This window comes from Sulfuricurvum sp. (assembly GCF_028710345.1).
GTDB lineage: Bacteria > Campylobacterota > Campylobacteria > Campylobacterales > Sulfurimonadaceae > Sulfuricurvum.
In genome coordinates, this window is record NZ_JAQTUH010000006.1 from 1 (window position 1) to 115343 (window position 115343).

The window sequence follows — 115343 nt, forward strand, 5'->3', positions numbered from 1 at the left end:
CCGCGCTGGCTGTAATGTAGGTTAGGGTATCTACGCCTGCTCCTCCATCCATGATATCATCTCCTAAGCCGCCGGATAGAATGTCATTACCTCCTAAGCCTAGTAGGGTGTCGTTGCCCTCTAAGCCACTTAGGGTATCGTTACCGACTCCACCAACAAGGTTATCATTACCACTTGTTCCGGTGATAATTAAATCATTACTCAATGGAGTGACATTAAATGTTACTGTATTCGCAGATGCTGAGTAATCGATTCCATCAGAGACTTTAAATCCGAATGATGAATAGCCAGGACCACTAGCACCAGTCACAGGTGTGAATACAAGATGTCCTGCACTGATATCATTGGTAGTAATTTCTTGATTGAGAGTTACGGTAGTTCCATTAAGTGCTAGTGTGCCCGCAGTAGGTAGTGATGTGATCATTATCGATGTAAGAGTATCACCTACGTTAGTATCACTGAATGCAAAATCTGCAAGAACTAATGCTTTAGACGCATTTTGGTTTAAAGTTTCTGTTGCATTTGCTGATGTAGGTGCTGCATTTGGGACATAGACTAATGTAGAAGATTGAATTGTCGTATCTGAAAATTTCAGTTGCTCAATATTAAGGAGAGTATCGCGTCCATCACCATTAGCAGATTTATCGGTTACTGTAATAGAATTATCAAGATTTTTTCGAATAATATAATTAGATGAAATACCACTAAAAACTGCAGTATCACTTCCACCTCCACCATTGAGAACGTTATTTGCCTTATTCCCAATCAATGTATCATTTAAACCTGTACCTGTCGCATTTTCAATAACTGCACCATAAGCGATAGTTAAGTTATCATTAACGTATGCTTGTCCGTTCCAAATAGCTCCACCGATCGTAGACCATTGTCCTGAGTTAAGATTGATCGTAACTGCGCTAGATTGATTTGAAGCATCGATAGTATCATTCCCGCCTGCATCCCAAATGGTTTCAAATATTTTTTGTCCGTCACTCCATGTATAGGTGTCGTTACCTGTTTTATAGCTCATGTTGGCACCATACAAATACTGTATAGCAGCAATATCGTTGAGCATTGGTGTTGTTGGGAAAAAATCATTTCCATAATCAACAGCAGTGTCTCCGTTAAAAGAAGCATAACTCATAATCGAATATTTAAGCTGATCTTCACCCGCAACCGGTGTTATAGCACTAGTATGTGGATGATCAAGTCCTAATGCATGGCCAAGCTCATGCATATAAGAATCCATACTGTAACTACCCATAACAGCACTGCGATATCCACCGTACCCCGGTCCTATCCATATATCACCATTTGATGCCGTATTTGGGGCAGAAATTTCATTCATGACTAATAGATCAGCAGAAGTTGTGGCACTAAAACGGATGTCACCGGCGATGGTTGCTGTTTCGCTCACGGCGCTAAACGTTACCTTAGCGACATTGGACCATGCCGCCATCGCTTTGGTCGCGGCACTTTGTTGTTCAGCACTCATAAGCATTAACCCCGACATTCCTGTCGTGGTATAGTTAAAAATCGAAGAATAATTGGTAAAACTATAAGTCAAATCGGCACTTGTGCCGATAGCACCTCCCCACTTGTTACCTGCGAGAAGATTTTGAATCGATTGCGTATGCGCAATCGGAACAACAGATTGAGGCGTAAACACTGTTGATGCAACAACAGATCCAGTAATACCATTTCCCATAACTGTATTCCCTTATAAATTAATTTTTAAAACTTTCTTAATCTCCGCTTGGTCCATTATGACATTTGTAACAGGTAACCATTTCACCAGCAGCAAATGTTTTACCACTAACCGTTCTTGCTTTTGCTGTTTTAGAGAGAACCGTTCCTCTATAATCCGTACCATGACAAGCGGCACATGCATCCGTCCCTAACCCTTGAGTAGCACCGGCTGCTTTAGCAGCACTTCTATGATTTTTGTACCATGTTGTCGATCCTATCGGATGCAATCCATGTGGACCTGCATTGGTTGTAGTTGGAATCGTTGAGTGACAGGTTGTACACTCACCAATCGTTCCGGTATGCCCTTGGAGTGCGATACTTTGAACGTTATCGTTAGCATGAGAACTTGGATACTCTGCATGGGTCGCACCGTGACACGCTTCACATTGCAGATTTCCATGCCCTTTACTAAATCGGTACAGTGATTTACCCGCCATTGGTGTATTGGCAGTGGTTGCGAATTTTGTATCTATCGTCGCACGCAATGTTCCCGGAGAAGAGAATACAGACGTAAAGCGCGTAAAGTTAGCGGTAGCTGCGGTACGGTCATGGCATTGTTGACAGTTAGGTTGATCTAACCACCCCTCACGTCCAGATTTGCCTACATCAGACATTTTACCATGACAGCTTTGACAATCAATGGCGTTACTTCCATTTGCATTTTTTGCATTCCCCATCGCACCTCGTAAACATTTGGTTACTGAACCTGGATGACATTTATAACACGAATCACGATTCGTACTGCTATCCATAGAGAGACCTGTTGTCGGATCGGTAACAGTCGCATGCTTACTGTGTAATGCTTCGGTTAATGGTTTAATACCTGCTATCAATCCTGTACCCAACGCATTAGATTTATGGCATTTCGCACACAATACCGGTTGCCCTGCATCAGCATTTGCTAGTAAAGTTGACCCATTTTTATAAGTTCCTGCCATCCCTGCATCACTAATCGCTGTCGGATGTTTTTGATCATGGAGACGGAGAATATTTTGTTTCCAATCTTTTTCTACACTCGCAGTATTATTTATCCATCCCGCTGTCGGTTTTGCCGCTGCAACACTGTTGGAGGCGTGACATGTGACACAGCTCATCTCATCGGATACAGGAAGAACCACTTTCGTCGTCGCGATTATCGTACCTGTAGCATCTCTCGCCACTACTTTTACCATCGGATAGTAGTTTTTGCTAATATTTTTATCATCCATTGGAGTTACTGGGATACCCTCAGCTTCCCACCATCCATTAGCACCATTGTACGTCATACCCGCAGGTGTCAAACTTGGTGTCGGATTAGCAGCCCCTCCGGACATATTTAATCCATGATCATCCGCTGGTCTACCACCAAAAAGGGAAAGAACCCAATCCCAAAAGTTGGTTTTACCTGCACTATAGGTGTTTATCGATCCCGTAGTATCGGCGACCGCTTCATAGGTAAGGGTTACACCCGTGGTAATACTTTTCCCTGCTGTTAAAGTTTTATCAATCAAATGTGCATGGAGATTGTTATACGGTGGGAGAATACTAAAAACCGAGTAGTCTTTCCCATCCATACAGTGCATCCCTAAATCATTCCACGCGACTAGAGTATATTTGCCGGTATTACCGATATCGGTACCTGCTGTTGCCGGTGTTGTCGGAGAATACCCTTTACTGGCATTTGATGCAGTATTTGGTTTAAAATTAGATTGTGCAACTGATGCATTAACATCAAAAACACTTTTTCCGATTATCCCCAAAACATCGCTATCGGTTGCATTTTTCATATCAATACGTGCCGGTATTTTTAAGGTAGCAACAATCGCTGGATCAATCGTAATACCGTTAGTAGAATCTTGATCATTATCCAATGATTGAAGAGTTTGAAGCATACGGACAACCCTCGGATCAGTCGAATCGGTTGTTCCAATGAGATCAAGTGGAGTTACTTTTCCATTTTTCGGTACGGCTGAACCTAAATAAAGATTACCGATATGAAATGCTACACTCTCACCCTCTGTATATCTGAAATTACCATTAGCATCAGTCACAGCATTCGTCTCATACGACGTATCAAACTCAAGACCACTAACAGGAGAATCAATAAAGGTTGCTACCGACGTTCCAGCAACGCTATTTCCTCCGGTTGAACTACTTCCGCCACCACCACAACCGATGAAAACGAATGCCGCTAACACCGATGAAGCAAGACCAATTGCTTGACGCATATTGACTCCTTTATTTTAACTTTATCCGTTATATTAGACTACGTTTATGAATTTTTAATGAATCAAGGAATTGGGGAGATATTTATTATCGATAAGTATGAAGAACTACCCTATGCACTCCAGCAATTGCTGGGGGATGCATAGCATCATGTTGATATGACTACACATGAAAATTAATAAAAATAAGTTGCTAAAAGCAACCTATTTTTTAAAAGCAAATTTTTAGTATTTATATTTAGTCTCCTTGTGGTCCATTATGACATTTGTAACACGTAACCATTTCACCTGCGGCAAATGTTTTACCACTAACCGTTCTTGCTTGTGCTGTTTTAGAGAGAACCGTTCCTCTATAATCTGTACCATGACAAGCGGCACATGCATCCGTCCCAAGTCCTTTACTAGCACCGGCTGTTTTAGCTGCACTTCGGTGATCTTTATACCATGTTGTCGATCCTATCGGATGCAATCCATGTGGACCTGCATTGGTTGTACTTGGAATCGTTGTGTGACAAGTTGTACACTCACCAATCGTTCCGGTATGCCCTTGGAGTGCGATACTTTGAACGTTATCGTTAGCATGAGAACTTGGATACTCTGCATGGGTCGCACCGTGACACGCTTCACATTGTAGATTTCCATGCCCTTTACTAAATCGGTACAGTGATTTACCCGCCATTGGTGTATTGGCAGTGGTTGCGAATTTTGTATCTATCGTCGCACGCAATGTTCCCGGAGAAGAGAATACACTGTTATAGCGGGTAAAATTGCCAGAAGTTGTATTTTTATCATGACACTGTTGGCAGTTAGGTTGATCATACCATCCCGCACGTCCAGATTTGCCCACATCGCTCATTGTACCGTGACAGCTTTGACAATCAATGGCGTTACTTCCATTTGCATTTTTTGCATTCCCCATCGCACCACGTAAACATTTGGTTACTGAACCCGGATGACATTGGTAACACGAATCGCGATTCGTACTGCTGTTCATTGTGCTCCCTGTTTTAGGATCGATAACATTGGCGTGTCGAGAGTGCAATGCTTCAGTAAGAGGTTTAATGCCTGTTTTAAGTGGCGTACCTAAAGCATTTGATTGATGACACGACGCACATAGAACCGGTTGCCCCGCATCAGCATTTGCTAGCAAAGTGGTACCTTTCGTGTAGGTGCCTTGCATATTTGCGTCAGCAATAGCAGTGGCGTGCTTTTGATCGTGAAGTTTAAGGATATTGCGTTTCCAATCTTTTTCAGCGGCACTATCATTAACCCATCCAGCCGTCGGTTTTGCCGCGGCAACACTGTTGGAGGCATGACAGCTGATACAACTCATTTCATCAGATACCGGAAGAACTACTTTTGTACTTGCCAAAATTGTCCCTGCTGCATCTTTAGCAACCACTTTGACCATCGGATAGTAATTTTTGACACCATTATCATCGTATGGCATCGCAGGGATTCCCTCTGCTTCCCACCAACTGTTAGTACTGTTATACGTCATCGTTTGAGGAGTACTGCTTTGGGTTTTGTTACCTGTAAGACCGGTATCAATTCCCAATGCAGCGGCAGCAGAACCAAAAAGTTTTCCAACATAATCCCAAAAATTGGTTTTAACTCCACCATTTTTATCTTTATTGCTGGTTGTGTTGATCGAACCGGTCGTATCGGCAACCGCTTCATAGGTCAATGTTACACCGCTTGTAATATTTTTACCACTTGTCACATCTTTACTGATGAGATGAGCATGAAGATTATTGTATGGAGGGAGAATACTAAAGATTGAGTAATCTTTACCATCAACACAGTGCATACCTAAATCGTTCCATGCTACAAGGGTATACTTGCCATTCCCAACTGATGGAAGAGTAACAGGAGGGGTTGTAGTCGTAGGAGGAGGAGTGTATCCTGCTGTCCCATTAGATCCATCATTTTTATGATCTTCAAAATGTGTTTTTGCTTCCGACTCGCTTACTCTATAGTGTTGCCCAATCGTATTTTGAATAGCTTCATCATCATCCGTCTCACTCAAGTCGATCCGATTTTGATTTTTAAATGTTTCACGATGTAATGTGTCAATAGTAATTCCATTAGATGTATCATTATCACTATCAAGTGTTTGAAGCACTTGGAGCATATTGATTACTTTTGGATCATCAACCGTTGTACCAACCAAATCCAGAGGTGTTATTACACCATTCTTAGGTTTAGCCGATCCTAAATACAAATTTCCTATGTGAAATGTAATGGATTCACCCTCTTTGTATTGGAAATTACCATTTTTATCAGTAATCCCACCTTTTTGTGTTGGAGTTTCGAATTCCAAACCTTGCACAGGGGCATCGATAAACGTTGCCGTTGATAGACCCGTAGCTGGATCAACAGTTCCCCCGCTTCCTCCACCACATCCACTAAGAATGAACGCCGCTAACACTGACGAAATAAGAGCAATTGGTTGTCGCATAGTGACTCCTTTATTTAAACTTTCTCTGTTATGGTAAGATACGTTTATGAAGTTTTAATGAAATAAGGATTTTTTATGCATTTACTAATTATTGATGACAATGAAGAATTACTCTATGCCCTCCAGCAACTGCTCCGTGATGCCCAATACCATGTTGATGTTGCAACAACATTAGCAGATGGAAAAGAGTGCATTGATGAAAAAAAATACGATTTGATTCTTTTAGACTGGATGCTCCCTGATGGTAGCGGAGTTGATTTGCTTATCCGTTTACGCAAAAATAATATTAGTACTCCAATATTACTCTTCTCCTCTAAAAAAGAGGTGGAGGATAAAGTAGAAGCACTCGATGGAGGGGCGGATGATTATTTGGAAAAACCTTTTTCTAATATAGAGCTACTAGCAAGAATACGTGCCTTACTCCGTCGAGAGTGTGCACAAAAACAAACAATCATACAATTAGGAGATTTAACAATCGATTTTTCTTCCCGTAGTGTTCATATCAATAATACCCCTATTAAACTCTCTGCTAAAGAGTTTGAACTACTCGAATTACTCGTCTTAAATGCCAACACTGTATTAACACGCTATCAAATATCAGAACATTTAAGCCGCGACTTTGATCATCTCAGTGCGAGTAATATCGTCGATGCTCATATTAAAAATTTACGAAAAAAGCTTGATGGTGACAATCTCATTCAAACAATCCGAGGGGTTGGGTATATGATTGCCCGCTAATCACTATTTAAACGATCTAAAATGAAACAAGGCGATAGTCCCCTCACCCTCACCCTCACTGCGAAGATATAAATCTCCTTGTAGTAATAACGCGATACGCTTACTAATAGCAAGTCCAAGTCCACTCCCTTCTGTGATATTTTGGTTGTTTGTCCGTACTTGGTAAAAATCATCAAATAAATCGGCTAATGCTTCATACGCTATACCACATCCGGTATCTCTTACCTCTAGAATAAAAAGTTCTTCTAAAAAATGGAGCTGTACATCTATAAATCCGTGATCGGTAAATTTTATCGCATTGGAAAGCAGGTTGATGATTACCTGACCCAACAGTCGTGAATCAGTTCTAAAATCTGCTTCAAATGGCTCAAACATTGTCCGAATCACTAACCCTTTATCCTCCGCCAAAGGAGATACGAGATCCAATGCCTCTTGTATAATCTCAATCGGATTACATACAGAGATATGGGGTTCAATTTTTCCCGATTCTACTTTGGCATAGTCCAAAATATTATTAATAACACCCAAAAGGTGATGCGCTGAATTTTCGATTTTTTCCAGTGTTTCACATACTGGGCTCGGAGTATTTGGCTGTGTGATCAAATACTGTGTCAAGCTCAAAATAGAGCCAAGAGGTGTGCGTAATTCGTGTGACATAGCGGATAAAAAAGAAGATTTTGCTTGAAGAGAAGCTTTTGTTTTTCCGAGTAATTCCAAACGCTTCAGATTCACCATTGTCGTAAACATCAGAGCATTAAAAGAGTGCGCCATAACCCCGATTTCATCGTACCCAGTTTCTGTTACCGTTTGAGAATAATCACCCGTCGTGGAGATTCGCATGGCGGTGTCGGAAAGTTCACGCAAAGGTTTAATAATACGCAAAACAATAATCCATACCAAAAAAGCAATAAGAACAAGTCCAATCCCAAACACACTCAACAAAAGCATTTGAAAATGGTACAAGAGGGCAAGTGCGTCACTTTTTGGCATTGCATTATGAAAAGTCCACCCCTCTAACATACCTGAAAGGGTTATCTTGTCATGGAGAAAATCATCCATATCATAAAGAGCATTACTGTCTTTATAATGGATAGAAGGGGGAGCGGTCAGCCATCTATACGGATTTTGTTCGATTTCTAACTGCTTAACAAAATTTTTTGCTGGATATGAAATAACTAAATATCCTAAAAAATAATGTGTATCAAATGACCCATACAAAGGTGTAAATAGATAAAGGGTATCATCGACAAATAAAAAGTTTTTCCCTTTTTTAACTTCAGCAGCAACACTAGTTCCTTTTGCAAAAAGTGTATTAATTTTTGCAGTTTGAGATGAAGCAATAACCGTAAAATCAGGTGCGACTGTATAGAGGATTACGGATTCTCCTAAATCATCCATTTTTTGTTCCAAAATATTGGTAATACGTCGATCGATATCTCTAACTACCATATCATCCATTACTTCTAAATGGGATAAAAAATACACTTCTTTCTGTAAATGATTCAGATGTAATGTTAATTCTTGTGCGACTGAAATGGATTGTATACGTAGAAGATCTTGTTCTTTTTTGAGCATTAATTCCGATTCATACCCCCACAAATAGGTTAATAATGCAATAATGATTAAACCAATTCCCCCTATAAGTGTTATAAACAGCTTATAAACGATAGGCAATGAATCCCATTTAAATTGCATAATTTATTTGTGCTCCCTAAACAATATTTTTAGATGATACTTTTGTGCCATAGACTCATCTACGTATCCTATAGAGTTATCTACTTTGGACAAAAACTCAGCAACCATCTCCTGAGTTTTAAATGTTTTTGGGGGTTTATACCCTAAAAAATGGGCCTGAAGCCATATACGAGATAATATATCCCTATCAACATTGACAACTTCGGATTCAAACTTCAATCTTAATGGATTGTCAATGCCTAAATTTATAGGAATCACCTTTTGACCCCCTACATGAAATTTTTTTGCTACATAAATACTTCGAATTTCCTCTTTCGTTAACGTATTTACACTAAAATTTTCACCTGCAACAACTACAAGAGTATCTGCAAACAAAGATTGTATTATTACGTTAAAAAATAATACTACAACAAACATTTTCGACATAAATATTAGTTTTTTGAATTTTTTCATACTCTAATTATATACACTTTTCTAATAAACTACTGTATATGCATATAGCGTACTTTAGCAAGTATGCTACAATTGTGACCAACGAATCGATATTTTAATGGAGATTGCATGTTACGTTCACTAGCGATTATCTTTTTTATTGCACTCTCATTGTATGCAAAAGTATCCGATTACAACCCCTATTTCCAACAAGCAGGAAATTACTACAACATCCCCCCTCTCTTACTCAAAAATATTGTAGCTATCGAAAGTGCCGGTAATCCTAATGCTATCCGCATCAATGATAACGGAACCAAAGATTACGGATTGATGCAAATCAACTCCATCCATTTCAAAGAACTAAGTCGCTGGGGGATAAATGAGAATAATATTCTCAATCCTCAAATCAATATCTATGCGGGAAGTTGGCTCCTCTCCGAACATATCAAAGAGCAAGGATTTAATCTCCAAGCCATCGGAAATTATCACTCCAAAACACAGGTACATAAAGAGAAATGGCTACGACGACTCATCGTCGCACTGAAAACCTCACCCTAAATTCAACGAGAAAATAGGTAACAGCATCGCGGTGACCATCACCCCGATAATCCCTCCGATAATAAGCATCAATGAGGGTTCGAGTACTGAGAGAAAAAGAGCTATTTTATCTTTGTTGGTATCGATGTAAAATGCCGAAAGGTGCTCTAACATCGAGGAGAGTTCACTTGTTTCCTCCCCGATAGCCACCGCTTCGATAAATGCATCATCGATGGTGTATGTCCCCTCTTGTTTGAGCGCTTTAGAGAGTGATGAGCCCTCGACGACCCGTACCGATGCCTCTTGAAACAGCGCTTTTATCACTTCGGAGGAGAGGGTAATGCAGGAGAGTTTGATGGTATTAACGACCGGTATCCCTGAGCGCATCAAGAGCGATGAGATGGTGCAAAATCGTGCCAAATCGGCGGTTTCCACCATTTTTCCCACAATCGGGAGTTTTAGTATTAGCGCATGAATCCCTTTTTTAAAGGTGTAATCGGTTGCCATTTTATACGAAAACAACCCCACGGCGCCCAATACTCCTGATGCCAAAAAGAACCAATTTTGGGCGAAAAAATGGGCGAGGGAGATAATAATCTGAGTCAACATCGGTAACGCTTGCCCCGTCGATTCGAAAATCGCGGTGATTTTCGGAACCACTACGGTGAGCATAAACGAGATCATCAAAATCGATACGACAATGATAAATGAGGGGTATACGAGGGCTTGGGAGAGTTGTTTTTTCACTTTTTCTTGGAGGATTAGATAGTGAGAAAGCTCGTTTAACACCTCCGCCAATATTCCGCGATCTTCGGATATTTTGAGAGTTCCGGTGTAAAAGACGGGGAGAGTATAGTGCTCTTGGGATTCAAGGGATTGGGCAAAGCTTTTCCCCTCATGGATAGAGTTTACCAATGACTCAAAAAAACGCTCCAACCGAACGTTGGAATGGTTTTGGTGTTTCAAGAGGCTCAAGGCTCGTGTCAACGGAATCCCTGCATTAAGATAAACCGCGAGATCACGGCTTAAAATTGCCAGTTGTGAAGAGGGGAGAGATTTTTGTTTAAAAAGTGCCAACACACCGAAAAAGGATTGCTCACGCATCGAGATATCCGAATACAAAATCCCCAACGATTTGAGTTTTATTTTCGCATCCTCATACGATGAAGCCTCAATGGTCGATTTTAGGGGATTACCTGCATTATCTAGCCCTTTGTAATGAAATTCCATTACGCCTCTTTTACCCCCACACGGATGATCTCATCGAGACCGGTCGTGTGATTAAGCAATAATGCTATTAGTTGATGGGATAGAAACTGCATCCCGCGTAATCGCATCATTTCACGGATTTCAAAATCGTTATCACTGTTTTTGAGAAGTGGTCGAAGGGTATCATCAAGCATAAAAAATTCCCCTATCGCAACACGCCCCTGATACCCTGTGTAATGGCAATGGACACACCCTTTTGGGTGGGCTACACTATGCCCATGTTCAATCGCTAACTCATCGGCATCCACATCGGAGAGTGTAACAATCTCTTTGCATTCAGGACATAATTTCCGTACAAGACGCTGTGCCAAAACCCCTATCAACGTCGAGGTAATCAAAAATTTATCGATTCCCATATCGGCTAATCGGGTCAGTGCAGCGGTGGCATTGTTAGTATGGAGTGTCGAGAGGACTAAATGCCCCGTCATCGCCGCTTGGATAGCGATATGGGCGGTTTCGCTGTCGCGTATCTCCCCGATCATGATGATATCGGGGTCTTGACGCAAGATGGAGCGCAACCCGCTAGCAAAACTCAACCCTGCTTTGGTGTTGACCGCGATTTGACTCACATGGGGAGCATCGTATTCAACCGGATCTTCGATGGAGATGATGTTTTTCTCAGGAGTTGCAAGCTGTTGCAAAAACGAATGCAACGTGGTCGATTTACCACTCCCTGTAGGTCCTGTGACTAAGATAATACCGTGGGAGAATTTCAGAAGCTCTTCAAACTCGGAGGTGGTTTTCTCATCAAACCCTAACTCCCGCAATGCGGGTATCGACGATGCTTGCATCAGCAACCGTAAAACTACCCTCTCACCATGATAGGTAGGGAGAACTGAGACCCGTATGTCGAGATTTTTTCCCGCTACTTTCACCTGTGTTCGTCCATCTTGTGGGAGCCGTTTTTCGGAGATATCGAGTGCAGAGATAACCTTTATACGGCTAATGATGAGATCGATGATATTTTTATCCAAATCGATATGTTTAATCAGTGCCCCATCAATCCGAAACCGTACTTCCCCTTTTTTCTCATGGGTTTCGATATGGATATCACTCGCTTTGCGTTTAATCGCTTGATAAAAGATGGTATTGACGAATTTGATAATGGGAGCTGATTCTTCACTACTAAGCAGATCGGCAGAGTTTTTAATAAAATCGACCAATGAGAGCTCTTCATCAATAAAATCACTATTACTCGGAGTACTCTGGGAGATATCCTGATCGGTTTTATGTTCTAAAAATTTTAAATAGAGATTTTCATACCCTGCATGAGAAAGGTGCGCTATCGGGTACGTGAGGAAGAGTTTATTATAAAGCTGTAATGCCGATAAATGGTCTGCTTCAGGGATAATGGCATAGGTCACCTCCGCATACGAACAAAACAATAAAGAGTGACGTATGCACACCGAAGTATCAATGTTTTCGGGGTAATGGACAACAATACCCGTTTCATCTAAAAACGGAAATACAATCACGGCTTAGCCTCTTTTTTGGCTTCGATATTTTTCGTTATATTGGCTATATAACGCTCTTGTATCGCATCGAGTTCGCTCAATTGAGTACGCAATGAATTTAAATCACCACTTTTTTCGATGATATAGGGGGTGAGCATAATGACAAGATTGATTTTATCATGCTTTGTTGCTTTGTCTTTAAAAAGGTATCCCAGTACGGGGATATCTCCTAAGAGGGGGACTTTTGTGTCGGTTTCATCAATTTTTTCTCGAATTAGCCCTCCGATAATAACACTCTCACCATTACTAACAATCGCCGAAGTAAGAACCTCCCGTTTCGTCGTACTCGGACGGTCCGCAATCGAGTTAGGTTCGATATCTTCGAGTTTGGCGGTTACCCCTAATAACACTTTGTTATCATTAGAGAGACGGGGTTTGATTTTGAGGGTTAATCCGATATCTTGACGGGTATAGTTTTGCGTTATCCCTGTCCCAACTCCTTGTGTTACTCCTGAACTAATCGATTCGGTTTTTCCCACATAGATAGAGGACTCTTGGTTATCGATACACAAAATAGAGGGTTCGGATAAAACATTTGCCGCACCGTTGGAGTTTAGCAATGAAATATTAGCTCCCAAAGCAATCCCACTGGTAAGACTGGGGAGGGTAATCGCCCCTAAAAGGGTCGAATCGAGTGAAATAGCAGAGGTTTTGCCATCACCCAACAAAGAGTTAAAGGTAAAAAGTCCGTTTGAGCCCAGTTTTCCACCGGAAAGCCCGTATTTAATCCCCACCTCTTGCGATTTGTTTTCGCTGATTTCGATAATTTTAGCACGTACATAAACTTGTTGTCGATTATGATCCAACTCACGAATCGTCAATTCAAGACTCTTAAACAAATCTTCGCTAGCAATAATAATCAATGAATTAGTAGCATCATCACTCGTAATACTCGGTGGTTGTTGTCCCGGTATCAAAGTCATTTTTCCGATAATCGTATTAAGCGTCGTCACAATCGATTTGGCATCGGCATTTTTGAGGGGGATAACGTGAGTAGTATTGGCAATACTGTCATCTTTAGCATCCAAAATAGCCATCGCTTTTTTGATAGTAGCAATGTTATCGGGAAAATCGGTGACGATAACGGAGTTGGATTCTTTAGAAGCAGTTACTTTGCCATTTTTACTGGCGAAGTGTTTAATCTTTGTCCCCATCGTTTCGGCATTGGAATTATGAAATGTAAAAATACGGGTCTGCATCTGCGGAATATCACTTTTTTCCATAAAAGGGAGATTCATTTGCGTCGCGTCTGCCGTTTTAACGACACTCAAATACCCTCCTCCCGAATCGATGAGGGTATATCCCCGCGCATCGAGGGTGCTTTGGAGTATCCCGAACAAATCTTTTTTGTTAATCGGTTTGTTACCGGCATAACTGATGGTTCCCGGAATCTCATCGGTGATAAAAATATTTTTATGGGTCGTTGCTGCAACCAGTTTGATTAAATCGGTAATCCCCATCCCATCGATAGAGAGAGAAACCTTCTCATTATTTGCCGAAGCTCCCCATAATACGGTACACAACGAAAGCGATAAGAGTAATAATTTAGCGGGTGATTTCATAAACGATATCCTTTGGTAGGTTATTACGCAGTACCGTTATACGGATACTCCGAAGGTGTGGAATTTGAGAGTAAATACTTAATACATCGGCATAGGAGGAGAGTTTTTTGTTATTAACCGATTGGATAATATCCCCATTAAGAATCCCTAACTGTACAAAAAGGGAATCGGAGTCCACTCTATTGACACGGAAACCATCGATTTTTGTCCCGTTAAACACTTCAGCAATATCAATACTTTTGGTGATATTCTGGATATTGTTCATCTGTGCCATCACGGCTTCATGCTTGATTGTATGCCACTCATTCATCTTGATATTAGAGGATGGATCGGATATTGCCTCACTCACCATCTCTTGGCGAGCGAGCGGGTCATCATGTCCCAACCTAAGGGTATATTTTTTCCCAAATCCGGAAAAGGTAGCTGTTTTGTCACCTACCGAAATCAGCTGAAAGAAATTTTTGTATTTCCCCCCCAACGGAACAACCGTCGTCGTTTTTGAATCGCTGATACTGATAAAAGAATCCGAATTAGAGCGATAAATTGCTTTGATTCGGTGCGGGTCTGGGACAAGTGTCTGTTTTGTAACTGTTTTCGATTGCGATATCGATGAAGATTGGTTGGTTAACCCAAATTTTTCTCCAAAATGAAAAAGATCAAAAAACGGATCAAACTCAGAGGTAAACCCCTCTGTTGTTGAGCTTGGTAAAAACAGACTTCCTGCCGTTGAGAGACTCCATGCCAACACTAAAGGTAACGCAAATTTGTTAAAACGTTGGAGGGTTGATTCGTTAAAAACTACTTTCATAGACCAGCCCCTCCTTCTCTTGATGTAAACGTCCTACCAGTAGCGGATAACGACGAAGCTGAGGAGTAGGATCAAAAACGATACGGATTTTTTCATCCATTAGATCATACGCACCACTACAATGACCAAAATCCCCCTCCCCCTCTATCGTTACTAGTAACGGATGAATAAGCGAGTAGGTCATCCGTATCGAATCGATATTACCGGGGAAAAAAGTACGGTATAGCGGTGAAAACGAGAGGTTTTCAAACGAAAGTTGGTTGAAAACTATCCACGGGGTAAAATGGATATGTTCGAGTGTCCCTAACACTCCGTTATCGAGCAACAACTCGCCGTTCTCAATCTCCAAAGTGAGTAATCGGTTGCTAAACGTTTCGTTATTGATAAACAAATGGTGTTGTGAGAGGAGAGATTCAAACTCAAAATAGAGTCTCTCTTTGGGTATCATCACCACTAAAATGAGAAAAATATAGAGCGGGTAAAGGAGACGTTTCATGATTCAATCTCCACGATAATCGAACCCTTAGATGAGCCGTTATGCCGAAGGGTCATTTTTTTAATCACCAACATGGAGTTGAGAAGCTTGTTTGAGAGGAGATTAAATTCGCTCGATGAGAGGTTGTTGTATTCGAGATAAATATTCCCGCCCCGTTTCTCTTGTTTGGTTAGATTAGGGTGATTTTTAAAATACTCAAAATCACTCTGAGAGGTTTGTGTTGACCAACGTGTTTTAAGAGACTCAATCTCTTTTACCTCTGCCCTAAGAGCATCTTGTTGTTCTCTTAGCTCACTTACATTGGTATACTCCCACAATGCTGCTGCCATACTCACAATGACTAACACAACCATAACAAAAAGAGGGGATTTGGTTTTCATCGTAATCGAACCTCCAGTTGTTTATTATCCTCTCTCACCTCTGCATGGCGAAGCTGTTTTTTAATCTCCTCTTTGAGTTTTGCCCCCGCATTGCTATCATGGGTATCGATGAGTAGAGTGATTGTTTTACCGTCATAATTCAATTCACGCATCCCTTCTGTGTGAAATGCAACGACCGGTGCGGAGAGGGTATTATCCACTATGAGACGGTTTGCTTCACCCGGCTTGGAACCCGGTATTAACACAATCCCCTCAGCCGAAGAGCTCACAGGAGGTGGAGTAATCGGCGCGGGTGGTGGAGGGTTCGCTGTTTTAACCTCTACGGGGATATCACTCAGCTCTTTACAGGCTTGTCGCAAACGGAGCTGTTTTTTCTCTTTTATTTTTAACGTTTCCGCTATCGATTGACGTTCAATCGACGTTTCAGGGAGTTTTGAGCGTTGCAACTCTTCTTGAATCGTTCTCTCTATGTTCACCGATTCTTGATAATTTACTACCGCATGGGTAGCAAAATTTCCAAACAAGAGCACGGCTATGATAAACGTCACCCTGAGGGTTTTAGGGGTGAGAACAGCAGGGGCAAAAGCTTCTCGCGGAAGTGTCGGGAGATGATATTTCGGATGGGATAATGCTTCATCGAGGGAGAGTGTCTCTTTTTGGAGCAAATACGACGAGTCCATCTCCACCACAACTCCATCCACTATCGCCAACGATTTTTCCTCACTAAGGCGAATCGGATGAGACTCGGTAGCAAATACCCACTGTGCAAAGGTGATTTTCTCTATCGATTCGAATTTCGGATTCGATAACACTTCTTTGGCTATCTCTGATTGATTGTAGGCGATGAGGATAAAATCATGATTTCCGATGGATTGCGCTTGATAGGTGTAGGTATCGTCCAAATCAAACAATGCCGTCCCATACGATGCGGCTTCTTTGGATGTTTTAACCTTTAGATTGGCTCTTTTTACCCAATAGTATCGCGGGGGGATGACTAACACCGTCTCTTTTGAAGGAGGTGTCATCTGCGTGTGATCACCATAGACTAATGGGGCAGTGCGATAAAACAAACGGTGCAACAGAGGATATTTCTCAGCAATCAATCGTAGTTTATCAAAGGAGAGTGACATTTTTCACCCGCTTATCGACAAGATTATAACGAAATTTCATGTGTTCATCATGGCTGTTTTCACGAATACGTACATCACACATAAGATCGTAAGAGACTCCCGATTTGTAAATAAAGAAATAGGTATCAAAAAGCGCTCCCAATGAGGGTTCAGCGGCAACAACCTCTTCTTTTGAGACAAAAGCTTTGGTTCGAAATTGGGTTAATGTACGAATTTTCTCAGGAGATAGCGTAGGTAAAACCAGTGATAAAACTTCAGGGGTAAGTGCATTAAAATCCATTTTATCCCCCTCATACCCAATGTAACGATCCCAAGGGATCGAGAGAATCGCCGTGTCTTTTGTTAGCTCTATGTAGCGTTCTACAATCAGATTAAACTGTTTTGCATCACCAATCACCCCATTTTTAAAATCGGGATGACTCAATGCAATCTCCGTATCTGTGCTACGTTCACTATTATCGGTATCGATTGTATCCAAAACGAGCTTAATGAAAATATCAGCGTCAGCAATCGGATACGTTGCAAAGAGCTTCATAAAGAGTGCAAGATTAGCCTCATTAACCTTCCCATCACCATTGCTTAGAGAATTAATATTCCATCTTCCATAGGGGGAAGATAGATTTGCGGTTAAAGTAAAGTCCCTTTTTTTACTCTCGATTTGTAATGGCAACCTCATCGCTAAATCGAGCTCTTCCGCACCTGTAATTGCACTCAGTAAAGAAGGAAGTTGTTGCTCTAAATCATCCAAAAGACGCAGCGATGCACTTTGGTAAAAAAGTCTATTCCCCTCACGTGAGAGCTTCTCACTCTGTCCCAATGCCAGTGCAACGATCCCCATCAGTAGGGTTATCAACACCAACGTCATCATTAAAACTATTCCGCTTTTGTTCATGCTCATTTTTAATACAATATTCTTTGTTATAGTTTTCCCTTAAGTATAGCGAGTAGAGATGAATTTTGTATGAAAATGGAAATACTAATAAAGAATGGTTACACGGTGATAACATTACAGTAATAGATTCGTAACCCCCATTCCCTACTATTTTGCCGTTATGAAAAACCAAAAAAAAGGGATTCCAATGCATTTACGGACTTATTCTCTTGTTGCCGCAACGGCTATTTTAGGCACTTTATTTTTTGTCGGATGTGGTAGTGATGATTCATCCCCTTCAATCCCTACAGTTGTTAGTACCGAGTTTATCGGGATGGATGCTCCGACAACGGCTGATAAAATGGATCATGTTTATTCTGAAGCGTCTGTTAAAATCACTTATAGTGATGGAACTACTGTCACACAACCGCTCGAATATAAAACTCTTATGAGTACAGGCGATGTTATCGGTGGTACAACGGTCGGAGCGATTTTAGATGTTAACGGTAGTCCAATCATGGATACATCTGTTAGCCCTTCTACAGCCTTTGTTTCGGATACCCCAGATGGTCAAAGTGTTATGCAAATCGGAAATACAATCCAAATGGTTTCTCAATTTGAATATGTTACAGCCGATGGAAGCGGAGCGAGTCGATACGGAGTACTACCGGCTATGATGAATCTCAGCACATTAACACAAGCTGCAAACGGAGACTTCAACATCAGTAAAATCGCAAACATTGATTCTAGCAGTGTTGGTGGATTGTGGATTACGTGTGCAGCGAGTATGACACCATGGACAACACATCTGGGAAGTGAAGAGTATGAACCGGATGCTAAACTCGTTGAACTTGGAACTGGTAGCGGAACCGATACACTCACTGGTCCAAATGCCTATTTTGGAGATACAACAACTGCAAATGTCTATAACTATGGTTATATCCATGAAACAACCGTTACGTCGACTGGTGCAACAACTCTCAAAAAACACTATAATATGGGACGTTTCTCTCATGAACTTGCGCAAGTAATGCCGGATAACAAAACCGTTTACTTCGGAGATGATGGCTCATATACTATGCTCTTTATGTACGTTGCCGATACTGCGGGTGATTTGAGTGCAGGTACATTGTACGCGGCAAAATGGACTCAAACAAGTACATCAACCGATCGTTCGGTTACAGCCAACCTCACTTGGATCAAACTCGCTCATGCAACCGATACAGAGGTTAAAGCAATCATTACCGCTAAACCTAAATTTAGTGACATATTCGAAACCGCCGCATCTGCAACTGCCGGATTTATAAAAATCAAAACCTACAAAGGGACTGAATATATCAAACTTAAAACAGGTATGGAAAAAACAGCAGCTTACCTTGAATCTCGTCGTTATGGAGCATTGCTTGGTGCAACCAGCGAATTTAATAAAATGGAAGGGGTCACCGTTAACGCCAAAGACAAAAAAGTTTACATGGCAATCTCTAACATGAGCGGCGGTATGGCAACAAGCTCTAGTGATCCAGTTGACGATATCAAAGCACCGATCGAAAAAGCAGGAGCAGTATTCGAGCTTGCACTTAGCAGTGGAAAAAGCGATACAGCCGGTACAGCTATCAACAGTTCTTATGTAGCGACAACGATGAATGCAATCCCTGAATTGACAGGTTTGACTGTCTCTGTCAAAGATGTATTCGGTAACAGTGCTGATGTTTCCAAAGTCGCTAATCCGGATAATCTTAAATTCTCTGAAAAAATGCGCACACTCTTCGTCGGGGAAGACAGTGGAATGCATATCAACAACTTCGTATGGGCGTACAACATCGATACAAAAAAATTCTCACGTATCCTCTCAGCTACTGCCGGTGCTGAATCAACAGGTCTTCAGGCCATCGAAAATCTAAATGGAACCGGATATGTTATGTCGAGTATTCAACATCCGGGTGATGCACTCTTGGTTGATTGGAACGCTTCTAATCCAATCGTTTCAGGACTCGCCGCTTCAATCAACAAGAAAAAATCGGCTATGGGATACATAAAACTTCCTGCTATCCGCTAAATCACGATGTCCCTTTTCGGAGGGGCTCTTTTTTGTCCAACAACCGCATACTCTCAATATTCACCCATATTTTATTTTGACGGTAACAATTACATCGAAGATCACTTTCTCGATGAACGTGCAACAACGCTAAAGATGAGGAATTTTTACTGAGAAATCGGTGTTCCACCCTTTTGCCAATTTAAAATTGTTTTATTGATTAGATTATTGCCATCGGTTTCAGGATTGGTCTGAGGAGTATCTCCTGAACCGAAGAAAAGTCCCACTACGTGCGATGATGCAACATCATTGATGTGTGAAAAGAGCCAATCGACACGGTTGTCTTTGTAATGCTGATAGGTATTATTTTGATCCATATTTCCCAGTGGAATCTGCCACATAATCGTCGATTTACCAATACGTTCTGAGAACGTTTTACTCCATGCTAAATATGCGGTTGCTTTTTGATCATCCCACCAACGAAAACTTTGCCCTTGCAACTCATACCATCCCGCATCACGGTCTGAAGGATCGGTTACGATAAAATCGCCATCACCGGCACCCAATGCATTCATAAAAGTAGCAAGCGATTCAGCATCGCCGCTTTGAGCAGAATTCCAAGGAGATGCGTGTAACCCTACCGTAGTATTCGGTGCATATTTACGTGCCATCGAAATCATACACCGTGTTAACCCCGCCACACTGTTTTCTTGAGTAGAACAATCGGTCGGGTTGGAGGTTCGAACAGGCGATGATATGGCATGAGGATCACTATTGACCTGACGTACATATCCCCATAAATCAGGCTCTACATGGATCATTACACGCCGTGTACCTATCTTTTGGAGGAGAAAACGCCAGTCATTAAGATAACGGGTGAGGATCGCAGAATCACTCATTGCCGTCACTTCTGCTGAACCTTCCCCCATTTTTGCGGTATTAAGCCACAGATAGTAGGTAAAAACAGGAATTTGAGCGCGCGTTGACCCCTCCCATTTAGCAGAAGTTGCATTGGTAATATGGGCGTTTATGTACTCTCCCGGTGGAAGTTCATCCCATTGCCAACATCCCCACCAACCGCTACAAGAGGATGAAGCTTTACACGAATTCATGCACGCCTCATCCGGTGCCGATCCCCCTGCTAGATAGAGATATCGGGCATCAAACGGTGCAGCAGATGCTGTTTCATTACTCATTTGGGCACCGATTAATAGGGTGTTTTTACCCATAAAACTAGCACTGGTCGTATTATTATCGGTATTATTAGTGTCAGATGTAGTATTTATACTAGGTGTTTCGCCACTCTCACCACCACCGCCACAAGCGCTTAAAAACAACGCAGAGAGAAATGCGATAACTATATTTCGAATCATGGAATATCCTTTATATCACTAATTATTACTTAAACTGCTAATCTCTGTCGCACTTAAAGCACCACTATAAAGCCTGAAATCTTCCATACGCCCTTTGAAATAAGGATCGTTTGAATATTGTGCCCGACCTAACCAATTTTGTGTCGTTTCACCCATCTGATAAGGCTCAAAGGTGACTGCATTATTACTGGCTACCTCCACACCGTTGAGATAAAGTGTTCCGATGCTACCCGATAACGTAACCGCTACATGTACCCATGTATTGGTACTGATTGCACTTGGGGCATTGATATTATGTTCTCCGTACCACATAGTGCCTGTTGTAGCCACACGCATCGTTTTATTGGAGCCGTTTAGAAGAAGTGCCAAATAAGCAATATCACTCGATCCAAAATCAAAAAGTCTCTGATTTCCGCTATTTCCCCCTGCCCAATTCATCCATACGCTGATGGTAAAATCACCAATATCCGCCATAATCCCTGAGGGCAAAGAGAGAGAACCGCTCGTACCGTCAAACGCTAACGCACTCCCCGAAACACGCCCAGATCCCCAGCTAGTAGCTCCGTTTAAAGTACCGTTTTTTCCGTTTCCGCTACTATCGACGGCTACGAGACCGCTACCTTCTTTTAATGAAAGGTGAATTTTTTTCTCATACGGGGTAACGGTTCGGATGATATTCGATAACGCCGTCTCTCCTCTTGGTGTGGTTGCGGTTATAGCATAATACCAAATTCCATCACTTGGTGCATCTGTGTAGGTACGTGGATCGGTTACGTTGGCAATAGTCGCAAATGGACCATTAGCAGAAGACGCACGTTTAACACTGTAACTTGTAGCATAAGCACTTCCCCACCATGAGAGTAACACTTTACCCTCATTAAGAACAGCACTTAAACCACTGGGAGCAACATCTCCAACATAAGGGTCACGTGACATTGTGAGTGTACCAAAACTAGGTTCATCACCACCGGTATCTCTCCATTCAGGACGCACTTTCGCCACCATAGTACTCACCCATGGTGCCGAAAGTCCCTTGCGATTGACATAATGATTGTAAATTATTTCCCATGTAGGGCGTAAATGGGGACGTCCGGAATCGGATACAGTGTTCATCGTCCCCTGACGATTTGAGTATCTCGAGTACGGCAGGGTATAAAAATTGCCATTTGAATCGGTCAAATTTGATTTGGCGACATACTCCGCACCAGCTAGAAATCGGTTATTTCGATACCCATATAAATCAATCCCCTGATTCCATGCCATCTCACAAAACGATGCAATACAGCTGATACTGAGAGTACTGTGTCCCTGATCCCGTCCGCTCTCTTGCCATTGCCCGAGATATCCGGGATGGAGTACATACACGTTATGAGCCGATGCCCCATTGCCTCGACCCGTCGTCGTATAGTAATTCAACGCCTCATTACAAATATCTACCCTCTCGCAAAAAACACCGATTGCAAAAATTCCACATAACGTCAAAGCATCCCATGATGCCCAATAGTTGGTGATATCTGAACCGTTATGATCAGTAATAAAACTATGGCAAAGGGGATACCATATACTAAGTAACCACTCTTTAAAGTGGCTTTTGTCGGCGCTTAGCCATCCCGAATAGGTACTCATAATTTCAGCAGCATTCACCCACTGATACCCATACAGACCAGCAGCGATAAACCGATCCGCATTTCCGGTAAGTGTCGTCATCGTCGATGACCATTCATTGAGAAATCGAACCGCTAAATCGGCATATCGTGTATCTCCGGTAATTTTCCAATACAACGCAATCTGATATGCCGATTCCATATCAAATACCATCGTTCCAAAATTCTGAGCCACAACATTTCCGTTCGCGTCCGTTACCCCCGCTCCGCGTACAACCGTTACCAACGGGTTAGGTACACGATTTAGACTCGTGTAATCGTGATCGTCCAACTTATTCCAACCCGAAATCCACGGCTCCGCATTCGCTGATACTTTAGCCGCCATACGGGAAAAATCAGCTTCGGTATGTAAAAGTCCGGGATGACGAATGGTGGTCATTGTTAATGACTCAGTTGATCCACCTCCGTTAGTACCAGCGCCCGTTGCACTACCACTATCACCTCCGCCACCTCCACAAGCACTAAGACTTAAGACACCCATAATATAGAGAAATTCGCGACGGGTTAAACCTTCATAGAAATTTTTCATTTTGCTTCCTTGTAACTCTATTTAAATATGTTCTTGTCCTGCATTTGCCTTGATGGATACTGAAACTATTTAACAAATTACACTAATATTTATTAATTAGTTTTTTTTAACTTATCCGTATAATAACAATTTACTGGTCATATATTGGTCATATTTAGCCCAAAATTATGTGCATAGAAGTTACTGGATCTAAAGCTTTTAAAACTATTTTAAAATGGTTACAAAAGAGTATGTTACAATGCGCATTATAATAATGAGTCAAAAATAGGAGCCCCTAAAATGTCATCTCACCAACACAAAAAAGCCTTTACCCTCATAGAAATTATGGTTGTCATCATCATTTTAGGACTCTTAGCGGCGTTCGTTATCCCGAACATCACCGGTAAAAGCGGAGAAGCAAAACAAAAGCTCGTCTGTATTCAGATGAAAAGTTTAAACGAAAGTCTCAAAATGTTCAAAGTGGACAACGGTTCGTATCCAACGAGTGAAGAGGGGCTAAAAGCACTTCTCACCAACCCCAATCCCGATGCGTACACCTCCTATTCGCCTAACGCCTACGTCGAGGGTAAAAATCTCCCTAAAGACCCATGGAATCATCCCTATCTTTATCTCAACGTGGATGGTGATATTGAACTCATCTCTCTAGGGAGTGATGGCAAAGAGGGCGGTAAAGATGAAGAGAAGGATCAAAAACTCTCCGAGTGCCGTTAATGAAAATGTCACGTTCGGGGATGACGCTCTTTGAACTGCTCATCGTTATGACGATAGTGGGAATCATCTATTCGATTGGGTTATTCACCTTAAAGAAAGAGCATATAACCGCCCCGACATTGAATCTCACAACCCTAAAAACAACCCTTTTAGCTCTATCGCAATCGGGTGAAATTCGACTTAATTGCGATACATCGTGCCATGAGTGTCGCATCATCTCCAACGATGACACCCTCCTCACCACCGCCAATCTAAAAGCTACTGGGGTACTACAACGTTATGGCTTTAATCGTTTCGGCGAATTAACCCCGTGGGGCAAAGTGGTGACACAATCCAAGGGAGAAATGAGTCAAGGGTGCTTTGAAATGACCCTCCATCCCGATGGCTCTACCACCCCTTTAATCCTCAAAAGTGATACCACATTTTACGCCTATACACCGTTAGGGGGAAATAAACCCTACATCACCCAAAGCGAAGAAGAGTTACAAAAATTCATCTTTAATGAAGCCCTTTATCCACTCAAAGGAGACGATATTTATGGGGCACAGTAGAGGATTTTCCCTTATCGAAACACTGGTTGCCATCACGATTGCCTCCATCGCCGTCCTGGCACTCATGAAAATCGTTTCTCAAAGCACCGCTCTCTCTACCAACATTCTCCAACGCTTTGACTCCTCTATCATGATGAGCTTGGTTCAAGGAGAGGCAAACGAGACCTTGGATGGGAGAACACTCAGCGTCGATGAGATTCTCAGTTCTCGTTATAACATCGATCACTCAGTTATTCGAGAATCACTCCAATCGGTAAGCTACGAAATCGAGCTGTTACCCAAAGAGAGTATTAATCCTCTGATGGATACACCCGCATCATCAACACTCTCTTCGACCATCAACACCCTCGCACTCCAAAAGGTGATGCTCAAAAATCCCCATGAGCACAGCAGTTTTTTTCGCCTCACCTCGGAGCAAAAATGAGACGCAACGGTTTTACCCTCATCGAGCTAGTCATATCGATAGCCCTCTTCGGATTGATTACTATTTTTCTCTTCGGTGCCATCAATCAGCTACGAAAAGAACAAACTTTTTTTCAACAAAAAGAGCTTATCCTCTCCCATAAAAATCAAATACTCTCTCTACTACGAACCGATTTCGACCGCGCACAATCACTCACCCTCTCGACGAGTTCCAACAAAAATTTTGATACCATCTCCATTGTCGGCTCCAACCACTCATTATACGGAATCGACCGCCCCTACATAACATGGCTCGTCCTCAAAGCCGATAATTCACTGGTACGACTCGAATCTTCATCCCTCATCACGATTCCCATCCTCCCCGAAAAGCTCTATTTAACCCATAGTGACCTCATCGGGAAGCAATGTGAGCTTTTTCGTCTCTATGACTCGACGAAACATCGTCTCATCTATTTAAAATTTGAAAACGAATCCCCTCTGATAGTCGAAACGACGAAATAATGATACAATCGCATCATGCTCACTTTTAAAACCCTTTTTTCATTGATGCTTCGCCATAAACGCTCACTCGTTTGGGGCAATATCATCGCGATAATCGCCACATTAATCTCTATACCGATCCCTTTGCTCATCCCGCTTATGGTGGATGAAGTGCTTCTCAAAAAAGGGGGAAAGATTACCGAAGCGATAGATTGGCTCACCCCTGCACATGAACCGTTTCTCTATATAGGGATTGTTTTAGCGACCACTATCGCATTACGTTTTTTATTTTTTATCCTCAGTGTCGTATCGCAAAAGTTTTTTATTACCCTCTCTCAGGAACTCAGTTTTTCACTCCGTGTTCGTGCACTGGAACATCTCAAACACGTTTCTATGAGTGCATACGAGCGTTTGGGAAGCGGGAAAGTGATTACTCACCTCATCACCGACATCGACACTATCGAGCAGTTTTTAGGGAGTGCTCTCTCTAAACTGATAGTCTCTATCGCTACGTTAATCGGTGTCGGAGCGGTACTGATATGGATTAATCCCCTCTTTGGAATCCTTATCCTTATTTTTCAGCCCCTCATTATGATTGTGACCCGCAAAATATCGAGTCGGGTAGGTGTACTCAAAAAAGAGCAAAACCGTACCATAGGGGAACTCTCCGATACCTTAACCCAAATGTGTGACCTTTTCGGACAGATTCGCGCCAGTAATAAAGAGGAGCGTTTTATCACCAATGCGATTGACCAATCTCATCGTTTGCGTCAAAGTGCGAGCCTTTATGGGATAAAAGCATTGATGGGTGAGCGGTATTCGTATACCCTATTTTTGAGCGGATTTGAAATTTTCCGTGCATTAGGTCTCGTAATGGTACTCACCTCCGATCTCTCCATCGGAGTGATGTTTGGGATATTCGGCTATTTGTGGTTTATGATGACCCCCGTGCAGGATTTATTGTCTCTCCAATACAGCTTTGCCAATGCCAAAAATGCCCTATCGCGTCTCAATGAACTCCTCACACTTCCGAGTGAACCAATAATCTCTGCACACAACACACTCGATAAAAATCATCCTCTCTCTATCACGACGAAGAACCTTCTCTTTGGGTATAACGATAATGAACCCATCCTCAAAGGGGTAAATCTCACCATCCCCGCAGGAAGCACCGTTGCCATCATCGGAGCAAGCGGTAGCGGAAAAAGTACCCTCTCTCAGCTGTTAGTCGGCTTTTACCCCCCTACTTCGGGTGAAATCTTATACAACGGTATCAATGTCAACGACATCGGTTTTGCCCACATTCGTGATGCTGTTTTTGTCGTCTTACAACAGCCATTAATGTTTAATGAGACGCTCCGATTTAACCTCACCATGGGGGATGAAATCTCTGAAGATTCTATCTGGGAGGCGTTGCGGATTGCCCAACTCTCACCGTTTATCCAAGAGCTCCCCGATGGGTTGGAGACTCAGGTAGGTAAATTCGGTATCCGCCTCTCAGGAGGTCAACGCCAACGACTCAGCATCGCACGGATGATACTGGCTAATCCACAAGTTGTCATCTTCGACGAATCGACCTCAGCCCTCGACGTCCATACAGAGAGCGCCCTTTTCGAAGCATTGGAAGAGTTTTTGAAAAATAAAACGGTCATCATCATCGCCCATCGCCTTAGCACCATCACCCGTGCCGACTATATTTATGTCCTCGAAAACGGTATCATTCTCGAAGAGGGAACATACAAAGAACTCGAAAAATCAGAAGGGAGTTTTCACTCCTTTATCTCAGTACAAGGATAGTTATATGGAACACAACCTTTTTGTTCGATCATTGATTTTTATAACTTTTGGACTCTTTATTTGGCTTTTTTTACCGTTTTTAAATAGCTTTGTCGTAGCACTATTGTTGGTTACTGCCTTTACCCCCATCCACTTGTGGATGGAAGGGATTATTCAAAAAAAACCTTTTCTAAACGCTAACAAAGCACTTTGGAGTGCCTCTATTATGACTCTGCTCCTTTTTATCGTCCTTTTTGTCCCGATTATCTTTTTCATCGTTTATATCGCCACGCACCCCTCAGAACTGATTCAAATCGGCAATACTTTTGCCACACAAATTACTAAAATTGCTTCTCATCTCCCTGATTCATTGCATTGGCTTCAAGAGTACGTTGATCAGGGAATCGCTAAAACCAAAGAGCACCAAACCCAAATCGCAACAACTCTCGCCATTAACCTTGGAAACGGCGTTTTAGGATTTTTAGGAGCCGTAGGGGATATGATATTAATTATCACTTTTTTCTTTTTTCTCTCGTGGTATCGACGCCCGATTTTACTCTCTATATCTCCCGTTATCCCGATGCGCCGAAAAATACGCCAAGAGTTTATCCTCGATATGATTGCCACCTCAGCGGCAGGTTTTTATACCCTCGTCGGTGTTGCCATCGCACAAGGGTTAGCATTTGGGATTTTTATCAGCTTTTTTGACAATTATAACCCTTGGCTTTTTGGGCTATTGATTGCTGTCACTTCGGTCATCCCGATATTTGGAACAGCTTTGATTTTTGTCCCTGTAGCACTCAATGAATGGTTTAGCGGCAACGGGATGAATGCCCTTATTATTGTGATTTATTCATGGGCGATGCTCTCATTTTTCATCGATAACATTGTCCGATTATTGATTTTGCAACAGCTCAACCGCTATTTGAGTCAGGGGAGAAAGCCGATTGATGATTTTCTCATCTTTTTTTCGATCATGGCGGGGTTAGTGACGTTTGGTTTTTGGGGATTTTTGATTGGACCTGCGATTGTGGCGTTTACCGTTACCCTGCTGAGGGTATTACGGCGTAATCATATAACAAAATAAAAACTATGCTTTTAACGCGGCAACTTCGGCACGTAAACGCTCTAGCTCTTCCATGATGCTAGCAACCTCTTCACTTTTATCTTCATGAGGGCTAAAACGACCAATAGTGGATTGAACATTTTGGGTCAACTGATCCAATTTATGTTTAGCATTCGCAATCAGTTCATTATGATCGAGGTTTAGATTCTCTTCAAGTTCATGGATTTTATCGATAATCTCATCTTGGTGTTTGAGAGCATAATAGGTCGCGACACCGCCCAATGCGGCTCCGATCAAAAAACTAAGGGTATTATTGGTATTCATAGTAAACTCCTTATTGAGATTTCTTTTTTAATAATTGCGATAAAGCACCGATAAGAAGCGAACCCATCGTCACTTTGGCGATACCGTTAGAGGCTTTTAGTGCTAACGATTTCGTTTGGTCATGGAGATAATCAATCATCTCATGAGCTTCATGCAATGCCTCAAGGGCTTTTTGGCTCAATGTAAACGTTTCCCCTTTAAGTTGAATAATCAACTCATTGAGTTCATGCAAAGTTAATGCCGCTTTCGTCGAGAGGAAACTGAGCTCATTTTGAGCATGTCCGATAAATTCACGAACACGCTGCATTGTTTTGAACGCTTGAATTCCGATTAGTACAATCACCGCGGTAATCAAGATCATACACAGTGCAATCACTCCGACAAAAGTTGTCAACATTTGATTATCCATTGCTATACTTTCCTTCTTACTTGAGCTTCGATTATCTTAACGTACTCACCCTTTAATCACCTTCAATTATACACTATGTTCAAAAAAGTTCGCTATGATTAAGTAATAACATTATTCACAAGGTTTGTAATGAAAAAACAAATATTTTTAGCTATTTCCCTCTCTCTTCTCTTCACCGGATGCGTTACTTCACAACATGAAGCACCCGTTCCTCAAACCTCACTTGATGGGAGCTGGAAATCTACCACTTCCAACGCACATATCCGTTTTGAAAAAGGGAAACTCAGCGGAAATGACGGATGCAATCAGTTCATAGGGAGCTATTCGAGCGATGGGACACGAATCACCGTCTCTGAGAATATGATGTCCACCATGATGGCATGTCCTGCTATGGAACAATCAGCCAACTTTAAAACCGCATTAATCTCCGCTAAAATTTACGAAAATAACACCTCCACGTTAGTGTTACTCGGAGCTGACGGAAAACCATTACTCGAATTGCAAGCACTCTCTAAAATACCGGTAGAGGGAGTTTATAGCCTTAACTATCTCAATAACGGCAAACAAATCATCACCCAAGTCAAATCACCGATTACGATGATACTAAGCAATGATGGAAAAATGGACGGCTCGACAGGGTGCAACCAATACACCACCACCTATACCATCAAAGAGAATCAAATCACTATCGGTTTTCCCGCAACCACCCGCATGATATGCACCCCTGAACTGATGGAGCAAGAGCAAAATTTTATCAGTGCACTCCAAAAAAGTTCAAAAATCAGCCGTAACGGTGAGAGATGGGAAGTTCGTGATGATACGGGAGCATTACAGTTTTCGATGATACAAAAGTAAATGCAATACTCTTTTTTAGCCTCTTTGTTATAAATATTGCATATTGTCATTTTTTTCTTTCTCATGACAAATAATCTCTATACTCTTACTATCTTTACAAAGGTATTATTATGAGTATCGATAAAATTGACAAAAATATATCTAATAAGATATAATATCCATGCAGTGGAAAATACATTATTATCAAAACCAAAACGGTAAATTACCCGTAAAAGAGTGGTTAGATGAGATCGGCAATGAACCGAAAGCTGAAATATTCAGAATATTCACCCTTTTACAAAAATATGGTACAGAATTAGGTCTCCCATTTATAAGACCGTTGGAACAAAAGATTTATGAAGTACGAGCAAAAGACAAATCCGGCATTTATCGGGTACTCTATTTTGCCTACACCGATAAAACGTTCGTCATGCTTCACGGGTTTCAGAAGAAAACCCAGAGCACGCCAAGAAAAGAACTTGACATTGCCATCAAACGGCTAAAAGAGGTACAAAATGGATGATTTTCAACACCATCTAAACGAATCACTACAAAACGAAGAGTTTAAAACAGCGTATGAGCAAAAAGAGTTACGCTTTAAAATTATTGATATTTTAGTCGGGCTCAGATTGCAATACAAACTTACCCAAGGTGAATTGGCAAAAAAACTCGGAACGACACAAACGGTCATTAGCCGTATTGAAAACGGCTCCGTCAATGTGGGGATTGATTTTTTACAGAAGCTTGCAAATGCTTTTAATAAAAAGATAGAAATTACAGTGGTGTAATCAACATGAACGAGACTTTAGTTCCTTTTGCTATTTGTTCAGATGGTAATTATGTTTATACAAACGAATTATCTGAAAAGCACCGAGAACTGTCTCGTGGAGACATCTATACGTGTCCTGAATGTGGTACATATCTAACTATAGGTGTTAAGAAAAGATACTATTTCAGTCATAAACGAAATCAGTCGTGTCGTATAGATTCAAATAAAGAATATCAAACCTATTTATTACAACAAAGTCATGAAAGTGAAAAACATAAGTTTTTAAAAAATAAACTCCGAGAAAAATTGGAATTGTCCGATGATCCGTTGATCGATAAAAGTACAGTATGTATCGAAAAATTTACTGATGGACGAAGAGCGGATGTGTATTGTGAAAGAAACGATAAAAAAATTGCTTTCGAAATCCAAATAAGTCCTCTATCTCTATCCATAATACTTGCTCGCATTGATCATTATCGTGAAAAAGATATTCATCTATTTTGGGTAATTGAACCAAGTGAATTTAGTAAACCCCAATTCCAAAAAGATATAAAGCATTATGGATTATCAGAACATATTTACGAATTATCATCCGACGACAAACTATTAAAATGTCATTTTAAAGCTCCAGAAATTTATTATGCAGATGGTTCTTTAAATATTAAACCAACAAATAGAACAATAGATATTGACCTGTCTGATCTTAAATTAATCAATAGTAATCCTGCTCTTTTTGACTATGAAAAAGAAGGAAAAAAATTAAATAAACATCAAATAGGAGAAAATTCTATTTTCGAAGAAAGCTATAAAATAATTAACAGTTATCTCTCTTGGTTTAAAAAAGATCCGAATGTAAATCAAAAAACTGTTTTTGAAGCAGCACATTTAATAGATTTTATTCCCTATATTGAAGCTTCTCATCCTAAATTTATTCATTGGGATTTGGATGATCCTGATGATAGTCCATATATGTATTTAGATTGTCCAATATGCCAACATTATAAGAATAGTGGACATTTTGAAATTAAAAACAATACGGGTTCTTGTATGTATTGTGATTATAAAATTATTGATCTCATCCAATACCTAGCAGATATGAGGCACAACAGCAATAAATTCAAAGCTGCACAAGAAATATGCCACACACATGCTATTCCATACGACAATACAAAAAGCCAATAAATGCAATACTCTTTTTTAGCCTCATACCTTCTTATCATTTTTGCCCTTTGGTATTCACGCCGTGAACAGTTCGGTTTGGAAAAAACAATCCTGACCAACTCAATCCTCGCGATGGTGCAATTAGGACTCCTCGGATACGCTCTCGTTTATCTCTTTAAAATTGAACACCCTTCCCTGCTCTTTTTTGTACTACTGGGAATGATAACATTCGGTGCCTATACCGCCAAAAAACGCTCTCCTTTAGGTGAACACAGTTTTAAAATCGCTTTTTTTACCCTCGGAGCCTCTTCGGGAATTGTCTTTTTATCGATGATGGCGTTCGGGGTGATTCACATGGTTCCCCATGAGATGATCCCTATCGGAGGAATGATTATCGGCAACGCCCTAAACGTCTATACCCAAAGCACTGAGCGATTTCGCGCCGAAGTCAAAAATACAATAGAGACGATAGAGGGGATGGTAGCGCTCGGTGCACCTATGAAAGAGGCTCTCAGATTTGCTTCCAAAGCCTCCGTCAAAGCATCGATGATTCCCACACTCAATATGCTCCAGACGGTCGGGATTATCCATATACCTGGGATCACGACGGGGATGCTCCTCGCAGGTGCCGATCCGCTACAAGCAATTTCATATCAACTCGCCGTTATGTATATGATGGTCGCTGTAGCATTGCTCGCGGCGGTATTTAGCACGATGTTTTCGTATCGGGTCATTATCGAAGCGGCGTTTACAACCCCTCGCTAAACCTCTTCGCCTTGGGATGAACGAAACAAAGTTTCTCCCATCCGCGATTCGGACGTATCAACGTAACACGATGTGCTGATACTGATCGCGATAGTGCCACATAAAACTGTGAAGGAGCGAAAATCTCATTGGTTTCGATGACGTAATCCGCCAAACTCATCCCTTGTGATTTATGGATTGTGATGGCAAAGGCTAACGTGATAGGGAACTGGCTGAGGGTGATGAGTTTCTCTTCGCTTAATGATTTCCCTTTTTCAACCCAGCGTGTTTTTGTGGTATCGACACGCTCCACTTTGACACTGACACCATCGGTTTTTTTAATCCAAATAACCTCTTCTTCGATGGAGGTGATTCGTCCCCGCTCACCGTTGTAGTAGTTCCACGCATTACGGGTAAAGAGGATAGGTGCTCCCACTTTGAGTGCCAGTGTAGGCTCTATACGACTTTCGCTCATAAACCGCTCCACATCACGATCCTGCATCTTTTTATCATGGAGTGTTACATGGGTTTCCACTTCGACCACTTCGCCGTGCAGATGTTCCAACTGGGAACGGTTATGGTTTTGGGCACTGATATTTTTGCCGAATAACAAGGTGATCGTACTCATGTCTTCATTCAATTCTCGAACCAATTCATCGAGAGCACCATACGCCTCCTCATCGATACGAGCATGACGTACTTTCTCCAACAATGTCAAAAACTCCGCTTCATGGGTACGGTATGACCCCTCCAAATGCAACGTCTCAAATCCGAGTCGCTCCCATGAGGGAGATTCAAAAGCAAAATAGATCGGTTCACTCCCACGCGTCACGGGTGGAAGCTGTAAAAAATCCCCCACCACAATGACTCGTCCGCTAAATTCCGCTTGAAGCAGACGAAGCCGTATCATATCGAGCAGTGGCGCACCCACCATCGAAATCTCATCGATGATAATAATTTGCATGGAATGAATAAGTTTGATAATTTTTTTAGCAGGTTCGAGTTTGCCGTTACGCTCCAACTCTTCTTGAGAGTTAGCAATACCCAAATCAAAAAAGCTGTGAAGCGTCTGCCCCCCGATTAGCGTTGCCGCCATACCTGTAGAGGCGAGACGGGCAACTGATTTCCCCTTTTGCACCGCATCATCGATCAGTGCACGAGTAAGGGTCGTTTTCCCAGATCCCGCACCACCGGTGATAAAGAGGTTGGAGGTTTCTAAAATACTAAGAGCAGTTTTAATCATACTGTTATTATATTCAGATAGGTCTAAAAAAAGAGAAGATAGCTATAATATCATCAACAGTTTAAAAGGATTTTACCAATGGAAGAACTTTACGCAGGGATTGCCGCTTATGATGCAGGAGATTATACAAAAGCATACGAGCTTCTCTACCCATTAGCCGCCTATAAACGTGATTCTGAAGCGCAATTTCATTTGGGAATGATCTATTTTTACGGCGAAGGGGTCGAAAAAGATATTCCTCAAGCAATGGAATGGTGGAAAAAGGCAATGAAAAATGGGCATGTTGATGCCGCCTATCGCCTCAGTGAGATCGCAACCTCTACAAAAACGACGTTTTAAAAGTATAATTCCACTATGACATACCAACTTCGATCTTTTCTCTATTCTCTCGCACTGCATACTTTTTTCGGTGCGATTTTCATTTTTTTATTGACCCATAATCCTGTTCCTCCACCCCCTGAACCTATGAAAATAACATTGAACTCGTATGTTCCACAAACACAGCCCCCTAAAAATATCCCTATACAACGCCCGATAGAAGAACAAAAACCTATTCCAAAACCAAAGCCTATTCCACAACCGATAATCCAAACTCCAATCCCGGTTAAACCATCCGTACCGCAACCCCCATTACCGATAGTTCAACCGGTTACACCAGCCATAACACCTCCTCCCATCACCCCACCACCAGCTCAACCACCCAAAAAAATCGCACCTCCACCACCTCCACCTCCAAATGTTCAAAAAGAGTTTTTAAACGCCCACTTGGGTGAGATTCGAGAATTGTTAGTTCAAAATCTCAAATACCCGAAAATGGCACAAAAATTAAAGATGCAAGGGGAAGTGCGGATTGCATTTTCACTCGATAGTGATGGAAGTGTGAGCAATATCAAAGTGACAGAGGGTTCAGGATTTGAGATTTTAGATAACGACGCAGTAGCACTGATCGAGAAAATGGCATCCCGTTTTCCAAAACCGACTGAATCGGTTCGGATCAACGTACCGTTGAGTTACGTTTTACATTAAAGTTATTCTAGTACTTTTCCAATACTGTATTTCATATCCTCATCGAGATTTTCCATATTGGCAAGCATCCACGAAAGATAGCCACGGTCGCTATCGGCAATCTCACTAAGGGTTTTCCCTTTGTGTTTACCGAATTTAAGCGGTTTGGTAATGTATACCGGTGTTTGGGTTAATTCCACCATCTTATCGATAGGATTTACATCTCCGAAACGTTCGCTAAGCCGTTTACGCAATTCGGTAAGAAAGAGTTTAAGTACCAATACATCGCCGATGGCATCGTGCGCTTTGACAACGATACCCAGAGCATCCGCTTCGGCTTGTTCATTTTTATAGAGTCCTAAACGGTAGCGAAAATACTGTAATCTATGAGATTCTTCCTCATCAAAGAGGTGTTTCGCGCATCGCAACGTATCGATGAGACGCATTTGAGAGGTAAAGTTCTCTTTTGCTAACATTCCCAAATCAAAAGGGGCGTTGTGAATAATCATCACATTTTCCGAAGAATTGAGTTCTTGAAGTGCCTTGAACGCATCCGTCTCAAGGCATGAGGGTTTCCCCTCTATCATTTCGGGGGTGATTCCGTGAACTTCCATCGCACCATATCCGATAGGGACGTCACTACTGCACAAATCGTTATGAACCTCGACATTTTTACCCTGAAGGACTAAAAAGCCGAGCTGTATAATACGATCATTCTCTCCCGCACCAGTCGTTTCAGTGTCGAGTACAACAAATGCCGCCATTAATACTGATCGTCTTCGTCTTCAAGATCAAACTCATCGTAATCGTCTTCGTCCTCTTCTTCCTCTTCATCGTATCCGAGGTCATCTTCCTCATCATCCCCCCCCTCACGCATCGAGGTAAGTTCGGTATAAAGTTGTTCTGCCTCTTCTTCATCAATATCACCGCTGTTGAGCTCTTTTAAGAGCTCTTTGTACTCATCGCGAAGCGCTTGCATATCTTCGAGTTCTGCACGCTCTTGGACGGTAGCATCTTTAGCAGAAGCGATCCCCTCGAAAAGGTCATCGATGTGATCTTCCACATCGGGAATCAGTTCGTTTTGTATCAAATGTTTTAATTGCATAATGTAGGCCATGCTATGTCCTTTTAGTTGGTTTGAACACTAATTATAGCAAACTCTTTTGCGAGATGGTACTGAGATTTTATCTTTCATACTCCATAATGAATTCTCTTTGATAAGTTGTATCCGATTTTACTTGCAATTTTTACTCTCCATTGCTTTAATATTAGATCAAAAAAATAATAATATAATATTAAAAATGTGTTATTATATTTGTTATTGATTAGGAGATTCGCATGGTTGATGATACTTATTTAATAGCCGAATCTGATTTTTTAACTCCTGAACAAGCGCATGAGTTTCGTCGCCTCAAGTTCGCTATCAGCACTTCTGAAGATGGGATTTGGGAATACAATATTCAAACCAATACCACCTATGTATCCAAACGATGGCTGGAGATAATAGGATACGGAGAAGATGAATACGAAAGCTCCATCGAAGCATGGAAGGCTCTCCTCCACCCCGATGATCTTGAAAATGCCACAAATGTCCTCTACAGCTCTATTATCAATAAACTCTCCGGAGCACACGTCCGATATCGTGTTCTTCATAAAGAGGGGCATTGGATTTGGATTTATGACCGTGCCAAAATTCTTTTTGATGACGCAGGTGAACCCATCATCGTTGCCGGATTTCGGACCGATATTACTAAACAAGTAGAGCTCGAAACGCATAACCAAGAACTTGCGGCAATCGTTCAGCATACCGCAATAGAGGTTTATATCCTTGATGCCGAAACACTCTATTATCTCTATGCCAATGATGGGGCGCTCAAAGCACTCGGCTATACCCTTGAGGAGCTTAAACAGCTCACTATTTTAGATACCAATCCCGATTTAACCATTGAGCAAGTGAATATTTTTCGTCAATACCTTAGCACTATTAGTCCTGTTTTAAGCAATATTTCCCATCACAAACGTAAAAATGGGAGTGTCTATCCCGTCCAAGCAAGTGTCTATAAACTCACTTATCAGGGGCGTAGTGCAGGTGTTATTTTTGATACCGATATCAGCGAACTCACCTCTACCCAAGAAAAACTGCTCCATTTGGCAACACACGATCCCCTCACCAAACTTCCCAATCGTGTCTTATTTTACGATCGACTTCAAATGGCGATCAAACAGAATAATCGTAAGAAAAATAAAATAGCAATCCTTTTCGTTGATTTAGACCATTTTAAAGAGATTAATGATTCATTGGGACATCCGATAGGGGATCAACTCCTTATTCATGTGGCTCAACGACTCCAAAGTTTATTACGCGAAAGCGATACCATCGCTCGTATGGGTGGTGATGAGTTCAATATCTTACTAAATGATTTTGGTAACTCAAAAATTCTTATTGAAATTTGTGAAAAACTTACTCGCTCCTTTCAAGAACCGTTTATGCTTGAAGAACATCAACTCTATACTTCCCTCAGCATCGGTATTGCTATTTATCCGGAGGATGGTCAGGATGCTCAAACATTGTTAAAAAATTCCGATACCGCAATGTATCGAGCCAAAGAGGATGGACGCAACGGCTATAAATTTTATGCCAACGAAATGGGTGAAAAAGCGTATGAACGGGTTATCTTAGAAAATGCTCTCCGAATCGCACTCAAAGAGCACCAGTTTGAAGTCTATTATCAACCTCAAATTGATATATTAACTGAATCATGGGTCGGTATGGAAGCATTAGTACGGTGGAATCATCCCACATTGGGGGTAGTTTCACCCACAACCTTTATACCTCTATGCGAAGAGACGGGACTTATTCAAGAGATCGATTTTTTTGTTCTTGAGAGTGTTGTGGAACAACATGCACAATGGCAACTCGCCGGTCTTGATTCCCCTAAAACGGCAATCAATTTTTCGGCAAAAACCCTTGCTAACCGTTTTATAGCCAAAGAGGTAGAAGCAATTTTACGATTTCATCACTGCTCTCCACACTGTATTGCTATCGAAGTGACCGAATCACATATTATGAAAAATCCTCACGAGGTTATCGAAATTTTAAAAGAGCTAAGGGCATTGGATTTGGAGATATCGATTGACGATTTCGGCACCGGATATTCATCGCTCTCGTATCTCAAACGTTTTCCGATCAACAAACTCAAAATCGATCAAAGCTTTATCCGTGATATCCCCGATGATGAAGACGATATGGCTATTACCAAAACCATTATCGGGCTCGGGAAAAACCTTAAACTCAGCGTTATCGCAGAAGGTGTAGAGACAACTTTACAACGGGATTTCCTCATCGAAAACGGATGCACACAAGTCCAAGGATACCTCTATTTCAAACCGCTACCAGTGGAGAGTATTACCCATTATCTTATTGATTTTAAGGATTAATTTTTTATCAATCGTGTTATAATCGAAAAACACTATTATTGAAAGAAGGTTATCCATGTTTAATCTCTCAACAATCAAAGGTAAACTTATGGCTATGATGGCACTAAGTTTGGTGACCTATTTGGCGCTTATTTACTTGTCCTATAGCAATAATCAAGATGCGGACGCAACCGCAGAGAAGATGGTGCATTTGGCTGATATACGGGCAAATACCAACGGTGCGATCATGGAGTTGCGAGGATTTCAGCTCCATGGAGGAGATTCTAAGTATTTATCGGAATACGAAGATCGTAACAAAAAGCTCACCAAATCGCTAGAAGAGCTCTCAGCCATCACAAAACTGGAAAAACATAAATCGGCGCTCAAAACGTTAATCTCTCAACACAAAGATTGGATGGACGGTAATACTCCGCGTATTGAAATGATCCAAAAATACGGTGACAAAATTTTTAGTGATGAGTTTAAAAATTCTCCTGAAGGGGCAAAACTCAAAGAGCTTGGCAAAAAATCAGAAGAGTTGCAAAAAACTTATATTGATGAGTCAAAAGCATTGAATAAAGATATGGAAGAGGCCAATCTCGCAAAACTCGATCATGATGCAACCGTTATGGATACCCTCATGATTCTCACCGCCGTTGCAATGCTAACGATGTTTTATCTACTCATCCAAAACATCACAGCATCTGTCGCACGTTTGCAAGATATGATCCGAGTTGTAGCGCAAGAGCGTGACTTTACCCATATCACCAAAATCGAAGGACACGATGAACTCGCCGATATGAGTCGTAGTGTTAATGAGCTTGTCAATACACTTCGACAAGCATTCCAAGGTATCCGCTCCGCATCCTCTGAAAATCTCTCTGTCTCTGCAGAGCTTTCTGCAACTACCCTCTCCATCGGTAAAGCGGCAGAAGATGAAGCTAAAATAGTTAATCAAACTACCACTGAATCGGATCGTATGAAAGAGGCAATGAAAGCATCTGCGCTAGAAGCTCAAAGTGTCCGCACGAAAGCATTAAATGCACGTGAAAACCTCCAAGAGGCGCAATCGGCTCTTCACAACACGATTGAGCAGCTCTCCTATACCGTACAAATGGAAGGGGAGATCAATCAACGTTTAAACTCCCTCTCCCAAGAGGCATCCCAAGTGAAACAAGTCCTCACTGTTATCGCCGATATCGCCGATCAAACCAATCTCCTTGCTCTTAATGCCGCTATCGAAGCGGCACGTGCAGGTGAACATGGTCGCGGTTTTGCCGTTGTTGCCGATGAAGTGCGTAAACTCGCAGAACGTACCCAAAAAAGTCTCGTAGAGACCAATGCTACAGTCAATGTCATTGTTCAATCGATTAATGACATTACTGATCAAATGAATAACAACACCAAACGGATAGAGAGTTTGGTTAATGCGTCCGAAGAGGTCAACGATCATACGGAAACCGCCGTTAGTGCCCTAGCCGATACCGTCAGTGCTATCGAAAAACTCTCTAGTGACACTCAAACCAATGCGGCTACGACCGAATCGATTATTAACAAAATCAGCAATATCAATGAACTCTCAACCTCCAATGCCCGAAGTGTTGAAGAGATTGCCGCGGCCGCGGAACATCTCCATCAGATGACAGAGCAACTCACCGCACAAATTGCTATCTTTAGAACCTAAAGGGTATAGATTGCTCCCCGCTGTAAACGCAGCGGGGTAAATATTTCTTTCGCATTGGTATGATCATCAGCATGACCAAGAATCAAATATCCTCGCAAATGTTTTTTAAACCGTAACAACAACTCTTTATTTTTAGTTGAATCAAAATAAATCATCATATTACGGCTAAAAATAACATCAAAATCACCCAACTCTCCCCACAACCTATCATCAAAAAGATTTCCTGCTATAAAACGGATAGAGATGCCATGTAGAGGAAGCAATCGATACCCTCTCGCTTCATGGACAAAATAGTTCGCCAAAATCTCTTTGTCGAGAGCATGGACAGAACGTTCTGAATAGATCGCTTCTTGTGCTTTGAGTATCATCTCCTCTGTGATATCCACCCCTATGATCTCTATAGGACGATACAATTTTTTTCCCATACTTAATAATCGCAATGCTATCGTATAACTCTCCTCACCGCTGGAACACGGTGCCGATAAAATACGGATAGGTGCAGAGGAGTGTGCAGCCTCTAATTTCGGTAAAATCTCTTGGATTAAATAATCGAAATGGTGTGCTTCCCGTTCAAAATAGGTCTCATTCGTCGTTACAAGATTAATCAAAGCACTTCCGATAGGTTCAGATGGGTTTGGAATAACCCCACCGTTATCAAGATAGCGCCGTATTCGATCACGATCTATTTCTCGTGTTAGGACAATCCCTGTTTCACGCTGTATCCGTTCTAAAATCGATGTTATCGTTAGTTCACTCATCGTATTCCAAATCCTATTATTCTTTGGGCTATCTCATCTACCGATAAGACATCAGATGCACCGCCCCGCTCTATAGCACGTCCTGGCATTCCAAACACGGCGCAACTTTTTTCATCTTGGCACAACGTTGTCCCCCCCATCGATTTAATCTTCACCATCCCCTCAGCACCATCATCTCCAATACCACTTAAAAGGACGGCTAAGATGTACGAAGGTTCAAAGAGCTCTTGTGCACTGAGCATCATGACATCAACACTCGGGATAAAATCATCACGAACCCCTTCTAATGTTTGAGTAATGAGCGCACGGTGATTCTCTAAGCGAAATCCCAAATGGATACCCCCTTTTGCCACCACGATAATCCCATCTTCTAAGACCAAACCATCGTATGATTCCACAACTTTATTGGTCGTATAGGTTTGGAGACGCGAAACAAACGATTGGGTCAATTCGGAGGGAAAATGTTGGACGATACAGATAGGAACACTAAAATGGTCCGGCAATGCGGTCAAAAGTTTTTCGATTATTCCAGGTCCACCGGTAGAGGCACCGATAAGGACGATTTTAGAGGGCAACATAGATTTCATACTACTCATTTAACAATTTAGATACACCATTATACAAGACAAAAACGATTCAGTGCTATTAGGTTTAACTTAAAATGGTAATAGAAAAAAGGTGATAAAGAAGCTTAATTAAAGAGAAGAGTTTTAATGGTGCGCAAGATGGGATTTGAACCCACACACCCGAAGGCACTGGCACCTCAAGCCAGCGTGTCTACCATTCCACCACCTGCGCATAAAGAGAAAGTGACTTGCCTTAATAAAGACAAGTCAAATGAGGTTTTAAAAACTTACGCAGCCAAATATGGGTTAGCGTAAAGAGCGATAAGAGCGATAACAAGTGTATAAATAACTTGTGCTTCGATCATAGCAAGAGCGATGAACATAGTAGTCATCAATTTTCCGCCAAGACCTGGGTTACGTGCAGTACCAGCGATAGTTGCAGCAGCAGTACTACCCATACCGATAGCTCCACCAAGAGCAGCTAAACCAAGACCAACACCCGCAGCGATCATAGAATACGCTTTAAGAGTTTGGTTAGCAACATCACCAGATGCAGCTGCAACAGCAGGTGCAGCATCAACAGCCGCTTCAACAACAGCTACCGCTTCATCAGCACCAAATACTGAAGCAACAAGAGCGAGCATAAGAAAAAATACTTTTTTCATGAGGAATCTCCGTGTTTTATATCAAAGTCTGTTCGGATAGTGTCCCTACTTATCACTTTGTGGGTGGAATTATAAAATCAAAGAGCTAAAAACTTACTTAGCCCGAGCAAGTCCGATCTTATTTCCTTTGAACTCGACGATCTCTACCATCAATTCATCCCCTTCGCTCACAACATCGCTTACGCGGTTAATGTGTCCATCGGAGAGTTTAGAGATATGAATCAACCCATCAATACCTCCGGGAAGTTCGATAAAAGCTCCAAAATCAACAATTTTTTTAACTTTTCCGTTGACCACATCACCCACTTTATACTCTACTTTTGGGGTTGATTCGACACCGCTAACAATCCCTTCGATATGATCACGTGCACCGCGTAACCCTTCACGATTTTTACCGGTCAATTTCACTGACCCTTTTTTCTTATCGATATCGATGGCAACATCAAATTTTTCGATAATTTCACGAATCGTTTTACCCGCTTGACCGATAATATCTCCGATGAAACTTGGATCTACATGGAACAAATCGGTACTTGGTAACGTCCCCTCATTAAGCTCGATATTCTCTTCTGCACCTATCATAATATCGATGATATGGGCACGTGCTTCGGCGGCTTGATACAAAGCACTGCGAAGAACATCCAAATGGATTCCTCCGAGTTTGATATCCATCTGCATAGCGGTAATCCCATATTTAGAACCGGCTACTTTGAAATCCAAATCACCGTCATGATCTTCAAGCCCCATGATATCACTCAAAATGGCGTATCGATCATTCTCTTGAACCATCCCCATTGCGACACCAGCGATGGGTTCAGAGACTTCGATATCCCCTGCACGTAATGCCATATATCCACCACATACGGTTGCCATCGATGACGAACCGTTAGACTCTAAAATCTCAGAAACCAACCGAATCGTTTGTCCGTTTCGGCTCGTTGCCCCCTCTAGGGCACGTTTTGCCAAATTTCCATGCCCCAGTTCACGACGTCGCGGTGCACCGATAGGGGAAGGTTCTCCAACACTGAATCCCGGAAAGTTATAGTGAACCATAAAAGCTTCGTTTTGAGTACCGCTATCGGTGAGATTTTCAAACATTTGGGCATCTTTTGGTCCACCCAACGTCAATATGACCAAAGCCTGTGTTTGTCCGCGAGTAAAGAGGGCTGATGCATGAGCACTTGGCAATACATTCGTCTCGATAGTAATCGGGCGCACTTGGTTGAGTGCACGTCCATCGGCGCGTACTTTTTCATCCAAAATCTGAGCACGTACCATTGTTCGTTTTACCGACTCGATTGCTTTTTTAAGCTCATGTTCATTCCACTCAGGCTTCTCTTGCATGATAGCTTTACGAATGGTACGCAATGCGGTAGAGCGCTCTGTTTTTGCCATATTATTGATACCGCGTTTCAAATCATCGGTATGGTGTGTACGAACATACTCTACCATCTCTCCATCAATCTCACTCACCACACATTTAAGCTCAAACGGAGATTTAGCCAGTGGTTTAAAACTATTTTCATACGCTGTATTGGCTTTTTTTAATTCTGCTTGTGCTTGAGCCAAGATTTCTATCAACTCATCTTCAGCCACCGCATTACTCTGACGTTGCATGAGTGTTTGAGCCGATAACGCGGGTTCAATAAACGGTTCAACTATATCCATTACAACCGCTTCATCACTACCACACGCTTGCATCTCAATCATCAACATATCATCGACACTACCGGCAAGATACAAATCAAGGGTGCTATTTTTGAGTTGAGAAAGGGTTGGATTAAACACTATCTCTCCATCGATTTTCCCGACACGTACCGCACTCACTGAGGTAAAAATATCCAAATCAGATAGATAGAGTGCTGCGGACGCGGCATTGAGTGCCAATACCTGCAAATCGGCTTCGCTGTCACAACTCAGCACCATAACGGTTATTTGGATAGGATTAGCGAACCCTTTTGGAAACAATGGACGTAATGAGCGATCCACAATGCGCGAAGTGAGTGCTTCAAAATCGCTCGGTTTGGTTTCCCGTTTGATAAACCCTCCCGGAAACTTCCCTGCCGCATAGCTTTTTTCGACATATTGCACCGTTAAGGGTAAAAAATCCTCATCGACAAAATCGGTCTCATCGACTACAACCGTAGCTAAAATAACGGTATTTCCCGATTTGAGCCAAACGGCTCCATTGGCTTGTGCCGCTACTTGATTCAGTGCATAAGACTCTTCTTTATTGGTCAACGCCAACGTTATATCGTATTTCATTCTATTTCCTAAACTGTAATTTTTTTAACGTGCTAATGAGCTTGCACCCGATAGATACTTAATATCATTGTCGATAAATCGAACCCCTAATCCAAAGAAAAGATTTTGTGACTGAGAGTTAAAGAAATTATCCCATCCTCCGTACAATTCCAAATGCTTTAACATTTGATATCGAACCTGTGCTTTAAAGTGGGGATTACTTCCTCGTACATCATTAATCGCATTCCAATCAAACGCTTCAGCAGAGAATTTAATCTTATCATGATTCATAAAATAATCGATTCCTACCCCACCGGTCGATTCAATCGCACCGAAACGCAACAATGTGTTATCAAAGCGTTTTCCATAGAGTGCCGTAATGTAATGCTTCCCTTTTATATGTGTTCCCGGAGGTTGAACGTAATAGTTTGAGTAATCATCGGTACTGATTAAATCAAGTATATAATAGGTGTTTGGATTCGGTAAATAGGTGGCTCCTAAATAAATTTTTGCGTATCCATCACGCATCATATAGTCGGTATTCATGGCAACTTGTAATTCGCTGGTAGTGAAAGTTGAGAGAAGAGTATCCACTTTCTCAAACGCATTTTCGGCACTTTTGAAAAAACTTCCTGCCGAATCAATCGTATTTTTAATTCCGCTACGATTTTCAGTCAAAATCGTTGTTACGTTGTCTTCGATGTCATTAAACTTATCAATCGATTCAGGAAGGGTGTGTTCCAATGAGCCGCTGATATTGTCCATACGGGTCGTCAATGAGTTGATTCGTGCCATAATTGTCGGAAGGTCTTTGTTGACCGTATCGGCTGTTTGGGAAAAACCTTCAGACATTGTTTTAAAATTAGCAATTGCCGAATGTAAATCGTCACGGTTATCCACTATCACCCCATCCAAATTTACCCCAACATTACGAAAGGCAACAATAGCTTCTTGAATCGCTTTGCGGTGTTCATCATCAAGAGTGGAACGAAAATCTTTCAATAAAAGTTCTAACTCTTTAGCGGCAGCATTGACAGAATCGCTGGTTTGATCAAACGAAGCATACCGTTTAGACTGCACAAGGGTACTCCCCTCATGAAGCATTGCCGTCGAGTCACCAACGATGATATTAATAACCTTAGCCCCTAGCAACGACTCTTGAGCAACAACTACCGATGAGTCATCGGGAATTTTCACTGTTTCATTGATTGATAATGTTAGTCGAACCCGTTTTCCTTCAATACTGATAGCTTGAACTTCACCGACCAAAACACCGTTCATAGAGACATGTGTCCCCTTTTCAATCCCAGATGCATCTTCAATATAGGCTTCTAGCGTATACCCTTTTTGCCCCCATTTTCCAAAAGAGGTAACTTGTGTTGAGAGCAACAACAGCGCTACAAGAGCCGTAACAACAAACATTCCTATCTTTGCTTCGAGTTTCATACCGTCTCCACTAATTTCGGGTCAATTTATAGTTAAATTCAGAACCACCGATAGGTTTCAAAATCAATGTTATAAACACATAAGAGTCATTTACTGAGTCAGATCCTGATATATTCGTTAATATCGGACGTCGATTTTGGACGTATCGAAGACCAAAATCAAAACATCGTTGCGTATATAAAAAACCAATCTCACTATGCTTCAACACATCTTCATGGTAATCATACGCTACTAATCCAAAGATTTTATAATGTCGATTATATTTGTATTCGAGATCAGCATTCCAATACGATGCATATTGCGGATAGCTATTCAATAATGTATCGGTGTAATAATGCCCTAGACTTCCTTTTACCACACCATCATTATAGCGAATGGTGTTTTGCTCTTTGGTAACACGATCACGATCATGATTATAAGCTGTTTGGTTATAATAGGAAATAGCGGAGCTTATCTCCCACTCCAATTCATTTTGAAGTTCCCCGTAATAACTACGGATATCATCATAACTAAAGGTTTGGCTCAATCGATCCACCAGCCATTGCTTTTGATGGTCATACCAATAGTTGTTAACCCCTAAAGAGAGAAAATCTGTCGGTTCATTAAGCCCGTAAAATTCACAAGGGTACCCTGCATAATTGCTGTTTGTTGCATCACATTGCCCATGGTATTTGTCATAATATCCATGATAATCACGTGCCCCTGATTTCGAATAACTAATGTTAGGGGCTATAACATGGGTCATATTTTCATCATAGTTTTTTACTAACATAGACCCTACCGAAAAGATGTGATCCAGTTGCGTATAGTATCCTGATGGATAGAGGTTCTCATTTTCTCCGGTTCGTGTATTACCGTAAAAAGAGATTGCGTGTGCTGTAGTATTAGCGGTATAACTAAGATCTACATAATCATCAAAAAGGGCTGTTTGCAATTTTACCGGTACGTTCATATCGGTTTGGACAGCACGCTTTCCATCGGGGCGATAAAAATTGGTTGCCGTGATATCGCCATTGGCAAGAAGATGATTATTAAAAAAAGTCTCTAAATAACGATGATATTGAAGTGACGGTAACGTTTGAATGGTTTGAGCATTATCGGTTTGATCTAGATATTGATAATGTTTAAAATAGGTACCGAAATAATTATTTTCACTGCTATAGTAACCATTAATACGCGAGAGAATCTGATTAGTCGTCACATTTTTAGTTTCATCACTTTGGAGAAGATTGAGATAATCAACATCGTTCATCCACGACCCGCTTAGATAAAGTCCCGATTCTCCTACCGCATCTATTCCAAACCAATTTTTCAAAATATCATCATGATGATAATTCAGATCAAAACCATAATGTTTATCATGGGCTAAATCATATTTTTGGGCATAATCACTTTGTTCTTGAAAGTATCCAAAACGGATAGAGCCTCCGGATGTGGGAGAATCAACAAAACGGAAATCACTGTACATCCCCCCTCCACGAGAAGTTCGGATTTGGGGACGGAACTCTGCATCGAACCAATTCGTAGGAGCCCAATAGATAGGCTGCTCATAAGAGATCCCCTCAGAGTTTGAAAGAGCAAAAGAGGGGATTAATAATCCACTTCGGCGTGTATGATCGGTCGGATATCCAAAATAGGGTGAATAGACAACAGGGACATCATCGATATACAATGTTGCATTGTAAACATTCACCCACATGTTATTCGTATCATAATCGGCACTTGTAAAATGTATTTTCCAAAGAGGGTCAACCGAATCGCACCCTGATAACATACCACTCGATAAATCAATCTTACTTTGGCACCCCATCGCTTCAGAGGTACTTATCCATGCACTACTATTGGCATCAAAGGCATAATAAGGTTTGGAGTAACGGGTATCTTCTTTTAAATTGATTCGAGAATACTCACTAAGCGCATGGTATTGACCCGATCCTTTAAACGCATTGACCGAGCCTGTAGCTTCAATAATCGAGCTATTATTGTCATAACTAAGCTTTTGTGCACTGAGTATCTGATCTTGATATATTATTGTGGGGTAAGTAGTTGAATTAATAATAGAGCCGTTTGCATCCACTTGCGTTGCTACCAATTCTACTCTATCACCGGCACACAATAGTGTAGCAGTAACAAGACTAACAAAGAGGTATTTAGACATCAATTACCAGTGTTTTAGCACTTAAATCGTGCCATGAGCGACGATAAGGATCAAACATTGCCCACAAGAATCCAAGATAGAAAAGGACTTCGCTGACAATTCGAAAAACACTCCGATTGAAAGCACTTAAAAAACTGGGATGCGAGAGGGTAGTGATTTCAACAACCCGTATTTTCATAACAATTTTCCCGATGGTTGCACCGTATTGCATTGTAAAAAATGTTTGGTACGCAATTTTAATCATCATGTATTCTAAAATGAAGGTGTTAATCACTTCAATCATTGCTTCTACGGTTGTAGCCGCATTTATAGAGTCCCATAAAATAATCATTAAAAGCATCGAAAGCAATAATTCATCAATCCCAAAAGCAGCCGTTCGAGAGCGTATCGAAGAGAGTTGAAGCTTTTCGCGTAATATAAGCGTTTCGATGTCGTTGTTCATTAGCGCAGTGCTTGATAAGCAATATCGGTACGGAGTTTTTTACCGGCATAATGGACTTGACCGCATAACATATAGGCACGATCACGCGCCTCTTTAATACTCTCACCCACACCGACACACACAAGAACCCGTCCACCCGTGGCATAGAGCTTCCCATCTTCTTCGGCTACCCCCGCATACGCGATATGGGTGTTTTCGGCAATATCACCGTGATGTATCTCATCCACCACAATCTCAGCAGGGGTAGAGTTATCATACGGATAATTTTTACTCGCCATCACCACACCGACGGCATATTTTTCGTAAAACTCAACAGTGAGAGAATCTAATTGTTTCGTCGCCGCTTTGTAAAAAAGTTCACGGGCAGGAGTTTTGAGCAGTGGCATCAAAATCTCACACTCAGGATCACCGAAACGGACATTGAATTCGAGCGTAATCGGTTCACCCTTGACCACCATAATTCCGATAAACAAAACACCCTCAAACGGCGCACCCTCTTCTTGCATCCCGAGCAACGTTGGGCGAATAATACGCTCTTTTACTTTTTCATAAATCACATCATCTACAAGTGGAGTCGGTGCATACGCTCCCATCCCACCAGTATTAGGACCCTCGTCATTATCCAAAAGACGTTTATGATCTTGCGCGGCAGGGAGGAGGATAAAATCTTTTCCATCACACAGTGCAAACATGGAAAGCTCATACCCATCTAAAAATTCTTCGACAACAACCCGTTTACCTGCATCCCCGAACGATTTTCCGCTCAACATCTCAGAGACAGCTACCTTTGCCTCTTCGTGACTCATCGCGATGATAACACCTTTACCCGCGCACAAACCATCTGCTTTAACAACAATCGGAGCCGTTAATGATTCGATAAATTTGAACGCATCACCGATGTGGTCAGTTTCAATATAGCGAGCCGTCGGGATATTATATTTGGCCAAAAAGTTTTTCATATAGACTTTTGAGCCTTCCAACTGTGCGGCGGCTTTACTTGGACCGAAAATCACCAACCCTTTGGCTTTAAAAATATCGACAACTCCATCAGTTAGCGGTCCCTCAGGGCCAACAATCGTCAAATCAATGCCATTATCGAGTGCAAACTGAGCCAATTCATGATAATCTTTGATACCGACATTTTCGCCCAACATAGGAGTTGCACCGTTACCGGGGGCGAAATAAAGCTTAGATACTTCAGGGTCTTGTTTTAAAACCCGACCGATTGCAAATTCGCGTCCACCGCTACCGATTACCATTATTCGCATAAATCACCTTGAAAAAAAATTATCTTATCTAAAACACGTTAACGTTTCTCAAATAAGATAAATATAACTCTGCTTCGTCAGAAGCTAGCTTCAGTAGCCCAAGCGGCTAGCGTAGATGGAGGGATTTCATTCCTCTATCGTCAAATTAGTCCCGGGCGGGCGTCTCGCAGTAGCTTCGGTTCTCAAAGCCGAAAAAAGCCACTCGAGCGTCTTTTCCGGCGACAATCTCTCACGTAAAAAATACGTTCAAACGAGACCACCGACACTCAAAAACGACTACGGCTGTGACTCCATGTATATGTAGAACCCTCAAAATGCGATTACTCGCTTCGCCCAGAGTTAATAATTATAACTCTAAAATCTTAAAAGGGTGATGAATTTACGTTTTCAGAGGCAATTTGACGCGCTAAAGTGACAGCAGATTCGACACTCATCGTTGGACTAAGATACGAAACTATCCCGCAAGGAAGAGCTTTTTGGGTTGTTAAGCCGATGACAACAACTTTATGAGAGGGGAGAATAGAATGATTTTGGATAAAACATCGGATGGTGGATGGTGAAGTAAAAATCAATACCCCCTCTTGCGAGAGGTGAAAATTATTCGCTTCGGGGTTACATGTTGTCTCATACCCTATCACCTCATTGATATCATACCCATATTCACGTGCCACCTCAATCCAATCCGATGCCACTACTTTCGGACGGAGATAAAGCCATTTACCTTCACGTTTTTTTGAGTTTAAAACACTCGGAATCGACTCTCCATACCCATCTCCTACTTCAACATCAACTGCCCCAACTTCCCTTGCTAACGTAGCCGTACCTTCCGATACACAGATGCATTGAAGCTGATTCCAATCGAACTTATAATTTTCTAAAGCTAAAACAGCCTGTTTGGAGGTGAGGATAACTCCTTCATATTGGGAAAAATCGATAGATGGAGCTAAAAAAGAGATAGTGAGTATAGGGATGTGAATAACCCCATCATAAGGGGTTTTCGAGATGAGATAGATGGGGCGCAAAAGCGTACCCCTTACTCCCACTCGATGGTTGCGGGTGGTTTTGAGCTGATATCATAAACAACACGGTTAATGCCGTCTACTTCGTTGATAATACGACGACTGATACGCTCTAACAACGTATGCGGAAGGTGAGCAAATGTTGCCGTCATTCCATCCACCGCTTCGACAACGCGGACACATACGGTGTTGTCATAAGTACGGTTATCCCCCATAACACCGACCGATTTGACGTTCAAGAGAACCGCAAACGCCTGCCATGTTTTGGTGTAATAACCGCTCGCTTTAAGCTCATCGAGCAAAATCGCATCGGCTTCACGAAGCAAATCCAAATCGACTTTGTTCACTTCACCCATGATACGGATACCCAAACCCGGTCCCGGAAACGGATGGCGATTGACCAAAGATTCAGGGAGACCAAGTTCAATTCCTAATTTACGAACTTCGTCTTTAAACAAATCACGTAATGGTTCAATCAACTCGAAATCCATCCAATCAGGTAATCCACCAACGTTATGATGGCTTTTGATTGTCACCGATGGACCGTTAACCGATACTGATTCAATAACGTCAGGGTACAACGTCCCTTGTGCTAGGAATTTAATCCCATCGTGTTTTTTGGCTTCTTGTTCAAACACTTCGATGAATGTATGCCCGATAATTTTACGTTTCGTCTCAGGATCGGTTACACCTGCGAGTTTACCGAGAAAATTTTCTGATGCATCAGCGACCACGAGAGGAACTTTGAGATGCACTTTGAAAATATTTTCGACCGAATCACGCTCTCCCTTGCGAAGTAAGCCGTTATCGACGAATACGGGAATCAGCTGATTGCCGATTGCTTCGTACAACAATGCCGCAACAACGGATGAATCAACACCGCCGCTGAGTGCACAAAGAACTTTTCCATCACCCACTTGAGCACGGATTTTGATGATTTGCTCTTTGAGGAAATGTCCCATATCCCATTTTTCGGTAATTCCACAGATTGTACGAGCGAAATTACGGAGCATCAAATACCCCTCTTCTGAGTGGTTCACTTCCGGATGGTATTGCATCGCATAGACCATCTTCTCTTCATTGGCGATAGCCGCATAGGGAGAATTCGGAGAATACGCGATAGGAACGAACCCCTCCGGTAATACATCTACTTTATCCGAATGGCTCATCCAAACGGTACGCTCATCTTCACACCCACTAAAAAGAGGGGAGTGTTGCGTCATATCGATGGTAAGTTCCGCTTTGCCATACTCATGGTGATCACTTCGGATAACACTTCCGCCGAAATCGACCGCGATACGTTGCATCCCATAACAGATACCCAAAACAGGGATACCAAGTGCATAAACCCCTTGATCGACCGTATAAGCGTCTTTGTTATAAACCGATGAAGGTCCACCGCTGAGGATAATCCCTTTAGGATTTTTTGCTTTGATAGCATCGATTTTAGTGTGGTACGGAAGTACTTCACAATAAACTTTATCTTCGCGCAAACGGCGAGCAATGAGCTGAGTATACTGGGAACCAAAATCGAGAACGATAATATTGACGTCTTTCACGCTGAAGCCTTTAGGTGCAAGATTGGATAGATTTAAGTATGTAATGATATTCTAAACTTGTTTAAGATTAGATACAATCACACTAAAAAAGAGATACACCCTCGTGGAAATAGTTACAACATTAATTTTACTCTACCTTCTAATCATCATTACCGCCTCATTATGGGCTTCTCAAAAAACAGGCATTGCCGATGTTCTCTTTTACCTTATCGGTGGACTGGCAGCCGTTAATCTCCACCTTTTATCACCCCATTCGGCGACCATAGAGACATTTGCTTTTATCGGGAGTATTTTTCTATTTTTCTATTTGGGTCTTGAAGAAAACCTACAAGGCTTTAGTGACGGGATAAAAAAAGGGTGGAAAATAGCGATAGCAGGGGTTATACTCCCTTTTGGCGTCATCTACGGTACACTTTTTTTGCTAACACATGATACGATTAAATCCATCGTTTTTGCTATGGCATTTGCCCCGACCTCTATCGGTATCGCTTTTTTAACCCTTAATACCCTTAAATTTAACGCTAAATCAAAACTTCAACCCACTATCGTCGCCGCCGCACTCACAGACGATGTTCTCTCCCTCATCTTGTGGGGGATTCTCGGAGGTGTTTTAGTTTCACTTCAAAATTCTTCATCGGTAGCAATTTCACTCGAAACACTCGGTACACTTGCGATTAAACCCATTTCAAATTTTCTTTTCTTTGCCATATCGATGGCACTTATCGCTTATCTTTTTTTCCTTTTTCGCCCCACATCGGCATTGTTAGAACAAAATACCCTATCCTCACTCTTCATCAAAACAAAAAATTCTATCTACCGACGTATTGGAGCAAACCAATTTTTGGGGAGACAAGAGCTCAATTCAGCCATCATCATTATGATATTTTTGGCCTTTTTAGGCGCATTTATTGCAGAATATTTTGCTACCAGCGTTGCATTAGGTGCTTATTTCATGGGACTTATCATTAACAAAGAGCATTTTGGTGATGAAAGCGCAGGACAAGAACAACTCTTTCATGAATCGAGCGAAAAAATTCGCTTTTTAACCCTCTATTTATTTGCACCCATTTTTTTTATTAGTATCGGCTTGCAAATGGAAATCGCAAGTTTTACACTATTAGCGAGTATTTTAGGAAAAGCACTACTCGTTTCGGGGGTACTCTTTTTAGCTCAATTTGTTGCAGCGAGCTTTACAGCACGCTACATTAATCATCTCCCATGGCGTTCCGCTACACTCATCGGGATTGCGATGCAAGGGCGCGCCGAAGTGACTTTTTTGGTCGCGATGGCAGCTTTATCGATGAAACTAATCACCTCTACCGATCTATTACTCATCTCGATTAGTGCATTTATCCTTAACCTCAGCGTCCCATTTTTATTAAAAATGGCTGCTCACTATCATGAAAAAAAAGATTACGAAGATATCCGATAGTGAACCCCTATCGATTCGTGTCGATTTAATGCCGATTGGACAATAGCACGAGCACTCAATAATCGTAATTTTAACAATCGCCCAACCTTCGAGCTTAACATCTCTTCGATAAGACGCAACGCTTCATTTAACCCCTCTTGAGTCCGAACAATAGATACTTTGTCCCACATCAATCGTCGCAAAGCATCTTTTTTCTCTTTATCACCCACCATCTCTAACGGCTCGCTAGAGAGCTCAAATATTTGTCTGCAATGGCTCGGTATCGACGAAAGGATTGATTCTGAAGCACGACGACCGAAAACCAATCCCTCTAACAATGAATTACTCGCTAAACGATTCGCTCCATGCACTCCCGTACACGCCGCTTCCCCGACAACATACAATCCATCGTAGTTTGGAACTCTCCCTTCCAAATCACTTTTTATCCCTCCGATAGCATAGTGAAATGCAGGAGAAATAGGGACACGATCTTGTGGAAGGTTATATCCCAAATCACGTAAAGCCTTAAAAATATTGGGAAAACGGTTTTGAAAGTACTCTTTATCAAAATGTGCACAAGAGATATAAACCTGACTCGATGTACGCTGTTTATAATCAAATATAGCTCGACTCACGATATCACGCGGAGCCATTTCCCCCCGCTCATCGTATTCATACAAAAAGCGATACCCGTTTTCATCCACAATCCATGCACCTTCTCCACGAAGAGCTTCTGTGAGGAGTAATTTTCGTGCACCACTCCCTGAAACAAAGACCGTAGGATGGAACTGCATCATCTCCATTGATTCGAGTTTAATCCCTTTTTCGAGACAAATACCATGAATATCAGCACTAATAAAACTGGAATTTGTATGATATTCATAGAGTGAACCCACACCGCCACTGGCAATAATCACATTGTCGGCATAAATAAGCTTACGAGCACCTTCCGTATACACCTCAACACCGCAACAACGGTTATCCTCAATCAGTAAATCGGTAACGGTTGCATTGCACAACATCGGATGGGGATTTTGATGGAGTAAAAAATGGTGCAAATACCGCCCCGTAGCATCTCCGCCCGCATGTAAAATTCGGCTTCGCGAGTGGGCAGCCTCTTGGGTATAGAGCAAATTTCCGTTTGCATCGGTATCAAATAAAAATCCCCGCCCAATTAAATCCTCAATAACCTCTTGCGATTGTTCACTCATCATTTGAACGGCTTGCTTATCACACATCCCTGCTCCGGCTTCGAGTGTATCGCTTACATGCAGCTCAATATCCTCCGTATCATACGCGGTAGTAACGCCCCCTTGTGCATAGTAGGTATTACACTCCCACGGATGAGATTTACTGAGTATTAGGACTTTTAAATGTTTCGGTAATCCTATCGCCGCGTATAATCCCGCAACTCCGGCACCGATAATGACAACATCATAACGCAACTTTTTTTACCTCTTCAGACTTTGGTTCGTAATAGGGAGGAGCTTTATATCCGCAACCGCTTAACACGACCAGTGCCACCACAAACAATAACACTTTTTTCATTCTCGACTCCCGCCATAGTCTACCTATCAATTCTTTAAAGGGGGATGGTATAATAGCTACCATAAATACTTTATTAAGAAATAGCCGTGATTGAAAAAATACGCTCCTTGCCCCACTCTCCTGGAATCTACCAATATCTCGATCCGAAAGGGAGAATTCTCTACATCGGAAAGGCAAAAGACCTCTCCAAACGGGTGAAAAGCTATTTTAACCTCACCCCTACCCTCTCCCCAAAATCAACCCTTTCGTTGCGCATCCAAAAAATGCTCTCCGAGGCAATATCGTTACACTATATCGTCGTCGAAAAAGAACATGACGCACTAATTTTAGAGAATTCTCTCATCAAACAGCTCTCTCCCAAATACAATGTCCTCTTGCGCGATGACAAAACTTACCCCTACATTTACATCGATTTAAATGAACATTACCCCCGTTTCGACATAACCCGAAAAGTTTTAAATGGTAAAAATATCCGCTATTTCGGACCCTATTCGAGCGGTGCACGCGATATTTTGGATTCTCTGTATGAGATGCTTCCGCTGGTGCAAAAAAAGAGCTGTTTACGTAGTAAAAAAGTGTGCCTTTTCTACCAAATGCACCAATGTTTAGGTCCTTGTGAATTGGACGTTGCTAAAGAGTACTACCTCACTTTTGTCAACACGGCAATTTCATGGATTCAAAATAAAGCATTACTTATCCCAAAAATCAAAGATAAAATGGAATTTTATGCCGAAGCACTGCGATTTGAAGAAGCGATGGGACTGCGTGATCGGTTAGAGCGGATTGAAAAAAGTGTCGTCGCTACCGCTATCGATTTGGCACGAAACGTCTCGTTTGATATTTTTGCCATTGCTACCCACAAAAACCGAGGATGTATCCTCCGTCTTTTCATCCGTGATGGTAAAATCGCCTCCAGTTCACACGATTTTTTTACCATCAACGATAATTTTTCACTCGATGAGGGGTATGAACAAGCACTCCTTAACTACTACGGAACGACTAAACCCCCCATTATCGTCCCCATTCTTACCACACATACGTATGAAGAAAAAGGGTGGATAGAGGAGTATCTCAGCCAGCTTTTCGAGAAGAAAGCACTCTTAGAAACTCCAAAAATAGGGGTTAAAAAAGAGCTAACTACCTTAGCTTACAATAATGCTATAGAACTGTTAAAAACCGATAAACCGAAAAATTATGAACTTCTTGCACCTCTTAAAGAGCTTTTTGAACTCGAAAAACTTCCCAACCGTATCGAAATTTTCGATAACTCTCACCTAAGCGGAGTCGCTACAGTGGGGTCAATGGTCACCTATGCCGATGGTGAATTTCAAAAAAGTAGCTATCGTACCTATCATCTCCACCAAAGGGATGAATATGGGCAAATGGACGAAATGCTCCGTCGCCGAATAGAGAGTTTTAGCGAAAATCCCCCTCCTGATTTGTGGGTTCTTGATGGGGGATCAACCCTGCGTAATCTTGCAGTAGAATTACTAAATTCTATGGGAGTTTCGTTAGACGTTATTGCAATTAGTAAAGAAAAAATTGATGTAAAAGCACATCGAGCCAAAGGTTCGGCACGAGATATTCTCCATATTCACAACGACATTTTGAGACTTGAACCCTATGATAAAAGACTTCAATTCATCCAAATGTTACGAGATGAAGCACATCGAAGTGCCATCACTTTTCACAAAAAAACAAAATTAAAATTAGATCAAGAGACCAAATTTCTCTCTCTTAAAGGGATAACAAAACCTAAAATTGCTAAACTATTGGAATATTATGGGACTTTTGAAGGAATCAAAAATAGCTCTTTTGAGACACTTGTCGAGTTAATTGGGACACAAGATGCCACAATTATTCAAAATATATCACGAATTGAGCAAAACTAAGAATTCTTTTACCTTGTTTATGCCATATTCCATACACTATAATTTCAGAAGTTTTTTAGTAAAGGGATAAAGCATGGAGAGACCAACCGCACTCGATGAAGAATATTTTTTCGAAGGACGTGCTATTGTTAGCGAAACTGATCTTGACGGAGTTATTACTTTTGCCAATCGACGCTTTTGTGAAATATCGGGATACAGTGCCAGTGAACTAGTAGGTCAGCCTCATAATATCATTCGTCATCCCGATATGCCCAAAGCTGCGTTTGCTCAAGTATGGAAAACAATTCAATCCGGGACTATTTGGCATGGACTTGTAAAAAACTTACGCAAAGACGGAAAATATTATTGGGTAGATACTGAAGTCTCTCCTATCTATGATAATGACGGAGTTGTCAAAGGGTACATGGCGGCTCGCAAACCCGCATCACGAAAAAATATCGAAGAGACCGCACAAATTTACAAACAAATGCTTGAGCAAGAAAGCTAAGGAGAAAACGTGTTACTATATAATCATAGACAGGAGTTCATGGGGATTGATGATGAAGGTCTTAGACTTTTAAATTATTCTTCCATGAGTGATCTCTTAAACGTTTGCAGTGACGTTGCCGATCTCTTTGCCAATGAACCTGGATACATCCATAACTTCAAAAATTTTGGATGGATTGATTTTCTACTCCATGCCGATTCGGATGCGTCCAGTGCCATTGTTCATGCTAACGGGCGTGTTTTTAGCTGTAAACTCTCCGTCAGCTCTTTTTACCTTAGTGAAAATCCACTACAAAATGGCTATTCCATTGATATGTCTCATATCCAAACGCTAAGCGGTGAAGAAATCAAACCTCATACTATTTCACCTAAAATACCACTAAAAGAGTATGTTGCACCTCCAATACAACCAAAACAACCAGAGAGCCCATCGCCCCTTCCAGATTATACTCATATCACACCTACACAACTTAAAGAGCCAACCGTATTAGATATCCCAAATCTTGAGATCAGTGCATTTGATGAAGTAGAAGAACAACCGGTTACAGAGACTCCTTTTATGACTATGCCCAAAGAAGAGTTTGTTGATGATTTAGTTAATTCCCCTTTTAAAACATACATCGAAGCTGAAACACCTATAGCACCAATAACAAAAAAACTTCCTGATAAGCCGATGCTTGGAAGTGACCGTTATAATAAGCAAGAAAAAGAGTGTCTTAATCGTCATACTATTGATAAAAATTATAAATATGACCCTCAAGTAGCCGCTAATGAACTTGGGCTTCCGGTTGATTTAATTGAAGAGTTTATCGGAGATTTTATTCAACAATCTTTAGAGTTTAAAGATGCCCTATTTGAATCGTCTGTAAAAAATGATTTTAATAACCTCCATATTTTATCCCATAAACTTAAAGGGGTCGCAGCAAACCTCCGTATTGAAGATGCTTTTGAAACACTCAGTGTTATTAATACCTCCACAGACACAATGGAAATAGATGCTAACCTCAAATTCTATTTTGACATCATTCGAAAACTTTCAGGCGAGAGTATTGAAGAAATCTCTTTTGCGGAAGAAGTTTTAGCACCAGCTGAGACCACCAAAGAATCTATAGATGATATTTACTCTTTTGGATTAAAACATCATGATGATGAGCCACTCATTATTCATGAAGAAGAACTCACTGCTCACGATACTACTGAAGAGCCTTTAGCTCAAGAAAAATTTGAAAAAACATATCTCAATCTTGATGATTCTTTTACCGAACCAACAGTTGTTTTCACTGAAGTAACGGAAGAACTTTCAATTCAAGACGAGCCTTTTGAAAAGATTTTATTAAAAGATAGTGAATCTTTAAATGATTCATTAACAGCATTCTCTGATGAGCCTGAAATGCCTTTAACTAATACTAGTGCAGACGTTGAAGAAATTTTATTAAAAGAGGATAAATCTTTACAAAATCAAAACCTTGTGCTCGAAAAACCGCTAACAAATACTATATCTTCAGCTGAAGAAGAGTTTGATGAGCTAACAGTTAATACAGGGATTAGTAAAATCCATTACGACAAAATTTACATTGCTCATTCATTAGGTATCGATCCTCATTTTATGGATGAATTATTATTTGATTACAAAAATGATTCACGACTTATTAGCAATCAAATCACCGAAGCCATTAAAGCTTTTGATACAGTATCTTGGAATGCAAGTGCTACAAAACTTAAGGGGATAAGTGATAATCTACGTCTCACTGAAATATCGGAAGAATTAGCTATTCTTTCTAAAACCCATGATGCTCAAGAAGCTAAAAAAGCTTCTATACGCCTTAACGCTTATCTCGATCAACTTTAAGAGGATACACCATGCACTTAGGACTTAAAAATCGACTTCGACTTATCAGTCTCCTCCCGATTCTGATTTTATTTTCGCTTGCCAGTTATTACGTTTATTCTTCATATTTGAGCTTTAAATCTGCTCAAACGCTACAAGCGCACTTAGAAAAATCTCAACAGCTCAATGACATGATTAGTAATATCGCACGTGAACACGGTATGACAGTTATGTTATTAGGGAATGCATCTGACGCTACGCTCAAATCCCTTCAAGCTCAGCGCATCCTTGTTGATAAAAAAATTCAAGAATTTGATGCAAAAAGTATCTCTCCTGAATTATCCGTGATTATCACTAATTTGCAAAAAGCACGGATACAATCGCGCCCATCAATCGATAATCACACAGCAGATTTCAATGAAGTCTTTGATGACATTTATGGAAAATCTCAAACAGCTCTTTTAAATGAACTTACTGCTCTATTCTCGGTTCAATTTGATGAACAAATTTCTACTATGGAGAATAGCTATCTAGCATTGGTTCGTGCAAATGAATTTACTGCTCAAGAGCGCGGTTATCTTACTTATTTGCTCTCACGTAATACACCGTTAAAAGAAGAAGAGCTTAGCCGATGGATTACTTATATTGCAAAAGCTGATAGTATTAATTTTGATTCTATTACCAATAAAGAGCTCAAAACTTCCCTAACTTCATCACTCTTTACAGAAGATAACAAAGAATTATTAACGGATATCAATGTCGAACGTGGTTCTATTTTAGCTGCAGCAAGTAAAGGTGCTTATGAAACCGAGTCAGGTATTTGGTTTGCGATGCTCTCTGAAAAAATCAATGCTATCAATGAAACTGAAAAACTTTTACTTGATAATATGAACAATCGATCATCAGTTGTAAAATCAAATTCTGTTCAATATCTCATTATTTCCATTACTGTATGGATTCTTGCATTATTAATTGGTATTTTGGGAATGCTTCTCTCTAATGAGATCGCTAAAAATATTAAAAACCTTGAGTCGGTTCTTAAACGGGTTGCTGAAGATACCCACGATAACGAGGCAGACGCTCTTAGTAAATCGATTAACCTTGATACTGCTACAGGTACTGCACAAGCGTATGCTCTATTGGAACGTATTATTGAACAAACACTCGGTGATAAACAATACGCACAAGAAGCTTCTGAAGCCAAATCCATGTTCTTGGCAAATATGTCACACGAAATTCGTACACCACTTAACGGTATCGTTGGATTTACTGAACTTCTCAAAGATACCGAGTTGCATGATGAACAACGTGAGTTTATTGAAATTATCGAAAAAAGTTCTGAAAATCTACTCGAGATTATTAATAACATCCTTGACCTCTCTAAAATTGAGAGCAATAAACTTGAAATTGAAGATATTGCCTTCAATCCGATGGATGAGTTTGAAAGTGCTGTTGAAGTTTATGCGGTACGTGCCTCTGAGAAACACATTGACCTTGCTTGTTTCATTGATCCAAGTCTTGAACGACCACTTAAAGGGGATCCAACCAAAATCAAAGAGGTTATTATTAACCTTCTTAGTAATGCGGTTAAATTTACCAACAGTGGCGGTTCTGTCAGCGTTGACGTCCGTCGTATCGAATCGGATGAACCAAATCGTGCACGTGTACGCTTCCAAGTTAAAGATAGCGGTATCGGTGTTACCAGTGAGCAAAAATCACGTATCTTTGAAGCATTTGGTCAAGCTGATACTTCTATTACTCGCAAATACGGCGGAACGGGTCTTGGACTTACAATTTCTAGTCGCTTCGTTGAGCTTATGGGTGGTAAACTTGACCTTACCAGTGAACCTGGCAATGGAACTACATTCTTCTTCACCCTCTCATTTGATGAGATTGAAACCCTTAATGAGCCAATAAAAGGGTCATTCTCAAATATCAATGCTGTTATTCACGAAAGTAAAACCAAAAAGAAACTTCAAAGTACTTATCTTAAAGAGTATCTTGATTATCTTGGTGTCAGCTATACCACTTTCAGTGAAATGGATGAGCTACGTATACTAGAACGTCAAGTCAACTATGATTTACTCTATATCGACAACGATTATATAAATGAAGATGAATTAGTTGCGTATGCTGCGGCGAATGAGCAAACAGTTCTTATTACTAAATCGTACTATATGAAAAAAATCGATTCCATGGGACTTGATCTCTTTAAAGTTCTCTATGAGCCACTAAACAGCAGTAAAATCCGAGCCGTATTGGAAGCATATGATGCTGAAGCCTACAATACACGAAAACAAAAAACTACGCGACGTAAAAAATTCGATGAGAAAAATTCCCGTTTTGCAGCGAGTGTTCTCGTAGCTGAAGATAATGTAATTAACCAAAAACTTATCCGTCGAACACTAGAAGATTTAGGTCTTACCGTTACTGTTGCAAATAATGGTCTAGAAGCATTTGAAAAACGTAAAAATGGTGAATATGATATTATTTTCATGGATATCCAAATGCCTGTTCTTGATGGTATGGAAGCCACTCAAGAGATCTTGGATTTTGAAGAAGATTATCAACAACACCATATCCCAATTATTGCGCTTACAGCAAATGCACTCAAAGGTGACCGTGAACGCTTTATGTCTGTCGGTATGGATGAATATACCACCAAGCCATTGGTTCGAAGTGATATTATTTCATTGCTCAATAATTTCTTATCACATAAAATTATTGATCTCAATATCGTACCTAAATCAGCCGATGAGCTTATTACACAAGAACAAGATGAGAACGTATTAGATAGTAGTGATAGCGAAATTATGAGCGAATCTGAAACCCTCATGGACGAAAGATCTCTATTGGACGATGCAGTAGAGCTTAATGAATTTGCTCCCGATATAACTACGGACGATGCAGAAGAAGCGATATTACCTCAAGATGATAACACTGAGATGGATAATGAAGATACAATCTCATTAGATGAGATTAATGAACCTTTTGCAACGCAAGAGAGTCCATTACCAATCTCAAGTCATGCAGCCGATATTATCTTGGCAAAAGAGAATCCATTAGAGCTTAAATTATTTATACATATTCTTGAAGACTTAGGTTATACCTATATAGCCGTTAGTACAACCGATGAATTCTATTCTTTTCTAGCATCAGAGGATTATAAATTAGCTTTATTTGATAAATCGTTGCCTAATCTAAATCTAAAAGAACTCTATGATATAATTCGTTCTAACGATAGTGATACTTCATTAGTGATGCTCGTCGATCCTTCGATTGAGAACGATGAGAATGATGCGATGTACGTCCATGAGATGATTAAAAATAGTGTTAATAAAGACTTATTGCGTCTTGTGTTTGAAAAATTTATCTAGGATGGGAACTTACTAATGGACGGTAAAAAACTAAAAGTTCTTGCAGTTGATGATGATATGATCAACTTGAAACTTCTGAAATCGATGCTTATGAAAGCGCCAAATGTTGCTCAAGTTATTGAAGCAAAAAATGGTGCAGATGCTATCGGTGTACTAAAATCACAAGATGATATTGATATTATTTTGCTCGATATTATTATGCCGGTTATGGGAGGAATTGAGATGCTCAAAGTTATCCGTGCCGATGACTCTCTTCGACAATTACCTGTTATTATCCTCACAACAGATGAGACCAAAAAAACTGAGGCACTAGAGTGTGGAGCAAACGGTTTTCTTATGAAACCGGTTCGTGAAAAAGATGTTGTTGCTAAAATAGCACAACTTACTATCTAATATCTTCTTTCTTCTGTTCCCGTATATACGGGAATTTACTTACTCTTCTAAAGCACTTGCCAAGAACGTTTATACACTCTAATAGGTTGCAATGACAAATTAGCATCATCATTCGTTTTTACTACGGTATCTATTAGCATCATAGTAGGGTTTCCAGTATTGTCAGTTAACGTGTTACATTGATTATTTACCGGTCGAATACCTTTAAATGAATAACGTATTGTTACATTTACATCATACGCAGCTGCACCAGATGAATCATTAACGGTAACATTTACTTGATTAAGACAATTTGCACCCGATGTATTAAAATCCTGCGCACGCATTACGGCAAACTCTGTTGCACTCATTGCTAACATTTCTGCTTGGGTATGAACGTATTTATCTCCTATCATTCTGTCGCTCAAGACCGTTTTACCAAGCAATAGAACCCCCCCCATGGATACAAGAACGACAATGAATATCGCCAATATCATAGCAAAACCACCATGTTTAGTAACGTACACGGACTCTCCTTTCACGGCAAATTGCCTGTTGTACTTCATCTGATGTCGATAGATTTGATTCTAACCCACGCATACATACTTTTAGTCTCAATACCCCACCTCGTTCATTATACGAGTTAGTGTTATTATAATCAGCATAAAGACTTGAAACATTTTGACCTAACAATACCGTTTTTCCAGAGGTATATTTCTCATTTTTCCATGGTCTAAAATTAGTGTATAAAGTTAAATCTCCAGTGTTCAATACCCGAAGAGCATATCCAGAACGGATCAAATATTTTTGGTCATTTTTTGGTGTTGCAACGGGATAATGAGTGGTTAAAGTCAATGTATTGTTACCATCGAAATTATTGATAGTATAGTAAGCTCCCAATCCATTTGATCCATCCCAATTGAAATCACTACACGCCCCTACAACCCCTTCATGATTATATATAACCGAATTTGCAAGGTTAGATGCAGGATAATAGTCGGTGATAATCGTGTTTGCTATAGATAAATTTGCATCCGCAGGTGTTAATGCTGTCCCATTAAATGCTGCAGGTGCATTCTCACTCCATCCCGGCGTAGTATCTCCATAAAGGCTGTCGACATCAACTCCTAAAAAACCAACCGTATAGTCATGCATTACATTTTCAGTTTCAAATTTCGGATCACCTTCACATGTTCCTACAAGTGCATTATCTGCAGCATCTTGATCTAAATTGACAATAGAAACATAAATTGAGTTTTCAAAATATTTAGATAATTTTTCAAGGATCAAATCTGCTTCATTAATCCGTTTAGTATACGTTTGAGTTCGATATATCCCCTCATAATATTGTCGAACAGCTTCAAGCGCCACGCCACCGACAATACCTAAAACAACAATCACAAAAAGCAACTCTATAAGAGTAAAAGCACGGTACTTCCTATGAGATTTCATTATCTTCCGCCAATATTTGATTTAAAAAAAGAGAGTGTTGAGTCAACCCCTAGTGTATTATCGTAAAAACGGACAACAACCCTCTTAAGGTGGGTTCGATCTGCCACATTGCTACCTAATGAACCATCCGGCATCATATTAGATGATGATCCTAACTGCCATGTAGCACTCTCAATATTGCCATTTTGAACTACTGAAGCACTCACATAAGAAACTCTATAGTTTGCACTTAAACTAATATTTTCACCTGTAGTGGATGTAATTGCTAATGTTTCCGTACCACCATTTAGTTTTTCAATCCCTTTGGATACATTCCCATCTGCTTCCGTCGCACCATTACCAACAGTTGAAGGGATTGCGAGTGGAATTTGTGTAATATTACAGTCAGTCCCGTTTGCATCAGGATTTTTTCGATAATAACGAACACCATCCGTACGAGAACAATTCAAATCTGCTTGAGCCGATAATACTGAAATATATGCAGGAGGGGTTCTAGAACTGTTAATATCGTATTCACCACCCCAACGTGCTTGGAATTTATCCATTACTTGTCCACTTAGACGTGACATTACATCATCATCCACTGAAGCTCGCTTAGCCGAATCGGCGGCAATATTCATCATCGAGGGAATCGTCATCACACTGATTGCCATAATAACTATCGCAAATATCAATTCTATCAATGCTATAGCTTTACGGTGCATCATTACTCCTTTATTCATCGTGTTGATGGCGCATATTCACTACTACTTTGCCATCCTGTACCTGACTTGGTATTTTTATTTTGTTTTTGAGCTTCCGATTCGGTTTTTGCACTTCCGGTATTACCGATAATCCGACCATAAGAAATATTAAAACATGGGTGGGTCAAACAATCTACATTATTATTTACATCAGGATCAGAGTATGTTTTTGCAAAAGTACCGTTCCATAACCATGATTCGGTATCGATATGCGCCGTATACCCTTGTCGAATTGTAAAAATACCAAATTTATAGTGTTCAGTACCATTATTATCATAATAAGATGCAGCTGTCGGTAATGATGACGCCCCTGCTGGTACTACAACGGTTACCGATGCATTTCCATCTTTTGCCTCAGAATGTAGCGCATTAATAAACCATGATGCACCAGTTGCTGATGTATCCGCAGCTAATGGCGTGTCTAAAAGCGTAGCGGTATTATATACTTCATAATGGGCAATTGCATCAAATGCGACCAATCCTCCGATTACATGAACATCTATTGGAGCAACTCTTCCATAGACGTGGGTAACATTAAAATCCATTGCCGCAGTTCCTGCCGCCGTATTCGCTACAATAGAGTTACGCATTGAACTTTGATTACAATCACTTGCATTCAAACATGAAACATTAATATCGGTATAATGGACAGTTTGTGGATTCTGTGTTGTAGTCTGATTTCTATCAAAATTGAACCGTAGTGTATTCATTAGTGATCCATTACCATCCTTAAGAAAACTGCTTTGTGTTATAGCCCCGTTCCAAACATTCATATTGGTTTTGTTGGTATCAGCTACGGTATTTGTCTCAGCCAAATTAGTCGTAATCATGCGAGCATTAAATGGGGTAGCATAAGTAAGATTTGCATCCGTTGATACAGAGACATTGATATCGCGTGCAAAACATCCCGAAACAAAGTTACTCAGTGTAGCATTATTGTCTCCCAATGCTTTGATTTGACCTTTAGCGCGTACCGACATATTCATATCACTTGATTTATTGAGATCACTCATATAAACGAATCCTTTGTTCGCAACCAAAGGTGAAAAATTCATCCCCAATCCATACGTGGTGGTATTGAGATCAAATTTAGCCGGTTTAAACGTCAAACTTTGGTCTTTATAGAGTAATGGAGTATTAGTATGTGCTGTTGATATTTCACATCCGTATTGTCCACTACCATCTTTGACAGTGTCATTAACATTTAATCGGCAATCTGTTCCAGCTAAGAATCCATTGGCATTTGTATGATTCACTTGGTCTACCGCCGTCCAACTTTTATCAATCATATTAAGGAGATAATCACCCACTTGATCTTGATGATTTGCTTGATTACTTAATGAGCCGTTAGCGATATAAAATGTTAGATTACGCGCTGCAATATCGTTACATGTCGTAGTCGTTAGAGCTGAATCCCAAAGCATCGTCGCATTATAATCGGTATTTGCACCTTTAAACTCTCGTGTATATCGAGGAACACCTATCAACCCGCTCGTATTATTCTCATACCCTGTGGCATTAATATCGTATTTATAATCATACCCTGCCGCTAAATTCATCCGGGTTGTAGGCGTAGTATCCGGTGCGTATTTGTAGACATCATGAGTTAAATCGGTCGTAACCGTACCCGCCGTATTGTAATCTTTAATACGGATATCAAACGCTTCAGGACGTACTGAAAAATTGTCACGTGAACAGAGTGGCTTAGCATAGTTTTGTTTCATACACTCAAAACATGCACCTTCATATCCAGCAGTTGTATCATGACCTATACATGAAGTATTACACTCACCATGACTCGCACTGTTAAACAATCCGCTAATCCCCGTTATCGATTTATTGGCATTGGATAACCCAGCAGCATTCCATGTGCGCAAAGTACCATTACTATCAGTAAAGTACCAAACACGATACGCCCCGTTTTTGAGTGCAAAGTTATAATACGAACTATCCTGTGAAGCAACTTTTGTTTGATACTTTGCAGGGGTAAACGCTATTGGAACATATACCGGTTCCGATACGCTTGCACCCGGATTCGCACACGATGCATTCACATCCGCGAAAGCATCCACGTCGATCATCTCTACTTGTACTGTTGTGTTTACATTAACAGTCGGAGCAGCATTATCACCCGTAGCAATAGTCGAATCATAAATAACATCCACATCAAACGGTTTACGAGAAATCTGGGTCGTGAGGTTGTTGGTTTTTAATCCATTTTGGACGACATTAAATAGTCCCCATGTCGGTGTATACGAAGAGACTTGAGTACAAATCGGTACAGTTGCGCTTCCCAATACATAATCGGTATAAGGCATCGTTACCCCACCCGCAGTAATCTGATAATCTATCGTTAACCCTAACGATTCATTGATATCCCCGATTGCTCCTCCAATAGCTTTTGGCATCAGAGTGAACTGATTGTATATATACTGTTCACTTCCTAAAGAGCCGATCCCTTTTCGGACACGACGTTGATCATCATCTGTTGTTAAAAGGTTATTATCCAAATAGGCTACACACCCCTGACTGCTTAATGTATTTCCCGATGCAGTCTGATAGGTACAGTTTTCCGGAGAGTTGTCTGCAGGTACACCTCGGTCGATAAATGCTGAACCGTTTATGTTTGAAACATACATCTTGTCGCTCATTGTATAATCGAAACGCGATGCATTGAGATCGGCTTTCATCGAGATATCCTGAGCAATTATATCTGCCTCTTTATTTTTCAAATAGACAGTTAATTCAAGCGGAGAACTACTAATCCCTTGGGTAATGTGAGGTAACGGATTGGAACGGTCAAGATTTAAAAATCGACCATCTTGTTTGAGTGAGTAATCGTAACAGAGTTGAGGCATATAAAGTTCGGTAGAAAATGCAAATACACCAGGAAAATATTGATCATTTCCAGTACCTTTTAGTGTAATCGTTGTACTCGTTTGATCGTTTCCGATAATCGAAGTAGTACTAGATGTTCCTATGCTAAAGGTACGCATATCAATCCCGATCGTATTTTGACAACTTGGGTATCGATTACCAACGTTAACACCATTAATGTCTTCACTAGAACCCCACACACTCGTCGTCCCTGATGGAGTTGCCGGAGCATTAGGTAATGATATTTCTGTACCAGCCGAATTTGTCAGCGTAAGACCATCAGAATAACTAATATCTCCTTCTCCCCCGAACATCAAGAATTTCGCATCGACCAACCCTGTTTTAGGGGTTAAAAATCCATTCAAAGAAAATGAATTATCACTACTAAATACCTCTAAATATCCGTCAAACAATGTAATACTTCTGAATTTTGCCGTCGTGTTAATATTTGTATTTTCTTTATAAACAACCACCAATGACCATGCACCAAAATCATTGTTACCACTTGTTATTGTTGAATATACATCAGCACCCCATACCGGCTGATCGTATCCGCTTGAATTAATGGTTGCTAAAGGTACTTGGTCGATACTGCGTTTGATTTGATCCGTAACATCCGCAGTTCCTTGATAATCTCCAGAACCGTTCCAGTTAAACTTTGATGCATTAGATTCAACGGTTGTATACCCCGCGTCCCCATAGGTTTTTAATTTCATTGTTCGACCTAATGGTACAGTATTTTTATTATGTGTGCGTCCTTGCCAATAGAGGTAGGCGTATTGGATTCTCGTACTATCTACCCCTTTGGGAAGCTTCAAATTAGCCGAAGTTGAATTAAATGTCGTTTTATCATAATCTTTATCCGCGAATATTGCGCTAATATCATTATTGGGTGTCGTAAAATCTGCACAACCATCAGCAGTACTGCTATCAAGCATGATAGAGTTACCGATGATTTGCATATCCCCATAAATATTATCTTGGCGTTGGAGGGTAAAATCTCTCAAATTAGCACTAGAGTTCCAAACAGTGATTGTAAATGTATCTGAAATAGAACCTTTATTATTACTTACCGTAATCGTGATAGACCAAGTTCCAGTCGTTGTTGGTGTACCAGTGATTTGATGGGTACTACTACTATAAGATAATCCAGTGGGAAGCCCCGATATAGCGCTAGGGAAAGTAATTGCACCACTATTTGATGTAAAGTAATTGTCTAAATCGAGTGCCGTCATACTAGCATTTAAACTCAAATATTGATCAGGAACACTCCCTGTTGGAGGAGAGGGTTGAGTCACTGTGATCAAAAATCCATTTGGCAGAGCAGAAGTACCATCCTTATCCGTAGCTGTTACGCTCATCGTACTGATTCCTACAGCTGCATTTGTCGGCGTACCACTAATAACATGTGTTGCGGTGTTGTAAGTCAAACCATCCGGTAATGTTCCAATTAGAGTTATAGCGGTGATAGGATCACCATCTGTAAGTGTGACAAAGTCGTCTAAATCTATACTAAATGCTATTCCTACCGTTGCTGTTTGATTTTGTACAGTGATACCTGGAGGGTTTTGTTTAGATGTCCATTGTGCATACAGTGTTATATTAGTAGCGATGTTAAATGTATCACCAACTGCATATGAAGTGCCCGAACCATCTGCTGCTGTATTCCAGTTTGTAAACACATAGTTGGTTCTCGTGAATCCACTATCACTCATAACGGTTACACTTGAACCGGATGTATATGGGCTATTCGAATCCGTTATAGTTCCATAACCATTATTACTATTATAAGTAACAGAATATACACGAATCCATTTTGCATACAGCGTAGTATTAGCAGTAATTGGAAACGTTTGCCCTGCCGTATACGTCGTCCCTGTTCCACTTGAATTAGTATTCCAACCTGCGAAGATATAGTTCGTTCTAACCAACGAACCTGTATTATCCAAAACGGTTACATCTGTACCAGATAAGTATGGACTACTCGCATCGGTCGGAACAGTTCCGCTTGTAGCACTATTACTGTTATAAGTAACCTTGTAGACAGGTGTCCATTTTGCATACAGCGTAGTATTAGCAGCAGGCATTGAAAATGTATCACCTGCCGCATACGTCGTCCCTGTTCCACTTGAATTAGTATTCCAACCTGCGAAGATATAGTTCGTTCTAACCAATGAACCTGTATTATCTTTAACCGTTACGGTTGCACCACTAGCATAGTTAGTCGTATCGGTCGGAACAGTTCCACTTGTAGCACTATTTTTATTGTAAGTAACCTTGTAGACAGGTGTCCATTTTGCATACAGCGTAGTATTAGCAGCAGGCATTGAAAATGTATCACCTGCCGCATACGTCGTCCCTGTTCCACTTGAATTAGTATTCCAACCTGCGAAGATATAGTTCGTTCTAACCAATGAACCTGTATTATCTTTAACCGTTACGGTTGCACCACTAGCATAGTTAGTCGTATCGGTCGGAACAGTTCCACTTGTAGCACTATTTTTATTGTAAGTAACCTTGTAGGTTGCCGCCATGCTCTCTGATGAAAATGCCATCAATAGAGCGATGACCATCAGAGCACGTAAAATAAAATCAATCAGTGGATTTCGTGTTGTGTCACTGGATGGGGGGAGTTTTGATTGCCACGCTTCGCTCGCAATGACAGGGAAAATTTCAGTTTTCATTTTATCCTCCTTGGGGATTTTTGAGGCACACACTATTAGGGCTCGGTGGTAAAGTACACACAGACCTAATATTAATAGTGTAAGATCGGCAAAAAACCGAATTTATAAATTTCTTATTCTCGTAAACTATAGAGAAAACGCCATCTTCCTAAGTGTATTCCTAATAATATTAATAAAGCATTAAAATATGTTATTATATATTTTATTTTTAACTTAGTGCTTCTTTTTGTTTCTTTTTTCTATGCTATAATCAAAATCGATCAAAAATTTACCATAAGGTGTAACCCATGAATATCTCTCTCGTCGGACGCCACATCGAGCTTAGCGATGCGATCAAAGAACATTTGATCCACTCTATCGATACACTAAGCAAATTTCATCTCGACATTATCAGTGTCAGTGCCATCGCCAGTATGAATGAACGTAAAAAAGGGGTAAGCATCGAGTTTACGATCAATGTTGCGGGAAAAAACACTATCGTTATCTCCCAACGTGATGATGACCTCTACGCCGCTATCGATATCGCCATCGATCGTGCCCAAAAAGCACTTCGCCGTCTCCATGAGCGTTTGAGCGATCATAAAAACGAAGGGATTAATGAGGCTAAGCTTGCCGCTTCTCATTCTGTCGATTTACACGCTATGAGTGAAGCGATGGAGGATGAGATTGTTCCGGCAGAACCGATTCTCTTTAAACCGCAAGAGGTGGCGGAAGTTCTCGAAAAATTAAAAGAGAGTAATAAAGTTTTTGAAGTGTTTTATGACAATGATGGAAAAATGAGAGTTCTCTACAAAAGGTCTGATGGACGGTTTGGGATGTATTGAGTCTTTTACGTTCGTGGTGAGCTTGTCGAACCATGAACGTTTACCGTTCGACTGGCTCAGGGCGAACGGTACCTAAATACTCTTTAACTTCCCTCACTATCTCCTCATCTTCACCGATATCAACCCACCGTAATTTTTTCCCGCTTTGGATACTCCCCTCTAACAAATCACCGCTGGAGCGGAATTTGAGATCCAGTGCCGCAATGTCAAAACCACTCATACAGGTGCTAAAGGCTTCTAAGCGTTCATTTTTTCCGCTCGTGTTGGTATAGAGATAGCAGTACCCCTGTAAACCTGTACGGCTCACCCGACCGCGTAGCTGATGGAGGGTGGAGAGCCCCAAACGCTCAGCTCCGACGATAATCACGGTGGTGAGGCGCGGAAGTGAAATCCCCACTTCGACAACGGTGGTTGCGAGTAATATCGTCCCTTTGTCTCGAAACTCCCTCAACACCTCTTCTTTCTCTTTATCTTTACCGTGGGTAACGTAGACGTTACTAAATTTGCCCTCCCAAAATCCGCGCGCTTCGTCGATGCTTTGGTAATTGATATTTTCGCTTTGCTCCACCAAAGGATAGACGATCAACACTTGGTGCTCTTGTGAGACTTCGGAACGGATATGCTCTAATAAAGTGGAAAAATCGGGTTTATGGATAATACGGGTAGTGATGTTTTTCGTAAACGGGGTTTGCTGTATCAAACTCACGTCGATGTGGGCGGAGTCTATCATCGCCTGTGTGCGGGGGATGGGGGTGGCTGAGAATTGGAGAAAGTGCGGTGGAGAGTTGTTTTCACTAAGACGACTGAGTGCATGACGCTGGGCAGTGCCGAAGCGGTGTTGTTCATCCACCATCACTAAAGCCGCTTCGGGGAGTTCACGGTAGAGAAGGGCGTGGGTTCCGATAATAAAATCAAACGCCTCTAATGACCCTTTTTTGGTCGCATTGGTGATAAGGGCAATTTTTAGATGGGGGAGGTACTTTTGCGCCTCTTCAAAAAGCTGTGCGGCAAGTATTGTCGTCGGTGCCATGAGGATAGAGCGATAAGGGTACATCAGAACCACAGAGGCGAGTATCACCATCGTTTTGCCTGAACCGACATCACCTACTATCATACGACGGGCGGCATTCTCTCCACGTAAATCGTGGGCAATATCGTGAATGGCGTTTTGCTGATCACGGGTGAGGGTAAAGGGGAGTGTTTTACTCCAACTCTTCGCATCGCCTGAGGCTTTGTAGAGGGTGGGGTGATAACGGCGTTTGAGGCGGAGACGGCGCATGTAATCATAGAGCTCGGCAAATTTCAGCGCGTGGATTTGCTCCTCACTCAGAGGCTGTGGGAAATCGGGGAAATGGACACCGTAAAGCTCTTTGGCTATTGGTTCGGGAAGTCCATCAGTAACGAGGTTGTCAATGCTAATATATTTTTCGATAAGACGGCGCATAACATCGGCACGCAACGGGGTTTTGTAGATAGGGACGAGAGAGCCTATCGCACTGATTTTTATGGGGTGAACCATCGTCCATCTCCCCTGCTCTAGCACTGCTTTTCCACTAAAAAAAGCTCTCTCATTTTTCGGAAATTGGTGAATCATATAGGGTTTGGGATTAAAGATGACTCCATCTATCAGAGATTCGAGATTGTGGGCAAAAAAGGTGATTTTGAGGGTTTTAGGGGTTCGAACGATATTCTCGACTGTTGCATCGATGACGCATGAGGAATTAGGGGTGAGCTGTGTGCTCAAACGGCGGTCTTCAAACGAGGATGGGGCAATAAGAGAGAGTTCTAAAATGCTCCCGACGTTTAGACGACGGAATTTGTCGGCGTCTTCAGTAGATAAAATACTTATCATGTTTTTTCCCGTCATCCTCGGGCTTGACCCGGGGATCCAGTTGGATTCCCGCCTTCGCGGGAATGACAACTATTTTGTTACTATTGCATAACTAAGTTGCGTAATCTCGTTATGGCGTTTGATAAAATCGTTCAACTCCTCCAAACTCAATCCACGTATCATCTCTAGCTCTTGGAGTGAACTTCCTAGCTCTTTGCCCTGATAATACTCGCTAAATGTTCGTCCTAATCGCTGAGAGAGGGTTTCAACACGGAGCGGTTCGGAACCTAGGAGAAATTTACGTGCTTGATCGAGTTCGCTCTGTGTTACCCCCGATTTTACAAAGGTATCGATAACTTCAATAACGCTTTTTTTTGCTTCATCCCCTGATTCGAGTTTGGTTTGGAGATAGCCGCTAAAATAGGTGTTGGTTTTAGCCACGCTCAAACGTGAATAGGCAGAATAGGCAAGTCCCCGTTTGACACGTATCTCTTCCATCAGACGGCTACCAAATCCGCTAGAGCCTAAAATAAACATCGCTACACGGGCTTTGTAAAATTCGCTATCCCCTTCATTCATCGCAAACGGCGCGCCGAAATAGAGATAGGTTTGTTCGGTTTGAGGTCGCTTTAGAATCGACTCTTTTGGCGATTTTCGTACCTCATAATGACGAGGTGCGGAGAGTTTTCCCACTTCCAGTGAAGAGATAAGGGTGGTTGCTTTTTTCTTAGCATCCTCGATAGTGATATCTCCTCCCATAATAATCAAGGCGTTTGAGAGAACCATTTTTGATTTTAAAAACGACTCTACATCGGAAAGTTTGATTTTTTCAATCGACTCTTTGGTTCCGATATTCGGGGTTGCCATAGGGGTTGCTTCGAATAAAATCGCTTTGAGCTCATCGGAAGCTACGGTATCGAAATCCGCCTCTTTACGGGCTATATCACTCATCGTGCGGGTTTTTACTTTATTGAGTGACTCTTTAGTAAGATTTGGAGAGCGAAGTAACTCATCCATAAGTGAAAGTCCCGTATCAAATTCATCACGAAGTGTTCCGAGTTCCATCACAAGGGTTTCATTTCCGGCATTGGTACTCAACTGAATCGCACGCGCATCGAGTGCATCGGCAAACCCTACTGATCCACGTTTGAGTGTCCCCTCGTTCATCATTTTGGCACTAAGGCGTGCAAGACCGATATTTTTACCCTCATCGATGCTACCGCTTCCGGTAAAAATCACCTGCATTGAGACGATAGGCAGCCGTTTATCCTGCTCAAAAATAAAAGGTATTTTTACCCCTTTTATGTCGATGTGTTCCAATGTGCTTGCCATAAGAGAGTGTCCTAGTAATAAAATTGTTGCTGATATTATAATTTTTAAATTCAAGCTGGATTCCCGCCTTCGCGGGAATGACGACTTCCGTTCATCCTCACATCCTGCACAAAAAGCCATCCAAAAAAAATTTCTAAAAAATATCATGCAAATTTCTCAAGAGTTTCATACGCGGTATTGCGTATAGCGGGTGTTTCGCCGATGTCACGGATGAGACGAATCATCTCCTCTTTTGCCATTCGAAACCCTGCACCTGCACTTCGGACAACATTCTCTTCCATCATTGTAGAACCCAAATCATTTGCACCGTACATGAGTGCCATTTGACCGATATAAGGTCCTTGGGTTACCCATGAGCTTTGGATATTTTGAAAATTATCCAAAAAGAGTCGCGCAACGGCGAGGAGTCTCAAATAGCGGTTAGAGGATTGTTTCTCTATCTCAGGATGCTCTTCCATGAGTTTGGTATTTTGTCCTTGGAACGACCACATGATAAAGGCGCGAAATCCGTGTGTCTCGTCTTGGAGGTCGCGAATGAGGTTCCAATGTTCGATAATCTCCTCATCGGTCTCGACAGTACCGTACATCATAGTCGCGGTAGACATGATACCCAGCTTGTGCGCTTCGCGGTGGACGTTTATCCAATCGAGTGAATCCATTTTTTTCGGAGCGATGATGTCTCGTACACGGTCGCTCAGAATCTCAGCACCCGCACCCGGTATCGAAGCAAGCCCTTTGGCATGAAGACGGCTCAAGCACTCAGCGATTGTGATATGGGAGACTTTGGCGATGTAGTCAAGTTCGATGGAGGAGAAGCCGTGAATCGTGATGGTGGGGTATTTGGTGTGGATATGTTCTACTAAATCCTCATACCATTCGATTTTGAGCTTCGGGTGGACGCCACCTTGGAATAAAATCTGTGTTCCGCCGATTTCTAAAAGCTCATCGATTTTTTGGTCAATCTCTTCAAAAGTGAGAACATACGAATCGTCATCTTTGCCGTGGCGATAGAACGCACAAAATTTACAATCGACCCAGCAGACATTAGTATAGTTGATATTTCGATCGACGACAAACGTCGTAATACCATCAGGGTGAAGCTCCTTTTTACGAGCTGTTGCCATCCGTCCAAGTTCTATTAAATCACCGTGTCGGATAAGCTCTAATGCTTGTTCTTTGGTAAGGCGCATAAACTGTTACTTCTCTTTGGATATCGCGTCGAGGACACCGTTGATAAACTTCGGTGATTGTTCGCTTCCAAACGCTTTGGTCACTTCAATCGCTTCGTTGATGATTACGGCAGAATCGAGTTCACCGAACATAATTTCATATGCACCCAAACGGAGTGTCGCACGCTCGATAGAGCCTAAACGGTCGAAATCCCAATCTTTGAGATGTTTCACAATCGCTTCATCGATTTTTATGAGATGCTCTACTACACCGCGAAAAAGATCCATCGCAAAATCACGCTGTTTGTTACGAATTTTTTTCTCTTCCATAATTTCATCGCTAAAATCGGCGATACTTTGGTTTCCCAAATCATATGCGTACAATAAACTTACTACCGCCATACGGGCTTGGTGACGTGTTGCCATTATGCGCCTCCTACAATTTTATACGCTATAGCGGCAAAGCCACTATTAGCTACGTTAACACTATGTTTACTTCGGCAGTAAGCCCACATCATCCGATTTCCTCATAAAGGTCAAGCATTTCAATAACAACGGTCATCGCTTCAAACCCTTTGTTCCCTGCTTTGGTTCCAGCACGCTCAATCGCTTGCTCGATGGTATCGGTCGTCAAAAGACCGAATGAAACCGGTTTTTTATGTTTTAAACTCATGGTAGCGATCCCTTTGGTCGCTTCGGCAGAGACGTAATCAAAATGAGGCGTTGAACCACGGATAACTGCACCTAATGCACAAACAGCATCAAATTTTCCACTGCCGAGAAGCTGATCGATTACCATCGGAAGTTCAAACGCACCCGGTGCCAAAACATGAGTCAATTCATCCGCGTTACCACCATGACGTGCATAGGCATCTTTCGCCCCTTCAACCAGACGATCAACAATAAAATGGTTCCAACGTGTACTGACGATTGCTACTCTTTTATCCGTGCGAACACGGAGCTGTCCTTCTATTAACTTCATAAAATTCCTTTTGTTTAAAATTTCGTCATTCCGTGCCACGACACGGAATCTCTAACTATGTAATGCAGATCCCGTATCAAGTACGGGATGACGACTTATTTGATCGCATCCAACTGCAATAATTTTTCGCTAAGTTCTTCCAGTTGTTCTAATTTTAGCATATTTGGTCCGTCACTCAAAGCACAAATCGGATCAAAGTGGGTTTCAAAGAAAAATCCATCCACTCCAACAGCGGCGGCGGCGCGTGCGAGGTGAGGAACCATCGAGCTATCCCCTCCCGTTTTACCTGTACCATTACCCGGCATCTGCACCGAGTGAGTCGCATCGAAAATAACAGGAGCATATTCGCGCATAATGACGAGTGAGCGCATATCAACGACAAGATTTCCGTATCCGAATGAGGAGCCACGCTCACAGAGTAACACGCCGTGTTTTTGTGACGCTTCGTATGTGACCTCATCGCATCCGCGTGTTTTGAGTACCTTTCCTACCGAAAAGCGCATATCGGCCGGGGTCATAAATTGCCCTTTTTTGATGTTGACGATTTTATCGGTTTTAGCAGCCGCTACGAGTAAATCGGTTTGACGGCATAAAAAAGCGGGGATTTGAATCATATCGATTACCTCTGCCGCGATGGGAACTTGATAGCTCTCGTGGACATCGGTAACGATTTTATAGCCGAAATCGTCTTTCACTTTTTGCAAAATGCGAAGACCCTCTTCTAGACCAGGCCCGCGATAGCTATCGAGTGAGGTACGGTTAGCTTTATCAAAGCTCGATTTAAAATAAAAATCAAATCGTGGGTCATTTTGGTAACGTTCTAAGCTTTTAGCAATTTTAAAAATCGACTCTTCGCTCTCGATGACACACGGTCCGGCAAGTAGGATCATCTTTTCTCCTATAAGTTAATCTTCATATTGTACTCATTTTCGTTTAAAGGACATTGAGCCTATCGCCTTAGCACACACAACCGCCGAACTAAACGCCCACTGAAAGTTGTATCCCCCAAGCTCCCCCGTCACGTCCACCGTCTCGCCGATAAAATAGAGCCCATCGATTTTGGTGCACTCCATCGTAGAGGGGTTAATCTCGCCACACGCTACCCCGCCACGACACGCTTCGGCTTTAGAGAGACCAAACGTCCCCGAAGGTGCCATCGCGTAGTTACGAATCGTGAGCAATTTTTCAAACTCTTGCGGGTTTAATCGGTTGCACCCTTTATCCTCCAACCCTATCGCATCCAAAAACGCTTTCATGAACCGCTTGGGCAGAGGGATTGCCGTTGAGATAGCTTTTTTTTCATTTTTAAGTCTACTCACATCAAAATCGGGGACAAAATCAATCACTATCTCCCCTCTATGCCAATAAAGCGATGCAGAGAGGACGACGAGACCACTAATCCCTTTGTGAGCAAACAGCAAATCTTCATCGAGCGTTTTCCCAGCCACATGGATACGTGCTCTGCAACTGATTCCGCTGAGCTCTTTCATCCAGAACTCTTTGGGTTGCAGTGTGAGTCCCACCAAGGCGGGAGAAAACGGAACCGTTTGTATCCCATAACTTTGAGCGATTCTCAACCCGATGTCGCTCGAGCCTAACTCTTTGTAACTTGCTCCCCCTGTGGCTACTACGACACGAGAGGCTTGGAATCTCCCTTTATCGGTGGTGAGTATAAAAGGGTTTTGCCCCTCTAGGGAGAGGATTTTATGACCCAAAAGCAAATCGCATCCGTCTGCTTTTCCCATCAAAATGGAGATGATTTCATCGGAGCTTTTGGGACAAAAATAGTACCGCTCTTTTCGGATTACCGGACGCAATCCGCCGGAGCGAAAATAATCCAGAAGCTCACGTTGAGTAAAATTTGAAAGGGCTGATTTGATGAGCGTTTCATCCCCGAGATAGTGACTCTCATCGACCTCTACGTTGGTAAGGTTGCATTTTCCTCCACCACTGGCTTTGAGCTTTAATGCGGGGCGAGTGTTCCCCTCGATAAGTGCAACGCTAAGAGAGCTGTTTTGACGCAACTGCGCCGCACACATCAGCCCGCTTGCCCCCGCTCCTAGGATAATGACATCGTAGTGTTTCATTTAACGCTTTATTAATCGAAGGGCTAACCCTAGGCTGAGTAATGAAATCGCGATAATATGGTTCATCTCTAACGTGCGGTATCCCAAAAGCAGATGGATAATGACCAAAACGACCCCGATGTAGATGATTTTATTCCATGCCTTGACATTGGGGGTGATGATGAGCACCACTAAAGCCCCAAATCCGACCGCCAAAAAGAGGTGATTGAGAAACAACTCCCCTATATGTGCCAAAGAATAGTTGTGAGCAGCGATAAACAACACTAGATGCAACACCCCATACCCAATCGCAAAACCGCCGAGGAGTTTTTTAAACTCCACCAAATCAAAACGGATGTAGGTACGAAGAGGCTGTACCCAAAAAGCGAAGATGAGGAGCCATAACGCACTCAACCCTGAAATTTTCGAGAGATAATAGAGTTTACTATTTACGATGGGAAAATGGAAAGAGAAGAGTTTTTCCAACCACACAACCAGTGCATCAAACCATTCGATTCCTGTTCCATAGAGGAAGAAGAGGCTCATATAGGCTAAAGGGATTAAAGATAAAAGGACGATTATATATTTCATGTTGAAAGTGTATCAAAATCTCTCTTGGATATAATTACATTTAATTAACATTCCCTCAAGGTTTAAAATGTCCAAAAAACTCCACATCGTCTCTTTAGGCTGTACTAAAAATCTCGTTGATACCGAAGTGATGCTCGGACGACTCAAAGATTTCGAAATGACTGATGAGAGCGGTGAAGCCGATGTTATCATTGTCAATACCTGCGGGTTTATCGATGCGGCGAAACAAGAGTCGCTCAATACCATCTTTAACCTCGATGCGGGGCGCAAGAGCGAGTCGGTTCTCGTTATGGCGGGATGCCTCTCAGAGCGATACAAAGAGGAGCTTTCCCGTGAACTCAAAGAGGTCGATATTTTTACCGGTGTCGGCGATTACGATAAAATCGATGAGCTTTTGGCAGCGAAACAGAGCCGTTTTACCCCTGAAGTTTACCTCATCGACGGTGCCGAGCGGGTTGTAACAGGTTCATCCTATCACGCCTATGTCAAACTCTCAGAAGGGTGCAACCAAGTGTGCAGCTTCTGCGCCATCCCCTCGTTCAAAGGGAAACTCCACTCACGCGATTTGGAGAGTATTGCCCGTGAAGTGGAAAGTCTCGTTACCAAAGGGTTTTATGATTTTAGTTTCGTCTCCCAAGACTCCAGCTCCTATCTGCGCGATCAAAATATCTCTGATGGACTTATCCACCTCATCAAACGAGTTGAGCTAATCGAGGGGGTAAAAAGTGCCCGTATCCTCTATCTCTATCCCTCAACCACGACGTTAAAATTGATTAAAACCATCGGGGATTCGAGCGTTTTCCACAACTATTTCGATATGCCGATTCAACACATCAACGACGATATGCTCCGTATCATGAAGCGCGGATTCGGAAAAGCGAAAACGTTAGAACTCCTCAATGCGATGAAAGCGTTACCAAATGCGTTTATCCGCACCAGCTTCATCGTCGGTCATCCGCAAGAGAGCGATGCCATGTTCGAAGAGATGGCGGAGTTTGCGGAGAGTTTCGGATTTGATCGCCTCAATGTTTTTGGCTACTCCGATGAAGAGGGGACAAGTGCGCACGAGATGGAGGATAAAATCCCATCGAAAATCATCAATGCCCGTGCCAAAAAATTGGGGAAAATCGCTACGAAAATCGAAGTAGAGAGTCTCGCACAACTCGTAGGAACAGAAATTTCTCTCGTCATCGACGGTGAAAGTGACGAACATGAGTTTCTCCTCAGCGCACGTACACTGAATTGGGCACCCGATGTGGACGGTGAAATCTATGTCAATGACCGTGAAATAGAGGAAGAACTAACGTTTGGTAAAATCTACCGTGCCCGTATCACTGAGCTCTCAGGAACTCGCCCTCTGGCGACTATCACAGGTAATGCGTAATCTTCTCCATCTTGAACGCTTACGAGAGGGGAGAATCCTCCTCGCGTTTTCAGGAGGTGTTGATTCGACCACCCTTTTTCACCTTTTACTCGAAAACAAGATTGCTTTTGATATTGCTCACGTCAACTACCATACACGCCCCAGTAGTGACGAGGAAGCACTCAGTGCACAAAACCTCGCCCAAAGACACAATCTCCATTGCTATAACCACTCTTGCCGCTTGAGCGGAACCAATTTCGAACACCATGCCCGCGAAGAGCGTTATCGCTTTTTTGAGTATCTTATGGGTAAATACCACTATACCTACCTCCTCACTGCCCATCAACTCAATGACCGTGTGGAGTGGATGTTTATGCAACTCACACGAGGTGCAGGGCTTCCAGAGATGCTCGGTATCCGCTCACTCGATCATCGAGGAGAGATTACCATCCTCCGCCCCCTCCTCCAACACTCCCGCGAAGAGATAGAAGGGTATTTAGAGCAACACAACGTCAATGCCTTTATCGATGAGAGTAACTACGATGAGCGATACACCCGTAACCGCTTTCGCCACCGCTTTAGCACCCCTCTTATGCATGAGCATGCCGATGCAATTCGACGCAGTTTCGCCTACCTCGAAGAGGATAGTGATTTGTTGATCGATGAGATACATTTTGAAGAGTGTGAAGGATTTTTTTGGGGCAATAACAGCGATAATCTCCGCTCAACCATCTACGCTATTGATAGAGTATTAAAATCGATAGGGATTTTGATGAGTTCGCATGAAAAAGAGGAGTTGAAAAAAGAGAAATCGGCGATTATCTCTCGTCAATATTTTGTTATTATCGATGAAGCCTATACTTTTATCGCCCCTTACCATCGCGATGTCATCATGGATAAAGGGTTTCGGGAAGAGTGCCGCCGTCTCCGTATCGAGCCAAAACTTCGGGGATTCCTCTACGGTTCCCCCAAAGCGTACGCCATTATACGTCGATTAAAAGGGTCTCTAACACTTCCTCTATCCGACTGACTCCACGAATTTCGAGGACATTTTTTACCTCATCGGGAATATCAACCAAATCACGCTCATAGTTTTTTTGAGGAATCAACCCCAATTTCATCCCTGCACGGTGCGCGGCAATCAGTTTCTCTTTAAGTCCGCCGATAGGAAGGACATTTCCGGTCAATGATACCTCTCCCGTCATCGCGATATCAGCACGCACTTTTTTATTGGAGAGGATTGAAGCGATAACGGTAGACATCGCAATCCCCGCACTCGGACCATCTTTTGGGGTAGCACCATCTGGTACATGGAGATGGAGATCGAAACGTTTATACACCTCACTCGCTTCTACCACCACCTCGGTTTCACGTTCGGTGACACTGAGAGGGATAATAGAGTGATCAATAGTGAGTTTACCGGTATCAATCAATGTTTTAACCACTGAGAGGGCAATACGAGCCGATTCTTTCATCACATCGCCCAAACTACCGGTGAGCTGTAACACCCCTTTTCCGTTGATACGGATCGCTTCGATTTTGAGGACATCTCCCCCGACTGCCGTCCACGCCAGTCCATTAACCACACCTACACGATCAATATGATCGGTTTTTTCGATCTCAAATACCGTTTTTTCTAAAAACTCTTTGAGATTTTTCAGTGTCACGCTCACTTTTTGAGTGGAGGGATCTTCGAGAATCTTTTTAGCCGTTTTACGGACGATATCGGCGACACGACGGCGGAGGTTACGCACCCCCGCTTCACGGGTATGTTTTTCGATTACATCATACAATGCCGTTTTCGAAATCGAGAGCTCACTTGGTTTTAACCCATGTTTTTTAAGCTCTTGCGGGATGAGATACTGCTTGGCAATCTCATATTTCTCTTGCGGTGTATACGAGCTGACCGAGATGAACTCCATACGATCACGCAATGGTCCCGGAATTTGTCCTACATCATTCGCCGTTGCGATAAAAATCGCTTTGGAGAGATCGAGATTAAAGTTGAGATAATAATCTCTAAAATGGGTATTTTGTTCGGGATCGAGAATCTCTAACAACACGGCGGTTGGATCACCCCGATGCGATTTCGCCACTTTATCGATCTCATCGAGGACGATAATCGGATTCATCTTTTTCGCCTCAATCACCCCTTGCACAATACGTCCGGGCATTGCACCCACGTAGGTGCGTCGATGACCGCGAAGTTCATTCACATCCTCAAGTCCCCCCAGTGCAATACGAACCAGTGGACGTTTGAGCGCGGTAGCGATAGAGTTTGCCAACGAAGTTTTACCCACACCCGGAGGACCCGCGAAACAAAGAATCGCACCACGCCCCTCTTTATCCGCATGACCGCGAAGTTCGAGTAATTCACGAACCGAAAAATACTCCAAAATACGCTGTTTTGGTTTTTTAAGTGAAAAGTGATCTTTATTGAGCTGTGTTTCGACATCGTGTACATTGAGTGCTTTTTTAGACTCTTCCCCAAACGGAATCTCTAAAACGTATTCGAGGTAAGTTTGCAACATTCCTGCATCACCGCTATCGGGATGCATACGAGCAAATCGCTCTAATTGCTTATTGGTCTCTTTATACGCATCGGGGTGCATTTTATCTTTTTTGGCTTCGAGTTTTTTACGGAACTCTTCGATTTCTTCTTCTCGGTGGGTGTCGGTTCCCAACTCTTTTTGTATCTGTTTGAGCTGCTCTTTGAGAAAATACTCTTTATTCACTTTTTCGATACGGGTGTGCACTTTGGATCGAATCTCTTTTTGGAGCTTGTTCGCTTCAGTCTCTTCGATTAACTCATCGATCAACATCAAAAACCGTTTTTCGGGATCTCGCTCGATAAAGAGTTTATAAGCATTTTCCCGTTTCATTTTGATTGTACTGCAAATCAAATCGACGATTCGGTTATACTCATTATTGTCTTCGATAGTGCGGAGTAAATCGGGAGGGAAATAGTTACTCACTTGTGACAATGCACGCACTTTTTCACGCAATATTTCTAAAATTGCATCCATCTTTAACGGGTTTGCTTCTGTCGATTCTATAATATCGACCTGCGCACGGAGTGGATTATCATGGACCATTTTCTCAACATGACCACGTGCCAATCCTTGGAAAAGGACTTTAATACGACCATCAGGGAGAACCACTTTACGCATAATAGAGCCGATTACCCCTGCATCATAAACCGAATCGAGTTCACGTAAACCTTCATGCTCAGGCTTTACCGGACATACAATAACCAATGAATTATTCTCAATCGCTTCGGCAGCAGCTGCAATATTTTTTTCATCACTTAAAAAGAGTGGTGAAATCATAAACGGGTATAAAAACAGATCATCCTCAGCGATTACCGGTAAGGTAGTAGGGAATGAAGCATAATTACTAAGTTGCATGATAAAAAAATCCTTGATGATAAATTATAAACGTGATCTATTTACTCTTATTATCGTCCATCGAGATAACACTACGAGTTTGAGGAATCATAAATTCGTACCAGCTACTCGTGCCATCACCCTCAAACATTTTTCGATACCATGGAATATTTACAGGGACAACATCCGCCGAATCGATCCACGTCACCGGTGCAATAGCACGATAATACTGAGCACCCTTAGGCTTACCCAAACGATCATACAATTGGGCGATTTGTTCATTTAGTATCCCTTTACCTAACTGCAACTGCGTCTCCATTGTATTAAGCATTGGCAAATAGGTTGAATGAGGATAACTTGTTTTAAATGCCGCAGCGCTTTTTAACGTTTCATCAATCAACCCTTGATCTCGTCCCTGATTCGGAAGTGCTAAAAATTTTGCTTTTACTTTCAAAAATTCGGTATATTCTCGCCCTGCAGTTGTTGAATAACGGCGATTATACTCATCTAAAAAATGCTCAGCCAACAAATACTCATCGTATGCCATATGCGCTTGCGCCATAATCAACGTTGCTTCACCCAAAAGAGGAGAACTCACATGTTCACTTTGCAAAGAGCTAAAATAGCTATCCGCTTTCTCTAAATTACCGCTAGAGACTGCTGCAATCATTTTTTCATACCAATAATCGGCCGGTTTATTGTATTCATCAACTTCTTTACCACATCCACTCATAAAGAGTATCACTGTAATCGCTAATAATGCGCTTCGAACTATCGTCATCTAAAATCCATTTCCTATTAAAGTAGTGATAATTTTACCCTAAAGAGATTAATACTACATTGTTTGAGCGTATTTGTGTTAAAATCAACCTAATCACTACACCAGCACAGAGGCAATAATGCAATTTGATCTTAAGTTACCCCTACTCGGATTTGAATCCTTATCTACAATGGAGCTTCAAAAAATCGACGATATTTTTATGCGTTTAGAGAGTGTAGGTGATGGGCCATCATTTACCCTTATCAACCCTTATGCCCTACGTGAATATGCATTTGATATTCCCTCATCACTGCAAGCGTTAATGGAGATACACGACCAAAGCAATTTATTGGTTTACAATATCGTTATCTTAACGACCCCTATCGAAAATTCAACCATTAATTTTGTAGCTCCTCTTATTTTTAATACCGATAACAGCACAATGGCACAAATTATTATTGACAATCGTAATGATTTTAGTATTGCTGAACCGATTAAAAATTATCTCAAAGATTAATCCCATGAGTAAACCAACAATCACCCTTATCGGCAATGGTAAAATGGCTCTCTCTATCGCAAAAGGTTTATCTGCCACCTATGCTATTGAAGTAATCGGGAGAGATTTAGTAAAATTAGAGCAGTTTGAAGCAACTCTCAAAACTCCTATTATAAAAACTCTTTACTCCAACGCAACCATAGAGGGTAAAACAGTTATTCTCTGCGTTAAGCCGGCCAATCTTTCTGAAATTGCCCCTAAACTTGTAGGAAAACCAGACGTTCTTTATTCTGTACTTGCAGGAACTTCTCTAGAATCACTCAAGACTATCGATTCATTTAAATATTGTCGTGCTATGCCCAATCTTGCAGCGCAAAATGCCCTCTCTATGACAGCACTTGTCGGAGATGCAACACTACGTGATGAAGCGATAAAACTCTTCTCTTCGATAGGGATGACCTTATGGGTTGAGAGTGAAAAAGAGCTCGATATTGCTACGGCACTCAGTGGAAGTGGTCCCGCGTATCTAGCACTCGTTGCGGAAGCACTCTGTGATGGAGCAGTACGCGAAGGGCTCAAACGAGATGATGCAATGGTGTTGATGCGGGGACTCTTTAAAGGGTTTGGAGAGCTTGTCTCCACTACCCATCCTGCACTCCTCAAAGATAGTGTCATGAGCCCAGGAGGGACAACAGCAGCTGGATATGGAGCACTAGAAGATTCAAACGTCCGTAATGGATTTATGGAAGCTATACGACGCGCTTATGAGCGAGCAAAAGGGATGAAATAAAGAGTTTAATGCTCTTTTTTGGGGGTTACTTTTCCCTCATCTTCATCGCTCTTTACTTCTTCCAAATGATGTACTTTCATCGTAAAAGAGGATTTAATAAGATCGCCTTCTCTCTCAAAATGAATCGGGAAATCAACACCGATAATCCAATCGCTTTTATTTACTTTATCTAAAAAATTATAAAACGTTTGAGGGGAAGATATCTTTGCCGTTGCATTCACTTCATAGATTTTAAATGACCCATTTTGATCTGCCATATTTATTTCACTCACATAAAGGTCTTGAAACTCTTTTTTATAGTGACGGGTAAATTTTACAGGATCAAAAGATGATTTAAACCCTTTAATGGTCTTTTTATGACTCTCTTGAAGTTTTAGAAGTTTTTCATGAACGCTATCATAATGTTCTCGCGAAGCAATCAACATTTTCTCTTCTTTTTTATTTTCAAGACGGAGAGTTCTATACTCTTTCCCCTTTGGAATCAAAAAAAAGAAAGAAAAAACCAGCACTCCTACCAGCAACACAAACGAAAGTAAAATGAGATAAATAGTACGATGGTTTATAGCACTTTTCATTCTACCACCTCCAGTGCACTTTCATCTTCCAAATAATTTGTTGATACGAAGTTATACCATCCATTTGCTATTGGGTAAAAACTGGTATAAGTACGATGAAATATCGATCTCAGCGGAGCATGAAGCATAAATTCATACGTATCCTTGTTAGGGGTAACTCCGTATAAAATCAACGATTTTTCATCCAGTTCGGCACGATTAAGGGTGATTGTATCGGGGACTAAATCAAAAAGATTTCGGATACTCTCTTTAATTACCGAGTTATTGGTAGAAATTTCTTCCGATATTTTTACTTCGGATTCAATCGTATTTATCTCTTTACTCAATGCTCCGGTTGATTCTTCTAAATGTGTCATATTACTTGAGAAAGAGTCATGTTCCTCTTGAAAACGGGTTACTTTATAGGCTAAAAAGAAATAGGCAAGGAGAACCATTGCAATACTGACCATAAAGAAAAAGAGTGCTAAACGGAGCTCTCCACTGATGAGATGTTTACTTCTCGGAGTAATAAAACTGTACTTCACAGCCCCTCCTCTTCGAGAATTGCAAGGGCATTAATCCCCTCGCATACATTAACCCGACGGATTAACACATTCAAAAAAAGCTCTTCTTCCAAATAACGTTTGAGTTCATCTCCTCCATTATCCCCATCTGCAATACAAACTGTTTCAATAAATCGATTTTGACACTCATCACTGAGATAAAAACGGTGCAGCAGTGTTTGTATAAATTCAAAACGCTGATATTCTGCACTTGAAGCATCAAGATTACTTTTAATCGCGTCAATATTACGCTCTTTTTCAATCCGAAGTTCTTCAGGTGTTAAAACGTCTTCGCTAAATTCACTCACCTCATCCAACGAGTCAAGATCGGCAATATCGCTCAAAGAATCCAAATCATCCAAGAGATCAAGATCTTCGAGATCTTCAATATCATCGAGATTAATCGAGTTATCATCGAGATGTTCATCAGGGATAGCGTGAGAAAATTCCATCGAGGAGTCTGATTCGCCTGAAACGCTGAGAAGATTACTGTGTGCAGTAGTAAAGTAGTGCCCGTATTCTAATTTTCCGTTATCAAAAATGGCAACACAAAAAAAATCTTCCATTCCAAAAGCATAAAGAGCCAACGTAGTTTTAATTTTATCGGCAAAATAGTGCTCAATCATCGAAAAAGGGGAAAATACAAAATCGAGACCTACACTTGAGTAATGGTGGCGAAGCTGATAAAGCTCATCGTAAGAAGCGTATTGTGTCCACTCATTTTGGCGACATAATATTTGGATACCGACAATATCTTCATGATGAAGCGGTACAAGCTTGGAACAACCGGCATACGCACCTTGATTGGGGAGAAGATTAAGAGTACTGATATAAAAATAGGGAGAGGCATCCACCATCTCCTCGATATATTTATTCATGGCATTAGATGGGGAAGTTCCCTCAAAATGGCGCTGTTCTTTAAACAGAACTTTTTTATTTTTGGTCACCATACATAAAACATCATACCCGTTATCTTTAGAGACAATGGCAACAAATATTTTTTTAAATAGTCGTTCCAGCACTAAGACCCTTTCGATGTTTTACACAATGGATGCGATTGTAAATAATTTTCCATCTTGAGCGCATTTCCCAATTTTGTGTATATCTGTGTTGTTGCCATACTTTTGTGACCGAGCAATTCACTCACATCAGAAATTCGTGCTCCATGATTTAACAGCTCCGTTGCGTACGCGTGTCTAAGCTGATGAGGGGTCACTTTCAGTCCATGATGTGCAAATGCCTTGGTAAGGATATATCTTAGACTATTTTCGCTTAATTTTTCTCCTCCCTCCTCAAAAACATACTCTTTTGTAGGAAAAATGGTCTGGTATTCCTGCATCATTGTATGCACCTCAGGGAGGATGGGAATATCACGTTCCTTGGAACCTTTTCCTAAAACTCGGCACCATCTCTCGTTAACATCGGAGCGTTTTAAGTGAGAAAGTTCTGAAATACGAAGCCCCATCGTATAAAGCAATGTAATCACTAATTTTTCTATTGGCTCTGCCGTGGAGAGTACTTGCACTATATGGAGATGGGATACAGGTTTTGGTAACGATTTGGGAACTTTAATACTCTCATCACCACGCAAGAGTAGATTATGTTTTTCTGATTTCAAGTATTTAACAAAGCTTCTTATAGCACTCAGTTTTGCCGAAATTGTTTTGGGTTTTAAAGAGGCAATTTCTAGACGTAACGGCATCAGATTAATCGTAATCACGCCATCTTCTTCAACAGTCTCAGCCTTATTAATCATCTCTTCCAATGCATGAGCGTAACTTCTAATACTTAATAGCGAATACCCCTGCATCCCTTCACACTGCTTTAAAAACTCCTCTTTAAAACGGTGAAGTTTTTCTTTAATCACAACGGATGCTCCATGAGTGCATCGTATAAAATTTTCTTTGCCTCTTCGATCTCCAACCCCGTAAGATCAATCGGCTCGGAGGCATAAAAATCTAACGTTCCAAAGGGTTTTGGAACTACGAACCTGTCCCAACTGGAGAGCTGCCAGTAACGACTCGGTTGACAGTGAACTGCAATCACTTTTGTTTGACGTTTTTGGGCTAGCACCACAACTCCGTCACTAACGCTGTATCGAGGCCCCTTGGGTCCATCGGGGGTAATCCCGATATCATACCCCTCGTCGAGAGCTTTTAATCCTTGAATCAGCACCTTTGCACCGCCACGCGTAGAGGAGCCGTAAATACTCTCTAACCCAAAAAATTTAATGACACCGGCGATAATCTGCCCATCGAAATGTTCACTAATAATGACTTTGGCTTTTGGAATAGAGCGAAAATGGTAATAGAGATAAGGTTGCATGAGTAAACTTCCATGCCAAGAGGCAAAAATAACCGGCTCGTTTGGAATAGTAGAGGGGAGATGAAACCGTTTTTTAGAAGTAGCGTAAATTAAACGGATGAGAAGTGAACCGATTAGAGGAAGACTCCACAGCGAAAACGCCCTAAGAAAACGTTTACGCAATGATCTCTCCGTGTGCGACGGTACGATTAACCTCCCCGATCTTCACACGAGCAATTTGCCCTAGCAACTCTTCACTCCCTTTAACCTTTACCATAATGTTGTTATCACTACGCCCTGCTACATATCCATCACTGCGTAACTCTTCGAAATAGACTTCAACTATCTGTCCCATTCGAACCTCTTTGAGCTCATCCAAAATCTCATCGTGGCGTGACTGGAGAATATGCAATCTCTCTGAGCCTACTTCCGAATCAACCTCTTCCATTTTTTCTGCTTCGGTCATTGGACGAGGAGAGTATTTAAAACTAAATACCTGCTCAAAACGCACCTTGTTGAGGACATCCATCGTATCGGCAAAATCCTCTTCACTCTCACCGGGAAAAGCGACGATAATATCGGTACTGATATTGACATCCGGTGCCATCTCGCGAAGCTTCGCCGCACGGTTTAAAAACCACTCTTTGGTATATCCCCGTTTCATCGCTTTTAAAATAGCATTAGAGCCACTTTGGAGTGGCATGTGCATTGATTTACAGATTTTTGGATTTCGGGCGAACTCTTCGAGAAACTCATCATCCATATGGAGCGGATGAGGAGAGGTAAATCGGATACGCTCCAGATCCTCTATCGCACTCACACGACGTAAAAGCTCCGTAAAGTTTACCTTCTCATGTTCTCCTGAGAATCTGCGACCGTAATTATTAACATTTTGTCCGAGTAAAAAAACTTCACGAGCACCACTTTCCACCGCGCGACGCACTTCCGTTAAAATCAAATCGGTCGGAATCGATATCTCATCGCCACGTGTTTTTGGGACAATACAAAAGGTACACTGCTTATCACACCCGATGGAGATGTTAATATACGCTTTATAAGGGCTAGAGCGAAAATCTTTAAAGGCAAACTGCGACTCATCATAATTAATCTCAATCTCTACCGCTTTATCTTTATGGATAATCTCACCGATTTTAGAGACATTACGAGCCCCGAGAACGAAATTGACATAGGGTGCTTTCTTAATGATTTCGTTGCCGAGATGAGAGGCGGTGCATCCGCATACACCGATTTTTGCATCCGCTTTTTTGAGTTTATTAAAAACACCCAATTCGGAGAAAAGCTTATGAACCGGCTTTTCACGTACCGAACAGGTATTAATCAAAATCAAATCGGCTACGCTCGCATCATCGGTGAGGACATATCCTTCGCGTGCATTGAGCTCCGCAATCATATGCTCAGAATCACGATTGTTCATCGCGCATCCGAGCGTCTCAATAAAAAGTTTTTTGGACATTTAAGTTACCTTATTCCTTAAAAGACGACTACCGTCATCCTCGGGCTTGACCCGGGGATCCATCCCCAAAATTCAAAGCTGGATTCCCGCCTACGCGGGAATGACGAAAATAAAGATTGTTATTAGAGAATATGCACTTCGTACATATATTCATTCGCAGAGAGTCCAAATTTTACTTCACGCATATAGAAGCTTTTCCCTTCATTTTCAAAATGCTCTTGCAATGCCAAAAGATCTTTGTGTGAATTTTCACGATCGAAATAGAGGATCAACGAATTGGTTTTTTCTACCATCTCCGTGATTTTTTTCAAATCAATTTTTTTTGGTTTTGCATCTTGTTCAGTACGTGCGACTTTTAATTCCATGATTGTTCCCTTACAATAGAGTTTCTTTAAGTTATGGGGATTATAGCGATGAATGAATAAATATCCTATTAAGCGTTTTTTTTGTATAATACTTACCCTTCATAAAAAAGCTTTCCCATAACGACACTTTATTTTTTTATGATCAACCCTAGTGAGGATACACCTATGGAAAATATGTTAGATATTATCGACTCTATCGCCAGTGAAAAAGGTCTCAGCCGTGAGAACGTTACCGAAGCGATCAAAACCTCTTTTGTTCAAACAGCTAAACGTATTATCAACCCTACTTTTGCTTTTGAAGCCGATGTTGATGAGCGTACCAAACAAGTAAAACTTCGACAAGTGATCACTGTTATCGCTGATGGTGCAGAAGAATTAGAGAGTGATTCTGCGGGTGCATACATGTCTATTAGCGCGGCTAAAGAGATTGATGATGAAGCTGAAATTGGCGATCAACTCCAAATGGAACATGAACTTGAAACGTATGGTCGCAGTGCATTTGCAACACTCCACCGTGAAATCGAATTTCATATTCAACGCCTTGTTGAAAACGAACTCTACGACAAATACAAAAACAAAATTAATACCATCGTATCGGGTCGTGTTACCCGCGTCGACAACGACCAAAACACCACCATCGAAATTGATGAGATTCGTGCGATACTCCCTATGAAAAGTCGTATCAAAGGTGAAAAATTTAAAGTCGGCGATGTTGTCAGTGCTCTAGTACGCCGTGTTAACGTTGATAAGGTAACCGGAATCTCTATGGAGCTTTCCCGTACTGCTCCGAAATTTCTTGAAGAGCTTCTCGCACTCGAAGTTCCTGAGATTAAAGACGGTATCGTTATTGTCGAAAAATGTGCCCGTATCCCAGGGGAACGTGCCAAAATCGCCCTCTATACCAACCGTCCTCAAATCGATCCAATCGGTGCAACCGTCGGAGTACGGGGAGTCCGTATTAATGCGGTGAGCGAAGAGCTGTGCGGTGAAAATATCGACTGTGTCGAGTACAGTGCTTCCCCTGAATTGTTTATCTCTCGTGCCATGAGCCCTGCAATCATTAGTGCGGTTAGTGTTAGCGAAGATGCAAATGGGGATAAAAAAGCAGTTGTAACCCTCCCAAGCGATCAAAAATCCAAAGCTATCGGTAAAAGCGGTATCAATATCCGCCTTGCATCCATGCTTACAGGATACACCATTGAGCTTAATGAAGTGGGTGGAACGGTAACGGGTGAGAGAGCCGAAGAGAAAAAAGAGGGGATTGGTTCTCTCGAAGCACTTTTTGGGAATTAGTATATTAGATAAAGTCCGTCATTCCCGCGAAGGCGGGAATCCAGCTTTAAAAAAGAATACTTTCATATAAATCTTTCCATTCAGGATTAAACTCTTCTATAATTCTCAATTTCCAATGACGATTCCATTTTTTGATTGCTTTTTCTCTTGATATTGCTATTTCCATACTCTCATGTAATTCGTACCATACAAGTATTCCAACATCATATTTATCACTAAACCCTTGAGCTAAATGATTTTTATGCTCATATATACGTTTTGATAAATTTGAAGTTACACCAAGATAAAGTGTTCCATTAGGTTGTGATGCTAGGATATAAACAGCAGACTGTTTCATGAAATTCCTTAAGCTGGATTCCCGCCTTCGCGGGAATGACGAAAATTACCTTTTCACAAACGGATTCAACTTCAATAACACCGCATCCGCAATCTGATTACCAATCAACGTCAAAAATGCAGACATCATCAAGATTCCCATAATGACCGGATAATCCCGACCCATAGCTGATAGATAAAAGAGCTGTCCCATCCCCTCTATCCCAAAAATAGACTCCAATATCACCGAACCGCCGATAAGTCCCGGTAACGACAATCCCAGCATCGTCACAATAGGAGGGAGAAGATTAGGCAATATGTATCGACGTATAATCCATTTTTCCTCTATTCCCCGCGCACGTGCAAAATAGATATAGTCGCTTTTGAGTATTTCAAGTGTTAAAGAGCGTATATAAAGAGCCAAACTTCCTATGCCAACAAAGACCATTACAGCGATTGGCAACATCAAATGCCATAACATATCCCAATAATATCCTAACCCCTCTGGTGGTTCAAGAGAGTGCAATCCACTGATAGGAAACCACCCCAAGGTCACACTAAAACCCATCATCAACACTAATGCGAGATAGTATGAGGGCATTGCAAAACTGATAAGGGAGAATTGTGACAGGATAACGTCTTTTTTCTTTTCATACGAGAGGGCAGAGCTTATCCCCATCCATAGGGAAAGGAGAAACGTAAATACCAACGCAATCATATTCATCCACAGTGTTACTGGAAGCCTATCAGCTATCACATCTCTCACTTCCTGACCACTCACAAAAGAGATACCAAAATCGAGTTTTACTAGATTAATCATCCAACTGGTGTATTGCTCCCAAAGAGGTTTATCGAGTCCATAAATCGCTTTGAGATGGGCAATATTTTCAGGAGTCATATTGGGGTTCAGTTCAGAGCCCATAAAGCTATTTGGAGCGGCATGCATCGCACCAAAAGAGATCAGCGAAATCAGAACAAGCATTAAAACAGTATAGGCTAAAGATCGGAGTAAATAGTTCATAAAGTGATTATAACGGATGGATAAGAAGGAGTCAAGAAGATTGTAATATCGTCATACCCGCGTAGGTGGGAATGACGAAAGAAAAGAAACTCTTAGAAGTTAAGAGTCAAGTATGCTTGAACAGTGTTAGCACGTTTCAAACCATCGTGTTTTTCATTGATATAAGCAGCTGTTACATCCAATGGTCCAAATGATTTAGTTGCAGTAACTGCAAGCTCATTCATATCTCCTGCGTTAGCAGCAGCTCCATTGCTCACATTTGTATAGTATGCACCAAATTTAGCAAGATTTTTTGCATCGTACTCAGCTGTAAGATTCATTGATGTTGCATCCGGAGCTCCTACATAACCGTAATCCCACCATGCTTCTGTGTACAATTTAGATTGAGCAGCAGCAAGGTTATCAGTTGCAACGTTAGCAACTTTCAAAGTACCGTCTTTATCTGTTGAAGAGTATGCAGCTGATACTTTAAGCGCATCGATACCGTATCCAACTTTAAGTGCGTACGCTTTTGAATCTTTAACACCTTCTAAAACACCTTTAGGTGCCATATCAGCATATTGTAGACCAATTGTCAAACCTGGAACCAAACGGCAGTTAATATCACCTTGCAACCAGTAAGCATTAGCAACGTTAACAACGTTATAATACCATGCTTGTGCTGTAAGCGGTTTGAAAGAGTTATTTACCGCTGCGAATGCATACGCACCACCGTTCATAAATGTATTAAATTTACCAGCTGTACCTACAACATTATCACCAATTGGTGTATGATTGATTGTACCTTTATTTTGGACGCCTGCAGTATTTGGATCTAAATCACGACCAAGTGGATTTACACCATTTCCTTTTCCAACCCATGCACCTACCAAAGTAGTGTCCGGAAGATCTTGGTTAATAACAAGTGCTGCATCAAATGTATTTGGAACGATTGACCATTTTTCAGAGAATGCTAAAGGTGAATCAATCTCCATACGCCCTAGTTTTACAGTAGTTTTAGCTACAGTAGCTGCTACCCATGCTTCGCCCATCCATGATGCATCATCAACTTGAAGTCCATTAGTACCAAGTGGATCAAATGAAGCACCATTTCCTGTAGCTACACCGTGTGCACCTGTCCATGTATTTGAAACAAGGTTGTTTTCAAGTCCAAGAGTACTTACTGCATACCCAGTTACACCAAATGATACACCTTTAAGCAAATCACCCGTTGCACCGATACGAAGTGCTGTATCAGCTGCACTTGCATCTTTGTCAAATAGATCCAAGTTTGCTCCACGATCACTTGTAGTATAGAAAAGTTTAGCGTCACCGCTAACTTTTACATTATCCAACGCGAACGCACTCGTACCGAGCAACACTGCTGCTGCAAGAGACATTTTAACTAATTTCATTGATTCTCCTTAAATAAAGCTTGACTTTGGGGTTTACCCAAGAATTGTTTCGTCGGAGTTAATTGTAACGCTCGAAATCTTAAACTATGCTGTTATTTGCTAAATATATTTACTATTGGTTTACTGCGTGTAAACTCCCTACTTTAGGGAATATTATAATCTTATCACATTATAGTGTTTACTATTTCTAGCTAAACAAATCCCCTCTTCTTTATGGTATAGTATGTTTTCTCTGATTTATGCTTTGTATAATTTATTAAAAAGGAAAACCATAATTATGGATAAAAAGCAGCTATTTCTCGCTTCAGCTACAACCATCTTACTATTAAGTGGCTGTACTGCTATAACCCCTACTCAAAACAACACTTTAAATACCGTATCTCCCAGTGTAACCGCTGAATCTGAGGGTGGGATAATGCAACGCTCGCTGGATAAATGGCTCAAAGAGGAGTGGTCACCAATGACATCATCTCCGTCCAATATCCCAACAAAAACACCAGCGGATACAAATGCATCTTCATCATCTACTAGTGTTACCACAGCCACTCAACCTACTGCTGAAGAGCGCTTTACGTTACAAGAATATCTCGATAAGTGGAAAAAATATCGTGAAAATAAATCAAAAATAGAAGAGACTCAGCCAAAAGAGCCTTCTCATGTGGATAGTATGAAAAAGTTGCCAGTGATAGGGAAGTAACTATTAGTAACGTTTGCGTCATTCCCGCCTACGCGGGAATGACGAGATACTATTCGCGATTTTCCCATACCATAACGGTTTTACCCTCGCTATTTTTTTCTACTGCAGGCATTCCCATAATATTGTATCCCGCATCCACATAATGAACTTCGCCACTCACGCCGCTAGAGAGATCACTTAAAAGATAAAGGGCTGAGTTTCCAACCTCTTGAATAGAGACATTTTTACGTAACGGAGCGTTACATTCATTCCAATTGAGGATTTGTCTAAAATCACCGATACCGCTAGCCGCTAATGTTTTGATCGGTCCTGCACTGATTGCATTTACCCGTTGACCTTTTGAAGCGCCGAGTTCAACTGCCATATAACGGACACTTGATTCTAGTGCCGCTTTCGCAACTCCCATAACATTATAGTTCGGGATATATTTTGGTCCACCGAGGTAGCTAAGGGTGATAATCGATGCACCTTGCGCCAAGACCGGCTCAAGACGGTTAGTTAAATCGATCAATGAATACACCGAAACGTCCATCGCAATTTGAAATGCTTCTTTAGAGGTTTTCATAAACCCTTCTGTCAATGCCTCTTTTGGAGCAAACGCAACAGAGTGAACTAAAAAGTCGATCTCACCGAAATCACGTGCAACTAATTCAGCGATTGCCGACATATCAGCCTCATTGGAAACATCCAGTTTGTAAACCGGGGAGTTGTCAAACGCTGCCGCAATCGGTTCAACCCGTTTTTGCATTGCCTCATTGGGATAGCTAAACGCCATTTTTGCACCGTGTGCGTGTAGTGCTTCTGCGATTCCATAAGCGATTGATTTATCATTTGCCAATCCGACGATGAGACCTTTTTTACCTTGCATTAACATCTATTATTCTCCTTTTATATTTAAATTATTACCCCATCGGAGCAAAGCCCCGCATGGCTACGCTAACGCTTTGTTTCCTTCGGCAGGAAGCCCATTTCTTATTGAAGCTCTGTGGCTTGTGCGATCATTGTACAAAAATCATTGGCGCTCAGCGATGCTGACCCGACCAAAACTCCATCTACATTGGCAAGTGCCATAATGTCACCGGCATTATCAACCTTAACACTTCCACCATACAATAGCGGTGCACTTATTGTTTGTCGCAGGGCATTATGTACCTCTTCGATCTCACGATTACTCGCCGTTAGTCCGGTACCGATTGCCCAAACCGGTTCATACGCAACAATCAAATCAGGATAATTAAGATCGATACCTACGAATTGAGCATTAATATATTCCATTAATACATCATAACCATATTCACGAACCTCTAACGGTTCTCCTACACAATAGACAATCGCAAAACCTTGTTGTGCAAAAAAACGAAATTTTGCCGCAATTTGCTCCTGCGTCTCACCCAAAATATGACGACGCTCACTGTGACCGATAAGGATTGTTTTGATCTCAAACTCTTCGAGTTGTTCAAGGGTAATTTCCCCTGTGAATGCACCATTAGCAGCGGGATAACCATTTTGTACCCCGATCAATACGTTACGGGAAATATGTTCCAATGCCGTAAAAGGGGGAAATACCATAATGGTGTCTTCTATTGCATTAGCACTCACAAACGATTCAACAACCGCCATATAGGCACGTGTCTCTTGACGTGTTTTATTCGCTTTAAAGTTGGCACATAAAATCATGACAATCTCCTTTTAGAATTTGTCATTCCCGCGAAGGCGGGAATCCAGCTAGACTCCCGCCTTCGCGGGAGTGACGACAAATATACTTTACAATATTCACCACTATTATTTCAGTAACGCTTTAACTCCGGGAAGAACTTTACCTTCTAACAGTTCTAACGATGCACCGCCGCCTGTGGAGATAAAGGTAATCTCTTCATCCAATCCTACCCGTTGAACCAAATCCGCCGTATCTCCGCCACCGACTACCGTTGTAGCATACGAATCGGCAACAAAATGGGCAATTTTATTAGATCCTCGTGCAAATCGTTCCATCTCATAAACACCCATCGGGCCATTCCAAAGAATGGTTTGGACATCGGCTAACACTTGGCGATACAGTCGTACTGTTGCCGGTCCGATATCTAATCCCATCCACCCCTCAGGGATCTCTTGAGCACTTACTAAACGGCTCATCGAATCAGGAGCAAACTTCTCGGCGGCAACCACATCAACAGGGAGATAAAATTTAACTCCTAATCGTCTCGCCTCTTCCATCACTTTTATCGCTTCGGGAATGAGATCGTCTTCAACGAGAGATTTTCCAACATCGTATCCCAGCGCTTTAAGAAATGTAAACGCCATTCCTCCACCAATTAATATTTTATCTACTTTTGGTAAAAGATTAATGAGTGCTTCGAGTTTACCGGAAACTTTTGATCCACCGACAATTGCCGCAAACGGTCTTACTGGACGCTCAAGCAATACCCCAAAAAACTGAATCTCTTTTTGGAGGAGAAATCCTGCCGCTTTATGCTCTTTGTCAAAAAATTGGGTAATTCCTTCTACTGATGCATGGGCACGATGACTCACACCAAACGCATCATTGATATAGATATCCACCATTGATGCCAGTGCACGACTAAACTCAGCATCATTTTTGGTCTCCCCTTTTTCAAAGCGAAGATTTTCAAGCAAAAGGATCTCTCCACCTTTGAGTTCGCTTGAGAGTTTCATTGCACTCTCTCCCACGACATCTTCGGCAAGTTGAATATCAAGTTTAAGCAGTTGATGTAACCGCCGTGCAACCGGTGAAAGGGAGTATTTTTCATCTTTAACACCATCTTTCGGGCGACCAAAATGGGACCCTAAAATAATGGCACATTTTTGATCCAAACAATAATTAATAGTAGCCAGTGCTGAGCGTATACGACGATCATCGGTAATATTATTATAATCATCCATCGGGACATTAAAATCACATCGGATAAATACTTTTTTGTTAGCGATATCGCACTCTTTGATATTCAATAATTCCATATATTTCCTCTACCTGTAAGATATAAATTTTATTTTAGACTTTACTAATAAACAATGCCATCTCAATGAGGCGATTAGAGTATCCCCATTCATTGTCATACCATGCCATGATTTTTATCATGTCGCCGTCAATAACTTGTATTAAGTCATCTGCAATTGTAGCACTATAACATGAACCCACAAAATCTTGGGAAACACGATAACGCTCATCAATTTCCAAGATACCTTTTAACGTTGTTTCAGCATACCTCTTAAAAAGTTGACTTAACTCCTCCTTCGTGGTTTGACGTCCGATTAATACATTCAAATCCACCATAGAGACATCCGCCGTAGGGACACGAACACTCTGACCGTGAAGCTTCCCTTCTAAAGCAGGAAGTACCAACGAAATTGCCTTTGCCGCTCCCGTCGTTGTCGGAACCATATTGAGTGCTGCCGCACGTGAACGGCGCATATCGGTTCCATGTGCCGAATCTATAATCGCTTGACCGTTCGTGTATGCATGAATGGTCGTCATAAGACCCTTTTGTATCCCGAACTCCTCATCCAAAATACGGGCAATCGGTCCTAGACAATTCGTCGTACATGATGCATTAGAGAGAATGTTCTCACCATCGTAGAGATGATGATTAACCCCTAATACATACGTCGGAATAGTCGCATCTTGCGTCGGAGCGGAGAGAATTACTTTTTTCACCCCTTTTCCCAAATGATGCGACACGGTATCGCGTGTCAAAAACAAACCACTGCACTCAAATACGACCTCAGCACCCAGTAAAGCAAAATTCAAATTTTCAGGATTTTTTTCACAGACTATTTGAACCCTGTCGGAACCTATCAAGAGGCTATTTTCATCGATATATTCAAGATTATACTCAAACGCTCCATGAACCGAATCATTTTGCAATAGATAGTGCATCATTGTCGTTGATGCCATATCATTTATCGCCACCAACTCTATATCATCACGAGTAGCGATGAGACGAGTGAGAGAACGTCCTATACGGCCAAAACCGTTAATCGCAACTTTTAATGCCATTATCCCTACCTGCAACCATAATAGGGGAGATTTTACCAAAAGTTGGTTATAATTTTGATTAAAAGAGGCTTGGAGCGTCGTAAATATGAACATTGCGCTCTTTGGCGGAAGTTTCGATCCTCCCCATTTCGGTCATATACAGATTGTCCTTGCGGCACTCTCTACTTTAGAGATTGATAAACTTATCATTGTTCCTGCCTATCGCAATCCCTTAAAACATTCGATATGTGCGAACGGTGCGAAACGGGTAGAATGGTTAAAAACCATTTTTAAATCCTACCCAAAAGTGGAAATCAGTGATTTTGAAGTTTCTCAAAATCGACCTGTGTATACGATTGAAACTGTATTACATTATGAAACTGCAACCGATAAGATTTTTCTTATCCTTGGAGCGGACAATGTAGAAAAACTATCGCAATGGCATCAATTTGACCTCCTTAAAAATAAGGTCACTTTTGTAGTTGCCACGCGAGATAACCATCATGTACCCGCAAACATGATAACACTTAAAATCAATGAGCCTATCAGCTCAACCCTTTTTCGAAACTCTTTTGGCTCACTTGGGCTAGATGAGATGGTCGAAAATGAAATTATTACCTACTACAAGGAAAACCATGAATCCACGAATTGAAAAAATGTCCCATATCCTCGATATGAATAAAGCCGAAAACATCGAAGTGTTTGACCTCGCAGGGAGCGATTATTTTGCTGACTATGTCATTATCGCCTCTTCACTGGGTGAACGTCACACATTAGCCCTTCTTGACCACCTCAAAAAAGGGCTTAAACCGGAAGAACAATTTTTATATGTCGATGAGAGCGGTGATTGGGTTGCTATCGATTTGGGAGATATCTTAATCCATATCCTTACACCGCAATACCGTGCAAAATACGATTTAGAGAGCTTTTTAAAAGAAGTATCGGCACGTAAAAACAAAAATTAATAGCTAAAAAGCATCTTTTAAGCTTTTTAAGCTATAATTTCGTTCTCTCAAATATGCGTCCGTAGCTCAGCTGGATAGAGCACCGGTTTGCGGTACCGGCGGTCAGGGATTCGAATTCCTTCGGGCGCACCACTTACAAACACCGTAATCATCAATTTTAGTTTTATTTTTAAAATCAAACTGTTAACAGTATAAAGTATAAATGCACACAACAGTTTTATATACAAAGAATAGGTTGTATTTATGTTGAAAGTTATAATTTTTGGAACTTCAAACTCAGTTATGAGAAATGGTTGGGTGGCTGGCTTAAGTTCAAATAGTAAAATTGAAGTAAAAAATATTTCGATAGGTAGATCACCTTCTTTAATGCATATAGCAAATATAATTAAATATAAAGAAGAACTTAAGCAGGTAGATTTAATATTACTTGAGCATTATGTAAATGATATTAACTTTTATATTGGCAATTTTGAAGATAACTACTATATAAAATTAATCGAAGATTTATTAGCATTTATTTCAACTTTAAATAAACCGATAATAAGTGTTATGTTGCCAATTTTCAATATTCAAAAAAAAATATCATATGCATCAGTTGATATCCTTAAAAAACTCTATAGCATATATAATATAATGTATATAGACTTCAATAATTTCAGTGAGTTTAAATTTGATTATCATAATGATGAAATCCATTTAAAACATTATATTGCTTTTTTTTTAGGAAGTGAGCTTTCAAAAATATTATATGAATATAAGTTTCCAAAATTTGATGCACAAAAACTACAATCTCAACCATATAAAATTTTCGAGTGCCATGATATCGTATCATCTTCTTCTAACTACACTGAAAATGATATAGTAAAAATTTCAAACTCTTTAACTAAATATGAGTACATACAACTTATACATGATATAGATATTTCCTCTTTTAAGGACTATGAACTCATTGCTATAGCCTATCATAATTGTGAAAATATAAATCATATTTTTCAAATTAGCACAGAAAAAGAATCTATATCATACAAAACAGTAGGGGTGCAATATTTTGTAGAAACACTTAATAAACCTATAAGAATTGATTCTTCCACTACCATTTCTGTGCCTAAGAATAATTTTGCTGATATCAAACCTTTAATGAATAGAAATGATCAAACAGACTTTACTAATAAGTTTTCTGGAGTTTATCTATCTTATTTACTGTTTAAATTAAAAAATAATCATATTTCTGTATCAACAAAACAAATGCAAATCAAAAATGATATAACGTTTTTAATGGAAGAGAGTGTAAAAAAAATCCCTATAATGTTTGACGAGTTAATAGTAAAAAATTCAAATGATAAAGTTGATATAATAAGAGAAGCAGCACTAGCTGTAGAAAAAATCAATCTGAAACTTGCTTATGATTTAATGATGATTGCCCATCAATTAAGACCTAATGGTCCTTTCATCAAAATCAAATTAGATGAGTATCGAATGCAATTAAGTTGATTAATGTTAGTTATTACTTACAAACACCGTAAAAATAAAACTTCCCTTAACTTTTAGTAATCACAACAATCGTTTCGTTACCTATCACGCTTTCTCAATAACTATCGTAACTGATTAATCTTTAACACAAACTCCACTTCTGCTTTGGATAATCGTAGCTCTTTGGCGATACCATCAACATCCATCCCTTGATTGTATCGGCTCACCACTTTTTCATCATCCAATCCACTGATTGAACTTGGGAGGGATAAATTTCGGATACGCTCTTCGAGGTAACGAAGACGATTTTCTGTTTTCTCTTTGTAGGCACTAAACGTCCCCTCAATGTGTCCCAAAGATTCCATAATCGGAATTGAAATTTCATTCATGTTATCCGATGCATGTGCATGATTTGAGTTGATAGCTACATTCTCTTGCAAGGATGCAATCAACTCCATCTCCGCACTCAAACGCTTATCCACTTTATAGAGCTCGCGATGAAGCTCTTCAACTGCATGAGCGATAGAGCGAAGTTTTGCAGTCGTTTCATTCTCCCTATTGATCGAATAATAAATCAACCCCAAGACCAGAGCAGCAATAGCTATAAGTATTATCTCTATCCCTATACTCATTCGAATCCCTTTAGATGTCGAATCATAGCCCGCTCACGCGCTGTCATATAAATACTCCATTCATTTTCATCTTTCACGTGCATACGGATAATTTTAGCTAACGTTGGGGAGATGGCTTCAAAAAATATCGGTGTTTCATGACGTGGCAGTACCGGTAATTCAACTCTGCCATAATAGTGTTTGGCTGGATCTAATAACGGTTCAGAAAGTTCAAAATATTCTAAACCTATTTTTTCAATCATACCGGTTTGTTGCAGTTTTATCCTCTCCGGTGTTTGATTTAAAATCAGTTTTTCCAAACGATCCATTTTACGATAAAGCTCAACGATAAGATGGAGCGTTACAGGATCGCTATCGCTGGTTTCCCCTTTTGCGCGCGCCGTACGAAGCCATTGCCCTATTGCATCATCGTCATGTTCACTGATTGTATTAAACTCTTTTTCAAACATATCTACATTACTCTCTAAGGAGCTAAATACAATATCAATCGATGCGTTCACAAGCCGTACATTATTATTCATACCAATACCTTATCTAAAATTACACATCCAAAAAAGACAAAACCCAAATAGCCGTTAACGGTAAAAAAAGCACGATCGATCTTTGTAAAATCGAGCCGAACCAAATAGTGCTCATATCCTAACATAAGTATCGATAAAAAAACACCACCCCATACGCTTAATCCCAAGTGTGCTTCATAAACAAACAATCCCCAAAATACAATTGTCAATAAATGGAATAGAAAAGAGATTTTTAGTGTAGCACCACTGCCGTATTTTGAGGGGATTGAGTGAAGTTTATTGGTTTTATCAAACTCCATATCTTGCAGGGAATAAAGCAGATCAAATCCTGCTACCCAAAACATAACCCCGATACTGAGCCAAAGTGACCATAGCGGAACAGAGGATAAAACAGCGATAGCCCCCGCCATCGGAGCCAATCCCAACGATATCCCCAAAACGATATGCGCCATTGAGCTAAACCGTTTAAAATAGGAGTAACTGAGCAAAACGATAAGAACCGGTACACTTAGATAAAATGCCATCTCATTCACCATATAGGTTACCCCGATAAATACCAATGCATTAACCAATGTAAAAATTGCGATAGAACTCCCCTCTAATCGCCCATCAACACTCGGTCGGTTGGCAGTACGGGGGTTGTGAACATCATAGGCACGGTCTACATAGCGATTAAACCCCATCGCCGTATTACGTGCACTGATTGCCGCTAATGCCCCTAAAATAAGTAATTTAAATCCAAACCATCCATTCGCCGCAACGATCATAGCGATAAAAATAAACGGGAGAGAAAAAACACTGTGTTGAAACATCACCAACTCATTAAAATCTCTCAACCGTTTCGCAATTCTTTTCACACGTACCCTTTATTTCGCTTAATAGCTTTTATTTTATCGTAAAATCACTTTGTCCTTATAAAAAAGCCTACTTATGAGCCTACTGCTGAAGTAAACCTAGTGTTAACATAGTCAATCGGAATTTTATTCCGATAGCGTTACCTCCTCTAGAGGTTCTCGTGCCCTATAGGGTATAATATAAATATGAAACAATTAGCGATTATCGGCTCAACTGCCTCAGGGAAAAGTGATTTAGCACTCTCACTTGCTCACAAACACAATGCCATTATCCTCTCCATCGATTCGCTCAGTATCTACCGTGAAATCGACATTGCATCGGCAAAACCTTCCAAAGAAGAGCTCGCAAGCGTCTATCATTTTGGAATCGATGTTTTAAAGCCCGATGTAAATGCCACCGTATTTACCTTTATCGACGAATACCACCGTGCAGTAAGTTATGCCCATGCCCACTCTAAAAATCTCATTATCGTCGGCGGGAGCAGTTTTTATCTCAAAAGTATGGTTGATGGACTCTCCTATGTCCCCCCTATTACGGATGAGACAAAAGAGAACGCATCAGTGATGCTTCATAATCTTTTCGACACCTATCAATTTCTTGCAGATATCGATCCGATCAGCATGGATAAAATTACCCCTACAGATGCGTACAGAATCGAAAAAATGCTCCATCTTTATCTCCAAACCTCTACTCCACCCTCTCTATGGTTTAAAGAGCATCCTCCGCAACCGATTATTCACGAGTGCCCTATCCTCAATATAGAGAGCGAACGTTCCTATTTACGTGAACGGATTGGATTGCGTACCCATAAAATGGTTTGTAACGACTTGATCGATGAAGTGGCTGAGCTGGAGCGTCTGTATGGGAGAATTCCCAATAGTATGAAAGCGATTGGCATCATCGAAACATTAGAGTTTTTGGATGGCAAAATTACGAAAAATCAACTAATCGAGGATATTTCAACTCACACGGCTCAACTCGCCAAGCGTCAACAGACCTTTAATGCCCATCAGTTTAAAGAGGTGATAAACGGATCAGTGAAAGAGTTATACGATAGGGCTACAATAACCCTAATGCATCCTTAGCCAATTTTCCCCATGCCGAGTTTTTATCGGCTTTTATACTAGCATTAAAAGAGGAGCGCGCTTCGGTATTATTACCGAGTTTCATAGAGAGTGACCCCATCAAATAGTATTGGCGTGAACGTTTTTCATCGGAGAGCTTCACTCCGTTTAACCCTTTTAAAATTTCTAACGCCTCTTTATTTTTATCCTGATTAATCAACGATTGTGCCAACGTAAATTCAACAAATGGGGATTGTGTCGCTGTTTTAGTCCGTTTTTGTAATGCTATCACTTTTTGTCCGTAAGTTTGAACCATCGCTTCATCTTTACGGCTTAGCCCCAAACTCATCATTTGGGTATAACGTTCTATATCTTTAAAATCGCTCCCAAATACATTTTCACACTCTTTTATATACTGTACCATGTTTACGCTATCACCACTGCGTTGCGCACTGTCAAAAAGGATTCGATAAGCATCATTAAGGGGAGGATTTTGCTGAACACTTAACAATGCACTCAAGTCCCTCCCCCCTGAAAGTGCTTTTTTATATTCTCCAAGGGCAAAATTCATCTTTATCGACCGATAAAGCCATTGTTGACGCGTTGCCATATCTTTGGACTTGATATTTTTACTCACTAATTGTTCTGCAAGGGGAAATTTGCTCATTTTTAAAGCGCACTCAAATGTTAATCCATCCCACTCTGTCGGTAGCTTTATCTGATACATTTTATGCATCGACATTGCCTCTTCGCATTTGCTATTTTGTAAATTTTTCTTAGTTATCTCTATTGCACTTTTACCGATTAATCCGTTAGCATCCGGATAAGCAGTGGTATCGAGTTTATACAACTCATTCTCCATTTTCAATATCTCATCATATTTGCCCTGTTTAAAAAGTAATTGAGCTTTTTTATAAAGAGCTTTATTCCCTATCGAATCGTTTCCGTAACGTTCTATCAATTCATCGTATTTTTTGATACCACTAGTGTTATTCCCATCTTCTTTCTCAAAAAATAACCCATCTTTTTGTCGTTGTACTTCAGTTAAATACTCCCCATAAGGAAAAAGCTTTAGATATTCATTAAAGGCATCAAGTGCTTGATTTTTCTTCCCCGCTTCTGCGTATAAAATTCCTAAATTTTTTAGTAGTTTGCCATGCTCCGGAGATTTATGGTTCACACCTTCAATCAAGCTTTGGGTAATTTTTGCGGCAATAAGGTAATCTTTTCGTCCATCTAAAATATCAATCATTTCTAGTGATTCAGGAGTCACCTTTGTAAAATAGTGGGGATTTACGCGTGCAATTTTATCAATATAGTCACGCGCTTTTTCGGGGGTTTTCCCCCCTATCTCCATCTGCGCTAATTCAAATGCACAAGCAGAGGCTAAATCAACATCTTTCGTTCGAGAAAGTGCTTCTCGATAATATTTTGCCGCCTTAGTGGGGCTACCAACAACTTCGAGATGTTTTGCTTTATAATACATCCCTTTTTGGGCAAATAGCTCACTGGGATGTTCACTAAAGAGTCGGTCATAAAAATAATCCGAATCACTATTTTGTCCCATTTGACTGTAGGCATCTCCTGTGTACGCTAACACCTCAGCCATGTTCGGATCACCCGAATACTGACGTAAAAACTGTTTTGATAGTGGTAACAATCCTTCGTAATTTCCCATCGCATAGTAAGCACGGATTTGGTATAAAATCAATTCATTAGAAAAGATGGTTTTAGGATAATGTTTTAAGATGTCTTGAGCAATGTAAAGTACTTTTGTATAATCACTCGCAGCATACGCTTTTTTAAGATCCATGTATCCGTTAACATCTTCAACATTTTTCATCTTAATTGGATTGCCTTTAAGATCAAGTCCTCCTACATAAGGATATGACTCTTTAGCAAGCTTCATCGGAAGGTTAATACCATTAGATGAACGTTTTTCATTGGGAAGCATCGGAATGGTTTTACTATAGCCGATAATATTCCAATGGTTAACACCTTTTGCATTTGCTGTATAAATCTGAGAATCGTATCGAAGATCAAATCCAACCGGAAAAAGTGCTATTTTAGTTTTAGGGGTAATTATCAATATTGAGGCTGTTTTGGCTAATGTAAAATGGGGATTATTAATATTGGGAAGAGTAGATGAATCGTTCAATGTACATTCAATTCGACTAATTTGATCAAAATCATTTTTTGTTGAAACACAGTTGAAAGGTTTTGTATCACGCAGGTGCAAAATACTGTACGGTTCAGAAGACTCTTTACCGCTTTGGATAGAGATATCTAATGCGAATAAAGGGAGCCAAATGAACAGCAATAAAAAGCGTATCATTTGACCTCCTACAGGTATATATTAATACCCGCTATTATACACAAATAATGTAAGAACTTTAAGAAGTGGATTAACGGCAACCAAAGCGAAGATAGTTACTACCGCAGCAATACCGATAATGGTTTTTAATGATAATGAGGCATTCATTAAATAGTATTTTTGGTACTGTGGAATCGGATCTTTCATAAACATAAAGACAATCAGTTTAAGATAGTAGTACGCTGCAATAGCAGAGTTCAATGCCATAATCAGTGCCAATACAGTATATCCTCCGGTTACCGCTGAACCGATCATATACATTTTACCCAAAAAAAGTCCAAACGGAGGGATACCCGCAAGGGAGAGCATAAATAATCCCATCATCACGGCCGCCATTGGCATTGTATGAACAAGTCCCGCAAATTTCTCGTACGGATGGTCTGAACTTTGACCCGGAAGGAGGTTTTTTTGACGGCTTATCCATAACATAGCAAATGCTCCGAGATTGGTAAAGCTAAAAAGTGCCCAATACAAAAAGAGTCCTGTATTAGATTGGGTTGTACCGATCAAAATAGCCGCCATAACAAAACCGGCATGAGAGATTGAACTGTACGCCAACATACGTTTAACATCACTTTGTACCAATGCCCAAATATTCGATGCCGTCATAGTGACAACAACACCTACGTATAAAATTACTTGAAGCCATACAACACCGCTATGAACCAAAAATTCAAACAGACGCATTGCCACAACAAAAGCTGCAAGTTTAGGGACGATAGACATGTATCCTGCCAATGGCGCAGATGAGCCTTCATAAACGTCCGGTGTCCATGTGTGAAACGGTACCATTGAGAGTTTAAATCCAAATGCAGCAATCATGAAAACTACTGCAGTAAGGACGAAACCGATATTAACGTATTCATCTTTGGCTAGCGTTACGGCTATTTTGTTGATTTCAACTGAACCGGTAATCGCATACAAAATCATCGAACCGAATGCGAAAAAACCTGCAGCTAATGCACCCATAGTGAAATATTTTACCGCAGCTTCAAACGATTTAGATCGGTTATGCAATGCAATCATTGTGTACAATGCCAATGAAGCTGTTTCTAATCCAACGAAAATCAAAATCAAATTATCGGTTGCCACCATAAACTGAAAACCGGCAATCATAAATAAGAAAAGGGCAAAATACTCTGGATAGTGGTATTCATGGAAACGTTTTGAGGTTAATGCTAAAGGGATAAAAAGCATTGAACCACCCACGATAATAATCTGTGAGATGATAGCAAGCCCATCAATCAGCATCATATCAAACATACCGAGTACTGTACCGCTTTTAAGAAAGATTTGTCCGAAATCAATCACAGCGCCCAAATCAAGTAACAAAAATAATAAACTCACCATAACATAAAAAGAACGGTGAAGCCCCTCTTTGAGTAAGTCAATACATAAAATAGCCAAAGCACCTACAATAGCGATAAGCATTGGTGCCATAGTCGAAATATTTAGCGACGCGAGGGAGATAGTAGCCGGCTCTAACATTAGTGCGCCTCCTGTACAGAATTCATGCTATCCGATTGTGTTAAATTCGGAATACGTTTTTGTGCTTCGGGTGTTTGTGCTTTATCATGCATCAATTGTACGATTGCTTCAACACTATTATTAATTGGCTCTAGTACCGGTTTTGGATAGACACCCAACCAAATAGCAATGATAACCAATGGAATAAGACCGTAAAGCTCAGTACGATTTATATCTTTAAGGTTTTTATTCTCTTCCTTAGTAACCGGTCCAAAAAATGCTTTTTTATAGGCAGAGAGCATATAAATTGCCCCTACGATAATCGCTGTTCCCGCCACAAGGGTATAAGAGTGTGATTGTTTATAAAAACCGAGCAAACTCAAAAACTCTCCGACAAAGTTAATTGTTAACGGCAATCCGACCGATGCCATCATCATAATTCCAAAAATAGTTGCGTAGCGTGGCATTACTGATGCCAAACCGCCAAACTCCGACATCAGTTTGGTATGACGTCGATCATAAATAACTCCAACAAGCAAGAAGAGTGCTCCCGATACTACCCCGTGAGCAATCATTAAAAAGACTGAACCGCTGATCCCCTCAACATTAAGGGCGAAAGTTCCGAGGATAATAACCCCCATGTGCGATACAGAACTGTAGGCAACAACTTGTTTGATATCCTCTTGGGCGTATGCTACCATTGCGGTATAGACGATCATAATAATCGCCAATATGGCAATCGGAAACATAAACGCTACCGATGCATCCGGAAATAACGGCAATGAGAAACGGACAAACGCATAAGTTCCCATTTTAAGCAAGATAGCCGCAAGAATCACTGACCCGATAGTAGGTGCTTGACCGTGTGCGTATGGCAACCATGTATGGAACGGGAACATCGGAACTTTGATTGCAAACCCTAAGAAAAAGGCTGCAAAAAGCCACATTTGAAAATTAGCCGGCAAAATTAGGCGATACCACTCTAAAAGAGAGAAACTCCATTGACCTGTCGCTTGAAAGTAAAAATAGGCCATAAACAACATACCGACCAACATGACGAGCGATCCGGTAAACGTATAGAGGAAAAATTTGATCGACGCATAAATACGAAGCGGTCCACCCCATGCACCAATGATATACAACATCGGAATAAGAGAGAGCTCCCAAAAAACGTAAAATACGATTGCATCAAGTGCAGCGAAAACACCGACCATCGTCATCTCTAAAAAGAGTAACGTAATAATCAAATCTTTAATACGACGAGTCTCTGTTAAAGAAGCAATACCAATCATCGTGAAAAACGTTGAAAGGATAATGATAAACAGTGATATACCATCTATCCCGACAAGATAATTAATACCAAACGCTGAAATCAATGGAGCGCTCTCCATAAACTGCATCCCCGATGTCATCGGGTCATACATCTTCCACAGCCATAACGAGAGGAAAAACTCGACAGCCGCTACGGTAATACCGTATGCACGCGCGCTATCTTTGTGAACCACAAATCCAAGCATTGCTGCCAATGCCGGAAAGAAAATCAAAATCGATAAAATATGTTCTTGCATCAAATTCTCCTTACATTGCCCGCATAGTTACTGCGTTATAACCCGCAGTAAATGCAACAGCAAGTACCAATAAAACCACTAATCCGATAACCATCCAGCGTAGCATACTAGAGAGATTCCCATTTTGCATGGTATGTGTGTTTTCACCTGTTTGGTAAATGAGATTTGCAATCCCATCAACCGTTGCATCCACGATTTTCAAATCAAATTGTTTCCATGCAATCTTAGAGAGACGAAGATACGGTTTTGAAAATACTTCATCATAAATTTTTGGGATGTAGTATTGGTTAAATAACAATTGATAGAAAAAACCGGACTCTACTTTTTTATCTACTTTTACCGCTTTTGCGTATTTTTTATACGCATAGGTGATTGCACCGATTACAAACAGTTGTGTCCCGATAGTCATAATCCAAAATGTCATATGATTATGGATATGATAGGTCATAGCCGGCAAAAGCTCACTCACCATCAAATAATACGGGGTTTTAAATACCATCCCCGCAATAACGGCTAAAACAGCTAACGGTGCCATTGCGAAGAGCATAAAGTTATACGCTTCATGCGGATGGATACCGTGTTCGAGATGTCGCTCATCACCGTGGAAAATCAACGCAACAAGACGGAATGAATAGAACGCAGTCAATCCGGCAGTGAGCAACAAGACTGTATAAAGCACATAGTGTTGTTCAACAAATGCTACCTCTAGAATCAAATCTTTAGAGAAGAACCCTGCCAAAGGATAGATACCCGCTAACGCAACCGATGCGAGGGTCATGAGAATCCATGTCCATTTCATCGGTTTTTTCAATCCACCCATTTTAAACGGATCGAGTTCATCGTGCATCGCATGCATTACGTTACCTGCACCAAGGAACAACAACGCTTTGAAAAACGCATGCGCCATAAGGTGGAACAGTGCTACCCAATACGCGCCCAGCCCTGCGGCTACAAACATATATCCGAGTTGAGAGAGGGTAGAGTAAGCGATAATACGTTTCATATCACGGTTGACCAATGCCATGGTTGCGGCAAACATTGCCACAAATGCACCAAGTGATGCGATAACCATTCCCACTTCCGGAATCAAACCGTAAATAGGGTTTGCACGGACAACAAGATAAACTCCGGCAGTAACCATCGTCGCTGCGTGGATAAGAGCCGAAACCGGAGTAGGCCCTTCCATCGCATCAGCAAGCCATGTGTGAAGAGGAAACTGTGCCGATTTACCCATCGCTCCAATAAAGAGGAAGATACCGATCCACGTTACGATATGGATAGGGAGATTAACAATATTAGCAAATACTACATCGTATTGTAATGAACCGAGATTCCAATAAATCATAAAGATACCGATCAACATCGCCAAGTCGGCAATGCGGTTCATAATAAACGCTTCGTTTGCTGCCCATGTTGCTGTTTCTTTGTGATACCAGAAACCAATTAATCCCCATGAACAGAGACCAACTCCTTCCCATCCAATAAAAAGACCTAAGAAGTTGTCACTCATGACAAGTACCATCATAGAGAATACGAACGCTGAAAGCCATGAGAAAAAGCGGTTAAACCCTTTATCATGATCCATATAACCGATAGAATAAACGTGAACAACCGTAGAGACGACGCTCACAACCATCATCATGGTCACACTCACTTGATCGACGACGAATCCAAACGGAATATACAAATCTCCCGTTGCAATCCATGTCATCATCTCAACATGAACCGTATGCCCTGACATTACATAACCTAATAAAATAGCACTGCTTACGAACGAAACAAAAAGCAATCCTGACGCAACTACTCCGGTAAGGAGAGTTTTAGGTGAAGCGCTAAAAAGTGCTGAAAACAGTGAACCCACCAACGGAGCAAACAGTGCAATGTATAAATAAATTTCCATCTCTTATCCTCTCATCGATGTCATTTGATCAAGATCAATCTTGCCGGTACGTTTAAACCAAACGATTAATAGACCCAAACCAACCGCAACTTCTGATGCCGCTATAGCAATAATAAAAAAGGCAAAAAGTTGCCCGGTATAATCGCCGCGATAATGGGAAATTGCTGCCAATGCGACATTAACCGCATTAAGTAAAATTTCGGTAGCGAAAAAAAGCATCAGTAAATTTTTACGACGCATAACCCCAATCAAACCGATTGCAAATAAAACGGTTGAGAGAACCAGATAATGGGTAAGTGTTACTTCCATCAGTGTGCCTCCTCTATTGCTATTTCTTCTGTTGATGATGCAACCATCATCTCAATCTCATCTTCCGCCATAAGGGTTAATGAAGTATCCATTTTTTTACCTGCTAATACGATACCGGCAACCATAGCTACCAAGAGCATCACAGCGGCTAACTCAAACGGAACAAGATATTTTGTAAACAAAACCATCCCTACCGCTTGTGGATTACTTAAAGCAGGAGTGATAGGATACGCCGCTTGAAGATTGCCCGTAACAATCGGTGCAAGGACGATAAAGACCACCAATACTGCTGCCAAAGCGCCAAGAACGATAACAAAACGTGGATTGGTTCTTTTTTCAACAACATTTCGGGTAGTATCAAAGAACATCATCCCAAATGCATACAGTGCCATAACTGCACCGGTATAGACGATGATTTGTATCGCACCCAAAAAATCAGCACCCAAAATAAAGAAGAAAGCCGAAATAAAAATCATACCCGCCGCCATAGAGGTGAGGGCATACAGTGCTTGCGACGTCATCACCGTGATAGTAAACATCACGATGGTAAGCGCTGCAAACAGATAAAAAGCGATTGTTTCAAACATTCTTTTTCTCCTTAATACGCTAAAGGCGTTGATTTAACGCCCTCATTCGGGTTAATAGCACCAAAGCCCGGATACTCTTCTTGCTGACCTGAGGTTAACCAATCAAGCGGTGTGAGCATATCGTCTTTAATAACAAAGTGGGCACGTTGTTCGGAACCGTTTTCATAACGTTGTCCATGTACAATCGCCAGTTCAGGGCACACTTCGGCACAGTATCCGCAGAAAATACAACGACCAAGATTGATACTGTATTCACTAACCTCTTTACGGCTGTTCTCATCGATACGTGTCTCCATACGGATACAATCGGAGATACAGATTTTTTCACACAATCCGCATCCGATACAACGCTCATACCCTGATTCCCATAAACGCAACAGTTTGTGAACTGCACGATAACGTGGGCCGATAGGGAGTTTCTCTTTTGGGTATTGGACAGTGTGAATATCAAATTTAATCATCTCACGCATTACGACCCAAAGACCGACAAACAATTCACCTTTGAGTGAACGTTTAACTACTTGCTTGAATTTATCCCATCCTGTGGTTGGATACTCTTCAATATCGACGTAATAGTAGACTGACGACTCAGTTATATTACGATCATTTAATGGTTCTATATGCATCCATCCCTCCTTAAAACATCATCACAAGACCGGTGATCACAACATTGACCACGGCTATCGGCATTAACACTTTCCAGCACAACCACATCAACTGATCCGGTCGAATATCCGGCCACGCGGCACGTGTCCAGAGGAAAAAGAAGAAGAAAAATGACACTTTCAAGAGCAATTGAACTGCACCTGCTATTGTCCCATCACCAAATCCACCCAAAAAGATGATGGAGATGACGAATGAGATAAAGAACATATTGGCGTATTCACCGATAAAGAAAAGTCCCCAACGCATACCCGCATACTCTGTACCGAAACCGTCAATAATCTCGTGATCGTTTGCCACCAAGTGAAACGGCGTACGCCCTGTTTCTGCAAATGCCGCAATCCAAAAGAGGATAAAGGCAACCGGTTGTGACCATATAATCCAATGACCGATACCACCCACTTGATAGTTGTTAATATCCACCAATGACAATGAACCCACCATCATCAGCGGTGCAAGCAATGAAAGACCGCTGATTACCTCATACGAGATAAAAATAGCAGCACTACGGGCAGCAGAGAGCAATGACCATTTGTTAGCCGATGCCATACCCCCAAGCAGTGGACCG

107 protein-coding genes and 2 tRNA genes (1 of these 109 running past the window's edge) are annotated in these 115343 nt (G+C 41.2%); 37 read left to right on the forward strand and 72 right to left on the reverse strand.

Translation table 11 applies throughout. The features are described 5' to 3' along the window. From PHC76_RS08840 to PHC76_RS08850, 3 genes are all read right to left on the reverse strand, one after another. Nucleotides 1-1705, reverse strand: a 1705-nt coding sequence (locus tag PHC76_RS08840) for a M10 family metallopeptidase C-terminal domain-containing protein (protein ID WP_299969861.1), incomplete at its 3' end; no start/stop codon positions are given. Between the two features lie 37 nt (nucleotides 1706-1742). Continuing rightward, entirely contained in the window at nucleotides 1743-3953 is a 2211-nt protein-coding gene (locus tag PHC76_RS08845) for a hypothetical protein (protein WP_299969859.1), read from the reverse strand. 235 nt (nucleotides 3954-4188) lie between these two features. Then, complete coding sequence (locus tag PHC76_RS08850; protein ID WP_299969856.1) at nucleotides 4189-6411, reverse strand: hypothetical protein; 2223 nt, start codon at nucleotides 6409-6411, stop codon at nucleotides 4189-4191. 75 nt (nucleotides 6412-6486) lie between these two features. Between PHC76_RS08850 and PHC76_RS08855 the strand changes: the two genes are divergently transcribed. Next, on the forward strand, nucleotides 6487-7149 hold the full coding sequence (locus PHC76_RS08855) for a response regulator transcription factor (protein ID WP_299969853.1): 663 nt from the start codon (nucleotides 6487-6489) through the stop codon (nucleotides 7147-7149). Nucleotides 7150-7152: 3 nt separating this feature from the next. Here PHC76_RS08855 and PHC76_RS08860 read toward each other — a convergent pair whose 3' ends face one another. Next, a complete protein-coding gene (locus PHC76_RS08860; RefSeq protein WP_299969851.1) occupies nucleotides 7153-8844 on the reverse strand; it encodes a HAMP domain-containing sensor histidine kinase in 1692 nt (563 codons plus the stop codon). Nucleotides 8845-8847: 3 nt separating this feature from the next. Then, a complete protein-coding gene (locus tag PHC76_RS08865; RefSeq protein WP_299969848.1) occupies nucleotides 8848-9297 on the reverse strand; it encodes a hypothetical protein in 450 nt (149 codons plus the stop codon). 108 nt (nucleotides 9298-9405) lie between these two features. Here PHC76_RS08865 and PHC76_RS08870 point away from each other — a divergent pair, with 108 nt between their 5' ends. Next, nucleotides 9406-9834, forward strand: coding sequence for a lytic transglycosylase domain-containing protein (locus PHC76_RS08870; RefSeq protein WP_299969845.1), 429 nt, complete (start codon nucleotides 9406-9408; stop codon nucleotides 9832-9834). On the opposite strand, the gene PHC76_RS08875 is transcribed toward PHC76_RS08870, so the two are convergent. The 8 genes from PHC76_RS08875 to PHC76_RS08910 are packed head-to-tail and all read right to left on the reverse strand — an operon-like array spanning nucleotide 9826 to nucleotide 17864. Continuing rightward, nucleotides 9826-11043 carry a type II secretion system F family protein gene (locus tag PHC76_RS08875; protein WP_299969842.1) on the reverse strand — a complete coding sequence of 406 codons (1218 nt, stop codon included), beginning with the start codon at nucleotides 11041-11043 and terminating at the stop codon, nucleotides 9826-9828. The two genes, PHC76_RS08870 and PHC76_RS08875, sit on opposite strands and share 9 nt — an antisense overlap. Further along, on the reverse strand, nucleotides 11043-12557 hold the full coding sequence (locus PHC76_RS08880; RefSeq protein WP_299969839.1) for a GspE/PulE family protein: 1515 nt from the start codon (nucleotides 12555-12557) through the stop codon (nucleotides 11043-11045). Before PHC76_RS08880 ends, PHC76_RS08875 begins: the two co-directional genes overlap by 1 nt. After that, entirely contained in the window at nucleotides 12554-14158 is a 1605-nt protein-coding gene (locus tag PHC76_RS08885; protein ID WP_299969837.1) for a secretin N-terminal domain-containing protein, read from the reverse strand. The genes PHC76_RS08880 and PHC76_RS08885 overlap by 4 nt, the downstream gene beginning before the upstream one ends. Further along, entirely contained in the window at nucleotides 14142-14966 is an 825-nt protein-coding gene (locus tag PHC76_RS08890) for a hypothetical protein (protein ID WP_299969834.1), read from the reverse strand. Before PHC76_RS08890 ends, PHC76_RS08885 begins: the two co-directional genes overlap by 17 nt. Next, nucleotides 14950-15462, reverse strand: coding sequence for a hypothetical protein (locus tag PHC76_RS08895; protein ID WP_299969831.1), 513 nt, complete (start codon nucleotides 15460-15462; stop codon nucleotides 14950-14952). Before PHC76_RS08895 ends, PHC76_RS08890 begins: the two co-directional genes overlap by 17 nt. Then, on the reverse strand, nucleotides 15459-15842 hold the full coding sequence (locus PHC76_RS08900) for a hypothetical protein (protein WP_299969829.1): 384 nt from the start codon (nucleotides 15840-15842) through the stop codon (nucleotides 15459-15461). The genes PHC76_RS08895 and PHC76_RS08900 overlap by 4 nt, the downstream gene beginning before the upstream one ends. Beyond that, complete coding sequence (locus PHC76_RS08905) at nucleotides 15839-16972, reverse strand: hypothetical protein (protein WP_299969826.1); 1134 nt, start codon at nucleotides 16970-16972, stop codon at nucleotides 15839-15841. Before PHC76_RS08905 ends, PHC76_RS08900 begins: the two co-directional genes overlap by 4 nt. Further along, a complete protein-coding gene (locus tag PHC76_RS08910; RefSeq protein WP_299969823.1) occupies nucleotides 16956-17864 on the reverse strand; it encodes a type II secretion system protein GspK in 909 nt (302 codons plus the stop codon). Before PHC76_RS08910 ends, PHC76_RS08905 begins: the two co-directional genes overlap by 17 nt. A gap of 187 nt (nucleotides 17865-18051) precedes the next feature. Here PHC76_RS08910 and PHC76_RS08915 point away from each other — a divergent pair, with 187 nt between their 5' ends. Beyond that, nucleotides 18052-19899: an alkaline phosphatase PhoX gene (locus PHC76_RS08915; protein WP_299969820.1), complete on the forward strand. Its 1848-nt coding sequence runs from the start codon at nucleotides 18052-18054 to the stop codon at nucleotides 19897-19899. A 146-nt stretch (nucleotides 19900-20045) separates the two neighbouring features. On the opposite strand, the gene PHC76_RS08920 is transcribed toward PHC76_RS08915, so the two are convergent. After that, the gene (locus PHC76_RS08920; protein WP_299969817.1) at nucleotides 20046-21251 is read right to left on the reverse strand and encodes a hypothetical protein; all 1206 of its coding nucleotides are present in this window, start codon (nucleotides 21249-21251) and stop codon (nucleotides 20046-20048) included. Between the two features lie 18 nt (nucleotides 21252-21269). Beyond that, a complete protein-coding gene (locus tag PHC76_RS08925) occupies nucleotides 21270-23444 on the reverse strand; it encodes a LamG-like jellyroll fold domain-containing protein (protein ID WP_299969815.1) in 2175 nt (724 codons plus the stop codon). A 279-nt stretch (nucleotides 23445-23723) separates the two neighbouring features. On the opposite strand from PHC76_RS08925, the gene gspG reads away from it, so the two are divergent. From gspG to PHC76_RS08955, 6 genes are read left to right on the forward strand one after another with little or no spacing between them, the layout of a single operon-like run. Beyond that, nucleotides 23724-24155 (forward strand): type II secretion system major pseudopilin GspG, encoded by a 432-nt coding sequence (gene gspG / locus PHC76_RS08930; protein ID WP_299969812.1) that lies wholly within the window; start codon nucleotides 23724-23726, stop codon nucleotides 24153-24155. Continuing rightward, nucleotides 24155-24706, forward strand: coding sequence for a type II secretion system protein (locus PHC76_RS08935; RefSeq protein WP_299969809.1), 552 nt, complete (start codon nucleotides 24155-24157; stop codon nucleotides 24704-24706). Before gspG ends, PHC76_RS08935 begins: the two co-directional genes overlap by 1 nt. After that, nucleotides 24693-25130 (forward strand): prepilin-type N-terminal cleavage/methylation domain-containing protein, encoded by a 438-nt coding sequence (locus PHC76_RS08940; RefSeq protein ID WP_299969807.1) that lies wholly within the window; start codon nucleotides 24693-24695, stop codon nucleotides 25128-25130. The genes PHC76_RS08935 and PHC76_RS08940 overlap by 14 nt, the downstream gene beginning before the upstream one ends. Continuing rightward, nucleotides 25127-25630: a type II secretion system protein J gene (locus PHC76_RS08945; RefSeq protein ID WP_299969804.1), complete on the forward strand. Its 504-nt coding sequence runs from the start codon at nucleotides 25127-25129 to the stop codon at nucleotides 25628-25630. The genes PHC76_RS08940 and PHC76_RS08945 overlap by 4 nt, the downstream gene beginning before the upstream one ends. Nucleotides 25631-25645: 15 nt before the next feature. Continuing rightward, entirely contained in the window at nucleotides 25646-27406 is a 1761-nt protein-coding gene (locus PHC76_RS08950) for an ABC transporter ATP-binding protein (protein ID WP_299969802.1), read from the forward strand. A gap of 4 nt (nucleotides 27407-27410) precedes the next feature. Beyond that, nucleotides 27411-28472 carry an AI-2E family transporter gene (locus tag PHC76_RS08955; RefSeq protein ID WP_299969800.1) on the forward strand — a complete coding sequence of 354 codons (1062 nt, stop codon included), beginning with the start codon at nucleotides 27411-27413 and terminating at the stop codon, nucleotides 28470-28472. A gap of 3 nt (nucleotides 28473-28475) precedes the next feature. Here the strand turns inward: PHC76_RS08955 and PHC76_RS08960 are convergent, their stop codons facing one another. After that, a complete protein-coding gene (locus PHC76_RS08960; protein WP_299969797.1) occupies nucleotides 28476-28775 on the reverse strand; it encodes a hypothetical protein in 300 nt (99 codons plus the stop codon). Between the two features lie 10 nt (nucleotides 28776-28785). Continuing rightward, complete coding sequence (locus tag PHC76_RS08965; protein ID WP_299969795.1) at nucleotides 28786-29184, reverse strand: hypothetical protein; 399 nt, start codon at nucleotides 29182-29184, stop codon at nucleotides 28786-28788. Nucleotides 29185-29313: 129 nt separating this feature from the next. Here PHC76_RS08965 and PHC76_RS08970 point away from each other — a divergent pair, with 129 nt between their 5' ends. The 5 genes from PHC76_RS08970 to fetB all read left to right on the forward strand — a co-directional run bounded on the left by PHC76_RS08970 (nucleotide 29314) and on the right by fetB (nucleotide 32713). Further along, on the forward strand, nucleotides 29314-30039 hold the full coding sequence (locus tag PHC76_RS08970; protein ID WP_299969793.1) for an META domain-containing protein: 726 nt from the start codon (nucleotides 29314-29316) through the stop codon (nucleotides 30037-30039). A gap of 160 nt (nucleotides 30040-30199) precedes the next feature. Next, on the forward strand, nucleotides 30200-30541 hold the full coding sequence (locus PHC76_RS08975) for a type II toxin-antitoxin system RelE/ParE family toxin (RefSeq protein WP_299969790.1): 342 nt from the start codon (nucleotides 30200-30202) through the stop codon (nucleotides 30539-30541). Continuing rightward, nucleotides 30534-30806 (forward strand): helix-turn-helix transcriptional regulator, encoded by a 273-nt coding sequence (locus PHC76_RS08980; RefSeq protein ID WP_299969787.1) that lies wholly within the window; start codon nucleotides 30534-30536, stop codon nucleotides 30804-30806. Before PHC76_RS08975 ends, PHC76_RS08980 begins: the two co-directional genes overlap by 8 nt. Before the next feature lie 5 nt (nucleotides 30807-30811). After that, nucleotides 30812-31969 carry a DUF6035 family protein gene (locus PHC76_RS08985; protein WP_299969784.1) on the forward strand — a complete coding sequence of 386 codons (1158 nt, stop codon included), beginning with the start codon at nucleotides 30812-30814 and terminating at the stop codon, nucleotides 31967-31969. Beyond that, on the forward strand, nucleotides 31970-32713 hold the full coding sequence (gene fetB, locus PHC76_RS08990; protein WP_299969783.1) for an iron export ABC transporter permease subunit FetB: 744 nt from the start codon (nucleotides 31970-31972) through the stop codon (nucleotides 32711-32713). It begins immediately after the preceding gene. On the opposite strand, the gene PHC76_RS08995 is transcribed toward fetB, so the two are convergent. Beyond that, nucleotides 32697-33935 (reverse strand): AAA family ATPase, encoded by a 1239-nt coding sequence (locus tag PHC76_RS08995; RefSeq protein ID WP_299969780.1) that lies wholly within the window; start codon nucleotides 33933-33935, stop codon nucleotides 32697-32699. The two genes, fetB and PHC76_RS08995, sit on opposite strands and share 17 nt — an antisense overlap. Before the next feature lie 78 nt (nucleotides 33936-34013). On the opposite strand from PHC76_RS08995, the gene PHC76_RS09000 reads away from it, so the two are divergent. Next, the gene (locus PHC76_RS09000) at nucleotides 34014-34274 is read left to right on the forward strand and encodes a hypothetical protein (protein WP_299969777.1); all 261 of its coding nucleotides are present in this window, start codon (nucleotides 34014-34016) and stop codon (nucleotides 34272-34274) included. A 15-nt stretch (nucleotides 34275-34289) separates the two neighbouring features. Next, complete coding sequence (locus PHC76_RS09005; RefSeq protein ID WP_299969774.1) at nucleotides 34290-34961, forward strand: energy transducer TonB; 672 nt, start codon at nucleotides 34290-34292, stop codon at nucleotides 34959-34961. A 2-nt stretch (nucleotides 34962-34963) separates the two neighbouring features. Here the strand turns inward: PHC76_RS09005 and PHC76_RS09010 are convergent, their stop codons facing one another. Beyond that, complete coding sequence (locus tag PHC76_RS09010) at nucleotides 34964-35704, reverse strand: exonuclease domain-containing protein (RefSeq protein ID WP_299969772.1); 741 nt, start codon at nucleotides 35702-35704, stop codon at nucleotides 34964-34966. Continuing rightward, complete coding sequence (locus tag PHC76_RS09015; RefSeq protein ID WP_299969769.1) at nucleotides 35704-36057, reverse strand: hypothetical protein; 354 nt, start codon at nucleotides 36055-36057, stop codon at nucleotides 35704-35706. The genes PHC76_RS09010 and PHC76_RS09015 overlap by 1 nt, the downstream gene beginning before the upstream one ends. Nucleotides 36058-36278: 221 nt before the next feature. Here PHC76_RS09015 and PHC76_RS09020 point away from each other — a divergent pair, with 221 nt between their 5' ends. Then, the gene (locus tag PHC76_RS09020) at nucleotides 36279-38378 is read left to right on the forward strand and encodes a GGDEF and EAL domain-containing protein (RefSeq protein ID WP_299969766.1); all 2100 of its coding nucleotides are present in this window, start codon (nucleotides 36279-36281) and stop codon (nucleotides 38376-38378) included. Between the two features lie 55 nt (nucleotides 38379-38433). Further along, a complete protein-coding gene (locus PHC76_RS09025) occupies nucleotides 38434-40041 on the forward strand; it encodes a methyl-accepting chemotaxis protein (protein ID WP_299969764.1) in 1608 nt (535 codons plus the stop codon). On the opposite strand, the gene PHC76_RS09030 is transcribed toward PHC76_RS09025, so the two are convergent. From PHC76_RS09030 to purD, 9 genes are all read right to left on the reverse strand, one after another. Beyond that, nucleotides 40038-40799, reverse strand: coding sequence for a CheR family methyltransferase (locus tag PHC76_RS09030; RefSeq protein WP_299969762.1), 762 nt, complete (start codon nucleotides 40797-40799; stop codon nucleotides 40038-40040). The two genes, PHC76_RS09025 and PHC76_RS09030, sit on opposite strands and share 4 nt — an antisense overlap. Then, a complete protein-coding gene (locus PHC76_RS09035; RefSeq protein WP_299969760.1) occupies nucleotides 40796-41386 on the reverse strand; it encodes a CheB methylesterase domain-containing protein in 591 nt (196 codons plus the stop codon). The genes PHC76_RS09030 and PHC76_RS09035 overlap by 4 nt, the downstream gene beginning before the upstream one ends. 127 nt (nucleotides 41387-41513) lie before the next feature. Then, nucleotides 41514-41597, reverse strand: a tRNA-Leu gene (locus PHC76_RS09040). Between the two features lie 55 nt (nucleotides 41598-41652). Then, nucleotides 41653-42030 (reverse strand): F0F1 ATP synthase subunit C, encoded by a 378-nt coding sequence (locus tag PHC76_RS09045; RefSeq protein ID WP_299969758.1) that lies wholly within the window; start codon nucleotides 42028-42030, stop codon nucleotides 41653-41655. A 93-nt stretch (nucleotides 42031-42123) separates the two neighbouring features. Continuing rightward, on the reverse strand, nucleotides 42124-44295 hold the full coding sequence (locus tag PHC76_RS09050; RefSeq protein ID WP_299969755.1) for a polyribonucleotide nucleotidyltransferase: 2172 nt from the start codon (nucleotides 44293-44295) through the stop codon (nucleotides 42124-42126). A 24-nt stretch (nucleotides 44296-44319) separates the two neighbouring features. Beyond that, entirely contained in the window at nucleotides 44320-45720 is a 1401-nt protein-coding gene (locus PHC76_RS09055; protein ID WP_299969753.1) for an MlaD family protein, read from the reverse strand. Between the two features lie 10 nt (nucleotides 45721-45730). Next, nucleotides 45731-47878, reverse strand: a complete 2148-nt coding sequence (lptD, locus tag PHC76_RS09060; RefSeq protein ID WP_299969750.1) for an LPS assembly protein LptD — start codon at nucleotides 47876-47878, stop codon at nucleotides 45731-45733. Further along, nucleotides 47871-48320 carry an RDD family protein gene (locus PHC76_RS09065; RefSeq protein ID WP_299969747.1) on the reverse strand — a complete coding sequence of 150 codons (450 nt, stop codon included), beginning with the start codon at nucleotides 48318-48320 and terminating at the stop codon, nucleotides 47871-47873. Before PHC76_RS09065 ends, lptD begins: the two co-directional genes overlap by 8 nt. Beyond that, entirely contained in the window at nucleotides 48320-49588 is a 1269-nt protein-coding gene (purD, locus tag PHC76_RS09070; RefSeq protein ID WP_299969745.1) for a phosphoribosylamine--glycine ligase, read from the reverse strand. Before purD ends, PHC76_RS09065 begins: the two co-directional genes overlap by 1 nt. Nucleotides 49589-49703: 115 nt before the next feature. Here purD and PHC76_RS09075 point away from each other — a divergent pair, with 115 nt between their 5' ends. Then, on the forward strand, nucleotides 49704-49892 hold the full coding sequence (locus PHC76_RS09075; RefSeq protein WP_299969742.1) for a hypothetical protein: 189 nt from the start codon (nucleotides 49704-49706) through the stop codon (nucleotides 49890-49892). Between the two features lie 58 nt (nucleotides 49893-49950). Here PHC76_RS09075 and PHC76_RS09080 read toward each other — a convergent pair whose 3' ends face one another. Together PHC76_RS09080 and guaA are read right to left on the reverse strand one after the other, a co-directional pair. Continuing rightward, nucleotides 49951-50610, reverse strand: a complete 660-nt coding sequence (locus tag PHC76_RS09080) for a uroporphyrinogen-III synthase (RefSeq protein WP_299969740.1) — start codon at nucleotides 50608-50610, stop codon at nucleotides 49951-49953. Nucleotides 50611-50621: 11 nt separating this feature from the next. Then, nucleotides 50622-52166, reverse strand: coding sequence for a glutamine-hydrolyzing GMP synthase (guaA, locus tag PHC76_RS09085; protein ID WP_299969737.1), 1545 nt, complete (start codon nucleotides 52164-52166; stop codon nucleotides 50622-50624). Between the two features lie 103 nt (nucleotides 52167-52269). On the opposite strand from guaA, the gene PHC76_RS09090 reads away from it, so the two are divergent. After that, nucleotides 52270-53598 carry a cation:proton antiporter gene (locus tag PHC76_RS09090; RefSeq protein ID WP_299969734.1) on the forward strand — a complete coding sequence of 443 codons (1329 nt, stop codon included), beginning with the start codon at nucleotides 52270-52272 and terminating at the stop codon, nucleotides 53596-53598. Here PHC76_RS09090 and nadB read toward each other — a convergent pair. Next, the gene (gene nadB, locus PHC76_RS09095) at nucleotides 53580-55022 is read right to left on the reverse strand and encodes an L-aspartate oxidase (protein ID WP_299969732.1); all 1443 of its coding nucleotides are present in this window, start codon (nucleotides 55020-55022) and stop codon (nucleotides 53580-53582) included. The genes PHC76_RS09090 and nadB overlap by 19 nt on opposite strands. Beyond that, on the reverse strand, nucleotides 55012-55125 hold the full coding sequence (locus PHC76_RS09100; protein WP_299969729.1) for a lipoprotein: 114 nt from the start codon (nucleotides 55123-55125) through the stop codon (nucleotides 55012-55014). Before PHC76_RS09100 ends, nadB begins: the two co-directional genes overlap by 11 nt. An 80-nt stretch (nucleotides 55126-55205) precedes the next feature. Here PHC76_RS09100 and uvrC point away from each other — a divergent pair, with 80 nt between their 5' ends. The 5 genes from uvrC to PHC76_RS09125 all read left to right on the forward strand — a co-directional run bounded on the left by uvrC (nucleotide 55206) and on the right by PHC76_RS09125 (nucleotide 63101). Then, nucleotides 55206-57017, forward strand: coding sequence for an excinuclease ABC subunit UvrC (gene uvrC / locus PHC76_RS09105; protein WP_299969879.1), 1812 nt, complete (start codon nucleotides 55206-55208; stop codon nucleotides 57015-57017). A gap of 73 nt (nucleotides 57018-57090) precedes the next feature. Then, a complete protein-coding gene (locus PHC76_RS09110; RefSeq protein WP_299969726.1) occupies nucleotides 57091-57504 on the forward strand; it encodes a PAS domain-containing protein in 414 nt (137 codons plus the stop codon). A 9-nt stretch (nucleotides 57505-57513) separates the two neighbouring features. After that, a complete protein-coding gene (locus PHC76_RS09115) occupies nucleotides 57514-59352 on the forward strand; it encodes a hypothetical protein (RefSeq protein WP_299969723.1) in 1839 nt (612 codons plus the stop codon). Nucleotides 59353-59363: 11 nt separating this feature from the next. Next, a complete protein-coding gene (locus PHC76_RS09120) occupies nucleotides 59364-62708 on the forward strand; it encodes an ATP-binding protein (protein WP_299969720.1) in 3345 nt (1114 codons plus the stop codon). A 15-nt stretch (nucleotides 62709-62723) separates the two neighbouring features. Beyond that, nucleotides 62724-63101, forward strand: a complete 378-nt coding sequence (locus PHC76_RS09125) for a response regulator (RefSeq protein WP_299969717.1) — start codon at nucleotides 62724-62726, stop codon at nucleotides 63099-63101. A gap of 47 nt (nucleotides 63102-63148) precedes the next feature. On the opposite strand, the gene PHC76_RS09130 is transcribed toward PHC76_RS09125, so the two are convergent. Genes PHC76_RS09130 through PHC76_RS09145 form a run of 4 tightly spaced genes read right to left on the reverse strand, consistent with a single transcriptional unit; the run spans nucleotide 63149 to nucleotide 70836 of the window. Beyond that, nucleotides 63149-63607, reverse strand: a complete 459-nt coding sequence (locus tag PHC76_RS09130; protein ID WP_299969715.1) for a hypothetical protein — start codon at nucleotides 63605-63607, stop codon at nucleotides 63149-63151. Beyond that, the gene (locus tag PHC76_RS09135; protein WP_299969713.1) at nucleotides 63594-64532 is read right to left on the reverse strand and encodes a type II secretion system protein; all 939 of its coding nucleotides are present in this window, start codon (nucleotides 64530-64532) and stop codon (nucleotides 63594-63596) included. Before PHC76_RS09135 ends, PHC76_RS09130 begins: the two co-directional genes overlap by 14 nt. Further along, nucleotides 64532-65236, reverse strand: a complete 705-nt coding sequence (locus PHC76_RS09140; RefSeq protein ID WP_299969710.1) for a hypothetical protein — start codon at nucleotides 65234-65236, stop codon at nucleotides 64532-64534. Before PHC76_RS09140 ends, PHC76_RS09135 begins: the two co-directional genes overlap by 1 nt. Nucleotides 65237-65250: 14 nt before the next feature. Further along, nucleotides 65251-70836 (reverse strand): InlB B-repeat-containing protein, encoded by a 5586-nt coding sequence (locus PHC76_RS09145; RefSeq protein ID WP_299969707.1) that lies wholly within the window; start codon nucleotides 70834-70836, stop codon nucleotides 65251-65253. Between the two features lie 287 nt (nucleotides 70837-71123). Between PHC76_RS09145 and raiA the strand changes: the two genes are divergently transcribed. Beyond that, nucleotides 71124-71660 carry a ribosome-associated translation inhibitor RaiA gene (raiA, locus tag PHC76_RS09150; protein WP_299969704.1) on the forward strand — a complete coding sequence of 179 codons (537 nt, stop codon included), beginning with the start codon at nucleotides 71124-71126 and terminating at the stop codon, nucleotides 71658-71660. 40 nt (nucleotides 71661-71700) lie between these two features. On the opposite strand, the gene recG is transcribed toward raiA, so the two are convergent. From recG to PHC76_RS09190, 8 genes are all read right to left on the reverse strand, one after another. Continuing rightward, on the reverse strand, nucleotides 71701-73512 hold the full coding sequence (recG, locus tag PHC76_RS09155; protein ID WP_299969701.1) for an ATP-dependent DNA helicase RecG: 1812 nt from the start codon (nucleotides 73510-73512) through the stop codon (nucleotides 71701-71703). A gap of 69 nt (nucleotides 73513-73581) precedes the next feature. After that, a complete protein-coding gene (locus PHC76_RS09160; RefSeq protein ID WP_299969698.1) occupies nucleotides 73582-74823 on the reverse strand; it encodes a pitrilysin family protein in 1242 nt (413 codons plus the stop codon). A 143-nt stretch (nucleotides 74824-74966) separates the two neighbouring features. Then, nucleotides 74967-76013: a dehypoxanthine futalosine cyclase gene (locus tag PHC76_RS09165; protein ID WP_299969695.1), complete on the reverse strand. Its 1047-nt coding sequence runs from the start codon at nucleotides 76011-76013 to the stop codon at nucleotides 74967-74969. Nucleotides 76014-76019: 6 nt separating this feature from the next. After that, on the reverse strand, nucleotides 76020-76418 hold the full coding sequence (gene nusB / locus PHC76_RS09170; protein WP_299969692.1) for a transcription antitermination factor NusB: 399 nt from the start codon (nucleotides 76416-76418) through the stop codon (nucleotides 76020-76022). Between the two features lie 88 nt (nucleotides 76419-76506). Beyond that, nucleotides 76507-76974: a 6,7-dimethyl-8-ribityllumazine synthase gene (gene ribH / locus PHC76_RS09175; protein ID WP_299969689.1), complete on the reverse strand. Its 468-nt coding sequence runs from the start codon at nucleotides 76972-76974 to the stop codon at nucleotides 76507-76509. Nucleotides 76975-77069: 95 nt separating this feature from the next. Continuing rightward, a complete protein-coding gene (kdsA, locus tag PHC76_RS09180) occupies nucleotides 77070-77864 on the reverse strand; it encodes a 3-deoxy-8-phosphooctulonate synthase (RefSeq protein ID WP_299969686.1) in 795 nt (264 codons plus the stop codon). A 33-nt stretch (nucleotides 77865-77897) separates the two neighbouring features. Beyond that, the gene (locus PHC76_RS09185; RefSeq protein ID WP_299969683.1) at nucleotides 77898-79061 is read right to left on the reverse strand and encodes an aminoacetone oxidase family FAD-binding enzyme; all 1164 of its coding nucleotides are present in this window, start codon (nucleotides 79059-79061) and stop codon (nucleotides 77898-77900) included. Further along, nucleotides 79062-79631: a hypothetical protein gene (locus tag PHC76_RS09190; RefSeq protein WP_299969680.1), complete on the reverse strand. Its 570-nt coding sequence runs from the start codon at nucleotides 79629-79631 to the stop codon at nucleotides 79062-79064. A gap of 67 nt (nucleotides 79632-79698) precedes the next feature. Here PHC76_RS09190 and rimO point away from each other — a divergent pair, with 67 nt between their 5' ends. Both rimO and tilS read left to right on the forward strand, forming a co-directional pair. Beyond that, on the forward strand, nucleotides 79699-81015 hold the full coding sequence (gene rimO / locus PHC76_RS09195; protein ID WP_299969678.1) for a 30S ribosomal protein S12 methylthiotransferase RimO: 1317 nt from the start codon (nucleotides 79699-79701) through the stop codon (nucleotides 81013-81015). After that, entirely contained in the window at nucleotides 81008-82024 is a 1017-nt protein-coding gene (gene tilS, locus PHC76_RS09200) for a tRNA lysidine(34) synthetase TilS (protein ID WP_299969676.1), read from the forward strand. The genes rimO and tilS overlap by 8 nt, the downstream gene beginning before the upstream one ends. Here the strand turns inward: tilS and lon are convergent. Further along, nucleotides 81978-84401, reverse strand: coding sequence for an endopeptidase La (lon, locus tag PHC76_RS09205; RefSeq protein ID WP_299969673.1), 2424 nt, complete (start codon nucleotides 84399-84401; stop codon nucleotides 81978-81980). The genes tilS and lon overlap by 47 nt on opposite strands. A gap of 37 nt (nucleotides 84402-84438) precedes the next feature. After that, nucleotides 84439-85161 (reverse strand): outer membrane protein assembly factor BamD, encoded by a 723-nt coding sequence (bamD, locus tag PHC76_RS09210; protein ID WP_299969671.1) that lies wholly within the window; start codon nucleotides 85159-85161, stop codon nucleotides 84439-84441. A gap of 118 nt (nucleotides 85162-85279) precedes the next feature. Between bamD and fliW the strand changes: the two genes are divergently transcribed. Then, nucleotides 85280-85657 carry a flagellar assembly protein FliW gene (gene fliW / locus PHC76_RS09215; protein WP_299969669.1) on the forward strand — a complete coding sequence of 126 codons (378 nt, stop codon included), beginning with the start codon at nucleotides 85280-85282 and terminating at the stop codon, nucleotides 85655-85657. 4 nt (nucleotides 85658-85661) lie between these two features. Then, complete coding sequence (locus PHC76_RS09220) at nucleotides 85662-86426, forward strand: pyrroline-5-carboxylate reductase (protein ID WP_299969667.1); 765 nt, start codon at nucleotides 85662-85664, stop codon at nucleotides 86424-86426. Between the two features lie 5 nt (nucleotides 86427-86431). On the opposite strand, the gene PHC76_RS09225 is transcribed toward PHC76_RS09220, so the two are convergent. The 7 genes from PHC76_RS09225 to PHC76_RS09255 all read right to left on the reverse strand — a co-directional run bounded on the left by PHC76_RS09225 (nucleotide 86432) and on the right by PHC76_RS09255 (nucleotide 91686). Further along, entirely contained in the window at nucleotides 86432-87001 is a 570-nt protein-coding gene (locus PHC76_RS09225) for a hypothetical protein (RefSeq protein ID WP_299969665.1), read from the reverse strand. Further along, a complete protein-coding gene (locus tag PHC76_RS09230) occupies nucleotides 86998-87525 on the reverse strand; it encodes a hypothetical protein (protein WP_299969662.1) in 528 nt (175 codons plus the stop codon). Before PHC76_RS09230 ends, PHC76_RS09225 begins: the two co-directional genes overlap by 4 nt. Then, complete coding sequence (locus tag PHC76_RS09235) at nucleotides 87522-88565, reverse strand: hypothetical protein (protein WP_299969659.1); 1044 nt, start codon at nucleotides 88563-88565, stop codon at nucleotides 87522-87524. Before PHC76_RS09235 ends, PHC76_RS09230 begins: the two co-directional genes overlap by 4 nt. Then, nucleotides 88565-89410, reverse strand: coding sequence for a tyrosine-type recombinase/integrase (locus tag PHC76_RS09240; RefSeq protein ID WP_366519960.1), 846 nt, complete (start codon nucleotides 89408-89410; stop codon nucleotides 88565-88567). Before PHC76_RS09240 ends, PHC76_RS09235 begins: the two co-directional genes overlap by 1 nt. Then, complete coding sequence (locus PHC76_RS09245; RefSeq protein WP_299969656.1) at nucleotides 89407-90030, reverse strand: lysophospholipid acyltransferase family protein; 624 nt, start codon at nucleotides 90028-90030, stop codon at nucleotides 89407-89409. Before PHC76_RS09245 ends, PHC76_RS09240 begins: the two co-directional genes overlap by 4 nt. Beyond that, nucleotides 90023-91321 carry a tRNA (N6-isopentenyl adenosine(37)-C2)-methylthiotransferase MiaB gene (miaB, locus tag PHC76_RS09250; RefSeq protein ID WP_299969653.1) on the reverse strand — a complete coding sequence of 433 codons (1299 nt, stop codon included), beginning with the start codon at nucleotides 91319-91321 and terminating at the stop codon, nucleotides 90023-90025. Before miaB ends, PHC76_RS09245 begins: the two co-directional genes overlap by 8 nt. A gap of 122 nt (nucleotides 91322-91443) precedes the next feature. Then, a complete protein-coding gene (locus tag PHC76_RS09255; RefSeq protein ID WP_299969633.1) occupies nucleotides 91444-91686 on the reverse strand; it encodes an HP0268 family nuclease in 243 nt (80 codons plus the stop codon). A gap of 165 nt (nucleotides 91687-91851) precedes the next feature. On the opposite strand from PHC76_RS09255, the gene nusA reads away from it, so the two are divergent. Continuing rightward, nucleotides 91852-92979, forward strand: coding sequence for a transcription termination factor NusA (gene nusA / locus PHC76_RS09260; RefSeq protein ID WP_299969631.1), 1128 nt, complete (start codon nucleotides 91852-91854; stop codon nucleotides 92977-92979). 46 nt (nucleotides 92980-93025) lie between these two features. On the opposite strand, the gene PHC76_RS09265 is transcribed toward nusA, so the two are convergent. From PHC76_RS09265 to PHC76_RS09275, 3 genes are all read right to left on the reverse strand, one after another. After that, the gene (locus PHC76_RS09265) at nucleotides 93026-93316 is read right to left on the reverse strand and encodes a GIY-YIG nuclease family protein (RefSeq protein WP_299969629.1); all 291 of its coding nucleotides are present in this window, start codon (nucleotides 93314-93316) and stop codon (nucleotides 93026-93028) included. A 45-nt stretch (nucleotides 93317-93361) separates the two neighbouring features. After that, nucleotides 93362-94315 carry an ABC transporter permease gene (locus PHC76_RS09270; protein ID WP_299969627.1) on the reverse strand — a complete coding sequence of 318 codons (954 nt, stop codon included), beginning with the start codon at nucleotides 94313-94315 and terminating at the stop codon, nucleotides 93362-93364. Nucleotides 94316-94407: 92 nt separating this feature from the next. Next, complete coding sequence (locus tag PHC76_RS09275; protein WP_300210000.1) at nucleotides 94408-95694, reverse strand: porin; 1287 nt, start codon at nucleotides 95692-95694, stop codon at nucleotides 94408-94410. Nucleotides 95695-95986: 292 nt separating this feature from the next. Here PHC76_RS09275 and PHC76_RS09280 point away from each other — a divergent pair, with 292 nt between their 5' ends. Next, nucleotides 95987-96406: a hypothetical protein gene (locus PHC76_RS09280; protein ID WP_299969622.1), complete on the forward strand. Its 420-nt coding sequence runs from the start codon at nucleotides 95987-95989 to the stop codon at nucleotides 96404-96406. Between the two features lie 49 nt (nucleotides 96407-96455). Here PHC76_RS09280 and fabI read toward each other — a convergent pair whose 3' ends face one another. The 4 genes from fabI to gap all read right to left on the reverse strand — a co-directional run bounded on the left by fabI (nucleotide 96456) and on the right by gap (nucleotide 100421). Beyond that, nucleotides 96456-97280, reverse strand: coding sequence for an enoyl-ACP reductase FabI (gene fabI / locus PHC76_RS09285; RefSeq protein WP_299969619.1), 825 nt, complete (start codon nucleotides 97278-97280; stop codon nucleotides 96456-96458). Nucleotides 97281-97378: 98 nt separating this feature from the next. Further along, complete coding sequence (locus tag PHC76_RS09290) at nucleotides 97379-98083, reverse strand: triose-phosphate isomerase (RefSeq protein ID WP_299969617.1); 705 nt, start codon at nucleotides 98081-98083, stop codon at nucleotides 97379-97381. 105 nt (nucleotides 98084-98188) lie between these two features. After that, nucleotides 98189-99382 (reverse strand): phosphoglycerate kinase, encoded by a 1194-nt coding sequence (locus tag PHC76_RS09295; protein WP_299969615.1) that lies wholly within the window; start codon nucleotides 99380-99382, stop codon nucleotides 98189-98191. 34 nt (nucleotides 99383-99416) lie between these two features. Then, nucleotides 99417-100421: a type I glyceraldehyde-3-phosphate dehydrogenase gene (gene gap, locus PHC76_RS09300; RefSeq protein WP_299969873.1), complete on the reverse strand. Its 1005-nt coding sequence runs from the start codon at nucleotides 100419-100421 to the stop codon at nucleotides 99417-99419. Between the two features lie 85 nt (nucleotides 100422-100506). On the opposite strand from gap, the gene nadD reads away from it, so the two are divergent. The 4 genes from nadD to PHC76_RS09320 all read left to right on the forward strand — a co-directional run bounded on the left by nadD (nucleotide 100507) and on the right by PHC76_RS09320 (nucleotide 102856). Beyond that, nucleotides 100507-101052, forward strand: coding sequence for a nicotinate (nicotinamide) nucleotide adenylyltransferase (nadD, locus tag PHC76_RS09305; RefSeq protein ID WP_299969612.1), 546 nt, complete (start codon nucleotides 100507-100509; stop codon nucleotides 101050-101052). Beyond that, on the forward strand, nucleotides 101036-101365 hold the full coding sequence (gene rsfS / locus PHC76_RS09310) for a ribosome silencing factor (RefSeq protein WP_299969610.1): 330 nt from the start codon (nucleotides 101036-101038) through the stop codon (nucleotides 101363-101365). The genes nadD and rsfS overlap by 17 nt, the downstream gene beginning before the upstream one ends. Before the next feature lie 55 nt (nucleotides 101366-101420). Then, nucleotides 101421-101497, forward strand: a tRNA-Arg gene (locus tag PHC76_RS09315). Between the two features lie 111 nt (nucleotides 101498-101608). After that, a complete protein-coding gene (locus PHC76_RS09320; protein ID WP_299969608.1) occupies nucleotides 101609-102856 on the forward strand; it encodes a hypothetical protein in 1248 nt (415 codons plus the stop codon). A gap of 101 nt (nucleotides 102857-102957) precedes the next feature. On the opposite strand, the gene PHC76_RS09325 is transcribed toward PHC76_RS09320, so the two are convergent. From PHC76_RS09325 to mqnP, 3 genes are read right to left on the reverse strand one after another with little or no spacing between them, the layout of a single operon-like run. Then, nucleotides 102958-103467 (reverse strand): hypothetical protein, encoded by a 510-nt coding sequence (locus PHC76_RS09325; RefSeq protein WP_299969604.1) that lies wholly within the window; start codon nucleotides 103465-103467, stop codon nucleotides 102958-102960. Continuing rightward, nucleotides 103464-103988 (reverse strand): hypothetical protein, encoded by a 525-nt coding sequence (locus PHC76_RS09330; protein WP_299969602.1) that lies wholly within the window; start codon nucleotides 103986-103988, stop codon nucleotides 103464-103466. The genes PHC76_RS09325 and PHC76_RS09330 overlap by 4 nt, the downstream gene beginning before the upstream one ends. Beyond that, entirely contained in the window at nucleotides 103985-104845 is an 861-nt protein-coding gene (gene mqnP / locus PHC76_RS09335) for a menaquinone biosynthesis prenyltransferase MqnP (RefSeq protein WP_299969599.1), read from the reverse strand. The genes PHC76_RS09330 and mqnP overlap by 4 nt, the downstream gene beginning before the upstream one ends. Nucleotides 104846-105028: 183 nt before the next feature. On the opposite strand from mqnP, the gene miaA reads away from it, so the two are divergent. Continuing rightward, nucleotides 105029-105928, forward strand: a complete 900-nt coding sequence (miaA, locus tag PHC76_RS09340; protein ID WP_299969597.1) for a tRNA (adenosine(37)-N6)-dimethylallyltransferase MiaA — start codon at nucleotides 105029-105031, stop codon at nucleotides 105926-105928. Here the strand turns inward: miaA and PHC76_RS09345 are convergent. The 8 genes in view from PHC76_RS09345 to nuoH are tightly spaced (at most 21 nt apart) and all read right to left on the reverse strand, a layout consistent with a single transcriptional unit that may run on beyond the window. Then, nucleotides 105903-108242 (reverse strand): tetratricopeptide repeat protein, encoded by a 2340-nt coding sequence (locus PHC76_RS09345; protein ID WP_299969595.1) that lies wholly within the window; start codon nucleotides 108240-108242, stop codon nucleotides 105903-105905. The two genes, miaA and PHC76_RS09345, sit on opposite strands and share 26 nt — an antisense overlap. Nucleotides 108243-108263: 21 nt before the next feature. Then, nucleotides 108264-109769: an NADH-quinone oxidoreductase subunit NuoN gene (nuoN, locus tag PHC76_RS09350; protein WP_299969593.1), complete on the reverse strand. Its 1506-nt coding sequence runs from the start codon at nucleotides 109767-109769 to the stop codon at nucleotides 108264-108266. After that, nucleotides 109769-111316, reverse strand: coding sequence for an NADH-quinone oxidoreductase subunit M (locus PHC76_RS09355; RefSeq protein WP_300210003.1), 1548 nt, complete (start codon nucleotides 111314-111316; stop codon nucleotides 109769-109771). The genes nuoN and PHC76_RS09355 overlap by 1 nt, the downstream gene beginning before the upstream one ends. Nucleotides 111317-111326: 10 nt before the next feature. Then, on the reverse strand, nucleotides 111327-113216 hold the full coding sequence (gene nuoL / locus PHC76_RS09360) for an NADH-quinone oxidoreductase subunit L (RefSeq protein WP_299969589.1): 1890 nt from the start codon (nucleotides 113214-113216) through the stop codon (nucleotides 111327-111329). Between the two features lie 3 nt (nucleotides 113217-113219). Then, complete coding sequence (gene nuoK / locus PHC76_RS09365; RefSeq protein WP_299969586.1) at nucleotides 113220-113525, reverse strand: NADH-quinone oxidoreductase subunit NuoK; 306 nt, start codon at nucleotides 113523-113525, stop codon at nucleotides 113220-113222. Next, a complete protein-coding gene (locus PHC76_RS09370; RefSeq protein WP_299969583.1) occupies nucleotides 113525-114112 on the reverse strand; it encodes an NADH-quinone oxidoreductase subunit J in 588 nt (195 codons plus the stop codon). The genes nuoK and PHC76_RS09370 overlap by 1 nt, the downstream gene beginning before the upstream one ends. An 11-nt stretch (nucleotides 114113-114123) precedes the next feature. Continuing rightward, nucleotides 114124-114738, reverse strand: coding sequence for an NADH-quinone oxidoreductase subunit NuoI (nuoI, locus tag PHC76_RS09375; protein ID WP_299969581.1), 615 nt, complete (start codon nucleotides 114736-114738; stop codon nucleotides 114124-114126). 10 nt (nucleotides 114739-114748) lie between these two features. Beyond that, nucleotides 114749-115343: the 3' portion of an NADH-quinone oxidoreductase subunit NuoH gene (gene nuoH / locus PHC76_RS09380; RefSeq protein ID WP_299969578.1), read on the reverse strand. The gene runs 395 nt beyond the window's last position; only the last 595 of its 990 coding nucleotides appear in the window; the start codon falls outside the window, past its right edge; the stop codon is at nucleotides 114749-114751.

Bases quoted from the DNA above. Each gene is read 5' to 3' on its own strand.
- PHC76_RS08845 (WP_299969859.1), bottom strand. From the start codon at position 3,953: ATGCGTCAAGCAATTGGTCTTGCTTCATCGGTGTTAGCGGCATTCGTT.
- PHC76_RS08850 (WP_299969856.1), bottom strand. From the start codon at position 6,411: ATGCGACAACCAATTGCTCTTATTTCGTCAGTGTTAGCGGCGTTCATT.
- PHC76_RS08855 (WP_299969853.1), top strand. From the start codon at position 6,487: ATGCATTTACTAATTATTGATGACAATGAAGAATTACTCTATGCCCTC.
- PHC76_RS08860 (WP_299969851.1), bottom strand. From the start codon at position 8,844: ATGCAATTTAAATGGGATTCATTGCCTATCGTTTATAAGCTGTTTATA.
- PHC76_RS08865 (WP_299969848.1), bottom strand. From the start codon at position 9,297: ATGAAAAAATTCAAAAAACTAATATTTATGTCGAAAATGTTTGTTGTA.
- PHC76_RS08870 (WP_299969845.1), top strand. From the start codon at position 9,406: ATGTTACGTTCACTAGCGATTATCTTTTTTATTGCACTCTCATTGTAT.
- PHC76_RS08875 (WP_299969842.1), bottom strand. From the start codon at position 11,043: ATGGAATTTCATTACAAAGGGCTAGATAATGCAGGTAATCCCCTAAAA.
- PHC76_RS08885 (WP_299969837.1), bottom strand. From the start codon at position 14,158: ATGAAATCACCCGCTAAATTATTACTCTTATCGCTTTCGTTGTGTACC.
- PHC76_RS08890 (WP_299969834.1), bottom strand. From the start codon at position 14,966: ATGAAAGTAGTTTTTAACGAATCAACCCTCCAACGTTTTAACAAATTT.
- PHC76_RS08895 (WP_299969831.1), bottom strand. From the start codon at position 15,462: ATGAAACGTCTCCTTTACCCGCTCTATATTTTTCTCATTTTAGTGGTG.
- PHC76_RS08900 (WP_299969829.1), bottom strand. From the start codon at position 15,842: ATGAAAACCAAATCCCCTCTTTTTGTTATGGTTGTGTTAGTCATTGTG.
- PHC76_RS08905 (WP_299969826.1), bottom strand. From the start codon at position 16,972: ATGTCACTCTCCTTTGATAAACTACGATTGATTGCTGAGAAATATCCT.
- PHC76_RS08910 (WP_299969823.1), bottom strand. From the start codon at position 17,864: ATGAACAAAAGCGGAATAGTTTTAATGATGACGTTGGTGTTGATAACC.
- PHC76_RS08915 (WP_299969820.1), top strand. From the start codon at position 18,052: ATGCATTTACGGACTTATTCTCTTGTTGCCGCAACGGCTATTTTAGGC.
- PHC76_RS08920 (WP_299969817.1), bottom strand. From the start codon at position 21,251: ATGATTCGAAATATAGTTATCGCATTTCTCTCTGCGTTGTTTTTAAGC.
- PHC76_RS08925 (WP_299969815.1), bottom strand. From the start codon at position 23,444: ATGAAAAATTTCTATGAAGGTTTAACCCGTCGCGAATTTCTCTATATT.
- gspG (WP_299969812.1), top strand. From the start codon at position 23,724: ATGTCATCTCACCAACACAAAAAAGCCTTTACCCTCATAGAAATTATG.
- PHC76_RS08935 (WP_299969809.1), top strand. From the start codon at position 24,155: ATGAAAATGTCACGTTCGGGGATGACGCTCTTTGAACTGCTCATCGTT.
- PHC76_RS08940 (WP_299969807.1), top strand. From the start codon at position 24,693: ATGGGGCACAGTAGAGGATTTTCCCTTATCGAAACACTGGTTGCCATC.
- PHC76_RS08945 (WP_299969804.1), top strand. From the start codon at position 25,127: ATGAGACGCAACGGTTTTACCCTCATCGAGCTAGTCATATCGATAGCC.
- PHC76_RS08950 (WP_299969802.1), top strand. From the start codon at position 25,646: ATGCTCACTTTTAAAACCCTTTTTTCATTGATGCTTCGCCATAAACGC.
- PHC76_RS08955 (WP_299969800.1), top strand. From the start codon at position 27,411: ATGGAACACAACCTTTTTGTTCGATCATTGATTTTTATAACTTTTGGA.
- PHC76_RS08960 (WP_299969797.1), bottom strand. From the start codon at position 28,775: ATGAATACCAATAATACCCTTAGTTTTTTGATCGGAGCCGCATTGGGC.
- PHC76_RS08965 (WP_299969795.1), bottom strand. From the start codon at position 29,184: ATGGATAATCAAATGTTGACAACTTTTGTCGGAGTGATTGCACTGTGT.
- PHC76_RS08970 (WP_299969793.1), top strand. From the start codon at position 29,314: ATGAAAAAACAAATATTTTTAGCTATTTCCCTCTCTCTTCTCTTCACC.
- PHC76_RS08975 (WP_299969790.1), top strand. From the start codon at position 30,200: ATGCAGTGGAAAATACATTATTATCAAAACCAAAACGGTAAATTACCC.
- PHC76_RS08980 (WP_299969787.1), top strand. From the start codon at position 30,534: ATGGATGATTTTCAACACCATCTAAACGAATCACTACAAAACGAAGAG.
- PHC76_RS08985 (WP_299969784.1), top strand. From the start codon at position 30,812: ATGAACGAGACTTTAGTTCCTTTTGCTATTTGTTCAGATGGTAATTAT.
- fetB (WP_299969783.1), top strand. From the start codon at position 31,970: ATGCAATACTCTTTTTTAGCCTCATACCTTCTTATCATTTTTGCCCTT.
- PHC76_RS08995 (WP_299969780.1), bottom strand. From the start codon at position 33,935: ATGATTAAAACTGCTCTTAGTATTTTAGAAACCTCCAACCTCTTTATC.
- PHC76_RS09000 (WP_299969777.1), top strand. From the start codon at position 34,014: ATGGAAGAACTTTACGCAGGGATTGCCGCTTATGATGCAGGAGATTAT.
- PHC76_RS09005 (WP_299969774.1), top strand. From the start codon at position 34,290: ATGACATACCAACTTCGATCTTTTCTCTATTCTCTCGCACTGCATACT.
- PHC76_RS09010 (WP_299969772.1), bottom strand. From the start codon at position 35,704: ATGGCGGCATTTGTTGTACTCGACACTGAAACGACTGGTGCGGGAGAG.
- PHC76_RS09015 (WP_299969769.1), bottom strand. From the start codon at position 36,057: ATGGCCTACATTATGCAATTAAAACATTTGATACAAAACGAACTGATT.
- PHC76_RS09020 (WP_299969766.1), top strand. From the start codon at position 36,279: ATGGTTGATGATACTTATTTAATAGCCGAATCTGATTTTTTAACTCCT.
- PHC76_RS09025 (WP_299969764.1), top strand. From the start codon at position 38,434: ATGTTTAATCTCTCAACAATCAAAGGTAAACTTATGGCTATGATGGCA.
- PHC76_RS09030 (WP_299969762.1), bottom strand. From the start codon at position 40,799: ATGAGTGAACTAACGATAACATCGATTTTAGAACGGATACAGCGTGAA.
- PHC76_RS09035 (WP_299969760.1), bottom strand. From the start codon at position 41,386: ATGAAATCTATGTTGCCCTCTAAAATCGTCCTTATCGGTGCCTCTACC.
- PHC76_RS09045 (WP_299969758.1), bottom strand. From the start codon at position 42,030: ATGAAAAAAGTATTTTTTCTTATGCTCGCTCTTGTTGCTTCAGTATTT.
- PHC76_RS09050 (WP_299969755.1), bottom strand. From the start codon at position 44,295: ATGAAATACGATATAACGTTGGCGTTGACCAATAAAGAAGAGTCTTAT.
- PHC76_RS09055 (WP_299969753.1), bottom strand. From the start codon at position 45,720: ATGAAACTCGAAGCAAAGATAGGAATGTTTGTTGTTACGGCTCTTGTA.
- lptD (WP_299969750.1), bottom strand. From the start codon at position 47,878: ATGTCTAAATACCTCTTTGTTAGTCTTGTTACTGCTACACTATTGTGT.
- PHC76_RS09065 (WP_299969747.1), bottom strand. From the start codon at position 48,320: ATGAACAACGACATCGAAACGCTTATATTACGCGAAAAGCTTCAACTC.
- purD (WP_299969745.1), bottom strand. From the start codon at position 49,588: ATGCGAATAATGGTAATCGGTAGCGGTGGACGCGAATTTGCAATCGGT.
- PHC76_RS09075 (WP_299969742.1), top strand. From the start codon at position 49,704: ATGGAGGGATTTCATTCCTCTATCGTCAAATTAGTCCCGGGCGGGCGT.
- PHC76_RS09100 (WP_299969729.1), bottom strand. From the start codon at position 55,125: ATGAAAAAAGTGTTATTGTTTGTGGTGGCACTGGTCGTGTTAAGCGGT.
- PHC76_RS09110 (WP_299969726.1), top strand. From the start codon at position 57,091: ATGGAGAGACCAACCGCACTCGATGAAGAATATTTTTTCGAAGGACGT.
- PHC76_RS09120 (WP_299969720.1), top strand. From the start codon at position 59,364: ATGCACTTAGGACTTAAAAATCGACTTCGACTTATCAGTCTCCTCCCG.
- PHC76_RS09125 (WP_299969717.1), top strand. From the start codon at position 62,724: ATGGACGGTAAAAAACTAAAAGTTCTTGCAGTTGATGATGATATGATC.
- PHC76_RS09135 (WP_299969713.1), bottom strand. From the start codon at position 64,532: ATGAAATCTCATAGGAAGTACCGTGCTTTTACTCTTATAGAGTTGCTT.
- PHC76_RS09140 (WP_299969710.1), bottom strand. From the start codon at position 65,236: ATGCACCGTAAAGCTATAGCATTGATAGAATTGATATTTGCGATAGTT.
- PHC76_RS09145 (WP_299969707.1), bottom strand. From the start codon at position 70,836: ATGAAAACTGAAATTTTCCCTGTCATTGCGAGCGAAGCGTGGCAATCA.
- raiA (WP_299969704.1), top strand. From the start codon at position 71,124: ATGAATATCTCTCTCGTCGGACGCCACATCGAGCTTAGCGATGCGATC.
- recG (WP_299969701.1), bottom strand. From the start codon at position 73,512: ATGATAAGTATTTTATCTACTGAAGACGCCGACAAATTCCGTCGTCTA.
- PHC76_RS09160 (WP_299969698.1), bottom strand. From the start codon at position 74,823: ATGGCAAGCACATTGGAACACATCGACATAAAAGGGGTAAAAATACCT.
- PHC76_RS09165 (WP_299969695.1), bottom strand. From the start codon at position 76,013: ATGCGCCTTACCAAAGAACAAGCATTAGAGCTTATCCGACACGGTGAT.
- nusB (WP_299969692.1), bottom strand. From the start codon at position 76,418: ATGGCAACACGTCACCAAGCCCGTATGGCGGTAGTAAGTTTATTGTAC.
- ribH (WP_299969689.1), bottom strand. From the start codon at position 76,974: ATGAAGTTAATAGAAGGACAGCTCCGTGTTCGCACGGATAAAAGAGTA.
- kdsA (WP_299969686.1), bottom strand. From the start codon at position 77,864: ATGATCCTACTTGCCGGACCGTGTGTCATCGAGAGCGAAGAGTCGATT.
- PHC76_RS09185 (WP_299969683.1), bottom strand. From the start codon at position 79,061: ATGAAACACTACGATGTCATTATCCTAGGAGCGGGGGCAAGCGGGCTG.
- PHC76_RS09190 (WP_299969680.1), bottom strand. From the start codon at position 79,631: ATGAAATATATAATCGTCCTTTTATCTTTAATCCCTTTAGCCTATATG.
- rimO (WP_299969678.1), top strand. From the start codon at position 79,699: ATGTCCAAAAAACTCCACATCGTCTCTTTAGGCTGTACTAAAAATCTC.
- tilS (WP_299969676.1), top strand. From the start codon at position 81,008: ATGCGTAATCTTCTCCATCTTGAACGCTTACGAGAGGGGAGAATCCTC.
- lon (WP_299969673.1), bottom strand. From the start codon at position 84,401: ATGCAACTTAGTAATTATGCTTCATTCCCTACTACCTTACCGGTAATC.
- bamD (WP_299969671.1), bottom strand. From the start codon at position 85,161: ATGACGATAGTTCGAAGCGCATTATTAGCGATTACAGTGATACTCTTT.
- fliW (WP_299969669.1), top strand. From the start codon at position 85,280: ATGCAATTTGATCTTAAGTTACCCCTACTCGGATTTGAATCCTTATCT.
- PHC76_RS09220 (WP_299969667.1), top strand. From the start codon at position 85,662: ATGAGTAAACCAACAATCACCCTTATCGGCAATGGTAAAATGGCTCTC.
- PHC76_RS09225 (WP_299969665.1), bottom strand. From the start codon at position 87,001: ATGAAAAGTGCTATAAACCATCGTACTATTTATCTCATTTTACTTTCG.
- miaB (WP_299969653.1), bottom strand. From the start codon at position 91,321: ATGTCCAAAAAACTTTTTATTGAGACGCTCGGATGCGCGATGAACAAT.
- PHC76_RS09255 (WP_299969633.1), bottom strand. From the start codon at position 91,686: ATGGAATTAAAAGTCGCACGTACTGAACAAGATGCAAAACCAAAAAAA.
- nusA (WP_299969631.1), top strand. From the start codon at position 91,852: ATGGAAAATATGTTAGATATTATCGACTCTATCGCCAGTGAAAAAGGT.
- PHC76_RS09265 (WP_299969629.1), bottom strand. From the start codon at position 93,316: ATGAAACAGTCTGCTGTTTATATCCTAGCATCACAACCTAATGGAACA.
- PHC76_RS09270 (WP_299969627.1), bottom strand. From the start codon at position 94,315: ATGAACTATTTACTCCGATCTTTAGCCTATACTGTTTTAATGCTTGTT.
- PHC76_RS09275 (WP_300210000.1), bottom strand. From the start codon at position 95,694: ATGTCTCTTGCAGCAGCAGTGTTGCTCGGTACGAGTGCGTTCGCGTTG.
- PHC76_RS09280 (WP_299969622.1), top strand. From the start codon at position 95,987: ATGGATAAAAAGCAGCTATTTCTCGCTTCAGCTACAACCATCTTACTA.
- fabI (WP_299969619.1), bottom strand. From the start codon at position 97,280: ATGTTAATGCAAGGTAAAAAAGGTCTCATCGTCGGATTGGCAAATGAT.
- PHC76_RS09290 (WP_299969617.1), bottom strand. From the start codon at position 98,083: ATGATTTTATGTGCCAACTTTAAAGCGAATAAAACACGTCAAGAGACA.
- PHC76_RS09295 (WP_299969615.1), bottom strand. From the start codon at position 99,382: ATGGAATTATTGAATATCAAAGAGTGCGATATCGCTAACAAAAAAGTA.
- gap (WP_299969873.1), bottom strand. From the start codon at position 100,421: ATGGCATTAAAAGTTGCGATTAACGGTTTTGGCCGTATAGGACGTTCT.
- nadD (WP_299969612.1), top strand. From the start codon at position 100,507: ATGAACATTGCGCTCTTTGGCGGAAGTTTCGATCCTCCCCATTTCGGT.
- rsfS (WP_299969610.1), top strand. From the start codon at position 101,036: ATGAATCCACGAATTGAAAAAATGTCCCATATCCTCGATATGAATAAA.
- PHC76_RS09320 (WP_299969608.1), top strand. From the start codon at position 101,609: ATGTTGAAAGTTATAATTTTTGGAACTTCAAACTCAGTTATGAGAAAT.
- PHC76_RS09325 (WP_299969604.1), bottom strand. From the start codon at position 103,467: ATGAGTATAGGGATAGAGATAATACTTATAGCTATTGCTGCTCTGGTC.
- PHC76_RS09330 (WP_299969602.1), bottom strand. From the start codon at position 103,988: ATGAATAATAATGTACGGCTTGTGAACGCATCGATTGATATTGTATTT.
- miaA (WP_299969597.1), top strand. From the start codon at position 105,029: ATGAAACAATTAGCGATTATCGGCTCAACTGCCTCAGGGAAAAGTGAT.
- PHC76_RS09345 (WP_299969595.1), bottom strand. From the start codon at position 108,242: ATGATACGCTTTTTATTGCTGTTCATTTGGCTCCCTTTATTCGCATTA.
- nuoN (WP_299969593.1), bottom strand. From the start codon at position 109,769: ATGTTAGAGCCGGCTACTATCTCCCTCGCGTCGCTAAATATTTCGACT.
- PHC76_RS09355 (WP_300210003.1), bottom strand. From the start codon at position 111,316: ATGCAAGAACATATTTTATCGATTTTGATTTTCTTTCCGGCATTGGCA.
- nuoL (WP_299969589.1), bottom strand. From the start codon at position 113,216: ATGGAAATTTATTTATACATTGCACTGTTTGCTCCGTTGGTGGGTTCA.
- nuoK (WP_299969586.1), bottom strand. From the start codon at position 113,525: ATGGAAGTAACACTTACCCATTATCTGGTTCTCTCAACCGTTTTATTT.
- PHC76_RS09370 (WP_299969583.1), bottom strand. From the start codon at position 114,112: ATGTTTGAAACAATCGCTTTTTATCTGTTTGCAGCGCTTACCATCGTG.
- nuoI (WP_299969581.1), bottom strand. From the start codon at position 114,738: ATGCATATAGAACCATTAAATGATCGTAATATAACTGAGTCGTCAGTC.